This window comes from Streptomyces sp. HUAS MG56 (genome assembly GCF_058673395.1).
In genome coordinates this window covers 2,773,566-2,886,069 of record NZ_CM178722.1, presented here as the reverse complement: position 1 = coordinate 2,886,069, position 112,504 = coordinate 2,773,566, and the positions used below count along the sequence as shown (strand labels likewise).

Annotated in this window: 103 protein-coding genes, 7 tRNA genes and 4 pseudogenes (2 of these 114 only partly in view); 79 read left to right on the top strand and 35 right to left on the bottom strand. The window is 71.5% G+C overall.

All coding sequences use genetic code 11. The features are described from left to right. Together AC4OXY_RS13785 and AC4OXY_RS13780 are read left to right on the top strand one after the other, a co-directional pair. A protein-coding gene (locus AC4OXY_RS13785) for a DEAD/DEAH box helicase (RefSeq protein WP_362616767.1) crosses the window boundary here: on the top strand, positions 1 to 1,234 show its final stretch. The gene continues 5,480 nt to the left of window position 1, outside the view; 1,234 of the gene's 6,714 nt are visible here — the last part of the coding sequence; the start codon falls outside the window, past its left edge; it ends in the stop codon at positions 1,232 to 1,234. After that, positions 1,231 to 3,540 (top strand): UvrD-helicase domain-containing protein, encoded by a 2,310-nt coding sequence (locus AC4OXY_RS13780; protein WP_362616765.1) that lies wholly within the window; start codon positions 1,231 to 1,233, stop codon positions 3,538 to 3,540. The genes AC4OXY_RS13785 and AC4OXY_RS13780 overlap by 4 nt, the downstream gene beginning before the upstream one ends. 485 nt (positions 3,541 to 4,025) lie before the next feature. Here AC4OXY_RS13780 and AC4OXY_RS13775 read toward each other — a convergent pair whose 3' ends face one another. Continuing rightward, positions 4,026 to 4,559 (bottom strand): hypothetical protein, encoded by a 534-nt coding sequence (locus AC4OXY_RS13775; RefSeq protein ID WP_362616764.1) that lies wholly within the window; start codon positions 4,557 to 4,559, stop codon positions 4,026 to 4,028. 303 nt (positions 4,560 to 4,862) lie between these two features. Here AC4OXY_RS13775 and AC4OXY_RS13770 point away from each other — a divergent pair, with 303 nt between their 5' ends. Continuing rightward, positions 4,863 to 6,128 carry an AlbA family DNA-binding domain-containing protein gene (locus AC4OXY_RS13770; RefSeq protein WP_362616763.1) on the top strand — a complete coding sequence of 422 codons (1,266 nt, stop codon included), beginning with the start codon at positions 4,863 to 4,865 and terminating at the stop codon, positions 6,126 to 6,128. A 42-nt stretch (positions 6,129 to 6,170) separates the two neighbouring features. Here AC4OXY_RS13770 and AC4OXY_RS13765 read toward each other — a convergent pair whose 3' ends face one another. Further along, on the bottom strand, positions 6,171 to 7,220 hold the full coding sequence (locus AC4OXY_RS13765; RefSeq protein ID WP_362616761.1) for a DUF4238 domain-containing protein: 1,050 nt from the start codon (positions 7,218 to 7,220) through the stop codon (positions 6,171 to 6,173). A 276-nt stretch (positions 7,221 to 7,496) separates the two neighbouring features. Between AC4OXY_RS13765 and AC4OXY_RS13760 the strand changes: the two genes are divergently transcribed. Next, entirely contained in the window at positions 7,497 to 7,823 is a 327-nt protein-coding gene (locus tag AC4OXY_RS13760) for a hypothetical protein (RefSeq protein ID WP_435866680.1), read from the top strand. 613 nt (positions 7,824 to 8,436) lie between these two features. Here AC4OXY_RS13760 and AC4OXY_RS13755 read toward each other — a convergent pair. Next, positions 8,437 to 9,309 carry a 3-hydroxybutyryl-CoA dehydrogenase gene (locus AC4OXY_RS13755; RefSeq protein WP_491993992.1) on the bottom strand — a complete coding sequence of 291 codons (873 nt, stop codon included), beginning with the start codon at positions 9,307 to 9,309 and terminating at the stop codon, positions 8,437 to 8,439. A 169-nt stretch (positions 9,310 to 9,478) separates the two neighbouring features. Here AC4OXY_RS13755 and AC4OXY_RS13750 point away from each other — a divergent pair, with 169 nt between their 5' ends. After that, a complete protein-coding gene (locus tag AC4OXY_RS13750; RefSeq protein ID WP_491993991.1) occupies positions 9,479 to 10,720 on the top strand; it encodes a glycoside hydrolase family 10-like protein in 1,242 nt (413 codons plus the stop codon). 1 nt (position 10,721) lies between these two features. Here AC4OXY_RS13750 and AC4OXY_RS13745 read toward each other — a convergent pair whose 3' ends face one another. Further along, positions 10,722 to 10,919 carry a DUF1918 domain-containing protein gene (locus AC4OXY_RS13745; RefSeq protein ID WP_356022158.1) on the bottom strand — a complete coding sequence of 66 codons (198 nt, stop codon included), beginning with the start codon at positions 10,917 to 10,919 and terminating at the stop codon, positions 10,722 to 10,724. Positions 10,920 to 10,937: 18 nt separating this feature from the next. Next, positions 10,938 to 11,849 carry a DMT family transporter gene (locus tag AC4OXY_RS13740; protein ID WP_491993990.1) on the bottom strand — a complete coding sequence of 304 codons (912 nt, stop codon included), beginning with the start codon at positions 11,847 to 11,849 and terminating at the stop codon, positions 10,938 to 10,940. Between AC4OXY_RS13740 and AC4OXY_RS13735 the strand changes: the two genes are divergently transcribed. From AC4OXY_RS13735 to AC4OXY_RS13725, 3 genes are all read left to right on the top strand, one after another. Continuing rightward, the gene (locus AC4OXY_RS13735; protein WP_491993989.1) at positions 11,848 to 13,341 is read left to right on the top strand and encodes an aminotransferase-like domain-containing protein; all 1,494 of its coding nucleotides are present in this window, start codon (positions 11,848 to 11,850) and stop codon (positions 13,339 to 13,341) included. The genes AC4OXY_RS13740 and AC4OXY_RS13735 overlap by 2 nt on opposite strands. Beyond that, complete coding sequence (locus tag AC4OXY_RS13730; protein ID WP_356022151.1) at positions 13,338 to 13,502, top strand: hypothetical protein; 165 nt, start codon at positions 13,338 to 13,340, stop codon at positions 13,500 to 13,502. Before AC4OXY_RS13735 ends, AC4OXY_RS13730 begins: the two co-directional genes overlap by 4 nt. 88 nt (positions 13,503 to 13,590) lie before the next feature. After that, positions 13,591 to 14,184, top strand: coding sequence for a histidine phosphatase family protein (locus AC4OXY_RS13725; protein ID WP_356022149.1), 594 nt, complete (start codon positions 13,591 to 13,593; stop codon positions 14,182 to 14,184). On the opposite strand, the gene AC4OXY_RS13720 is transcribed toward AC4OXY_RS13725, so the two are convergent. Both AC4OXY_RS13720 and AC4OXY_RS13715 read right to left on the bottom strand, forming a co-directional pair. Next, the gene (locus AC4OXY_RS13720) at positions 14,166 to 14,621 is read right to left on the bottom strand and encodes a DUF6314 family protein (RefSeq protein ID WP_491993988.1); all 456 of its coding nucleotides are present in this window, start codon (positions 14,619 to 14,621) and stop codon (positions 14,166 to 14,168) included. The genes AC4OXY_RS13725 and AC4OXY_RS13720 overlap by 19 nt on opposite strands. A 57-nt stretch (positions 14,622 to 14,678) precedes the next feature. Continuing rightward, positions 14,679 to 15,908, bottom strand: a complete 1,230-nt coding sequence (locus AC4OXY_RS13715) for a cysteine desulfurase (RefSeq protein WP_491993987.1) — start codon at positions 15,906 to 15,908, stop codon at positions 14,679 to 14,681. A gap of 106 nt (positions 15,909 to 16,014) precedes the next feature. Between AC4OXY_RS13715 and AC4OXY_RS13710 the strand changes: the two genes are divergently transcribed. From AC4OXY_RS13710 to AC4OXY_RS13685, 6 genes are all read left to right on the top strand, one after another. Next, positions 16,015 to 16,608 carry an ABATE domain-containing protein gene (locus tag AC4OXY_RS13710; RefSeq protein ID WP_491993986.1) on the top strand — a complete coding sequence of 198 codons (594 nt, stop codon included), beginning with the start codon at positions 16,015 to 16,017 and terminating at the stop codon, positions 16,606 to 16,608. Positions 16,609 to 16,673: 65 nt separating this feature from the next. Then, a complete protein-coding gene (argC, locus tag AC4OXY_RS13705; RefSeq protein ID WP_356022139.1) occupies positions 16,674 to 17,702 on the top strand; it encodes an N-acetyl-gamma-glutamyl-phosphate reductase in 1,029 nt (342 codons plus the stop codon). A gap of 88 nt (positions 17,703 to 17,790) precedes the next feature. Next, the gene (gene argJ, locus AC4OXY_RS13700) at positions 17,791 to 18,969 is read left to right on the top strand and encodes a bifunctional glutamate N-acetyltransferase/amino-acid acetyltransferase ArgJ (protein ID WP_356022136.1); all 1,179 of its coding nucleotides are present in this window, start codon (positions 17,791 to 17,793) and stop codon (positions 18,967 to 18,969) included. Continuing rightward, a complete protein-coding gene (gene argB, locus AC4OXY_RS13695; protein ID WP_356022134.1) occupies positions 18,966 to 19,868 on the top strand; it encodes an acetylglutamate kinase in 903 nt (300 codons plus the stop codon). Before argJ ends, argB begins: the two co-directional genes overlap by 4 nt. Continuing rightward, complete coding sequence (locus AC4OXY_RS13690) at positions 19,865 to 21,070, top strand: acetylornithine transaminase (RefSeq protein WP_356022132.1); 1,206 nt, start codon at positions 19,865 to 19,867, stop codon at positions 21,068 to 21,070. Before argB ends, AC4OXY_RS13690 begins: the two co-directional genes overlap by 4 nt. Before the next feature lie 7 nt (positions 21,071 to 21,077). After that, positions 21,078 to 21,623: an arginine repressor gene (locus AC4OXY_RS13685; RefSeq protein WP_356022130.1), complete on the top strand. Its 546-nt coding sequence runs from the start codon at positions 21,078 to 21,080 to the stop codon at positions 21,621 to 21,623. Between the two features lie 65 nt (positions 21,624 to 21,688). On the opposite strand, the gene AC4OXY_RS13680 is transcribed toward AC4OXY_RS13685, so the two are convergent. The 5 genes from AC4OXY_RS13680 to AC4OXY_RS13660 form a co-directional block, all read right to left on the bottom strand. Next, on the bottom strand, positions 21,689 to 22,480 hold the full coding sequence (locus AC4OXY_RS13680; protein ID WP_491994599.1) for an FAD:protein FMN transferase: 792 nt from the start codon (positions 22,478 to 22,480) through the stop codon (positions 21,689 to 21,691). 4 nt (positions 22,481 to 22,484) lie between these two features. Then, a complete protein-coding gene (locus AC4OXY_RS13675) occupies positions 22,485 to 23,297 on the bottom strand; it encodes an FMN-binding protein (RefSeq protein WP_356022128.1) in 813 nt (270 codons plus the stop codon). A 17-nt stretch (positions 23,298 to 23,314) separates the two neighbouring features. Continuing rightward, positions 23,315 to 24,697: a ferredoxin reductase family protein gene (locus tag AC4OXY_RS13670; RefSeq protein WP_356022125.1), complete on the bottom strand. Its 1,383-nt coding sequence runs from the start codon at positions 24,695 to 24,697 to the stop codon at positions 23,315 to 23,317. Between the two features lie 80 nt (positions 24,698 to 24,777). Beyond that, the gene (locus AC4OXY_RS13665; protein WP_376288959.1) at positions 24,778 to 25,257 is read right to left on the bottom strand and encodes an FMN-binding protein; all 480 of its coding nucleotides are present in this window, start codon (positions 25,255 to 25,257) and stop codon (positions 24,778 to 24,780) included. Between the two features lie 10 nt (positions 25,258 to 25,267). Continuing rightward, positions 25,268 to 26,620, bottom strand: coding sequence for a ferredoxin reductase family protein (locus AC4OXY_RS13660; RefSeq protein ID WP_356022120.1), 1,353 nt, complete (start codon positions 26,618 to 26,620; stop codon positions 25,268 to 25,270). A gap of 235 nt (positions 26,621 to 26,855) precedes the next feature. Between AC4OXY_RS13660 and AC4OXY_RS13655 the strand changes: the two genes are divergently transcribed. Both AC4OXY_RS13655 and AC4OXY_RS13650 read left to right on the top strand, forming a co-directional pair. Continuing rightward, positions 26,856 to 27,596, top strand: coding sequence for a response regulator transcription factor (locus tag AC4OXY_RS13655; protein ID WP_356022118.1), 741 nt, complete (start codon positions 26,856 to 26,858; stop codon positions 27,594 to 27,596). Then, positions 27,596 to 29,077, top strand: a complete 1,482-nt coding sequence (locus AC4OXY_RS13650; RefSeq protein WP_491993985.1) for a sensor histidine kinase — start codon at positions 27,596 to 27,598, stop codon at positions 29,075 to 29,077. Before AC4OXY_RS13655 ends, AC4OXY_RS13650 begins: the two co-directional genes overlap by 1 nt. Positions 29,078 to 29,090: 13 nt before the next feature. On the opposite strand, the gene AC4OXY_RS13645 is transcribed toward AC4OXY_RS13650, so the two are convergent. The 3 genes from AC4OXY_RS13645 to AC4OXY_RS13635 all read right to left on the bottom strand — a co-directional run bounded on the left by AC4OXY_RS13645 (position 29,091) and on the right by AC4OXY_RS13635 (position 31,402). Beyond that, complete coding sequence (locus AC4OXY_RS13645) at positions 29,091 to 29,801, bottom strand: L,D-transpeptidase family protein (RefSeq protein ID WP_491993984.1); 711 nt, start codon at positions 29,799 to 29,801, stop codon at positions 29,091 to 29,093. 3 nt (positions 29,802 to 29,804) lie between these two features. Then, on the bottom strand, positions 29,805 to 30,392 hold the full coding sequence (locus AC4OXY_RS13640; protein ID WP_356022110.1) for a pyridoxamine 5'-phosphate oxidase family protein: 588 nt from the start codon (positions 30,390 to 30,392) through the stop codon (positions 29,805 to 29,807). Positions 30,393 to 30,505: 113 nt separating this feature from the next. Beyond that, positions 30,506 to 31,402: a hypothetical protein gene (locus tag AC4OXY_RS13635; RefSeq protein ID WP_491993983.1), complete on the bottom strand. Its 897-nt coding sequence runs from the start codon at positions 31,400 to 31,402 to the stop codon at positions 30,506 to 30,508. 170 nt (positions 31,403 to 31,572) lie between these two features. On the opposite strand from AC4OXY_RS13635, the gene AC4OXY_RS13630 reads away from it, so the two are divergent. The 5 genes from AC4OXY_RS13630 (at position 31,573) to AC4OXY_RS13610 (ending at position 37,453) form a co-directional block, all read left to right on the top strand. Then, entirely contained in the window at positions 31,573 to 32,769 is a 1,197-nt protein-coding gene (locus AC4OXY_RS13630; RefSeq protein ID WP_376288955.1) for an argininosuccinate synthase, read from the top strand. 57 nt (positions 32,770 to 32,826) lie between these two features. Then, the gene (gene argH, locus AC4OXY_RS13625; RefSeq protein WP_362819196.1) at positions 32,827 to 34,254 is read left to right on the top strand and encodes an argininosuccinate lyase; all 1,428 of its coding nucleotides are present in this window, start codon (positions 32,827 to 32,829) and stop codon (positions 34,252 to 34,254) included. 57 nt (positions 34,255 to 34,311) lie between these two features. Further along, complete coding sequence (locus AC4OXY_RS13620; RefSeq protein WP_491993982.1) at positions 34,312 to 35,283, top strand: aldo/keto reductase; 972 nt, start codon at positions 34,312 to 34,314, stop codon at positions 35,281 to 35,283. Positions 35,284 to 35,367: 84 nt separating this feature from the next. Next, entirely contained in the window at positions 35,368 to 35,916 is a 549-nt protein-coding gene (locus AC4OXY_RS13615; protein WP_356022101.1) for a TetR/AcrR family transcriptional regulator, read from the top strand. A gap of 13 nt (positions 35,917 to 35,929) precedes the next feature. Next, on the top strand, positions 35,930 to 37,453 hold the full coding sequence (locus tag AC4OXY_RS13610) for an MFS transporter (protein WP_491993981.1): 1,524 nt from the start codon (positions 35,930 to 35,932) through the stop codon (positions 37,451 to 37,453). A gap of 109 nt (positions 37,454 to 37,562) precedes the next feature. Here AC4OXY_RS13610 and AC4OXY_RS13605 read toward each other — a convergent pair whose 3' ends face one another. Beyond that, positions 37,563 to 38,234, bottom strand: coding sequence for a lysophospholipid acyltransferase family protein (locus AC4OXY_RS13605; protein ID WP_356022096.1), 672 nt, complete (start codon positions 38,232 to 38,234; stop codon positions 37,563 to 37,565). 316 nt (positions 38,235 to 38,550) lie between these two features. On the opposite strand from AC4OXY_RS13605, the gene AC4OXY_RS13600 reads away from it, so the two are divergent. From AC4OXY_RS13600 to AC4OXY_RS13590, 3 genes are all read left to right on the top strand, one after another. Beyond that, positions 38,551 to 39,741, top strand: coding sequence for a glycerophosphodiester phosphodiesterase (locus AC4OXY_RS13600; protein WP_356022095.1), 1,191 nt, complete (start codon positions 38,551 to 38,553; stop codon positions 39,739 to 39,741). 104 nt (positions 39,742 to 39,845) lie between these two features. After that, positions 39,846 to 40,352 (top strand): sigma-70 family RNA polymerase sigma factor, encoded by a 507-nt coding sequence (locus AC4OXY_RS13595; RefSeq protein ID WP_356022093.1) that lies wholly within the window; start codon positions 39,846 to 39,848, stop codon positions 40,350 to 40,352. 44 nt (positions 40,353 to 40,396) lie between these two features. Continuing rightward, positions 40,397 to 40,894: a GNAT family N-acetyltransferase gene (locus AC4OXY_RS13590; RefSeq protein WP_491994598.1), complete on the top strand. Its 498-nt coding sequence runs from the start codon at positions 40,397 to 40,399 to the stop codon at positions 40,892 to 40,894. Here the strand turns inward: AC4OXY_RS13590 and AC4OXY_RS13585 are convergent. Further along, positions 40,884 to 41,324 (bottom strand): hypothetical protein, encoded by a 441-nt coding sequence (locus AC4OXY_RS13585; protein WP_356022091.1) that lies wholly within the window; start codon positions 41,322 to 41,324, stop codon positions 40,884 to 40,886. The two genes, AC4OXY_RS13590 and AC4OXY_RS13585, sit on opposite strands and share 11 nt — an antisense overlap. After that, positions 41,305 to 41,664 carry a hypothetical protein gene (locus AC4OXY_RS13580; protein WP_356022089.1) on the bottom strand — a complete coding sequence of 120 codons (360 nt, stop codon included), beginning with the start codon at positions 41,662 to 41,664 and terminating at the stop codon, positions 41,305 to 41,307. The genes AC4OXY_RS13585 and AC4OXY_RS13580 overlap by 20 nt, the downstream gene beginning before the upstream one ends. A gap of 69 nt (positions 41,665 to 41,733) precedes the next feature. On the opposite strand from AC4OXY_RS13580, the pseudogene AC4OXY_RS13575 reads away from it, so the two are divergent. The 9 genes and pseudogenes from AC4OXY_RS13575 to AC4OXY_RS13535 all read left to right on the top strand — a co-directional run bounded on the left by AC4OXY_RS13575 (position 41,734) and on the right by AC4OXY_RS13535 (position 54,076). After that, a pseudogene (locus tag AC4OXY_RS13575) lies at positions 41,734 to 42,353 on the top strand (HAD-IA family hydrolase). Positions 42,354 to 42,697: 344 nt separating this feature from the next. Further along, positions 42,698 to 43,747: a methionine ABC transporter ATP-binding protein gene (locus AC4OXY_RS13570; protein ID WP_356022676.1), complete on the top strand. Its 1,050-nt coding sequence runs from the start codon at positions 42,698 to 42,700 to the stop codon at positions 43,745 to 43,747. Then, positions 43,744 to 44,481 (top strand): methionine ABC transporter permease, encoded by a 738-nt coding sequence (locus tag AC4OXY_RS13565; RefSeq protein WP_362819192.1) that lies wholly within the window; start codon positions 43,744 to 43,746, stop codon positions 44,479 to 44,481. Before AC4OXY_RS13570 ends, AC4OXY_RS13565 begins: the two co-directional genes overlap by 4 nt. Positions 44,482 to 44,574: 93 nt before the next feature. After that, entirely contained in the window at positions 44,575 to 45,411 is an 837-nt protein-coding gene (locus AC4OXY_RS13560; protein ID WP_356022084.1) for a MetQ/NlpA family ABC transporter substrate-binding protein, read from the top strand. 165 nt (positions 45,412 to 45,576) lie between these two features. Next, positions 45,577 to 46,215 carry a GNAT family N-acetyltransferase gene (locus tag AC4OXY_RS13555; RefSeq protein WP_356022081.1) on the top strand — a complete coding sequence of 213 codons (639 nt, stop codon included), beginning with the start codon at positions 45,577 to 45,579 and terminating at the stop codon, positions 46,213 to 46,215. Positions 46,216 to 46,336: 121 nt separating this feature from the next. Continuing rightward, positions 46,337 to 47,593: a precorrin-6y C5,15-methyltransferase (decarboxylating) subunit CbiE gene (gene cbiE / locus AC4OXY_RS13550; RefSeq protein WP_491993980.1), complete on the top strand. Its 1,257-nt coding sequence runs from the start codon at positions 46,337 to 46,339 to the stop codon at positions 47,591 to 47,593. 346 nt (positions 47,594 to 47,939) lie between these two features. Next, on the top strand, positions 47,940 to 51,794 hold the full coding sequence (gene cobT / locus AC4OXY_RS13545; protein WP_491993979.1) for a nicotinate-nucleotide--dimethylbenzimidazole phosphoribosyltransferase: 3,855 nt from the start codon (positions 47,940 to 47,942) through the stop codon (positions 51,792 to 51,794). 142 nt (positions 51,795 to 51,936) lie between these two features. Continuing rightward, the gene (gene cobA / locus AC4OXY_RS13540; protein ID WP_362819188.1) at positions 51,937 to 53,169 is read left to right on the top strand and encodes a uroporphyrinogen-III C-methyltransferase; all 1,233 of its coding nucleotides are present in this window, start codon (positions 51,937 to 51,939) and stop codon (positions 53,167 to 53,169) included. A gap of 88 nt (positions 53,170 to 53,257) precedes the next feature. Further along, positions 53,258 to 54,076, top strand: a complete 819-nt coding sequence (locus AC4OXY_RS13535) for a TrmH family RNA methyltransferase (protein ID WP_402068740.1) — start codon at positions 53,258 to 53,260, stop codon at positions 54,074 to 54,076. Positions 54,077 to 54,109: 33 nt separating this feature from the next. Here the strand turns inward: AC4OXY_RS13535 and AC4OXY_RS13530 are convergent, their stop codons facing one another. After that, positions 54,110 to 55,543 carry a serine/threonine-protein kinase gene (locus AC4OXY_RS13530; protein ID WP_356022070.1) on the bottom strand — a complete coding sequence of 478 codons (1,434 nt, stop codon included), beginning with the start codon at positions 55,541 to 55,543 and terminating at the stop codon, positions 54,110 to 54,112. Positions 55,544 to 56,144: 601 nt separating this feature from the next. Here AC4OXY_RS13530 and AC4OXY_RS13525 point away from each other — a divergent pair. The 3 genes from AC4OXY_RS13525 to AC4OXY_RS13515 all read left to right on the top strand — a co-directional run bounded on the left by AC4OXY_RS13525 (position 56,145) and on the right by AC4OXY_RS13515 (position 58,020). Then, entirely contained in the window at positions 56,145 to 56,321 is a 177-nt protein-coding gene (locus tag AC4OXY_RS13525; protein ID WP_177235595.1) for a hypothetical protein, read from the top strand. 287 nt (positions 56,322 to 56,608) lie between these two features. Continuing rightward, positions 56,609 to 57,631 carry a phosphotransferase gene (locus AC4OXY_RS13520; protein WP_491993978.1) on the top strand — a complete coding sequence of 341 codons (1,023 nt, stop codon included), beginning with the start codon at positions 56,609 to 56,611 and terminating at the stop codon, positions 57,629 to 57,631. A gap of 80 nt (positions 57,632 to 57,711) precedes the next feature. Further along, entirely contained in the window at positions 57,712 to 58,020 is a 309-nt protein-coding gene (locus AC4OXY_RS13515) for a TFIIB-type zinc ribbon-containing protein (protein ID WP_491993977.1), read from the top strand. Between the two features lie 63 nt (positions 58,021 to 58,083). On the opposite strand, the gene AC4OXY_RS13510 is transcribed toward AC4OXY_RS13515, so the two are convergent. From AC4OXY_RS13510 to AC4OXY_RS13490, 5 genes are all read right to left on the bottom strand, one after another. Next, positions 58,084 to 58,155 (bottom strand) — tRNA-Val (locus AC4OXY_RS13510). Between the two features lie 29 nt (positions 58,156 to 58,184). Beyond that, a tRNA-Val gene (locus AC4OXY_RS13505) sits at positions 58,185 to 58,256 on the bottom strand. A gap of 46 nt (positions 58,257 to 58,302) precedes the next feature. Beyond that, a tRNA-Val gene (locus AC4OXY_RS13500) sits at positions 58,303 to 58,374 on the bottom strand. A 1-nt stretch (position 58,375) separates the two neighbouring features. Beyond that, positions 58,376 to 58,449 (bottom strand) — tRNA-Cys (locus AC4OXY_RS13495). A gap of 38 nt (positions 58,450 to 58,487) precedes the next feature. Beyond that, positions 58,488 to 58,560, bottom strand: a tRNA-Gly gene (locus tag AC4OXY_RS13490). 112 nt (positions 58,561 to 58,672) lie between these two features. Here AC4OXY_RS13490 and AC4OXY_RS13485 point away from each other — a divergent pair. From AC4OXY_RS13485 to AC4OXY_RS13475, 3 genes are all read left to right on the top strand, one after another. Beyond that, positions 58,673 to 59,803 carry a chorismate-binding protein gene (locus AC4OXY_RS13485; protein WP_376288946.1) on the top strand — a complete coding sequence of 377 codons (1,131 nt, stop codon included), beginning with the start codon at positions 58,673 to 58,675 and terminating at the stop codon, positions 59,801 to 59,803. Next, on the top strand, positions 59,800 to 60,621 hold the full coding sequence (locus AC4OXY_RS13480; RefSeq protein WP_491993976.1) for an aminotransferase class IV: 822 nt from the start codon (positions 59,800 to 59,802) through the stop codon (positions 60,619 to 60,621). The genes AC4OXY_RS13485 and AC4OXY_RS13480 overlap by 4 nt, the downstream gene beginning before the upstream one ends. 85 nt (positions 60,622 to 60,706) lie before the next feature. Further along, positions 60,707 to 61,531 (top strand): GNAT family N-acetyltransferase, encoded by an 825-nt coding sequence (locus AC4OXY_RS13475; protein WP_491993975.1) that lies wholly within the window; start codon positions 60,707 to 60,709, stop codon positions 61,529 to 61,531. Between the two features lie 236 nt (positions 61,532 to 61,767). Here AC4OXY_RS13475 and AC4OXY_RS13470 read toward each other — a convergent pair whose 3' ends face one another. Further along, positions 61,768 to 62,295 (bottom strand): DsbA family protein, encoded by a 528-nt coding sequence (locus AC4OXY_RS13470; protein WP_362822788.1) that lies wholly within the window; start codon positions 62,293 to 62,295, stop codon positions 61,768 to 61,770. A 259-nt stretch (positions 62,296 to 62,554) separates the two neighbouring features. Here AC4OXY_RS13470 and AC4OXY_RS13465 point away from each other — a divergent pair, with 259 nt between their 5' ends. Further along, positions 62,555 to 63,001 carry a hypothetical protein gene (locus tag AC4OXY_RS13465; RefSeq protein ID WP_491993974.1) on the top strand — a complete coding sequence of 149 codons (447 nt, stop codon included), beginning with the start codon at positions 62,555 to 62,557 and terminating at the stop codon, positions 62,999 to 63,001. Positions 63,002 to 63,200: 199 nt separating this feature from the next. After that, positions 63,201 to 63,359, top strand: coding sequence for a hypothetical protein (locus AC4OXY_RS13460; RefSeq protein WP_177240264.1), 159 nt, complete (start codon positions 63,201 to 63,203; stop codon positions 63,357 to 63,359). A 100-nt stretch (positions 63,360 to 63,459) separates the two neighbouring features. Here the strand turns inward: AC4OXY_RS13460 and AC4OXY_RS13455 are convergent, their stop codons facing one another. Together AC4OXY_RS13455 and AC4OXY_RS13450 are read right to left on the bottom strand one after the other, a co-directional pair. Continuing rightward, positions 63,460 to 64,020: a CGNR zinc finger domain-containing protein gene (locus AC4OXY_RS13455; protein WP_356022051.1), complete on the bottom strand. Its 561-nt coding sequence runs from the start codon at positions 64,018 to 64,020 to the stop codon at positions 63,460 to 63,462. 294 nt (positions 64,021 to 64,314) lie between these two features. After that, entirely contained in the window at positions 64,315 to 64,728 is a 414-nt protein-coding gene (locus tag AC4OXY_RS13450; RefSeq protein WP_004002642.1) for an SsgA family sporulation/cell division regulator, read from the bottom strand. A gap of 191 nt (positions 64,729 to 64,919) precedes the next feature. Between AC4OXY_RS13450 and AC4OXY_RS13445 the strand changes: the two genes are divergently transcribed. The 11 genes and pseudogenes from AC4OXY_RS13445 (at position 64,920) to AC4OXY_RS13395 (ending at position 74,873) form a co-directional block, all read left to right on the top strand. After that, a complete protein-coding gene (locus tag AC4OXY_RS13445; protein ID WP_356022048.1) occupies positions 64,920 to 65,396 on the top strand; it encodes a TIGR02611 family protein in 477 nt (158 codons plus the stop codon). Positions 65,397 to 65,480: 84 nt separating this feature from the next. Then, positions 65,481 to 65,552: transfer RNA gene (locus tag AC4OXY_RS13440), tRNA-Val, on the top strand. A 288-nt stretch (positions 65,553 to 65,840) separates the two neighbouring features. After that, positions 65,841 to 66,296, top strand: a pseudogene (locus AC4OXY_RS13435) (alpha/beta hydrolase); the annotation flags it as partial. Positions 66,297 to 66,707: 411 nt separating this feature from the next. Continuing rightward, positions 66,708 to 67,238, top strand: a pseudogene (locus AC4OXY_RS13430) (alpha/beta fold hydrolase); the annotation flags it as partial. 400 nt (positions 67,239 to 67,638) lie between these two features. Next, positions 67,639 to 68,925 (top strand): ABC transporter substrate-binding protein, encoded by a 1,287-nt coding sequence (locus AC4OXY_RS13425; RefSeq protein ID WP_491993973.1) that lies wholly within the window; start codon positions 67,639 to 67,641, stop codon positions 68,923 to 68,925. Between the two features lie 13 nt (positions 68,926 to 68,938). After that, entirely contained in the window at positions 68,939 to 69,898 is a 960-nt protein-coding gene (locus tag AC4OXY_RS13420) for a carbohydrate ABC transporter permease (RefSeq protein WP_491993972.1), read from the top strand. Further along, positions 69,895 to 70,773, top strand: coding sequence for a carbohydrate ABC transporter permease (locus tag AC4OXY_RS13415; protein WP_356022041.1), 879 nt, complete (start codon positions 69,895 to 69,897; stop codon positions 70,771 to 70,773). The genes AC4OXY_RS13420 and AC4OXY_RS13415 overlap by 4 nt, the downstream gene beginning before the upstream one ends. Positions 70,774 to 70,783: 10 nt before the next feature. Beyond that, complete coding sequence (locus tag AC4OXY_RS13410) at positions 70,784 to 71,374, top strand: hypothetical protein (RefSeq protein ID WP_362822783.1); 591 nt, start codon at positions 70,784 to 70,786, stop codon at positions 71,372 to 71,374. Between the two features lie 79 nt (positions 71,375 to 71,453). Then, positions 71,454 to 74,192, top strand: coding sequence for an exo-rhamnogalacturonan lyase family protein (locus AC4OXY_RS13405; RefSeq protein ID WP_491993971.1), 2,739 nt, complete (start codon positions 71,454 to 71,456; stop codon positions 74,190 to 74,192). A gap of 123 nt (positions 74,193 to 74,315) precedes the next feature. Beyond that, a complete protein-coding gene (locus tag AC4OXY_RS13400; protein WP_356022033.1) occupies positions 74,316 to 74,762 on the top strand; it encodes an SRPBCC family protein in 447 nt (148 codons plus the stop codon). A 39-nt stretch (positions 74,763 to 74,801) separates the two neighbouring features. Further along, positions 74,802 to 74,873: transfer RNA gene (locus AC4OXY_RS13395), tRNA-Val, on the top strand. A gap of 45 nt (positions 74,874 to 74,918) precedes the next feature. Here the strand turns inward: AC4OXY_RS13395 and AC4OXY_RS13390 are convergent. Further along, positions 74,919 to 75,644 (bottom strand): 3'-5' exonuclease, encoded by a 726-nt coding sequence (locus AC4OXY_RS13390; protein ID WP_356022031.1) that lies wholly within the window; start codon positions 75,642 to 75,644, stop codon positions 74,919 to 74,921. A 168-nt stretch (positions 75,645 to 75,812) separates the two neighbouring features. On the opposite strand from AC4OXY_RS13390, the gene AC4OXY_RS13385 reads away from it, so the two are divergent. From AC4OXY_RS13385 to thrS, 3 genes are all read left to right on the top strand, one after another. Then, on the top strand, positions 75,813 to 76,379 hold the full coding sequence (locus AC4OXY_RS13385) for a DUF4365 domain-containing protein (protein ID WP_356022028.1): 567 nt from the start codon (positions 75,813 to 75,815) through the stop codon (positions 76,377 to 76,379). Next, positions 76,376 to 77,620: a hypothetical protein gene (locus AC4OXY_RS13380; RefSeq protein ID WP_356022026.1), complete on the top strand. Its 1,245-nt coding sequence runs from the start codon at positions 76,376 to 76,378 to the stop codon at positions 77,618 to 77,620. The genes AC4OXY_RS13385 and AC4OXY_RS13380 overlap by 4 nt, the downstream gene beginning before the upstream one ends. Before the next feature lie 98 nt (positions 77,621 to 77,718). Next, the gene (gene thrS, locus AC4OXY_RS13375) at positions 77,719 to 79,695 is read left to right on the top strand and encodes a threonine--tRNA ligase (RefSeq protein WP_376288939.1); all 1,977 of its coding nucleotides are present in this window, start codon (positions 77,719 to 77,721) and stop codon (positions 79,693 to 79,695) included. 37 nt (positions 79,696 to 79,732) lie between these two features. Here thrS and AC4OXY_RS13370 read toward each other — a convergent pair whose 3' ends face one another. After that, a complete protein-coding gene (locus AC4OXY_RS13370; RefSeq protein WP_362822781.1) occupies positions 79,733 to 80,389 on the bottom strand; it encodes a potassium channel family protein in 657 nt (218 codons plus the stop codon). 67 nt (positions 80,390 to 80,456) lie between these two features. Here AC4OXY_RS13370 and AC4OXY_RS13365 point away from each other — a divergent pair, with 67 nt between their 5' ends. Further along, the gene (locus tag AC4OXY_RS13365) at positions 80,457 to 81,017 is read left to right on the top strand and encodes an HIT family protein (protein ID WP_356022018.1); all 561 of its coding nucleotides are present in this window, start codon (positions 80,457 to 80,459) and stop codon (positions 81,015 to 81,017) included. Between the two features lie 52 nt (positions 81,018 to 81,069). On the opposite strand, the gene AC4OXY_RS13360 is transcribed toward AC4OXY_RS13365, so the two are convergent. Continuing rightward, positions 81,070 to 82,722 carry an AbeC-like domain-containing protein gene (locus tag AC4OXY_RS13360; protein WP_491993970.1) on the bottom strand — a complete coding sequence of 551 codons (1,653 nt, stop codon included), beginning with the start codon at positions 82,720 to 82,722 and terminating at the stop codon, positions 81,070 to 81,072. Between the two features lie 156 nt (positions 82,723 to 82,878). Continuing rightward, on the bottom strand, positions 82,879 to 85,080 hold the full coding sequence (locus tag AC4OXY_RS13355; protein ID WP_356022013.1) for an elongation factor G-like protein EF-G2: 2,202 nt from the start codon (positions 85,078 to 85,080) through the stop codon (positions 82,879 to 82,881). A 241-nt stretch (positions 85,081 to 85,321) separates the two neighbouring features. On the opposite strand from AC4OXY_RS13355, the gene pgsA reads away from it, so the two are divergent. The 15 genes from pgsA to relA all read left to right on the top strand — a co-directional run bounded on the left by pgsA (position 85,322) and on the right by relA (position 100,746). Beyond that, positions 85,322 to 86,050: a phosphatidylinositol phosphate synthase gene (gene pgsA, locus AC4OXY_RS13350; RefSeq protein WP_491994597.1), complete on the top strand. Its 729-nt coding sequence runs from the start codon at positions 85,322 to 85,324 to the stop codon at positions 86,048 to 86,050. Beyond that, positions 86,047 to 86,955 (top strand): phosphatidylinositol mannoside acyltransferase, encoded by a 909-nt coding sequence (locus AC4OXY_RS13345; protein ID WP_402068722.1) that lies wholly within the window; start codon positions 86,047 to 86,049, stop codon positions 86,953 to 86,955. Before pgsA ends, AC4OXY_RS13345 begins: the two co-directional genes overlap by 4 nt. Beyond that, positions 86,952 to 88,115 (top strand): glycosyltransferase family 4 protein, encoded by a 1,164-nt coding sequence (locus tag AC4OXY_RS13340; RefSeq protein ID WP_362822778.1) that lies wholly within the window; start codon positions 86,952 to 86,954, stop codon positions 88,113 to 88,115. The genes AC4OXY_RS13345 and AC4OXY_RS13340 overlap by 4 nt, the downstream gene beginning before the upstream one ends. Positions 88,116 to 88,177: 62 nt before the next feature. Then, positions 88,178 to 88,720, top strand: coding sequence for a LemA family protein (locus AC4OXY_RS13335; protein ID WP_356022006.1), 543 nt, complete (start codon positions 88,178 to 88,180; stop codon positions 88,718 to 88,720). Between the two features lie 126 nt (positions 88,721 to 88,846). Continuing rightward, on the top strand, positions 88,847 to 89,752 hold the full coding sequence (gene pdxS, locus AC4OXY_RS13330) for a pyridoxal 5'-phosphate synthase lyase subunit PdxS (RefSeq protein WP_071378264.1): 906 nt from the start codon (positions 88,847 to 88,849) through the stop codon (positions 89,750 to 89,752). Positions 89,753 to 89,765: 13 nt separating this feature from the next. Next, entirely contained in the window at positions 89,766 to 90,371 is a 606-nt protein-coding gene (gene pdxT, locus AC4OXY_RS13325) for a pyridoxal 5'-phosphate synthase glutaminase subunit PdxT (protein WP_356022004.1), read from the top strand. Between the two features lie 48 nt (positions 90,372 to 90,419). Then, entirely contained in the window at positions 90,420 to 91,172 is a 753-nt protein-coding gene (locus AC4OXY_RS13320) for a YebC/PmpR family DNA-binding transcriptional regulator (RefSeq protein WP_356022002.1), read from the top strand. 147 nt (positions 91,173 to 91,319) lie between these two features. Next, entirely contained in the window at positions 91,320 to 91,919 is a 600-nt protein-coding gene (gene ruvC / locus AC4OXY_RS13315; protein ID WP_356022000.1) for a crossover junction endodeoxyribonuclease RuvC, read from the top strand. Then, on the top strand, positions 91,916 to 92,521 hold the full coding sequence (gene ruvA / locus AC4OXY_RS13310) for a Holliday junction branch migration protein RuvA (protein ID WP_362822776.1): 606 nt from the start codon (positions 91,916 to 91,918) through the stop codon (positions 92,519 to 92,521). The genes ruvC and ruvA overlap by 4 nt, the downstream gene beginning before the upstream one ends. Before the next feature lie 38 nt (positions 92,522 to 92,559). Next, positions 92,560 to 93,630, top strand: a complete 1,071-nt coding sequence (ruvB, locus tag AC4OXY_RS13305; protein WP_362822775.1) for a Holliday junction branch migration DNA helicase RuvB — start codon at positions 92,560 to 92,562, stop codon at positions 93,628 to 93,630. Between the two features lie 221 nt (positions 93,631 to 93,851). After that, positions 93,852 to 94,355 carry a preprotein translocase subunit YajC gene (yajC, locus tag AC4OXY_RS13300; protein ID WP_356021994.1) on the top strand — a complete coding sequence of 168 codons (504 nt, stop codon included), beginning with the start codon at positions 93,852 to 93,854 and terminating at the stop codon, positions 94,353 to 94,355. 137 nt (positions 94,356 to 94,492) lie between these two features. Continuing rightward, entirely contained in the window at positions 94,493 to 96,286 is a 1,794-nt protein-coding gene (secD, locus tag AC4OXY_RS13295) for a protein translocase subunit SecD (protein ID WP_356021992.1), read from the top strand. Between the two features lie 3 nt (positions 96,287 to 96,289). Next, the gene (gene secF / locus AC4OXY_RS13290; protein WP_356021990.1) at positions 96,290 to 97,399 is read left to right on the top strand and encodes a protein translocase subunit SecF; all 1,110 of its coding nucleotides are present in this window, start codon (positions 96,290 to 96,292) and stop codon (positions 97,397 to 97,399) included. After that, positions 97,396 to 97,935 (top strand): adenine phosphoribosyltransferase, encoded by a 540-nt coding sequence (locus tag AC4OXY_RS13285; protein WP_356021988.1) that lies wholly within the window; start codon positions 97,396 to 97,398, stop codon positions 97,933 to 97,935. Before secF ends, AC4OXY_RS13285 begins: the two co-directional genes overlap by 4 nt. Before the next feature lie 273 nt (positions 97,936 to 98,208). Beyond that, on the top strand, positions 98,209 to 100,746 hold the full coding sequence (gene relA, locus AC4OXY_RS13280; protein WP_491993969.1) for a GTP pyrophosphokinase: 2,538 nt from the start codon (positions 98,209 to 98,211) through the stop codon (positions 100,744 to 100,746). 101 nt (positions 100,747 to 100,847) lie between these two features. Here the strand turns inward: relA and AC4OXY_RS13275 are convergent, their stop codons facing one another. Both AC4OXY_RS13275 and AC4OXY_RS13270 read right to left on the bottom strand, forming a co-directional pair. Beyond that, positions 100,848 to 102,077 carry a DUF349 domain-containing protein gene (locus AC4OXY_RS13275; RefSeq protein ID WP_356021984.1) on the bottom strand — a complete coding sequence of 410 codons (1,230 nt, stop codon included), beginning with the start codon at positions 102,075 to 102,077 and terminating at the stop codon, positions 100,848 to 100,850. Between the two features lie 154 nt (positions 102,078 to 102,231). Then, positions 102,232 to 103,059 (bottom strand): peptidylprolyl isomerase, encoded by an 828-nt coding sequence (locus tag AC4OXY_RS13270; RefSeq protein WP_356021982.1) that lies wholly within the window; start codon positions 103,057 to 103,059, stop codon positions 102,232 to 102,234. A gap of 211 nt (positions 103,060 to 103,270) precedes the next feature. Here AC4OXY_RS13270 and AC4OXY_RS13265 point away from each other — a divergent pair, with 211 nt between their 5' ends. Together AC4OXY_RS13265 and hisS are read left to right on the top strand one after the other, a co-directional pair. Beyond that, positions 103,271 to 103,984, top strand: a complete 714-nt coding sequence (locus tag AC4OXY_RS13265) for an MBL fold metallo-hydrolase (RefSeq protein WP_356021980.1) — start codon at positions 103,271 to 103,273, stop codon at positions 103,982 to 103,984. A gap of 14 nt (positions 103,985 to 103,998) precedes the next feature. After that, positions 103,999 to 105,261 (top strand): histidine--tRNA ligase, encoded by a 1,263-nt coding sequence (gene hisS, locus AC4OXY_RS13260; RefSeq protein WP_356021978.1) that lies wholly within the window; start codon positions 103,999 to 104,001, stop codon positions 105,259 to 105,261. 120 nt (positions 105,262 to 105,381) lie between these two features. Here hisS and AC4OXY_RS13255 read toward each other — a convergent pair. After that, positions 105,382 to 105,867, bottom strand: a pseudogene (locus AC4OXY_RS13255) (ATP-binding cassette domain-containing protein); the annotation flags it as partial. A gap of 144 nt (positions 105,868 to 106,011) precedes the next feature. Between AC4OXY_RS13255 and AC4OXY_RS13250 the strand changes: the two are divergent. The 3 genes from AC4OXY_RS13250 (at position 106,012) to rpsD (ending at position 108,999) form a co-directional block, all read left to right on the top strand. After that, complete coding sequence (locus tag AC4OXY_RS13250; RefSeq protein ID WP_356036852.1) at positions 106,012 to 106,668, top strand: vitamin K epoxide reductase family protein; 657 nt, start codon at positions 106,012 to 106,014, stop codon at positions 106,666 to 106,668. Positions 106,669 to 106,726: 58 nt separating this feature from the next. Beyond that, positions 106,727 to 108,082, top strand: coding sequence for a replication-associated recombination protein A (locus AC4OXY_RS13245; RefSeq protein WP_356036849.1), 1,356 nt, complete (start codon positions 106,727 to 106,729; stop codon positions 108,080 to 108,082). Positions 108,083 to 108,384: 302 nt separating this feature from the next. Continuing rightward, complete coding sequence (gene rpsD, locus AC4OXY_RS13240; RefSeq protein WP_031161776.1) at positions 108,385 to 108,999, top strand: 30S ribosomal protein S4; 615 nt, start codon at positions 108,385 to 108,387, stop codon at positions 108,997 to 108,999. 21 nt (positions 109,000 to 109,020) lie between these two features. Here rpsD and AC4OXY_RS13235 read toward each other — a convergent pair whose 3' ends face one another. After that, positions 109,021 to 111,222, bottom strand: a complete 2,202-nt coding sequence (locus AC4OXY_RS13235) for an ATP-binding protein (protein WP_356036846.1) — start codon at positions 111,220 to 111,222, stop codon at positions 109,021 to 109,023. Positions 111,223 to 111,383: 161 nt separating this feature from the next. Between AC4OXY_RS13235 and AC4OXY_RS13230 the strand changes: the two genes are divergently transcribed. The 3 genes in view from AC4OXY_RS13230 to alaS are tightly spaced (at most 16 nt apart) and all read left to right on the top strand, a layout consistent with a single transcriptional unit that may run on beyond the window. Next, positions 111,384 to 111,818, top strand: coding sequence for a DUF948 domain-containing protein (locus AC4OXY_RS13230; RefSeq protein WP_356036844.1), 435 nt, complete (start codon positions 111,384 to 111,386; stop codon positions 111,816 to 111,818). A gap of 16 nt (positions 111,819 to 111,834) precedes the next feature. Beyond that, entirely contained in the window at positions 111,835 to 112,194 is a 360-nt protein-coding gene (locus tag AC4OXY_RS13225) for a hypothetical protein (protein ID WP_356036841.1), read from the top strand. Continuing rightward, positions 112,194 to 112,504, top strand: the start of a protein-coding gene (gene alaS / locus AC4OXY_RS13220) for an alanine--tRNA ligase (protein ID WP_356036839.1). The gene runs 2,362 nt beyond the window's last position; only the first 311 of its 2,673 coding nucleotides appear in the window; its start codon is at positions 112,194 to 112,196; the stop codon falls past the right edge of the window. The genes AC4OXY_RS13225 and alaS overlap by 1 nt, the downstream gene beginning before the upstream one ends.

The following is a 112,504-nucleotide window of genomic DNA, read 5'->3' as shown; positions in this document are numbered from 1 at the left end:
CGACGGATACCGCTTCCACGCCACCCGCCGGCACAACCGGCTCGCAGGCGACGCCGACAAGCGCAACCGGCTCCGGGCCGAGGGGCGAATCGTCTTCCAGCTCACCTGGGACGACCTCGACGCCTTCGAGCGGCAGACGAACACGGCCGAGTCCGCCGCGGGGCGCGAGGCGGCCGAGCCGGTGTGGCCGCCCTACCCGCGCAGCGCCCAGGACCTCGCCAAACAGCTCTACGCCGACCGTGGCGGGGACGACCTCGCGACCACCACCTTCACCGACCCGATGACCATGCTCCTCGCCTACCTGCGCAGCCCGGACGACGCGGCCTGGGGCAAGCGGGCATCAGCCATGGTCGGCGGGCTCCTCGGGACCGGCCAGGAGATCCTCGTCGGCAACGGCACCCCCGACCAGACACGCCAGACGCTCAGCGGACTCCTCGATGCCTGGGGCCGCACCGACGGCATCGACCCCGCGCCCGTCCAGGGCACCGGCACACTCAACCTGTTTCAGACCTGCGACCAGTCCGGTCTCCCCGTCGCCTTCCTCGTCGACGGCGCCACCGGCCACTGGTCCGCACTGGCCTGCCTCGACGACACTGCACCCGATCAGCTCGGCACGCCCGAACACAAGGCGCGCTGGCGCGCCTGGCTCCAGTGGTCCAACATCCTGCAGTTCCTCGCCCACGACGGCGGCGACGGCATCCAACTCACCACAGCCACCGCAGCCGGATTCGACATCTCGGTCCTCAAGGCCTTCGGCGGCCTCGGTGAACTCGAATCCCTCGTCGTGCGGTACGGCACCGGCACACCCGCACCGCAGCCCGTACCCGCGGAAGCCTCCAACGAGACTCCTCTCGAAGCAGCAGTGCGGGATCTGCTGTGGGACCAGGAGGTCCTCGAATACCTCGACGAGGACGAACCCGACGCCCCCCTCACCCGCCTCGCCCACGCCTTGGCCGACGGCGGCAAGAAAGCCCCCGCTTACGGCTACGAGCTCGGCGAACGCGGTTGGCTCGCCGACTTCGTCTGGGACCACGGCTATCCGCGCATCGCTGTCATGGCCGAGCCGTACGACCAGGAGGACGAGGAGAACGACAAGACCTGGAGCGCCTACCGCGACGCTGGGTTCACCATCCGCTCGGCCGACGACTGGCTCGCCGATCTCGACGCTCTGCTGACCGTGCTCCCCGACGCCACCGCCCGTCCCGACTCCGAAGAACAGAGTGCCGCACGATGACCGCACGCCTGAGCCTCTACCAGAAGGCTGAAAACGAGCTCTACAAGATGGACTCGTCGGTCAAGACGAAGTTCTACGACTTCTGCCACCAGTTCCGCCTCGACCCCGATCACCCCAGCCTCGACCTCATCCCTCTCAAGGGCGACGGCCGGATCTTCCGCGCCAAGATCGACCGTTCGTACCGGGTGCTCCTGGCCCGGGCGGGCGTCGGCGCCGATGGCGTCCAGCAGTGGCTGATCGTCGCCGTCCGCCACCGCAAGGACGTCTACGAAGAACTCACCGTCGCCATCAACCGGATCACCGGCGAGATCGAGTTCGTTGACCTCGGCGTCGTCGGTCAGAGTGTCCTCCAGCGCGCGGGGCTCCAGCTCACGCCGGCCCCGGACGAGCCCACCGCACCGGCCGAGTCCACGCCGGCCCCCGGCGTGACACAGCAACCCGCCGCCCCCGCCGAACCGCTCCTCGTCGGCTGCACGCCCGAGGACCTGCGTCGGCTCGGCGTCGCCGACGCCCTCATCGGCCCCGCCCTCGCCGTCACGACCGACGAGGAACTCGACCAGCTCATCGCCGGCGCCCCGCGCCTGACCGCCGAGGTCCTCACCGGCCTCGGCTCCGGCATGTCCGTCGACGAGGTCGAGCGTGAGATCACCCAGCCTGCCTCCACCGAGCTCGAACCGGGCTTCGAGAACGACATGGCAGCGGCCCTCACCCGTACCGCGGTCACCACAGTCGACGACGACATCCGCAACGTGCTGGCCGAGGGCGACTTCCGTGCCTGGAAGGTCTATCTCCACCCCACGCAGCGCAAGATCGTCGAACGGAACTACAGCGGTCCCGGCCGGGTCAGCGGCGGCCCCGGCACTGGCAAGACCATCGTCGCCCTGCACCGGGTCGCCCGCCTCGCCGCAGCTCTGCCGCCCGGCCACGGTAAGCCGATCCTGCTGACTACGTACACCAAGAACCTCACTGCCGACCTGCGCTCCCGGCTCACCTCGCTCATGGACCCGGCGCTGCTCGGCCGGATCGACATCAAGCACATCGATCAGCTCGCCCAGAGCGTCCTGAACGAGAACACCGCGCCCGGCGCGCAGCGGAGTCTGATCACTGACGACCGGGCCCTGGACCTGCTGCGAGAAGTCCTCTTCGAACATGATGAGCAGCGCTGGGATGCCGAATTCCTCTTCGACGAATGGGAGCAGATCGTCCTGGGCCAGTCACTAGGCACCCGTCAGGACTACTTCAAGGCCCGTCGTGCCGGTATGGGCCGCGCCCTCAACCGCCCCGAACGCGCCGCCATCTGGAAGCTGCTCGACCAGTTCACCCTGCGCCTCAACGGCATGGGCCGGGAGACCTGGGCCCAGGCCGCCGAACGTGCGGCCCGCTACGAGATGGAACGCGCCCGCAAGATCCAGATCCGGGCCGAGCGCAAGGCGGACATCGGCGGCGGTGACCTGGCCCACCTCGACGACAACAGCTCCGCGATGCGCTACCTGCGTCACCGCTACCGCCACATCGTCGTCGACGAGGCCCAGGACCTCAGCCCCGCCCACTGGAAGATGCTGCGCGCCATGGTCGCATCCGGCCCGGACGACCTGTTCATCGCCAGTGACACCCACCAGCGGATCTACGACCGGCAAGTCACCCTCTCCACTGTCGGCATCAACATCCGCGGCCGCTCCTCGAAGCTGACGCTCAGCTACCGCACCACCCAGGAGATCCTCGACCAGGCCGCCAAGGTCGTCCGCGGGGGCACCTATGACGACCTCGACGACGGAACCGACACCCTCGACGGCTACCACTCCCTGCTGCACGGGCCAGCCCCCGAGTATGTCGCCTGTGCCGACTGGACCGACGAGATCACTCAGCTTGCCGAGGCCCTCAAGCAGTGGCGCGCGGACATCACCCAGCCGGGCAAAGACGGCGCCGTACGCGACCCGAGCGGCACCATGGCCGTCTGCGTCGCCGACGGTGACATGGCAGGCCGGGTCGCCGCCGACCTGGAGACGAAGCACGGCATCACCACAGCGACCCTCACCAAGGAAGGCCCGCAGGGCGGCGGCGAGGTCCACATCGGAACGATGCACCGCTTCAAGGGACTTGAGTACCAGAAGCTCGCGGTCATCGGCGCGAGCGACGGCATCCTGCCCCGCACCGCCCTCATCGAGCAGCACGCAACCACCGACCCCAACCGCTACGAACGCGAGCTCAAGAAGAGCCGCAACCAGCTCTTCGTCGCCACCACCCGAGCCCGCGACGCGCTGCGTATCTCCTGGCACGGCAGGCCCAGCCCGTTCCTGCCGTTGTAGGCCTGGTCGGAGTCTGTGCCGCTGCGACCACCGCCATGGGGCAGCGCCGCTGTGGACGCTTCCCGTGGGTCGAGGGCGGTTACGTACGGCAGCGCTGGACCAGGTGCCCATACCACTCTGGGGAGATCTCCGCGACGGACACTGAAGCGAACGAGAGACGAATCCGGAGGATGCTCGTCTCAGGCGGTAGAGCCACAGCGATGCGGAGGGTGTGGCACCCTCGATGCCAGCTGGGCCTGTCGCTCCCCAGTGGCGGCAGGCTGGCCCTCAGACAGCCCGCAGTACCTCCCGGACTGTCAAGACCGAGAGTATGCCTGTGTTCGGCCCGTTGTTCTGGCAGTCATCTGAGGGGACGACGAGGCTTATCGCATGCCTGATTCCCCGCAGGCCCCGATCTGCTTGGAAGAAGCACGTCTCCCTTAGCAGGGGCAGAACAGGAGAGTGGGGGAGCGAGTCGAACTCGCTCCCCCACTCTCTTCCGCTTGTCAGTCCTGGGCGCGGGCCCTCAGCCAGCGCTCGGCAGTCGTCGCGTTCATCGTGTAGAAGAACTCCGACTTGAGATCCGGCTCGCTGGTCGGTGCCTCAGCCCATGTCATAGGCCAGTTGCGACGCTTGTAGTGCTTGCGCACGGTGCGAGTGAAGGCGGCGAGATTGCCCTGCAGGCTCTTCTTCTCCATGCCCAGGTGATGAGCGAGCGAGGTGTAGCTCACTCGCGTGTCGGGCTCCTTTGCCAGAAGGTCGAGGACACGGGTGATCGCCTGCACCGAGCTCAGCGGTTCGATCACGAGCCGACGGAAGTCCTCCACGGTCCACTCGACCACCGGGAGCGGATCGCCGTCCGACGAATCTGCCGACGGAGTCGTTGGCGGCCCCAGCGGGGGCTCCACGGGTGGAACCGTGGAGACGGGGGAAGTAGCAGCAGTGGCTCCGGTCAGCTCAGCGAGATAGGCGTACACCTGCGTGACGTACTGGCTCGGCACGGGTACCGAGATGAACTGCGGTTGGGGTTCCTGCGCCATGAATCCTCCCCGGGTCTGTCAGCCAGTCCTGTTGTCTGGCGACAGAAGCGACTCTGGCATGCCAACAACCGTCACGTCTACTTGTTACTGTCCTGCACTATCGGATAGTCCAGGATAGTAACTCTCCTTACTGCCGGATACCGGTCCTGGGGTCAGGCGAGCGATGGCGTCCGTGACGCGACGTCAAAGTCATCGGGACCACCCTCTGGTACTGGACGCGAGCCCGGCCGGGTCCTCGGTGGCTCAGACCTCCCGCTTACGCAAGTGGGGCAGGACCTCCGGCACTGGCAGTACGGTGCCGTGATGACGTACACATCGCTGCACCGGGCCCTCGGACTCCCAGCAGGCTCGGTAACGGAGGAGATGATCGCCGCGGCGGTCATCGCGCAAGTAGCGGAAGCCGAGGACCTGGACTGGAAGGCAACTGTCGACGAGGTTAAAGACGGCAGGGAGTTTGCCAAGGACGTTGCGGCGATGGCGAACACGGCTGGCGGGGTCATCGTCTTCGGCGTAAGCGAGGACGGCCACGACCAAGCGGACGAACTCGTCGGGATCGCCGACCCGCGGCCTCTTGTCCAGAGTCTTCGGGGTAAGGCAGGCATGGTCCGCCCCTTTATCCCCGCGCTGCGCGTTCGGTCGGTGCCCCTGGTCAGTAAGCCGGGCCGTCATTTGATCGTGGTGGAGGTGCCGCGTAGTCCGGAAGCGCCGCATCTGGTTCCCCTGGCGAAGGACTTGAAGGACTCGTGGGGCTACCCCCGTCGTCGCGGCAGCGATACCGACTGGCTGGGGGAGAGCGACCTAGCGGTTGCCTACGCGGGCCGGTTCAGCCGTCGGCGGGCCGCGGAGGACCATCTGACTACTTTGTCGACTGACCTGTCGGAGCGCCTGCTCCATCTCCCGTCGAGTATCTGGGTCGTCGTCACCACAGCGTGTTCCGTGCCCTCGGTTGCCGACACGGCCAACGCCGTTGATCCGAACACGGTGGAGCCGAGCCTCCAGGAAGCGCTGCCATTGCTCCCAGAGGCCGTCGTGCGTGAATACCTCGACGGCGGCACGGGACGGCCACGGATCGGCCTTCGCCGTGCTGTGGTAAGCACCGACATCACCTACACCGGGCAGAGCCGGAGGGGGCATCTGGAGTTGCTGCACGATGGGGCGTTTGCCGGCGCACTGAACATGGCCCATCTCGACGAGACGGTGAACGGTCTGCGCTATCTGGTGCAGGTAAGGCTTCAGAGAGCTGTGCGGGACATGGTGACGGTCGCGGCCCTGCATGCCCAGCGGCGCCAGGCTGATGGTGTGCTGCAGGCTCGTGTCGGTATCGCGGTGCCCGGCCCGGAGACCGTAGGCCACGTCCCTGCCGTCGCCCTCACCCACCAGCTGTACATGATGAGCGACCCACAGCCAGTGTCCGGAAGCATCACCTTGGCCACGGTTCTCCCGGTTATGAGCGAGGCGCCCCTGGCCGATCTGGTGTCCTCAGAGGAGAGCCGACGCCAGTTCATCGAGCAGCTCACCCTCGATCTCGTTCATCAGTTCGCCGTGGCGTCGCTCGTTCCCGGTACCTGATTTTTGGCCGTCCGGACCACGTCACGCGAGTTGTTCGCATGGTCAGGCCCTACGGTCACGTTGGTTTGCTGCCTTGCACGTCTGGTAGAAGTCGCGGTAGACCCCCGTGGAGGGCAGCGGCCTTTCGACCAGCCGTATGTAATCTTCCAGTCCGCTGCCGGGGCGCAGATACACATGGCTGAAGGCGGCGCGCACCTGCCAGGCATTGAATTCGCGAACCTCGTCCTCGTCAATCTCGACGTAGCGGCTTGGTCCGTCAATAACGCGAAGTGCATAATTCGGCGAAATTGGAAGAACAATCGCGTCGGCGAAAGCGTAGCCGATTCCGGAATTGACTCCGGCATTGGGCATCCCTTTCCTGACCGTTAGGGCCGGGATGTCGCCTATGACGAATTCGCTGCCATGGGATGGCGTGAGAATCTCAATACCGTGGCCCTTCAGCCAGTAACGCGTGCGCCGGTAACGTGATTCCAGCAGGGCACGAAACAGGATCCCCGTTTCAACCCACTCGGCGATGGGACCGTGCAGGTCCTGGAAGGCACGTTCGCGGCTATGACTGTCACCGCCGGGAAGGTCAAGTTGTGAGGTGGCGATGGCGTCGAGTACTGCCGGGTAACCCTGCCAGAAGCGTCTCGCCTGCTCGGCGGCGTGGAGCCAGTTGTCCTGAAACAGCGTGTAGTACTGAATGCTCCTAGCGTGATGGATGGCCACGAGGTTGCGCAGTCGATCAAGATGCACCGGGTCCAGTCCATGGCCGTCGCGAACTGCGGCGAATGTTCCTCCTGCCGCGTTCTCGACTCGCCCCCAGACCGTCTCCATGGATCCCGACTCGAACTTTACGAAATCGACTATTGGAGCCTGCCCACACTCCTCAAGTCCTCGTCCCCGGATTTTGGCATGCGGGTATTCCAGATTGAGTGAATAGACCTGTGCGGCGCCGCCCTGGCCAATCGGGGCAGAAAACTTCCGGAGCATGACTCCTGACACCAGGTGTTGGGCATGCACGGAAACGCTTGCCTTCGTCCTCAATATGTCTATTCGCCTTTGGGTAACATCAGGAGTGGGTAGGGGTGGCAGCGGTCCTCGGAGCATGCGGACAGCATAGGCAACTGTGCACCTACGGAGCGGCTCCAGTCGGATACCCGCTGACCGGAGCCGCTCGTTGCCCGTCATCGTCAAGCAGTGCTCTTCTCGTCTTCCGCGCCGGCCGCTTGGGCGACTGCATATTCGGCAGGGTGAGGACCCCGGTCATTTTGGGCTATCCGGGACTGTCGCCGGATGGGGGCCGCGAGCGCGGGGTGCGAGTCGCACGACCAGTTCGGCCGTCGCGGGCCAGGGTCGTCCAGGACCGCCTGGTAGATGTCGCGAGTGTCCGAGCGTCTCGCTGACGACCTTGACGTCCACGCCTGCCGCCAGCATGAGTGCGGCGGCGGCATAGCGCAGATCGTGGAGTCGGCCGGTGTCTTGCCAGCCTTCTCCCCACTCCTCGCGGTCGCGTTCCTGACGGAGCCTGTGGGCCTGGAGGACCTCGAAGGTCTCGTCGTCCAGGGCGATGAGACGGACGCCAAATCGGTCTTGGGAGCGCCTTCGTGGATCTTCCATCCGTCCTGGACGATCTGGGTGGCGATGGCCAGGGCCTGCGCGGCGGCCGACAGGTGGAGTGCCACCGCTGAACTAGCTGTGGAGAAGGGCTGATCAGCGGTCCGGTCCCGGTGTGCGTAGGTGCCGCGACGACCGTCCCTGTAAGCACGGGGACCACGAGGTAGTAGACCGGGGCCGCGCGCGGGGGCCAGTTGACCACGACACCAGGACGGAATCCCAGACGGGCCATCCCCGCGCGTGCAGGGATGGGATGGCCTCGGCGCGAGACGGCGGCTAGGGATGCCCTCACACTGCTCTGCGCGCCTGCGAGGGATGGCCCCACGTCGTACTGCGCAGGTCCCGGGTTCGAATGCAGTTGCCCGCGACCCCCGCGCGGGGCTCGCAAGCGCTGGGCGGCCGCAGAACCACGGACTTTTCAGGGACTTTCAGCTCTATCCCAGGGACTTTCCAGGGATTTTCCGCTGAGTAAGCGGGAAAGGCCCTGACAGCTCCGAAAGACACAAAGTCCCAGGTCAGAGCCTGTTTGGTGCCGGTCGATGCCGCTCACCAGGCTGTGTCCCCGTGCAGTCCAGATGGGCTGGGCGAGGACGCGAGGATGAGGACCTGGCGGGCGCCCCAAGAATCACCCCACGACAGCGCCGCCGTGGGTGCTGGTCCGGGTGAACTCGCCCTGGAACAGCACCACTTGGCGGCGTCGCCATACCCGCTAGTAGGTGTAGAAGCCCGAGCCGGTCTTCCGCCCCAGCCGGCCCGCCTCGACCATGCGCTGGAGCAGCGGGGGAGCGGCGTACAGCGGCTCCTTGTACTCGGCGTACATGCTGTTCGCGATCGAGACGATGGTGTCCAGGCCGATCAGGTCGGACAGCCGCAGCGGGCCCATCGGGTGGGCGCAGCCCATCTCCATGCCGTTGTCGATGTCCTCGCGGCTCGCGATGCCCGACTCGAACATCCGGATCGCGGAGAGCAGATAGGGCACGAGCAGTGCGTTGACCACGAAGCCGGAGCGGTCCTGGGCCCGGATGGCGTGCTTGCCGAGCACCTTCTCGGCGAAGAGCTGGGCGCGGCTGAGCGTGCCCTCCGAGGTGGTCAGCGCCGGGATCAGCTCGACCAGCTTCTGCACCGGGGCCGGGTTGAAGAAGTGGATGCCGACCACGTGGTCCGGGCGGGAGGTGGCGACCGCCAGCTTCACCAGCGGGATCGAGGAGGTGTTGGAGGCCAGGATCGCGTCCGGGCGGGTCACCACCTGGTCGAGCACCTGGAAGATCTCCGTCTTCACCTGCTCGCTCTCCACCACGGCCTCGATCACCAGGTCGCGGTCGGCGAACTCGCCGAGGTCCGTGGTGAAGCTCAGGCGCGCCTGGGTGTCGTCCCGCTCCTGCTCGCTGATCTTGCCGCGCTCGGCCGCCTTGGCCAGGGAGTTGTACAGCCGGGTGCGGCCGATCTCCAGGGCCTCGCCCGTCGTCTCGGCGACCTTCACGTCCAGTCCGGCGCGGGCGCACACCTCGGCGATGCCCGCGCCCATCTGGCCGCAGCCCACGACTCCGACGCGTGCGATGTCTCCCGCTGGGATGCCCGTCACATCGACCCCTTCGCTGATCTACGGCACTCGCAGGACCCCCGGGTTTCGGTGCCTGCTCCGATCGTGCACGTTACCGCCAAGTATCGATGATCGATCGCGCGGGTAGGAGCATCCTGGAGCGCGGGACGGTCCGTGACGGTACGGATCCGGAGCGTACGGGGGTGTGCGGATGGGGCACGTGTCACGCCGGGCCTTCGCCCTGGCGACGCTGTCGGCCCTGGCCACGGCGCCCGGCGCGGTGGCCCTGCCGCGCGCCGAGGGGGCCGGGCGCCGGGCGCGGGGCAGCGCCGAGATGCGCGGCGTGTGGCTCGCCACCGTCGACAACCGGGACTGGCCCTCGCGGCCCGGTCTGCCGGCCGCCGACCAGCGCAGGGAGCTGATCGCGTATCTCGACGAGGCGGCCCGGGACCGGCTCAACACCGTGATGTTCCAGGTACGGCCCACCGCCGACGCCCTGTGGCCGTCGTCGTACGAGCCCTGGTCCGCGTATCTCACCGGCACCCAGGGGCAGGATCCCGGCTGGGACCCGCTGGGCACGGCGGTGCGTGAGGCCCACGCCCGGGGCCTGGAGCTGCACGCCTGGTGCAACCCGTACCGGATCGCGCTCGACACCGACCTCGACCGGCTCGCCCCCTCGCACCCGGCCCGCAGCCACCCCGACTGGGTGGTGGCCTACGGCGGCAAGCTCTACTACAACCCCGGTCTGCCCGAGGTCCGCGCCTTCGTCCGGCGGGCGATGCTCGACGCGGTCGCGAAGTACCCGGTCGACGCCGTCCACTTCGACGACTACTTCTACCCGTATCCGGTCGCCGGGCAGCCCTTCGACGACGACGCCGCCTACGACCGCTACGGCGACGGCTTCGGCAGCCGGGCCGAGTGGCGGCGGGACAACATCAACCGGCTGGTGCGGGAGACGGCCGCCGGCATCAGACGGCTCCGGCCCGGCACCCGCTTCGGCATCAGCCCCTTCGGGGTGTGGCGCAACGCCTCGACCGATCCCCGCGGCTCGGACACCCAGGCGGGCACGCAGACGTACGACGACCTGTACGCGGACACCCGCAGATGGGTGCGCGAGCACTGGATCGACTATGTCGTCCCGCAGATCTACTGGAACATCGGCTTCGCCGCCGCCGACTACGCGAAGCTGGTCGACTGGTGGGCGGCCGTCGCCGAGGACTCCGGGACCCGGCTCCACATCGGCGAGGCCCTCTACAAGGCGGGCGCCGCCGGGCAGCCCCCGGCCTGGCAGGATCCCGCCGAGCTGTCCCGGCACCTCACGCTCGCCGCGCGCCACCCGCAGGTGCGCGGGCATGTGTTCTTCGCCGCCAAGGACGTGGCGGACGACCCGATCGGCGCGATGGCGCGCGTGGTCGCCGATCACTACGGGCGATCGGCGACACCACCGCGGTGAGTCACTTCTGGCGCGCGTTCTTGTGCTTGACCTGGCAGTCCGGTCCCGGCGACATGATCGCCTCGTGTCCGTCCGGGAACCGGACGCGATAGGGCGGTTCGCCCTTCTCGCCCATCACTTCGACGACTTCGGACTCCTGGTCGTGCTGGCCGACCACTCTGCCGTGCTGGACCAGCTTGTCGCCCTTGGAAGCACGCATGTCGGGCCCTCCTCACGCTCACGACCGCTGGGTGACGGCGATGCACACGAGCACGGCGACAGCGGTCAGGGGAGCGGCGGCCGTGAAGTGCTCGCCCAGCAGCAGCGCCGACCACACCAGTGTGAGCAGCGGCTGGGCCAACTGCAACTGGCTGGCCCGCGGGACGCCGATGACCGCCATGCCCCGGTACCAGACGACCAGGCCGAGGAACTGCGAGCCCAGCGCCACCCACAGCAGACCGGCGATCCCGTGCCAGGTGAGGTGCAGGGGCTCGTACGCCAGCGCCAGCGCGGCGGCCGGGACGGTCAGCGGCGCGCACAGCACCAGCGCCCACCCGATGACCTGCCAGCCCGGCATCACCCGGGCCAGCCGCCCGCCCTCGGTGTATCCCGCCGCGCACACCAGCAGGGCCCCGAAGAGATAGCCGTCGGCGACCGTGAGCGCGCCGCCGCTCTGGGCGAGGGTGAAGGCGACCACGGCCGTGGCGCCCGCGAGCGCGGCGAGCCAGAAGCGGCGCGAGGGGCGGCTGCCCGTGCGCAGCGCCGAGAACACGGCCGTGGTCAGCGGCAGCAGCCCCACCACGACGGCGGCGTGCGCGGTGGTGGAGGTCCGCAGGGCGAGCGTGGTCAGCATCGGGAAGCCCAGTACGACACCGGCCGCGACGACGGCGAGCCCGGGCAGATGCCGCCGCTCCGGCAGGGGCACGCGCAGAGCCAGGAGACAGCCGCCCGCGACGACCGCCGCGAGGACGCAGCGCGCGGCCACCAGCGACCAGGGGCCGAACCCCTCCAGACCCCAGGCGGTGGCCGGGAAGGTGAGGGAGAAGGAGGCGACGCCGAGGAAGGCCAGGGCGGTGCCGACGCCACCCCGCTCCTGCGGGCCGGTCACCGCTATCGAGTTCGGGACAGTAGCGCTACTCTGTGTCTTCATGCACCAGCGTAGCAGCGTGAGTGAACTGGCAGAAGAGCTCCGAAGGGACCTCGACCGCTACTCTCCAGGTGGAAAGCTCCCGTCAAGCCGGGACCTGGTCGAGCGGTTCCGGGTGAGCCCGGTGACCGTCTCGCGGGCCCTCGCCCAGCTCGCCGCCGAGGGGCTGGTGGTCACCCGGCCCGGCGCCGGCGCCTTCCGCGCCCGGCCCCGCGCGGCCGGGACCCCGGCCGGGGACACCTCCTGGCAGGAGGTCGCGCTGAGCGCCGACGGCGCCGCCGACCTCGTACCGCGCACGGTGGACGCCTCCGGGGTCACGGTCTCGCTGGCCGCCCCGCCGCCCGGCGTGCTGGAGTTCAACGGCGGCTATCTGCACCCCTCGCTCCAGCCGGAGCGCGCCATGGCGGCGGCCCTGGCCCGGGCCGGGCGCCGGCCGGGTGCCTGGGGGCGGCCGCCGCTGGAGGGGCTGCCGGAGCTGCGGGAGTGGTTCGCGCGCGGCATCGGCGGGGCGGTCACCGCGGCCGAGGTGCTGATCGCGGCCGGCGGCCAGTCCGCGCTGGCCACCGCCCTGCGCGCGCTCGCCCCGCCCGGCGCCCCCGTCCTCGTGGAGTCACCGACATACCCCGGCATGCTGGCCCTCGCCCGCGCGGCCGGACTGCGCCCGGTCCCGGTGCCGGTCGACCCCGACGGCGTACGGCCCGAACTGCTCGCGGACGCCTTCCGGGCCAGCGGCGCCCGGGTGTTCGTCTGCCAGCCCCTGTTCCAGAACCCGACCGGCGCCGTGCTCGCCCCCGAGCGCCGCGCCGAGGTGCTGCGCATCGCCCGTGAGGCGGGCGCGTTCGTCGTCGAGGACGACTTCGTCCGGCGCCTCGTGCACGCCGACGCGGGCCCCCTGCCCCGCCCGCTGGCCGCCGACGACCCGGACGGTGTCGTCGTGCACGTCGGCTCGCTGACCAAGGCGACCTCGCCCAGCTTCCGGGTCAGCGCCCTGGCGGCGCGCGGACCCGTGCTGGAGCGGCTGCGCGCCATCCAGGTCGTGGACAGCTTCTTCGTGCCCCGGCCGCTCCAGGAGGCGGCCCTGGAACTGGTCGGCTCCCCGGCCTGGCCCCGCCATCTGCGGTCGATCTCCGCCGAGTTGAAGGAGCGCCGCGACGCGATGACCGCCGCGCTGGCCCTGCGGCTGCCCGAACTCGCCCTGCCGCACATCCCGTCCGGCGGCTACCACCTCTGGCTGCGCCTGCCCGACGGTACCGACGAGTCCGCTCTCACCGCGGCCGCCCTGCGCGCGGGCGTCGCCCTCACCCCCGGCCGCCCCTACTTCAGCGCCGAACCCCCCGCCGCCCACCTCCGCCTGAGCTTCGCGGCGGTCGCCGGCACCGGAGAGATCACAGAGGGCGTACGGCGGCTGCGAGCGGCGTGTGACGAGGTGCTCCGGGCCAGGGTCACCAGATCGCTGCCAGGTGCCACGGACACCTCTGCGATGCTCGGCCGATGAGCGACACACCCGAACTCCCCGACGGTTGTGAGTTCTCGGGAGCGTCGGTGCGCGGCAAGGGCGTCGGCCGCATCCGGGACCACCTGGAGCCGTTCGGGCTGCGCCGCGTCCTCCAGCCTCTGGAGCGGCCCGAGCCGTGGATGGTCCACCTCTTCACGTGAAGAACTTTCGGGTGAGCGTCCGCATATCCGCCGCAACCCGCAGGTAACACCCCTTGACCTGCCCTCCTTCGCGGCCCACCATCACCGCATGCCACTGAGGGTGACGTTCGTCGCCGCCGCGCGCAGTGCCCCGCTGCTCGCGGAGCGGTTCGACGACGACCGGCCGCTGGACCGGTCCGGCTGGGACGAGGTGCAGCGCGCCGCCGGGGAACTGCTGCCGCTGGCCGGCGCCGAGCTGCGCTACTGCTCGCCGACCCTGCGCAGCCGGGCCACGGGCGACGCGCTCGGGTACACGCCGCTGGTCCAGCCGGCGCTGCGGGACTGCGACATGGGCCGATGGCGCGGGCTGACCCTGGGCGAGGCGATGGCCCGCGAGCCGGCGGCGGTGGACGCCTGGCTCGCCGATCCGCGTGCCACCCCGCACGGCGGGGAGTCCCTGCTGGCCTTCGTCTCCCGCGTCGGGGGCTGGCTCGACACCCGGCCGGCCGCGGAGGGCGGCCGGATCGTCGCCGTCGCCGAACCCGGTGTCGTCCGCGCGGCCCTGGTCTACGCCCTGAAGGCGCCGCCCGCGAGCTACTGGAACATCGATGTGCGCCCGCTGTCCACGACCACCGTCACCGGCCGCGCGGGCCGCTGGAACCTCCGCTTCGACGGTGTCGCCGCTCAGCCCTCGCGCGCGTAGTCGGTGGTGAGCACCAGATCCTTCGCGGGCCCGCCGACCCGCCACACCGTGCGCCAGTGGTCGGCGTCCCGCACGGTGAACTCGCCCCGGTAGAGGTCGGCCGCGCACGGGTGGCCGGCGATGAACCGCCCGGTCGTGAGGTCGAGTTCGTGGAAGGGGTGCCCGTCGGCGAAGCGCACGTCCGCCGTGCCCGGCCGGGCCCCCGGCAGGAAGCGCAGCGTCCGGGTCGCGGGCCGGGTCGTGCCCTGCCAGGTGAAGTCACCGGACTCCGCGTGCAGCAGCCCACCGCCGCCGTCCAGTGCGCTGAAGACGGTCACCCCGGAGAAGTTCCCCTCGTCCCCGCTCGCCAGATCCCGCACCGTCCGCTCGACGCGCCAGCGCCCGGCCAGATGGGCCAGCACATCGGCGACCGGCCAGTACCGCTGCTGCACATCCATGCGTCGAGCTTACGGCTCACCGTCAGCCGTTCCCCTGCGGGCGGGCCCCGCTCCCGATCACCCGAAGTACTTCTGGGCTGCCCGGACGCCCTCCGCCAGCGCGTCCACCTCGGCCGGGGTGTTGTAGACGTAGAAGCTCGCCCGCGTCGTCGCCGGGATGCCGTAGCGCCGCACGATCGGGCGGGCGCAGTGGTGGCCGACGCGGACGGCCACGCCCCGGTCGTCCAGCACCTGGCCGACGTCGTGCGGGTGGATGCCGTCGACCGTGAAGGAGACGGCCGAGCCCCGGTCGGTGACCTCGGCGGGGCCGACGACCCGCACGCCCGGGATCTCGGTGAGCAGGGCCAGCGCGCGGGCGGTGAGCACCTCCTCGTGGGCCGCCACCTCCGCCATGCCGAGGCGCTCCAGGTACTCCACCGCCGCCGCGAGGCCCACCGCCTGGGCGGTCATCGGCACGCCCGCCTCGAAGCGCTGGGGCGGTGGCAGGAAGGTGCTGCGGTCCATCTCCACGACCTCGATCATCGAGCCCCCGGTGAGGAACGGCGGCAGGTCCGCGAGCAGCTCCGCCCGGCCCCACAGCACGCCGACCCCGCTCGGGCCGAGCATCTTGTGGCCGGAGAAGGCGAGGAAGTCCGCGCCCAGTTCCGTGACGTCGACCGGGCGGTGCGGCACCGACTGGGCGCCGTCGACGACCACCAGGGTGCCGAACGCGTGGGCGCGGTCGGCCAGTTCGCGCACCGGGTTGAGCGTGCCGAGGACGTTGGACTGGTGGGTGAGGGCGAGCACCTTGGTGTGCTCGTCGAGCAGCTCGTCGGCCCGGGACAGATCGAGCCGGCCCTCGTCGGTCAGCCCGAACCAGTCGAGCCGCGCCCCGGTCCGCGCGGCGAGCTGCTGCCAGGGGACCAGGTTCGCGTGGTGCTCCATCTCGGTCACCACGATCCGGTCGCCCGGGCCGAGCCGGCCGGCGTTGCCCAGCGCGTACGCGACGAGGTTGATGCCCTCGGTGGTGTTCCGGGTGAAGACCACCTCGTCGGCGGCGGCCCCGACGAACCGGGCGACGGTCGCCCTGGCCTGCTCGTAGGCCTCCGTCGCCTCGCCCGCCAGCTGGTGCGCGCCGCGGTGCACGGCCGCGTTGCGGGTCAGGGAGAAGTCCCGTTCGGCGTCGAGGACGTGGAGGGGCTTCTGGGTGGTGGCCCCGGAGTCCAGGTAGACGAGCGGGACACCGCCGTCCAGGGTCCGCTCCAGGATCGGGAAGTCCTTGCGCAGCGCGTCCACGTCGAAGGCCACGACGATTCACCTCTCACGGTTTCTGATTCGATTCTCCGTGAGGCACGCTAAACCCGTCTCATGGAGAACCGCAAGGATTGCCATGAGGACCGACTAGCATGAGGCCGTGGATCACGAGGCCCCCGTCTATCTGCACCAGCTCCCGGTCCCGGGCGAGGACCGGTACGTCTCGCTGGCGCTCGTCAACACCCGGTTCACCGTCAGCCACGGGCGCGTCGACCTGCTCGACGACGCCGGAGCCGCCCATCTGTGGCTCGTCCGGCACGCGCTGCTGCCCGACCGGGTGGAGCTGAACGGTAGGCAGTCCGGCCGGCTGCGCATCCTCCGTGAGGCGCTGCGCGCCCTGTTCGAGGCCCGCGCCGCCGCGGCGCCTCCGGCCGCAGACGCCCTCGACGCCCTGAACGCCGCCCTCGCGGCCGCCCCCGCCACCCCCAGGCTCGCCTGGACCGCCGAGGGCCCCCACCGCGCCGACGTCCCGGACACCGGCAACCCGGCCGCCGCCGCCCTCTCGCTCCTCGCCGAGGACGCCGCCGACCTGCTCACCGGCGCCGACGCGGGCCAGCTCACCGAGTGCGCCGCCCAGGGCTGCGCCCGCTGGTTCCTGCGCTCCCACGGCGCCCGCCGCTGGTGCACCACCAAGTGCGGCAACCGCGTCCGCGCGGCCCGGGCCTACGCGGCCCGGAAGGGGCAGGTGACATGACCGAACGGTGCGTTGCATAAAACTGCAACGCTACGTATAGTCATGCCATCAAGAGGAGGATGGACATGGCGGTACGTGCGGCGGTGGCCGGAGCGAGCGGATACGCGGGCGGAGAGGTCCTGCGACTGCTCCTCGCGCACCCCGGGGTCGAGATCGGTGCCCTGACCGGGAACTCCAACGCCGGCCAGCGGCTCGGCGCGCTCCAGCCCCACCTGCTGCCGCTGGCCGACCGGGTCCTGACCGAGACCACGGCCGAGGCGCTCGCCGGACACGACGTCGTCTTCCTGGCACTGCCGCACGGGCAGTCCGCCGCGGTCGCCGAGCAGCTCGGCCCCGACGTCCTCGTGGTCGACATGGGCGCCGACTTCCGGCTGAAGGACCCGGCCGACTGGGAGCGGTTCTACGGCTCCGCGCACGCCGGCACCTGGCCCTACGGCCTGCCCGAACTGCCGGGTGCCCGCGCCGCGCTGGAGGGGTCCAAGCGCATCGCGGTGCCCGGTTGCTACCCCACCGCCGTCTCCCTCGCCCTCTTCCCGGCGTACGCGGCCGGACTCGCCGAGCCCGAGGCGGTGATCGTCGCCGCGTCGGGCACCTCCGGCGCGGGCAAGACCCCCAAGCCGCACCTGCTGGGCAGCGAGGTCATGGGCTCCATGACGCCGTACGGCGTCGGCGGCGGCCACCGGCACACCCCCGAGATGATCCAGAACCTCAGCGGAGTGGCCGGGGAGCGGGTCGCGGTGTCCTTCACGCCGACCCTCGCCCCGATGCCCCGCGGCATCCTCGCCACCTGCAACGCCGCGGCGAAGCCCGGTGTCACGGAGGAGTCCCTGCGGGCCGCGTACGAGAAGGCCTACGCCGACGAGACGTTCGTCCACCTGCTCCCCGAGGGCCAGTGGCCCGCGACGGCGTCCGTCTACGGTTCCAACGCCGTTCAGGTGCAGGTCGCGTACGACGAGGCCATGGGCCGCATCATCGCGATCAGCGCCATCGACAACCTCACCAAGGGCACCGCCGGCGGTGCCGTCCAGAGCATGAACATCGCCCTGGGTCTCGACGAGACCACCGGGCTTACGACGATCGGAGTTGCGCCGTGAGCGACGCACGTGCAGCCGCCGGGCGGCAGACGACGACGAAAGCCGCACCGCTGCGCTGCACGGGCGGAGAAGCGAACGAGGAGACACAGTGAGCGTGACGGCAGCGAAGGGATTCACGGCGGCCGGCATCGCCGCCGGGATCAAGGAGAACGGCAACCCCGACCTGGCCCTCGTGGTCAACGACGGACCGCGCCGCGCCGCCGCCGGTGTCTTCACCTCCAACCGCGTGAAGGCTGCGCCGGTGCTGTGGTCCGAGCAGGTCCTCAAGGCGGGCGAGCTGACCGCGGTCGTCCTCAACTCCGGCGGCGCCAACGCCTGTACCGGCCCCAAGGGCTTCCAGGACACCCACGCCACCGCCGAGAAGGTCGCCGAGTCCCTCAACGCGGCGGGTCACGACCGGACCGGCGGCCACGCCCCGGGGCAGGTCGCCGTCTGCTCCACCGGCCTGATCGGCGTCCTGCTGCCGATGGACAAGCTGCTGCCCGGCGTCGACAAGGCCGTGGCCCGGCTCAGCCCGCACGGCGGCGAGAAGGCCGCCATCGCCATCAAGACCACCGACACCGTCCACAAGACCTCCGTGGTCACCAAGGACGGCTGGACCGTCGGCGGCATGGCCAAGGGCGCCGGCATGCTCGCGCCCGGCCTCGCCACCATGCTCGTCGTCCTCACCACCGACGCCGACCTCGACAGCGCGACCCTGGACCGCGCCCTGCGCGCGGCCACCAGGGTCACCTTCGACCGCGTCGACTCCGACGGCTGCATGTCCACCAACGACACCGTGCTGCTGCTCGCCTCCGGTGCCTCCGAAGTCACCCCGGAGTACGAGGAGTTCGCCGAGGCCGTACGGACCGTCTGCGACGACCTGGGCCGCCAGCTCATCGGCGACGCCGAGGGCGCCAGCAAGGACATCAAGGTCGAGGTGATCAACGCGGCCAGCGAGGCGGACGCCGTCGAGGTGGGCCGTTCCATCGCCCGCAACAACCTCCTCAAGTGCGCCATCCACGGCGAGGACCCCAACTGGGGCCGCGTCCTCTCCGCGATCGGCACCACCGCCGCCGCCTTCGAGCCGGACCGGCTGAACGTCGCCATCAACGGCGTCTGGGTGTGCAAGAACGGCTCCGTCGGCGAGGACCGCGACCTGGTCGACATGCGCTACCGCGAGGTGCGCATCACCGCCGACCTCGCCGCGGGCAGCGAGGCCGCGACCATCTGGACCAACGACCTGACCGCCGACTACGTCCACGAGAACAGCGCCTACTCCTCATGACCACGACGCGTAAACACACCGCGCTCCCCAAGGCCCAGATCCTCATCGAGGCCCTGCCCTGGCTCACCCGGCACAACGGCAAGACCGTCGTGATCAAGTTCGGCGGCAACGCCATGGTCGACGAGGAGCTGAAGGCCGCGTTCGCCCAGGACGTCGTCTTCCTCCACCACGCCGGCCTCAAGCCCGTCGTCGTGCACGGCGGCGGCCCGCAGATCAGCGCCGCCCTCGACCGGCACGGCATCGTCAGCGAGTTCAAGGCGGGCCTGCGCGTCACCACCGAGGACGCCATGGACGTCGTACGGATGGTGCTCGCGGGCCAGGTGCAGCGCGAGCTGGTCGGCCTGCTCAACCAGCACGGCCCGCTCGCCGTCGGCCTGACCGGCGAGGACGCCCACACCATCACCGCGACCCGGCACACCCCCGAGATCGACGGCGAGCCGGTCGACATCGGCCGGGTCGGCGAGATCACCGACATCGACACGGGCGCGATCGACGCCCTGCTGGCGGACGGCCGCATCCCGGTCGTCTCCTCCATCGCCCGCAGCCAGGACGACGGACATGTCTACAACGTCAATGCCGATACGGCGGCTGCGGCACTCGCTGCCGCTCTGGGCGCCGAAACCCTCATGGTCCTCACCGACGTCGAGGGACTCTACGAGGACTGGCCGAACTCCGACGAGGTGATCAGCCGCCTCACCGCTTCCCAACTGGAGAAGCTGCTGCCGGAGTTGAGCTCCGGCATGGTGCCGAAGATGGAGGGCTGCCTGCACGCCGTGCGAGGCGGCGTGCGGACCGCCCGCGTCATCGACGGCCGGGTCCAGCACTCGATCCTGCTGGAGATCTTCACCGACGAAGGCATCGGCACCATGGTCGTGCCGGACGAACAGGGGGAGTCATGAGCAACCAGGAGCTGACCGCGCGCTGGCAGGGCACGCTCATGAACAACTACGGCACGCCCCGGCTGCCCCTGGTGCGCGGCGCGGGCCTGAAGGTGTGGGACGCCGAGGGCCGCGAGTACCTCGACTTCGTCGGCGGCATCGCCACCAACGCCCTCGGCCACGCCCATCCGGCGATCGTCGAGGCCGTGAGCCGGCAGATCGCCTCCCTCGGCCACGTCTCCAACTTCTTCATGGCCGAGCCCACCGTCGCGCTGGCCGAGCGGCTGCTCCAGCTCTTCGGCCGCGAGGGCCGGGTCTTCTTCTGCAACTCCGGCGCCGAGGCCAACGAGGCCGCCTTCAAGATCGGCCGGCTCACCGGGCGGACCCATGTCGTCGCCACCGAGGGCGGCTTCCACGGCCGTACGATGGGCGCCCTCGCGCTCACCGGACAGCCCGCCAAGCAGGACCCGTTCCGGCCGCTGCCCGGCGACGTCACCCACGTGCCGTACGGCGACGCGCAGGCCCTGGCCGCGGCGGTCACCGAGGAGACGGCACTCGTCGTCATCGAGCCGATCCAGGGCGAGAACGGCGTCGTCGTACCCCCGGCCGGCTACCTCAAGGCGGCCCGTGCGATCACCGCCGCCACCGGCGCCCTGCTGGTCCTCGACGAGGTGCAGACCGGCATCGGCCGCACCGGCACCTGGTTCGAATACCAGGCCCACGAGGGCGTGCTCCCCGACGTCGTCACCCTGGCCAAGCAGCTCGGCGGCGGACTCCCGCTCGGCGCCACGGTGGCCTTCGGCCGGGCCGCCGAACTGCTCCGGCCAGGCCAGCACGGCACGACCTTCGGCGGCAACCCGGTCGCCTGCGCCGCCGGACTGGCCGTCCTCGACACCATCGCGGGCGAGGGCCTGCTGGAGAACGTGAAGCGGCAGAGCGCCGCGCTGTGCGAGGGAATCGAGGCGCTGGGCCACCCGCTGATCGATTATGTTCGGGGTGCCGGCCTGCTGCTGGGTATCGTGCTCACCGGGCCGCGCGCACCGCAGGTGCAGCAGGCGGCCCAGGAGGCCGGGTTCCTGGTGAACGCGCCCGCCCCGGACGTCGTGCGGCTCATGCCGCCGCTGAACCTCCGCGACGACGAGGTGGGTGCGCTGCTCCAGGCGCTGCCCGGCATCCTCGACGCAGCGGACCCGATGGACGGGGACGGACGATCCGGAGAATGAGACGACGATGAGCGAGGCGCAGGACCACGAGCAGGCGGCGGGTGCCGGGCCCGCCGTACCGCAGACCCGCACCGCACGGCACCGCCGGATCGTGGACATCCTCAACCGGCAGCCGGTGCGGTCGCAGAGCCAGCTGGCCAAGCTGCTCGCCGACGACGGGCTGAGCGTCACCCAGGCGACGCTCTCCCGGGACCTCGACGAGCTGAACGCGGTGAAGATCCGCAACACCGACGGCGACCTGATCTACGCGGTGCCGAGCGAGGGCGGATTCCGCACGCCGCGCGCGCCGCTGGGCGAGTCCGCCAAGGAGGAGCGGATGCGGCGCCTGTCTCAGGAGCTGCTGATCTCCGCGGAGGCCTCCGCCAACCTCGTGGTCCTGCGCACCCCGCCGGGCGCCGCCCAGTTCCTCGCCTCGGCCATCGACCAGGCCGAACTGCACGACATCCTCGGCACCATCGCCGGTGACGACACCCTGATGCTGATCAGCCGGCACCCGACCGGCGGTCAGGCACTGGCGGACCACATGCTGCAACTGGCACAGAACGGGCACTGAGCCGGGGAGCGGCGGGCGGGGCGAGCACGGCCGGTGCGGCGAACAGGCGGGAGCAGCCGTCGCCGTCAGCCGAGCCTCGCCGCCAGGCCCCCGGTGCACCGCACCTCGTCGCCCGCCGTGATCAGCAGGGCCTCGACGTCCGGCAGGGACTCCAGCCACGCCAGACCGGCCCGCGAGCCCATCGCGAACGCCGCCGTGGCCCAGCAGTCCACCCAGGTCAGCCGGGGACCCACGACCGTCACCGCCACCAGGTCCGTCACCGCCGGTCGCCCCGTCCGCGGGTCCACGATGTGGGCGCCCCGCTCGGCCGTCCCCGACGTCGCGACGGACAGTTCGTCCACCCCCGTCGTCGAGACCACCGCCGCGAGCCCGCCCGGCCGGAGCGGATCGGCCACCCCGACCCGCCACGGGCGCTCCCGCTCAGGAGCGCCGAGCAGCTGCACGTCACCGCCGCCGTTCACGCTGACCCCGCACACCCCCTCCACCTGCGCCAGCCGCCGCGCCGCCCGCTCGGCGGACCAGCCCTTCACGATGCCGGTGGGGTCCAGCGAGCCCTGGTAGCGCGGGCTGAACCAGCCTCCGCTCACCCGCTCCGCCTCGGCCGCGAGGTCCAGCACCTCGGCCATCTCCGGGGCGCAGTCCGCGACGGTCAGCTCGCCCCGGGCCAGCCGGGAGACCTCGCTGTCCTCGCGGTAGGTGGAGAACAGCGCGTCGACCCGGTGCAGGCCCGCGACCGCCTCGGCGAGCGCGGCCCGCACCGCGTCGGGTTCCCCGCCGCGGACGTCGATGGAGAAGACGGTCCCCATGACCTCCTCCGCGTGACGCACCGCGGCGGGAGCCTCGGCCGGCCCGGTCATCGCCTCAGCCACCGGCCTGGTCCAGCGCCGACTGGAGGGACTGCCGGTAGCCGGTGCTGGTGTAGGTCGCGCCCGACACCGCGTCGATGTGCGCGGTCCCGGCCGTGACCGCCTCCTGGTTCAGCTTCGGGACGGCCATCGCGGTCTTCTGGTCGCTGAGCCCGCCCTTGGGCGCCTGCACCGCCGACGCCTGCGCGATCTTTCCGCCGCTCACCGTGATCCGCACCTGCACCGGACCGTACGGGGTCTGTGCGACCTTCCCGGTGACGGTGACCGTACGGGCCTGCGCGGCACCGGCACCGGCGCCGGACCCGGACCCGGATGCGGCGGGAGACGATGCCGAGTGCGTGGGCGCCGCGGCGGATTTCATCCTGTCCAGCGCCGACTGGAGCGACTTCTTGTAGCCGTTGCTCGTGTACGTCGCCCCGGACACCGCGTCGATCTGCGCGCTCTGCGCCGCCACGGCCTCCTGGTTGAGCTTCGGGACGGCCATCGCGGTCTTCTGGTCGCTGAGCCCGCCCTTGGGCGCCTGCACCGCCTCCGCCCTGGCGATCTTCCCGCCCGCGACGGTCAGCCGTACCTGCACGGTGCCGTACTGCGTCGGTGTCGCGTCACCCGTCACCGTGCCGGTGGCCGCACCGGCCGGCCGGGTGCCGCCCTGGGGCGACTGCTGCGCCCCGGCGGTCTGCTGCGGCGCCGTGCCCGCCGCGGCCGCCGTCGGATCCGACGCCGGCTTCAGCGACAGCAGCAGCACGACACCGGACACCGTCGCGGCGGTGGCCAGGACGACCCGTCGGACCGGGTGGCTCTTCCTCATGTCTTCGTAGCTCCCGCTCACATCTCGAAGGACTCGTGATGGATGCGGCGGGCGGGAACCCCCGCGCCGCGCAGTGCCTCGTACACCGACTGCGCGAACCCGGGCGGGCCGCACATGAAGACATCGTGCCGGTCGATGTCCGGGATCTTGCGCTCCAGGTTCTCCGCGGAGATGTCCGGGCGCTCGCCCTCCGGGCTGTTCACCGCGTACATCAGCCGGGCGCCCCGCTCGTCGGCGATCGCCGCCAGCTCGTCCCACAGGGCCAGATCCTGGGTCGTGTTGGCCCGGTACAGCAGGGTGATGTCCCCGGCCGCGCCCGGCAGCGTCTCGAACAGCGCCCGCATCGGCGTGATCCCGACCCCGCCCGCGACCAGCAGCACCTTGCCCCGGCTGCGGCGCTGCGCGGTCAGCGCCCCGTACGGCCCCTCGGCCCACACCCGCGTACCGGGCGTCAGTTCGCGCAGCCGCTCGCTGTGGTCGCCGATCGCCTTCACGGTGATCCGCAGCATGTCCGGGCGGGGCGCCGCCGACAGGGAGTACGGGTGCGAGCTGAAGCGCATGCCGGGCGCCAGGAAGCGCCAGCGGAAGAACTGGCCCGCCTCCGCGCCCATCCGGTGCAGCTTGCGCCCGCCGATCAGCACCGACACGATGCCCGGCGTCTCCTCGACGACCGCCTCGACCCGCATCCGGTGCTTCAGGTTCAGCCGGATCGGGGTGAGCACGCGGTACCAGAGCACCAGGGCGGTGACCGTGCCGTACAGGCCGTACCAGAAGGTCTTCGCCATCGGCTGGACCGCGAAGTCGTTGCCGGTGGTCAGCTGGTGCCAGAACGTCAGGAACACCGCCGCGTACGTCAGCAGATGGACGTGGTACCAGGTGTCGTACGGCATCCGGCGGCGCACCGGGCCGATCGACGTCAGCCCGATGAGCACGAACAGGCCGGTGCCGATGGCCGCCTTGCCGACGTCGGGCAGCTGGTTGACCGAGTCGATCGTCTGCTGGACGATGTCGCTCAGCGTCTTGCCCGCCTGGCGCGCGTACCCCCACATCGTGAGGAACACGTGCGCGACGATCAGGCAGAGCGTGTAGCGGCCGCTCATCGCGTGCCAGCGGGCCACCCGGTCCGAGCCGACCCGCCGCTCCAGCGCCGGGACGCGCGCCATCTGGAGCACGACCAGCGCCATCAGATAACCGGCGAGCAGGCCGGTGATCCGGCCCGCGTTCAGGATGCGGCCGGTGTCGTCGGCGACGGACGGTGTGTTCCGCCACCACAGCCACAGCACCGCCGCCGCGCCGGCCCACACCGCGAGCAGCAGCGGGACGGCCGGAGAGCGGCGCGGGCGGATGCGGCGCATCGTCTGGCGGCGGGCGGCACGGCCGCCGGCGAGGGTGGTGGTCACGGTTCCTCCGTGGGGACTCGGGGGAGTCGGCCCTTGGCCCTCAGATACGTGCCGCATGCGCCGCGTGTTCATCCGTGTGTTCAGCGGCCCGCCGAGTCCAGCGCGGACTGGAGGGACTGCTGGTAGCCGGTGCTGGTGTACGAGGCGCCCGACACCATGTCGATCTGCGCGCTCTGCGCGGCCAGCGCCTCACGTCGCAGCTGGGGGAGCGCGTAGCTGTTGATCTCCTGGTCGCGCGGATTGTCCTGCGGGTACTGCACGGCCGTCACGTCCGTGATCCTTCCGCTCCTGATCGTGACCCGCACCTGGACCGGACCCCAGCGGGTCTGCACGGTCTCGCCGGTCACGGTCCTGGTACCGGTGCTCTTGCCCGAGCCGGCGCCGCTCGACGACGCGGAGGGGGCCGAACTGCTCGACACCGCGGGCGACTTGGCGTCGGCGATGACCGGCGTGGGACTCGTGTGCGGCTTCAGCGACAGCAGGAGCACCATCCCGGAGACCGTCGCGGCACCGGCCAGCACGATCCGGCGCAGCGGACGGTTCTTCTTCAAGGCGTGCACGTCAGGGTCCTCACAGCTCGAACGACTCGTGGTGGATTCGGCGGTCCGGCACCCCGGCCGCCCGCAGCGCCTCGTACACGTCCTGCATGAAGCGGTGCGGGCCGCAGAGGTAGACGTCGTGGCCGGCGATCCCGGGGAACGTCGCGCGCAGCGCCTCGGCCGAGATGTCCGGCCGCTCGCCGCCCGCACCGTTCAGCGCGTACAGCACCCGCGCACCGCGCCAGCGGGCGATCGCCTCCAGCTCGCCGCCCAGCGCCAGGTCCTCGGAGCCGCGCGCCCGGTACAGCAGCGTGACCTCGCCGGGCAGCGTCTCGAACAGCGCCCGCAGCGGGGTGACACCGACCCCGGCCGCGATGAGCAGCGAGCGGTGGCTGGTGGCCCGGTCGGCGGTCATGGAGCCGTAGGGACCCTCGGCCCACACCCGGGTGCCGGGCCGCAGCAGGGCGACGCCCGCACTGTGGTCGCCGAGCGCCTTGACGGTGACGCGCAGCCGGTCCGGGCGCGCCGGCGCCGACAGGGAGTACGGCGTCGACGTCCAGCCCAGGCCCTCGCCGAGGAAACGCCAGCGGAAGAACTGCCCCGGCCGCGCGCCGAGTTCGTCGAGATGCCGCCCGCGCACGACAACCGAGTACACACCCGGTGACTCCTTGTGAACCGAGTCCACGCGCAGCTGGTGACGCCGGTTGAGCCGGACCGGGGCGAGGATCCGGAACCACAGCACCAGGGCCGCGACGCCCAGGTACAGCGCGTACCAGAGCGCGCTCGCCACCGGCTTGCCGTTGAACTCGTTGCCCAGCGACACCTGGTGGAAGAAGACCAGGAACACGGCCGCGTAGGTGAGGAGGTGGACGTAGTACCAGAACTCGTGGCTCGTCCGGCGGCGCACGGCCCGGGCCGAGGTCACGCCGACCGCGAAGAGGATCACCGTGCCGGCGGTGGCCTTGAGCATGTCCGGGTAGTCCAGGACGACGGAGACCGTCTCGTGCCACAGCGAGGCGTGGTCCTGGGCGGCGTACCCGGCGAGGATCAGCCCGATGTGCACGGTGAGCAGACAGACCGTGTAGCGGCCCGCCATCGCGTGCCAGCGGGCGACCCGGTCCGAGCCGACCCGGCTCTCCAGCAGCGGCACCCGCGCCATCAGACCGACCAGCACCGCGCAGGCGTACCCGCACAGCAGTCCGGCGAGCCGTCCGGCGCCGGTCAGCCAGCCGGCCGAGCCGACCACGGAACCGGTGCCGGTCCACCAGAGCGCCGCCGCGCCCGCCGCACCGGCCCACAGCAGGGCCAGCACGGGCCCCGCGGGGGAGCGCCGGCCGGCCACGGGCACGGGCGGGGCCGACCGTCGTGTATCGACCGTGGTCATGGGTTCAACGCCCTTTCGTCCGTCATGCCCGGCCACTGTGCCCGCCGAATCTCTGAGCCACCTCTGAGCCACCCCCCTGACCAGGGCTTTCGACAGCGGACTCAGAGGGGTTTCTCATCCGGCGTTCAGCGGAGCGGGGCGGGCGGCGGCAGGACGGCGGTGAGCGTACTCACAGAAAACTCAGAGGTGGGGCGGTACACCGCACCCGCCGGCGGGGGTGATGCTGGGAGGTGCGATGAACACGACCCGTTCCGGCCGTCCGGCCCTCACCCGCCCCGACGGCACCCCGCTGCGCGTCCTCGTCGTCGACGACGACCCCGACCTCGCGGAGGTGCTCACCGGCGCCCTGCGCTACGAGGGCTGGCAGGTGCGCGCCGCCGGCGACGGCGCCTGCGCCCTCAGCACCGCGCGCGAGCTGCTGCCGGACGCCGTCGTCCTCGACGTGATGCTCCCCGACACCGACGGCTTCACCGTGCTGCGCGGGCTGCACGAGGTGAAGCCGGACGTCTGTGTGCTCTTCCTCACGGCGCGGGACGCGGTGGAGGACCGGATCGCCGGCATCACCGCGGGCGGCGACGACTACGTCACCAAGCCCTTCAGCCTGGAGGAGGTCGTCGCCCGGCTGCGCGGACTGCTGCGCCGCGCGGGCATGGCCCGCCAGCTGGAGGACGGGCCGCGCCTGGTCGTCGGCGACCTGGTGATGGACGAGGAGGCCCGCGAGGTGACCCGGGCCGGCGACCTGGTCGAACTGTCGCCGACCGAGTTCGAACTCCTCCGCTTCCTCATGCGCAACCCGCGCCGTGTGCTCAGCAAGGCACAGATCCTCGACCGGGTCTGGTCCTACGACTTCGGCGGCCGCGCCCATGTGGTCGAGCTGTACATCTCCTACCTGCGCAAGAAGGTCGACGCGGGCCGCGAGCCCATGATCCACACCGTCCGCGGCGCGGGCTACGTCCTCAAGCCGGCGGCCCGCTGATGGGCTCGCCGCCACGGTTCCCGCGCCGCCTGCCCCGCCCCCGCACCCTGCGCGCCCGGCTCACCGCCGGGCTCGTGGTGCTGCTCGCGATCAGCTGTGCCGCGGTCGGCGTGGCGGCCGTCGTCGAACTGAACGGCTTCCTCACCCGCCGGCTCGACCAGCAGCTCCAGCAGACCGGCACGGCCTTCCCGCAGAGCCTGGAGCACGGCACCTACACGCTCTCGAAACCCTCGGACCACGACGGCGACGAGCACGGCGACACCCGCCGCCAGGCCGCCGAGACCTTCGGCGCCCGCCTGCTGGCCGGCCGGGTCACCAGCGCGGCCGTCGTCCCCGCCAGCGACAGGCAGGATCTCGGCATCACGCTGACCACGCGCGACCGTGCGGCCCTGGCCCGGATCCCGGTGGACGGCACCGGCCACACCGTGTGCCTGTCGCACCTGCGCGACTACCGCATGATGGCGTGGCGCGGCAGGGACGGCGACGTGCTGATCACGGGGCTGCCGACGGAGCCGGTACGGGCCGCCGTGCAACGCCTCGAACTGGTCGCGGTGGTCGTCTTCGGCCTGGCCCTGACCGCCGCCGGGGTGGCCGGGGCGCTCTGGGTCCGCTGGTCACTGCGCCCGCTGAGCCGGGTCGCCGCGACCGCCACCCGGGTCAGCGAGCTGCCGCTGGCCACCGGCGAGGTGGTGCTGCCGCCGCGCGCCCCCGACCACGACCCGCGCAGCGAGGTCGGCCGGGTCGCCGCGGCGTTCAACCGCATGCTGCGGCACGTCGAGGACGCCCTGACGAAGCGGCACGCGAGCGAGGAGCGGCTGCGCCGCTTCGCCGCCGACGCCAGCCACGAGCTGCGCACCCCGGTCGCCTCGGTCCGCGGCCACGCCGAACTGGCCCTCCTCCACCCCGGCCCGGTGCCGCCCGAGATCGCCCGGGCCCTGGAGCGGATCAAGGCCGAGTCCTCCCGCATGGGCGAGATGGTCGACGACCTGCTCCTGCTGGCCCGCCTGGACGCGGGCCGACCGCTGGAGCGGCAGCCGGTGGACCTGACGCACCTGGTCCTGGACGCCGTCACCGACGCCCGCGCCGCCGGCCCCGACCACCGTTGGTCCATGGACCTCCCCGAGGACCCCGTCACGGTCCCGGGCGACGCCCACCGCCTCCACCAAGTGTTGGCCAACCTGTTGGCCAACGCACGTTTGCACACACCCGTTGGCACGAAGGTGACGGTCATCCTGGAACGCGACCCGGACGCGGCCGTCCTCTCCGTCCACGACGACGGCCCCGGCGTCCCCGAGGACGTCCGGCCGGGCGTCTTCGAACGCTTCACCCGGGCGGAACACCGCCGCCGCCCCGGTGCCTCCGGCGGCGGCGCGGGCCTGGGCCTGTCGATCGTGGCGGCGGTGGCGGAGGCACACGGGGGCAGCGTGGGGCTGGAGAGCCGACCGGGGAGCACGACGTTCAGGGTGATTCTGCCGACCTGACGGTGCGCGAGGCTCAGTACGTGGTCACCGCCGTGGCGCCGCCGTCGGTCCCCACGGCGATGTGCGGCGACTTCTCGGGCCTGGCCCACTGGAGAATCCGCTGCATCGCATCCTCCGGTACCGACACACACCCGGCCGTGGCGCCCTGCCCGTTGACGTGCAGGAAGATCCCGGCACCACGGCCCCGCACGGGCCGGCCGTAGTTGAACCCGATGACGAGCCCGTACGCGTACTGGGCCGCGTACGCGACCAGATGCTCGGACTCGGACGCCCGGCAGTCGGCCGGCAGAGGGTCGACCCACCGGTTGTACGACGACGAGTCGTTGTCCTGGCACCACCACGAACTGTCCTTCACCGCACGGTACGTGACGCTCGTCCCGGCCGGCGCCGCCTTGATGCCGAAGCCGAAGGGGAGGTCGTACAGTCCGGTCGGCGTCGTGTTCGTGCCCTGCTTGCGGGTGGCGCCCTCCGCCAGGCCGCTCGCGCCGAACCGTGCCGGTGCCGAGCCCGCCTGCACCCACTGCCCGTCCCGCAGGTCCCACCACGTGAGCGTGCCCGACGTCGAGTCGGTGCGCGGTGCCTGAGCGGTGATCAGCTGGGTGCCGCCGCCCGTGTCCGCCATCAGCGCGGGCAGCGGACCGGACCCGGCGCCGGGGGCCGGGGCGGAGCCGAGCAGGGCGAGCGAGGACGCGGAGACGAGGGCGAGGACGACACCGGGGCGCATGGCTCAGACGGTAGACGGGGGGAGCGGCAACGGCAGTCCGGGTAGGCCGTCCAGGCTAGTCGCCACGTGCTCCTTCTTCTCGAAGTACGCGCCGAGGGACGCGTCGTCCTCGCGTGCGAAGCGCTTCTCGTGCAGATCGCGGTCCTGCTCGTACGCCATGAAGGGGACGGCGTAGCCGCAGGTGTCCCGCACCAGCTCGGCGTGGACGACGATGACGGCGCGCAGTCCGTGCGGGGTCGGGTCGATGCCCGGGAAGTGCGCGAGCAGCTCGTGGAAGCGCGGGTCGTCGCGGAAGACCGGCTCGCCCCGGCCGTGGACGCGCACGATGTTCGGCGGCCCCTGGAAGGCGCACCACATCAGCGTGATCCGTCCGTTCTCCCGCAGGTGGGCGATCGTCTCGGCGTTGGACCCGGCGAAGTCCAGGTAGGCCACGGTCAGTTCGTCGAGTACGACGAAGGAGCCCTTGAGGCCCTTGGGGGAGAGGTTGACCGTGCCGTCGCCGGAGAGCGGGGCGGTCGCGGTGAAGAACAGGGGCTGCTCCTCGATGAACGTGCGGAGCCTGCCGTCGATGCGCTCATACGTCTTTCCCATGTCCAACGATTATCGAGGCAACCCCTTCGCCCGCCAGAGGAATTGAGGGAGTGCGGACATGTCGGGGCCGCCCCGGCCGGCGCTTGTCGGGGCGGCCCCGGATGCCTGCTACCTCACTTGGTGAGCGTGCAGGCGGCGAGGGAGCCGAGGCCGGTGGGCCTGGTGCCCTTGCGGCCGATGGCGATGGCGATGCGGTCGATGGTGGAGACGCGTTTGTCCTTGAGGGGGCCGAGGATGGCGTTGTTGACGAAGTTGGGTCCGCCTTGGCCGACGGTTGTTTGCAAACGGTTGTTGGCTTCTTGGATCTGGGTCTGGAGGAGGGCGAGGTTGCGAGTGACCTCGGCCTGCGCCGACGCCGGTACTGCCGGGAGCCGGGAGGCGACGTCCGGGCAGATGATCGTCCCGGCCCCCGTGTTCCCGCTCGCCGCCGCGCCGCCCGAGGTCGCGTTCCCCGCCGCCGAGCCGCCCGCCGCCGAGCCGCCGGTCTGCCCGCTCGCCGAGGCGCTCGGTGCGGTACCGGCACCCGCACCGGCACCGGCACCGGCGCCGCTGTTCACACCGCCCGCGTTCAGCGTGCAGGCGGCGAGGGAGTCGAGGCCGGTGGGCTTGGTGCCCTTGCGGCCGATGGCGATGGCGATGCGGTCGATGGTGGAGACGCGTTTGTCTTTGAGGGGGCCGAGGATGGCGTTGTTGACGAAGTTGGGTCCGCCTTGGCCGACGGTTGTTTGCAAACGGTTGTTGGCTTCTTGGATCTGGGTCTGGAGGAGGGCGAGGTTGCGAGTGACCTCGGCCTGCGCCGACGCCGGCACTGCCGGGAGCCGGGAGGCGACGTCCGGGCAGGTGATCGTCCCGGCGCTCGCCAGCGTGCGGGCGTTCGTCGCGCCGTCGCTCCTGCCGGGGGTCCCGGCGAGCGCCGAGCCCGCGATCACGGCGCCGGACAGCACGACGGCGGCAGCGCCGCCGATGAAGGCCACACGACGCTTGTTGTACTTCGGAAGAGCCCTGGACATGCGGATGCCTCACTTGGTCAGGAGTGGGTTCAGCGGTGAGACGCGGCGCCTGCGTTCGGGGGGAAGTACGAGAAAGCGGTTGCTGGTGTTCAAGGCTCTGCTCAATTGACGAATCATGCAGAGCTCTGCATACTCATGCATGACAGGGATTGCAGTGTGAGGAGAAACCCGTGACCGAGCGCGTCGTACTCGCCTATTCGGGCGGTCTGGACACCTCCGTCGCCATCGGCTGGATCGCCGAGGAGACGGGCGCCGAGGTCATCGCCGTAGCGGTGGACGTCGGCCAGGGCGGCGAGGACCTGGACGTCATCCGCAAGCGCGCCCTCGCCTGCGGGGCCGTCGAGGCCGAGGTCGCCGACGCCAGGGACGAGTTCGCCGACGAGTACTGCCTCCCGGCGATCAAGGCCAACGCCCTCTACATGGACCGCTACCCGCTGGTCTCGGCGCTCTCCCGGCCCGTGATCGTCAAGCACCTGGTCGCCGCCGCGCAGAAGCACGGTGCCACCACCGTCGCGCACGGCTGCACGGGCAAGGGCAACGACCAGGTCCGCTTCGAGGCCGGCATCGTCGCCCTCGCCCCCGACCTGAAGTGCATCGCCCCGGTCCGCGACTACGCGATGACCCGGGACAAGGCGATCGCCTTCTGCGAGGCCAAGCGGCTCCCGATCGCCACCACCAGGAAGTCCCCGTACTCCATCGACCAGAACGTCTTCGGACGCGCCGTCGAGACGGGCTTCCTGGAGGACATCTGGAACGCCCCGATCGAGGACGTCTACGACTACACCGCCGACCCCTCCGTCCCCCGCGAGCCCGACGAGGTGGTCATCACCTTCGAGGCGGGCGTCCCGGTCGCGGTCGACGGCGAGCCCGTCACCGTCCTCCAGGCGATCCAGCGGCTCAACGAGCGCGCCGGCGCCCAGGGCGTCGGCCGGATCGACATGGTCGAGGACCGGCTCGTCGGCATCAAGTCCCGCGAGGTGTACGAGGCGCCGGGCGCCATCGCCCTGATCACCGCCCACCAGGAGCTGGAGAACGTCACCGTCGAGCGCGAACTCGCCCGCTACAAGCGGCAGGTGGAGCAGCGCTGGGGCGAACTGGTCTACGACGGCCAGTGGTTCTCCCCGCTCAAGCGCGCCCTGGACGGCTTCGTCGACGAGGCGAGCACGCACGTGTCCGGCGACATCCGGATGACCCTGCACGGCGGCCGCGCCGTCGTCACCGGCCGGCGCTCCGCCTCCTCGCTCTACGACTTCAACCTCGCCACCTACGACACGGGCGACACCTTCGACCAGGCCGCGGCCAAGGGCTTCATCGACATCTACGGCCTGTCCTCGCAGATCGCCGCACGGCGGGACCTGCGGGCATAGCCTGACGCACGACCGGCACCACAACCGACCCACCCACCTTCTCTAGGAGCAGCGCAAGTGAGCAGCAACAGCGGTGACGTCCGGCTCTGGGGCGGCCGTTTCGCCGACGGTCCCGCCGAGGCCCTGGCGAAGCTGTCCGCGTCCGTCCACTTCGACTGGCGGCTCGCGCCCTACGACATCGCCGGTTCGCGTGCCCACGCGCGCGTCCTCCACAAGGCGGGGCTGCTCACCGAGGACGAGCTGGCCCGCATGATCGACGGGCTCGGCCGGCTGGAGGCCGACGTCGCCGCCGGCACCTTCACCGGCACCATCGCCGACGAGGACGTGCACACCGCCCTGGAGCGCGGCCTGCTGGAGCGCCTCGGCCCGGACCTCGGCGGCAAGCTGCGCGCCGGCCGGTCGCGCAACGACCAGGTGGCGACCCTCTTCCGGATGTACCTCAGGGACCACGCCCGCGTCATCGGCGGCCTGATCGCCGATCTCCAGGACGCCCTGGTCGGCCTCGCCGAGGCCCACCCCGACGTCGCGATGCCGGGCCGCACCCACCTCCAGCACGCCCAGCCCGTGCTCTTCGCCCACCACGTCCTGGCCCATGTGCAGTCCCTGTCCCGGGACGCCGAGCGGCTGCGCCAGTGGGACGAGCGCACGGCCGTGTCGCCGTACGGCTCCGGCGCCCTCGCCGGCTCCTCGCTCGGCCTGGACCCGGAGGCGGTGGCCGAGGACCTGGGCTTCGAGCACGGCAGCGCCGCCAACTCGATCGACGGCACGGCCTCCCGTGACTTCGTCGCCGAGTTCGCCTTCATCACCGCGATGATCGGCGTGAACCTCTCCCGGATCGCGGAGGAGATCATCATCTGGAACACGAAGGAGTTCTCCTTCGTGACCCTGCACGACGCGTTCTCCACCGGCTCGTCGATCATGCCGCAGAAGAAGAACCCGGACATCGCCGAGCTGGCGCGCGGCAAGTCCGGCCGTCTGATCGGCAACCTGACCGGCCTGATGGCGACGCTCAAGGCCCTGCCGCTCGCCTACAACCGCGACCTCCAGGAGGACAAGGAGCCGGTCTTCGACTCCTGCGACCAGCTGGAGGTACTGCTGCCCGCCTTCACCGGCATGATGGCCACCCTCACGGTCAACCGCGAGCGGATGGAGGAGCTGGCCCCGGCCGGCTTCTCGCTCGCCACCGACATCGCGGAGTGGCTGGTCAAGCAGGGCGTGCCGTTCCGCGTGGCGCACGAGGTCGCGGGGGAGTGCGTGAAGGTCGCCGAGGCCGAGGGCAAGGAGCTGGACGGCCTCACGGACGAGCAGTTCGCGAAGATCTCGGCACATCTCACCCCGGAGGTGCGGTCCGTGCTCAACGTCCCCGGCGCCCTCGCCTCCCGCAACGGCCGCGGCGGTACGGCGCCCAGCGCGGTCGCCGTCCAGCTGGCGGAGGTCAAGGCGGACGTGGCGGCACAGCACGCCTGGGCCGACGCAAAGAAGTGACCTGAGGGCGTCGCGGGTTACGTTGGTCGTCAGTCAGCCGACCGAACGGAGCCCGCGATGCCCTTCGCCCGTCTCGCGCACGCCACCACGCCGACCTGCCACATCGGCCTCGGCCTGGCCGCCGTCGGCCGTCCCGGCTACATCAACCTGGGCCGGGACGAGGACCTCGGGGAGAACCGCAGCGTCGACGCCCTGCGCGACCGCACCCATGAACTCCTCGACGCCGCCTACGCCCAGGGCGTGCGCTACTTCGACGTGGCCCGCTCCTACGGCCGTTCCGAGGAGTTCCTCGCCGACTGGCTGAACGCCCGCCCCGACATCGACGACGTGGTCGTCGGCAGCAAGTGGGGCTACACGTACACCGCCGGCTGGGCCACGGACGCCGAGAAGCACGAGGTCAAGGACCACAGCGTGGCGGCCTACGACCGCCAGCGCGCCGAGACCGACGCGCTGCTCGGCGACCGGCTCGACCTCTACCAGATCCACTCGGTGACCCCGGACAGCCCGGCCCTGACCGACAAGGACCTGCACGTCAGGCTGGCCGAGGCGGCCGCCCGGGGCGTGAGCGTCGGCTTCTCCACCAGCGGCCCCGCCCAGGCCGACGCCATCCGCGCCGCCCTCGCGATCACCGTCGACGGCGAGCCCCTCTTCCGTACCGTCCAGTCGACGTACAACCTCCTGGAGCACTCGGCCGCCCCCGCGCTCGCCGAGGCCCACGACGCCGGGCTCACCGTGATCGTCAAGGAGGGCGTGGCCAACGGCCGGCTCGCCGCGCCGCATGCCCCGGAGATGCTGAGGGCTGTCGCCGAGGAGACCTCCCTCGGCTGTGACGCCGTGGCGCTCGCCTGGATCCTGCGCCAGCCCTGGGCGGGCGTCGTCCTGTCCGGCGCGGCGACCGTCCCGCAGCTCTTCTCGAATCTGCACGCCCCCGCCGTCGACCTCGACGTGGACCAGCTGACCCGCCTCGCCACGCTCGCCGAGGACCCGAACGCCTACTGGGAGCGTCGCGGACAGCTGCCCTGGCACTGATCCGGCACCCCCTCTGACCAGCTCCCATGAGTCACACGCGCCCAGGATGAGACATGAATGTCTCACATGGGCTACTCTTGTCTCATGGCTCTGGACCGTGACCACGTGCTGCGCAGCGCAGCCGCCCTGCTGACCCGTAAATCCACCGCGACCATGGACGAGGTCGCCAAGGCCGCCGGAATCAGCCGGGCCACGCTGCACCGCCACTTCGCCGGGCGCGACGCGCTCGTCCGGGCGCTGGAGGCGCTCGGCATCGCGGAGTGCGAGGCGGCGCTGGACGCGGCCCGCCTGGACGACGGTCCGGCGGCCGAGGCCGTAGGGCGTCTGGTCCGCGCGATCGAACCCGCGGCCGGCCTGCTCGCCTTCCTCTACACCGAGAACCAGCTGTTCGAGGGTGAGGAGCAGAACCAGGGCTGGGCCCGTATCGACGAACGCCTCATGTCCCTGTTCCGGCGCGGCCAGGAGAACGGCGAGTTCCGCATCGACCTCACCCCGGCCTGGCTCACCGAGGCGCTCTACGGCCTGCTGGCCTCCGGCGCCTGGGGCGTGTCCGAGGGCCGGGTGGCCGCCAAGGACTTCACCTACATGGTCGTCGAGCTGCTGCTCGGCGGCGTACGACGTACGAACGCGTAAGAAGAGAGGAATCATGACCAGCACCCTGCAGCCGGCCGGTGCGACGGAGTCGGAGAAGGGGCGGGGCCGCTGGCTCGCGCTCTCCGTCCTCGTCCTGGCCGTGCTGCTGGTGGCCGTCGACGCCACCGTCCTCGGCCTGGCGACCCCCTACATCAGCGAAGACCTGAACCCCTCCGGCACCCAGCTCCTCTGGATCGGCGACGTCTACTCCTTCGTCATCGCCGGCCTGCTGGTCTCCATGGGCAGCCTCGGCGACCGCATCGGCCGCAAGCGCATCCTGCTCGGCGGTGCCACCGCGTTCGGCGCGATCTCCGTCGTCAACGCCTATGCCACGACACCGGAGTTGATGATCCTGGCACGGTCGCTGCTCGGTGTCGCGGGCGCGACCCTGATGCCCGCCACCCTCGCCCTGATCCGCAACCTCTTCCACGACCCGCGCGAGCGCAGCCTCGCCGTCGGCATCTGGGGCGCGACCGCCTCGGCCGGTACGGCGGTCGGCCCGATCACGGGCGGGTTCCTGCTCGAACACTTCTGGTGGGGCTCGGTCTTCCTCATCAACCTGCCGGTGATGGCCGTCCTGGTCCTCGTCGGCATCCGTACGCTGCCCGAGTCCCGCAACCCGCACCCCGGCCCCTGGGACCTGGCCAGCGTCCTGCTGTCCCTGGTCGGCATGATCGGTGTCGTCTACGCGGTCAAGGAGGCGGCGACCCACGGCTTCACCTGGCCGACGCTCGCCGCGGGCCTGCTGGGCGCGGTCGCGCTCCACGGCTTCGTGCACCGCCAACTCACCATGCCGGTCCCGCTGTTGGACATGCGTCTGTTCCGTCGGCGCGGCTTCAGCGGGGCGGTCCTCGCCGACCTGCTGACCGTGCTCGGCATGTCCGGCCTGGTGTTCTTCCTCTCCCAGTACCTGCAACTCGTCCAGGGCAGGCGCCCGTTCGAGGCGGGTCTCGCCGAACTGCCCGCCGCCGTCGGCGCGGTGGTGGCCGGCCTGATGGCGGGCCGCGCCGCCCGCCACTTCTCGGTGCGGACCGTGGTCTGCGGCGGTCTCGCCGCCGTGGGACTCGCCCTGGCGGCGCTGACGGCTCTGGGCGTGTCGACGGGTTACCCGGTCCTCGGCGCCGCACTGCTGGTCGTCGGGGTCGGGGCCGGCTTCTCCTTCACGGTGACGGCCGACGTGATCCTCTCCAGCGTGCCCAAGGAACAGGCGGGCGCCGCCTCGGCGGTCTCCGAGACGGCGTACGAACTGGGCGCGGCCCTGGGCATCGCCCTGCTGGGTTCGATCGTGACGGGCGTCTACCGCGACTTCACGGGCCCGGCGGGTACGCCGCCCGAGGCCCACGAGTCACTGGGCGCGGCGGCGGACGCGGCGGCGAAACTGCCCCCGCACACGGCCCAGCAGATGCTGGACGCCGCCCGCGAATCCTTCGTCCACGGCCTCCACCTGGCCTCGGGCGCGGGAGCGGCAGTCCTCCTGACCGCCGCCTTGGCCGCATGGTTCCTGCTGAAGGACCAGAAACTGGAGAGTGCCGAGTAGGCGAAACCCCTGGGGGCGCGGGGCCGTGTCTGATATGCGGCTCCGCCGCGCGGGCGCGAAGAGCGACCACGCACCCGCGCCCGCAAGCGAACAGAAGCCCCAGCGGCGCTCAGGCGGCCTTGGCCTTCGTGGCGTACATGTCCACGTACTCCTGCCCGCCCAGCCGCATGACCTCGGCCATCACCGAGTCGGTCACGGCCCGCAGCACATACCGGTCCCGGTCCATCCCGTCGTACCGCGAGAACTCCATCGCCTCGCCGAACCGGACGGTGACGCGGCCGGGCCGCGGGATGCCGCTGCCTCCCGGCTGCAGCTTGTCCGTGCCGATCATGGCGAAGGGGACCACCGGCGCACCGGTCATCAGCGTCAGCCGCGCGATACCGGTGCGTCCCCGGTACAGCCGGCCGTCGGGCGAGCGGGTGCCCTCGGGGTAGATCCCGAAGATCCGCCCCTCCTCCAGGATCCGCCGCCCGGTCATCAGCGCGGCCACGCCGCCGTTGGCCCCGTCCCGGTCCACCGGGATCATGCCGACGCCGGTGAAGAACCACGCCATCAGCCGGCCCTTGAGGCCCTTGCCGGTGACGTACTCGTCCTTGCCGATGAAGTGCACCTGCCGCTTGGTGACCAGCGGCAGCACGATCGAGTCGATGAACGTGAGGTGATTGCCCGCCAGGATCACCGGCCCGTCCCCGGGGATGTGCTCCACGCCCTCCACCTGTGGGCGGAACATCAGGCGCATGATCGGTCCCAGCACTGCCTTGATGAGCCGGAAGCGGGACAACGGGTCCTCCGATGTCGAGGGGCGTTATGAGTCTGTGCAGGTGAGGACATTACTCGCGGGCCCCTGCCGAACGCACATCGGGGACGCCCGGTTCACTCAGGTCTTACGAAGTGTTGACGTGGGTTTACCGACGGTGTCCGCCCGGCGACGTCCCGGCGGCCGGCCGCCACAGGTCACACGGCGTCACCCGGGTGTTCGGACGCACGTCTCTCTTCGGTCATGACCCCGCCCCTACGATCGGCCGGACTTCAGGAGTTGAGACGTGCCTCGGAGCCACACGGGTTCCACGGGCGGACGAAGACGGCAGGAGACATCGATGGGCAGCGACCAGGCGAACGAGCAGACCCAGGGCAGCCGGAGCGAGGGCGCCGGACGGCGGGCGATCCTCGGCGCGGCGGTGTTCGGCGCGGGCGGAGCGGTCCTCGGAGTGCCGGGCGCCGCGGCCGCGGCGCAGACCCGGAGCGCGCGGCCCGCGGGCCGGGGTCTGAAGAGCCTGCCGGTTCCGACGATCATCGGCCACCGGGGCACCAGCGGCTACCGGCCCGAGCACACCTTCGGTTCCTACGACCTGGCCCTGGACCTGGGCGCCGACGTGGTCGAGGCCGGTGACCTGGTGCCCACCAAGGACGGCCACCTCGTCTGCCGGCACGAGCCGGAGATCGGCGGCACCACCGACGTGGCCGACCATCCCGAGTTCGCCGACCGCAGGACCACCAAGACGCTGGACGGGGTCGCCACCACCGGCTGGTTCACCGAGGACTTCACCCTCGCCGAGCTGAAGACGCTCCGCGCGATCGAGCGCATCCCGGCCAACCGGCCGCACAACACCCTCTACAACGGGCGCTGGGAGATCCCCACGTTCGAAGAGGTCCTGAAGTGGCAGGACGAGCAGACCCGCAAGCGCGGCAAGCAGGTCTGGATCTACCCCGAGACCAAGCACCCCACCTACTTCCGGGGGCTGGGCCTCGGCCTGGAGGAGCGGGTGGCGAAGCTGCTCGCCAAGTACGGCAAGGACGGCCGTAACGCGCCGGTCATCCTGCAGTCCTTCGAGCCCACCAGCATCCAGAGGCTGAACCGGCTCGTCGACAACCCGCTCGTCGTGCTGCTCTCCTCGGCCGGCAGCCGCCCCTACGACTTCGTCGAGGCGGGCGACCCGCGCACGGTCGCCGACCTGATCACGGCCAAGGGGCTGCGTGAGCTCGCCGGCTACGCGCAGGGCATCGGCCCGACGCTGGACCTGGTGATACCGAAGAACGCCGACGGCACCCTGGGCGAGCCGACCACGCTGGTCCGCGACGCGCACAGGGTGGGGCTGGTCCTGCACCCCTACACCATGCGCAACGAGAACCCGTTCCTGCCGGCCGAGTACCGCAGGGGCAGCGCGGCCGACGCCTACGGCGACCCCTTCGGCGCGTTCCGGACGTACTTCGCGACCGGCATCGACGGCGTCTTCACCGACAACGCCGACACCGCCCTGCTCGCCCGCGCCGACTTCCTGGCCGGCTGAGAGCCGCCTGATCCCCCGTCAACCGTTCGGCCCGCCGCACCTCGTTCGGGCTGACTCCGCGCCGCCCCGGAAACCTGCCCCCGGGGCGGCGCGTCGTTCCGCATATGACGTACGACCTCGTAGCCGCCCTGAGCCCGCTGCTCACCGCCGAGGCCTCGGCCGAGGCATATGCCGCGGGGAGCGAACCGGGAGACCTGGAACAGGCCGTCTGGGTCCGGCTGCTGGAACGGCTGGAGCGCGACGGGCCGCCGCCGGACCCCGAGGGCTGGCTGCGCAAGGCCGTCCGCGCCGAGGCCCGCCGCAGCCGCCGTACCACCCGGCGCGAACGCCCCTACGGCGTCGAGCCGGCCGACGACATCCGTCCCGGCCCCGAGCAGCTCGTCCTCACCGCCGCCCGGCACCGCGCGCTGCGCGAGGCGGTGCGCCGGCTGCCCGGCCGCTGCCCCCGGCTGATCGAGGCCCTGCTCTCGCCGAAGGATCTGACATACCGGGAGATCGCGGGGGAGTTGGGTATCTCACAGGGCAGCCTTGGCCCGGAACGCTCCAGATGTCTTGGATGTCTACGGCGTTTGCTCACACCGGAGGTTGCGGCGCGCGAAGCGCGGGGATAGGAGTGGGAACGACAGGTGATCAGGTGAGCGGGAGGCGTGCGCACATGGGCATGAGCGTGACCATCTCGGTGGCGACCGAGCAGGACGCGGAGCAGATCTTCAGGCTCCAGTACCTGTGCTTCCAGAGCGAGGCGGCGCTGTACGGCAACTACCGCATCGACCCGCTCGTCCAAACCCTGGACTCGGTCCGTGGGGAAGTCGCCTCCGACTGCGTCTTCGTCGCCCGGCTCGGTGCCGAGGTGGTCGGCTCCGTGCGTGGCAAGGTCACCGAGGACGGCGCGGCCGCCATCGCCAAGCTCTGCGTCCACCCCCGCCTGCAGGGACACGGCATCGGCGCGAGGCTGCTGCGCTCGGCCGAGGCGGCGCTGATGGAGGAGCGGGGCGCCACCCGGTTCCGCCTCTTCACGGGCTACCGCAGCGAGGGCAACCTCCGCCTCTACCGCCGCTCCGGCTACGAGACGGTCGGCCGCTCCCAGGGCGCGGACGGCGTGGAGCTGATCATCCTGGAGAAGCAGGCGGGGGCGTACGCCGCTACGGCGTGACGGTGTCGCGCGACTTCCGCAGCCAGTACAGCGCGGAGATCGGCAGCAGCACGGGAATGAAGACGTACCCCATCCCGAAGTCGGACCAGACGGTCGCGTCCGGGAAGGCCGAGCTGTCGACCACGGTCCACGTGCCGACGAGAAGCACACCTGCGAGTTCGGCGGCGCAGCACACCAGCGCCGCCTTGCGGGCGGTCTCTCCGCCCCGGACGAGCGAGTAGGTGATGAACCCGTACACGACTCCCGCCACGGCCGACAGAGAATAAGCCAGCGGCGCCCGCTGGAAGTCCGTCGCGATCTGGAACACCGAGCGCGACACCGCGCCGACGACCATCACGCCGTAGAACCAGACGAGCAGCATGCCCGGCCCGCTGATCAGCCGGGCCGGCTTCTCCTCCGCCGCCGTCACGTCAGCCTCCCCAGATGTCATAGAGCCGCACCTCCAGCACGGCCAGCACCACACCGCCGGCGGCCACCGTCACCGAACCCCAGCGGGTCCGCTCGGCCAGCGACATCATCCCCGCCGCCGGCACACACGCGAACGCTCCCAGCAGATACGCCACGAAGATCGTCGTACCCTGTTCCGGCTTCTCGCCCCGCACCAGCTGGACGATCCCGATCACCAGCTGGAGCACGGCCAGGACCGACACCACGGCCATGCCGATGAAGTGCCAGTCCTTGGTCGGCTGGTCGCGGTACGCGGCCCAGCCGCACCACGCGGCGAGCAGCAGCGCGGCGATCCCGGTCACCAGCGTCAGGGCATTGAGCATGCGGAGACCCTATTACGGCCGAAACGGGCTCAGGCCGCCGACCCCGCCGTACGCCGTAGGGTCTGGACCATGACGATGCACGCACAGGCCCTCCTCGTCGACAACGACGGCACCCTCGTCTCCTCCCTCGCCTCCGTCGAGCGCTGCTGGACCCTCCCCCAAGGACTGCGACAAGCTCCGGGCGGCCCGCCGCCGAGATAGTCGCCGACCTGCTGCCCGCGCACCTCGTGCCCGAAGCGGTCGCCCGGGTCGAGCAGTTGGAGGTCGACGACGTGCCGGACGGCGGCGTCCGGCTCCTGCCCGGCACGAGCCAGTTCCTGGCGAGTCTGCCCGCCGAGTGCTGGGCCGTCGTCACCTCGGCCACCCGCCGGCTGGCCGAGGCCCGCCTCGACGCCGTCGGCATCCTGCCCAAGACGCTGATCGCCGCCGACGACATCACGCACGGCGAGCCCGACCCCGAGCCCTACCTCCTCGCCGCCCGGCAGCTGGGTGTCGCCCCCGCCCGCCGCGTCGTCTTCGAGGACGTCCCGGCCGGGCTCCGGGCGGGCCGCGCCGCCGGGACGATCACCGTGGCGTTGGCCACAACCCACCGGGCCGACGAGCTGGACGCCGACCTCGTCGTGCGGGACCTGTCGGCCTTGTCCGCACTGGTCACCGACGCGGGCGTGGAGATCTCGGTCCGCGGCTGAGTCCCGGCCCCGTACTGTCCGCCGCTGTCCACCATGCGGACAGCGGCGACCGGTCAGGAGTGACCGTCTGCTTTACTTGCCGCATGACCACGACGAGCTGCCGCACCCTTGCGACCGAGGCGACCATGACGCCCGGTGCTCGTTGTATGTGTCGCCTGATGTGTCGAATGTGCGCCTTCTAGAGGGCCCCCGCATCAGCTGAGCCTCGCGCCCCGAAGCGAGAGCCGTGGCATGTCCGTGCGCCGCAGTCCGTACGAGACGCACATCCACTTCCCATGCCTGAACCGCATGCACCCGTGCCCGGGCACACCCACGCCCGCGCACTCGACAGTGACGGAAATCCTGTGATCACCACCTCGGGCCTGACCAAGGTCTACCGCTCCCGCGGCCGTGAGGTCACCGCCCTCGACGGCGTCGACCTGCACGTCCGCGAAGGCGAGGTCTACGGCGTCATCGGCCAGTCCGGCGCCGGCAAGTCCTCCCTCATCCGCTGCGTCAACCTGCTGGAGCGCCCCACCTCCGGCACCGTGACCGTCGCCGGACAGGACCTCACCGCCCTGGCCGGCCGCGGCCCGCGCGCCGGCCGGGAGCTGCGCCGGGCGCGCAGCCGTATCGGCATGGTCTTCCAGCACTTCAACCTGCTGTCCACGCGCACCGTGCAGGACAACGTCGAGCTGCCGCTGGAGATCCTCGGCACGTCCGGCAAGGAGCGCTCCCGCAAGGCGCTCGAACTCCTCGACCTGGTCGGCCTCGCCGACCAGGCGAAGGCCTTCCCCGCCCAGCTCTCCGGCGGCCAGAAGCAGCGCGTCGGCATCGCCCGCGCCCTGGCCGGCGACCCCAAGGTGCTGCTCTCCGACGAGGCCACCAGCGCCCTCGACCCCGAGACCACCCGCTCCATCCTCCAGCTGCTGCGCGACCTCAACCGCCAGCTCGGCCTGACCGTCCTGCTCATCACCCACGAGATGGACGTCGTGAAGTCGATCTGCGACTCCGCCGCCCTCATGGAGCGGGGCCGGATCGTGGAGCACGGCACGGTCAGCGAACTGCTGGCCACCCCGGACTCCGAACTGGCCGCCGCGCTGTTCCCGGTGAGCGGCGAGCGCACGGGCGACGACCGCACCGTCCTCGACGTGACCTTCCACGGCGAGGCCGCCACCCAGCCGGTCATCTCGCAGCTGGCGCGCACCTACAACGTCGACATCTCGATCCTCGGCGCCGCCATCGACACCGTCGGCGGCCTCCAGATCGGCCGTATGCGCATCGAACTGCCCGGCCGCTACGAGGACAACGTGGTGCCGATCGGCTTCCTGCGCGAGCGGGGCCTGCAGATCGACGTCGTCGGCCACGAGGGCCGGGGCCAGGAGCCCGTGCTGGTGAAGGATGGTGCCAAGTGACCTGGTCCGAGATGCAGCCGCTGCTGTCGCAGGCCTGTACCGACACGCTCACGATGGTGGTCTGGTCCACCCTGATAGCCGTCGCCGTGGGCCTGCCGCTCGGCGTCCTGCTCGTCCTCACCGACCGGGGCGGTCTGGTGCAGAACGTCCTCGTGAACAAGGTGATCGGCCAGATCGTGAACGTCGGCCGGTCGATGCCGTTCATCATCCTGATGGTCGCCCTGATGACCTTCACGCGCTGGGTCACCGGGACGACGATCGGGACGACCGCCGCGATCGTGCCGCTCGCCATCGGCGGCATCCCCTTCTTCGCGCGCCTGGTCGAGACGGCCGTCCGCGAGGTGGACAACGGTCTCGTCGAGGCCGTGCAGTCCATGGGCGGCAACACCTGGACGATCGTCCGCAAGGTCCTCGTCCCCGAGGCCCTGCCCTCGCTGATCGCCAGTACCACCACCACGATCATCGCCCTCATCGGCTACTCCGCCATGGCCGGCACGGTCGGCGGCGGCGGCCTCGGCGACCTCGCCGTCCGCTACGGCTACCAGCGCTTCGAGACCCAGATGATGTGGATCACCGTCGCGATCCTCGCCGTCGCCATCTCCCTCATCCAGTTCGCCGGCGACTTCGCCGCCCGCTCCCTGCACAGCCGCGGCGCCCGCTCCGGTCCCGCGCCGAGGCTCCGCCTGCTCAAGGCGAAGGAGCCGGCGGCGGCCGACGTCGGCAAGGCCGCCTGAGCAGTCCGCCCGAGCCGTCCGCCGAGCAGTCCCCCTGAGTTTCCCCGCCCACCCATGACGGGGTCGCACCACCCATAAGGAAAGGCACTTTTCGTGCGTAACACCGCCAAGCTCACCACCGCCGTCCTCGCCGCCGGAGCCCTCACCTTCGGGCTCTCCGCCTGCGGCTCCGGCAGCTCCTCCAGCTCCCACGACTACAGCGGTCCGCTGGTCGTCGCCGCGAGCCCGACCCCGCACGCCGAGATCCTCGACTTCGTCAAGAAGAACCTGGCGAAGAAGGCGGGCCTCGACCTGGAGGTCAAGGAGTTCACCGACTACATCGCGCCGAACACGGCGACCGAGGACGGCTCGGTGGGCGCCAACTACTTCCAGAACCAGCCGTACCTGGACGACTTCAACCAGAAGCACGGCACCCACATCGTGCCCGTCGTCACGGTGCACCTGGAGCCGCTCGGCCTGTACTCCCACAAGGTCAAGAAGGCCGACGCGCTGAAGAGCGGTGCGACCGTCGCCGTCCCGAACGACGCCGTCAACGAGGGCCGCGCCCTCAAGCTGCTCGCCGACAACGGGCTCATCACCCTCAAGTCCGGCACCGGCAACGAGGCCACCCCCCAGGACATCGCCAAGAACCCCAAGCACCTCCAGTTCAAGGAGGTCGAGGCGGCCCAGACCCCGCGCTCCCTGGACGACGTGGACGCCGCCGTGGTGAACGGCAACTACGCCATCTCCGCGGGTCTCAAGCCCGCCAAGGAGGCGATCCTGCTGGAGTCGACGAAGAACAACCCGTACGCCAACTTCCTCGCCGTGAAGAAGGGCAACGAGAACGACCCGCGGGTCAAGAAGCTCGCCAAGCTCCTCGTCTCGCCCGAGGTCAAGAAGTTCATCGAGGACAAGTACCAGGGCTCCGTCCTGGCGGTGGCCCAGGGCTGACGGTCCGTCCGCACCGCCGCGACCCGCACGGGGTCCGCTCCCGCACCGCCGCGGGAGCGGACCCCGTCGTGCGCACGAGTGGTTTCATGCTGCATGCTGGGCAGTTCAGCGGGCCCCGGCGGTCCTGACGGTCTCTCAAGTCTTCCGAAGGTTACGGAGCGGCGCATGACTAGCACCTTCCCCAACATCTCCATCAGCACGGAGCGGTTGGTGCTGCGTCCCCTCGACGTGGACGACGCGCCCGCCCTGGCCGAGATGATGAACGACGAGCAGGTCGGCGCCTGGACCGCCGTCCCGCAGCCGTACAGCGAGGACCAGGCACGCCACTGGATCACCCGCTACGCCCCCGCCGAACGCATCGCCGGCCGCGGCCTCGACCTCGCCGTCACCGAGTTCCTCACCCAGCGCCTGGTCGGCGTCGTCCAGCTCGCCAGGACCAACTGGCAGGTACGCTCCACCGAGATGTCGTACATCATCGCGCCCTGGGCCCGCGGCGAGGGCTACGCGTCCGAGGCCGCGCTCGCCACCGCGCACTGGCTCTTCAGCGACCAGAAGTTCGAGCGCATCGAGCTGCGCACCGCCGCCGACAACACCGCCGCCCAGCAGGTCGCCCAGAAGATCGGCTGCATCAGCGAGGGCGTCCTGCGCAACGCCTGCATAGTCCACGTCCGCGGCGACGACGACACCTGGAGCGACGTCCGCAGCGACTACATCGTCTGGAGCCTCCTCCCGGAGGACCTCGAAGGTGCCGACGAGCAGCTCGCCGACACCGGCGAATTCGCGTCGTACGCCGACTGGAACTGACGTCCGGGCGGCAGGCGGGCTCGCCCCGGCGCGCGTCCGACAGCTCCACCGGGTAGTCTCAACCAGCCCGACCATGGGCCCGTACCCCTGACGACCTGCGAAGACCTGGAGACTGACGACGATGGCCGACCGGGTGACGGTGATCGGCTGGGACGGCTCGCCGCTGACCGCCGCGGCACGCGCCGCGCTCGGCGCCGCCACGCTCGTGGCGGGCGCGGCCCACCATCTGGCACTGCCCGAGGTCCCGCTCGCCGCCGAACGCATCCGCCTGGGCAGCGTCGCACTCGCCGCCCGCCGCATCGCCGCCCACCGCGGCACCGCCGTCGTGCTCGCCGACGGCGACCCCGGCTTCTTCGGCGTCGTGCGCACCCTGCGCGCCCCGGAGTACGGCCTGGAGGTCGAGGTCGTCCCCGCCGTCTCCGCCGTCGCCGCCGCCTTCGCGCGCGCCGGCATGCCCTGGGACGACGCCCAGGTCGTGGTCGCCCACCGGCGCACCCTGCGCCGCGCCGTGAACGTCTGCCGCGCCCACACCAAGGTCGCCGTCCTCACCTCGCCCGGCGCCGGCCCCGCCGAACTGGGTCTGCTGCTCGACGGCGTCCACCGCACCTTCGTCATCTGCGAGGAACTCGGCACCGAACGCGAGCAGGTCAGCGTCGTCACCTCCGACAAGGCCGCCGACCACACCTGGCGCGACCCCAACGTCGTCATCGTCATCGGCGGGCCCGCCGTACGAGGCGTCCCGGGGGAGGGCGGCGGCTGGATCGCCGGCCGCGACCCCGGCACCGGTCCGCGCGGCTGGGTCCAGCCCGACGAGTTCTACGGCGGCGGGACCGAGAGCGGTACCGGCGGTGGTCCCGGCGGTGGTCTCGGCGAGGGCGAGACGGAACTGCTGCGCGCCGCCCAACTCGCCCGGCTCGGGCCCCGGGTCGGCGACCTCGTCTGGGACATCGGCTGCGGCTCCGGCGCGTTCGCCGCCGAGGCCGCGCGTGCCGGAGCCGCCGTCATCGCCGTCGACCGGGACCAGGAGGCCTGCGCCCGCACCGACGCGGCCGCCCGCCGCTCCGGCGTGCAGCTCCACGTGGTCCGGGGCACCGCCCCGCACGTGCTGGAGAACCTGCCCGAGCCCGATGTCGTGCGGGTCGGCGGGGGCGGCGCGGCCGTCGTCTCCGCGGTCGCCGACCGGCGCCCGCAGCGCATCGTCACCCACGCCGCGACCCGCGACGCCGCCGAACTCGTCGGCCGCGACCTGACCGAGCACGGCTACCGGGTCGAGTGCGCCCTGCTCCAGTCCGTCGCCCTCGACACCCGCGCCTGGACCGAGACCGAGCGCAGCGTCGCCTTCCTGCTCAGCGGGGTCCTGCCGGATCGCGCCCCGTGATCCTGTTGTCGTACCGCGCGCGGTAGGCTGGCCGATCGTTGTACCGCACCGGGCGGCCCGGAACTTCGTTCGCCAATGTCCGGAAAGCGCGCCCGTTTTGGGGTGGGTGTGGTACTGCGAAACCGGAGGACGCGCAACGTGGCGCAGTCCACAGCGGACTGTCGCGGATCATGCTGTCGCGACGGCGCAACGGCCGGGACAATGCCACTGAATGGCTTTGTCGCCTTTTCCGGCGGGTCGTTCGTGCCGCTGGGCACGGACGCTCGTTCTTCACTACGGGCGGTCGGTGCGCCGTTCCGGATGAGCTGGTCGTAGGAGAGCACTAACCGATGGGCGAGGGGTACGCATGACCGACACCGGCCAGGTCCCGGGCGAGGGACAGCCGGAGAGCGCAGGCATGGTGGAGCAGCCGGGCGTCGCCGCGCACGGTGCGTACACCTACCTCTCCGAAGCACCCGCCGAGGACGAAGAGCTGTTGCTGCCCGGCGCCCAGGGCGCGTGGGGCAACGAGGTACCGCCGCCCGCTCCGGAGCCGGTCCTGGAAGCCGTGCACGAGCCGGGCCCGCACGAGACGGCCGGCCGCGACAGCGGTTCCGTGGACCTCAGCGGCGTCCGCCTGCCGAACCCGGCCCCGGTGTCCGCGCCGCCGTCCCCCGTCCTCTCCGCGCCGCAGGATCCGCAGGCCGCCGCGCAGCCGCCGCGTCGCCCGCTGCACCTCGGCCCGCCCATCCCGGACGCCTCCGCCAGCCCGGTCCGCTCCCTCGCGGACCGCGGCCCGGCCGGCGCACCGGTCCGCCAGCCGGCCCCGGCACCGGCCGGCCCCGAGTACCTCGACGCCCAGCCGCTGGGCGAGTTGGCCCCGCAGAACGCGGCCCCCTGGGGTACGGCGCCCGCGCCTGCCCCCACGCCGGTGCCCCAGTCGGGCGCACCGGCCCCGGCTGCGGAAACGGTTGACCCGGCGATCGTCACGCCGGACGCCGGTGTCGCGGTGGACACGGCGGCCGACAGCGCGGTTCCGGCCGCGGCCGTGGCCCCGGCAAACGGCGCCGCGCCCGCGGGGGTTGCGGTTCCCGTGGAGGCCGCGATGCCCGCCGAGGCCGTGGCCCCGGCAGAGGCAGATGCGGACGCAGTGGTTCCGGTGGAGGCCGCCGCCGTGCCGGCGGAGGTCGCGGTCGCCGTGGACGCCGTGGACGCGGCGGGTCCCTCGGCCGGCGCCGACCAGGCCGCCGCCACCCCGGTCGCGCCGCAGGCGGCCGACGAAGTGCCCGCCGCCGCGCCGGTCGTGCACGGTCACGACGGTGCGCAGCCCGCGGCCGCCCACGACGGCATCTATGTGGCTCCTGCCGCCGTCGCGGCTCCTGAGAATGTCGAGGTCGCCGTGGTGGCACCGGAGAACGGCGCGGCCGAGCAGGCCCCCGCCGAGGCAGCACCCGTCGTCGCCGAGGCCGCGCAGGCCGTGGCGGACCCGAGCGGTGCCGTCGCCCCGGTCGACGCCGTGGCGGTGCATGTGCCCGAGCAGGTGCAGGCCGCCGAACCCGCCCAGCCGGCCCCGGAGCACGCTGTGCCGGTGGTGGCCGAGGTCCCCGTCGCCGCTGCCGTGCCCGTCGCGGTGGCTCCGGCCGTCGCCCCGGAGGCCCCCGCCCCGGCGCAGCCCGACCCGGACACCCCCGCCGCCGACGTCGTACCGCCCGCCGAGGCCGTACCGGCGCCCGAGCAGTCGGCAGCGCCCGTCGCGCCCGCCCCGGAACCGGCGGAGGCGGAGGCCGCGGTGCCGACCGCACCCGCAGCCGAGGCCCCCGCGCCGGTCCCAGGCGCTCCCGCGGCGCCCGAGCCGCAGCCCTACCCGGCTCAGGGCCCGCAGCTGGCCGAACCCGTGACGCCCGTCGTGTCCGCCGCGCCCGAGGCCCAGGCGGTGCACGAGGCAGCGCAGCCGGCCGCGGAGCAGCAGGCCCAGCCCGTCGCCGTCGAGGCGGAGCCGCAGCCCGAGCCGGTCGCACAGGACGCCGTCGTACCCGAGACGGCCGCCGCCGAAGCGCCTGTCGCTCCGGCCGCCCCGGAGACCGAGCCCGCCGCCCCGGCCGCCGTCGTCGGTGAAGCCGCCGAGCCGCAGGTCCAGGTCCAGGTCCCGGCCGAGGCCGAGCAGGCCGAGCCGCTGCCCTCGCACGTGCAGCCGGAGCCGCAGCCCGAGCAGCCCCTCGGACAGTTCGTGCCCGTCGACGGACAGGTGCCCACCACCCCGCACCTGGCGCCGACCCCGCCGCACCCCCTCGTCCTCCCCACGGAGGTGGAGACGCAGCAGCCGGTGGCCACGGTGCCCGCACCGCGCGAGGGCGACGCTCTCGCACCGGTGGCGCCGGACGCGGGGCACGCCCCCGATGTCGTACAGCACGCGGAGGACCTCCGGACCAGGGTCGCCGACCAGGAAGAAGAGGGCACGGCCGCAGTGGCGGAAGCACGACAGCCCACCGGCCCCGCCGCGCCCGGCTACGACGACGCCGAGCGCGAGGCCGTCCTGAAGGTGATGCGCGAACGCCGCGACATCCGCAACGGCTTCCGCAGCGACCCCATTCCGCACGAGGTGCTGCTGCGCGTCCTGGAGGCCGCCCACACGGCGCCCTCCGTGGGCCACTCGCAGCCCTGGGACTTCGTCGTCATCCGCTCCGCCGACACCCGGCGGACGATGCACGAACTGGCGATGCGGCAGCGCGACGCCTACGCCAAGTCGCTGCCGAAGGGCCGGGCCAAGCAGTTCAAGGAACTGAAGATCGAGGCCATCCTCGACACCCCGGTCAACATCGTCGTCACCGCAGACCCCACCCGGGGCGGCCGCCACACCCTCGGCCGTCACACGCAGCCGCAGATGGCGCCCTACTCCTCGGCGCTCGCGGTGGAGAACCTCTGGCTCGCCGCCCGCGCCGAAGGCCTCGGCGTCGGCTGGGTCAGCTTCTTCGACGAGCGGGAGATGGTCCGCGCGCTCGGCCTGCCCGAGCATCTGGAGGTCGTGGCGTACCTGTGCGTCGGGTACGTCGACGAGTTCCCGGACGAGCCCGAGCTGATGCAGGCCGGCTGGTCCAAGCGACGCCCGCTGTCCTGGGTGGTGCACGAGGAGACGTACGGCCGCCGCGCCCTGCCCGGAGAGGAACCCCACGACCTGCTTGCCGAGACCGTCGCACAGATCCGCCCGCTCGACGCCAAGGCACTCGGCGAGGCCTGGGAGCGCCAGAAGCGCATGACCAAGCCGGCCGGCGCGCTCGGCATGCTGGAGATCATCTCCGCTCAGCTGTCCGGGCTGTCCCGGCAGTGCCCGCCGCCGATCCCGGAGCCCGCGGCCGTCGCCATCTTCGCCGGCGACCACGGGGTGCACGCCCAGGGCGTGACCCCCTGGCCGCAGGAGGTCACCGCCCAGATGGTGGCCAACTTCCTCGGTGGGGGAGCGGTCTGCAACGCCTTCGCGGCCCAGGTCGGCGCCGAGGTGTGCGTCGTGGACGTCGGTGTCGCCGCCGACCTGCCCGCCACGCCCGGCCTGCTGCCCCGCAAGATCCGGGGCGGCACGTCCGACATGACCACCGGCCCCGCGATGACGCGCGAGGAGGCGAAGGCGGCCATCGAGGTCGGCATCGAGACCGCTCGCGACCTGGTCGCGGCCGGCAACAAGGCGCTGCTCACCGGTGAGATGGGCATCGCGAACACGACCGCGTCCGCCGCGCTGATCTCGGTCTTCACGGGCGCCGATCCGGCGGAGGTGACGGGCCGTGGCACGGGCATCAACGACGAGACGCTGGCGCGCAAGACCGAGGTCGTGCGCCGGGCGCTGGAACTCCACCAGCCGGACCCGGCCGACCCGCTCGGCGTCCTCGCGGCCCTCGGCGGCTTCGAGCACGCGGCCATGGTCGGTCTCCTCCTCGGCGGCGCCTCGCTGCGTACGCCGGTGATCCTGGACGGCGTCAGCGCCGGCGCCGCGGCCCTGGTCGCCCGTGCCATCGCCCCCGAGGTGCTCGCGGCCTGCATCGCGGGCCACCGCAGCGCCGAACCGGGTCACGTGGCCGCCCTCAACAAGCTGGGCCTGCGCCCCCTGGTCGACCTCGACCTGCGCCTCGGCGAGGGCACGGGCGCCCTCCTGGCCCTCCCGCTGGTCCAGAGCACGGCCCGGGCGATGCACGAGGTGGCGACGTTCGACTCGGCAGGGGTCACCGAGAAGTAGGCGCCACGGCACGCGGCGGTCCGGTGTTCAGCTGCCGGACCGCCCGTGCCCTCTGCCCTGCGCACAGCTAAAATCGCACGTCAGGGCCGCTCCGAAGGTGCAGCGGGCCCCCAACGCACAGCTGCACGAGGAGCCGCCCCTCATGGCCGAACACCCCGCCTACCCCGTAGGCCTCCGCCTCTTTGGCCGCCGCGTGGTCGTCCTCGGCGGCGGTCAGGTGGCCCAGCGCCGCCTGCCCGCGCTGATCGCGGCGGGCGCGGACGTCACCGTCGTCTCCCCGGAGGCGACCCCCTCGGTCGAGGCCATGGCGGACGCGGGCGAGATCACCTGGGAACGGCGGCCCTACACCGACGGCGACCTGGCCGAGGCCTGGTACGCCCTCATCGCCACGAGCGACCCGGAGGCCAACTCCGCCGCCTCCGCCGAGGCCGAGCGCCACCGCGTCTGGTGCGTCCGCTCCGACGACGCCGACCGGGCGACCGCCTGGACCCCGGCGACCGGTCACAGCGAGGGCGTCACGGTCGCCGTACTCACCACGGACGCGCGCGGCCGCGACCCCCGGCACACCGCCGCGATCCGCGACGCGGTGGTGGAGGGCCTGCGCGACGGCACCCTGGTGGCGCCGCACCACCGCACCCGTGCGCCCGGCGTGGCCCTGGTCGGCGGCGGCCCCGGCGACCCCGACCTGATCACGGTCCGCGGGCGCCGCCTGCTCGCCGAGGCGGACGTCGTCATCGCCGACCGGCTCGGCCCGCGCGACCTGCTCGCCGAACTCCCGCCGCACGTCGAGGTGATCGACGCGGCGAAGATCCCGTACGGCCGCTTCATGGCCCAGGAAGCCATCAACAACGCGCTGATCGAGCACGCCAGGCAGGGCAAGTCGGTCGTCCGGCTCAAGGGCGGCGACCCGTACGTCTTCGGCCGGGGCATGGAGGAGGTCCAGGCACTCGCCGAGGCCGGCATCCCGTGCACGGTCGTCCCCGGCATCTCCAGCTCGATCTCGGTGCCCGGCGCGGCCGGCATTCCGGTCACCCACCGGGGCGTCGCCCACGAGTTCACGGTCGTCAGCGGCCATGTGGCCCCCGACGACGAGCGCTCCCTGGCCGACTGGCCCTCGCTCGCGAAGCTCACCGGCACGCTCGTGATCCTGATGGGCGTCGACAAGATCGGGAAGATCGCCGAGACGCTCGTCGCGCACGGCAAGTCCCCCGACACCCCCGTCGCGCTGGTCCAGGAAGGCACGACGGCCGCGCAGCGCCGCGTCGACGCCACCCTCGCCACGGTCGCCGAGACCGTGCGTGCCGAGGAGGTGAAGCCGCCGGCGGTCATCGTCATCGGCGAGGTCGTGACGGTCGGCCCGTCGCCGGCCCGCTGACCATGCGTGGCCCGATCACGCGTAACCCGGGGTAACACACTCCGTCCCAGCCGTTGGCAGCACCTCCAGGACAAGGCAGTATCACCCTGTGGCCGATCTCATCACCGTCGAGGATCCCGACGACCCGCGTCTCGCCGACTACACCGGACTGACCGACGTCGAACTGCGCCGCAAGCGCGAGCCCGCCGAAGGCCTGTTCATCGCCGAGGGCGAGAAGGTCATCCGCCGGGCCAAGGAAGCGGGCTACGAGATGCGCTCCATGCTGCTCTCGGCCAAGTGGATCGACGTCATGCGCGACGTCATCGACGAACTTCCCGCCCCGGTCTACGCCGTGAGCCCCGAAGTCGCCGAACAGGTCACCGGCTACCACGTGCACCGTGGCGCCCTCGCCTCCATGCAGCGCAAGCCGCTGCCCACGGCCGGCGAACTGCTGCGCTCCGCACGCCGGGTCGTGGTCATGGAGTCGGTGAACGACCACACGAACATCGGCGCGATCTTCCGATCGGCCGCGGCGCTCGGCATGGACGCGGTCCTGCTGTCGCCCGACTGCGCCGACCCGCTGTACCGGCGGAGCGTCAAGGTCTCGATGGGCGCGGTGTTCTCGGTGCCCTACGCCCGTCTGGAGACCTGGCCCAAGAGCCTGGAGTCGGTCCGCGAGGCCGGCTTCACGCTCCTCGCGCTCACCCCGGACGACAAGGCCCGCTCCCTCGACGAGGCGGCCCCCCACACGATGGACCGGGTGGCCCTGATGCTCGGCGCCGAGGGCGACGGACTCTCCACGCAGGCGCTGGTCGCCGCCGACGAATGGGTGCGCATCCCCATGTCCCACGGCGTCGACTCGCTGAACGTGGGCGCGGCCGCGGCGGTGGCGTTCTACGCGGTGGCGACCGGCCGCCCGCAGTCCTGACGACCGCTCCGGCAGGCACTCACCGCCGGGCACTCACGGTCCGGCGTCCGGGCGCGGAGCCGCTCCGTACCGCGGAGCCGCCTCGTCCCGGTCCGCCGCCGGCCCCCCGGCCTGCGACCGCTGCCGTAGCTGCTGGGCGTGCTGACCCTGCCCGTCGCCGTCGCCGCCGAGTCCGCGCGCCGGACCCTGGCAGCCCTGCGCCAGCGCGATCCCGAGCGCCACGAGAATCGTCACCACGACGAACACGAACAGCCGCTGCCGCAGCAGCCGAGGATTGGCCGGACGCCGTCCGGTCCCCGTCGCACGCGGCCCCGGCCGCCCGGTACCGCTGCGCGGAGCGGGCCGGCTTGCGCCGCCGGAGCGCGGGCCGCCGCCGCGCGGCGCCGGTGTCGGACGAGCCGCACCGGGACGCGCGCCGGCCCCCGCACCGCGCGCGCTGCCGCCGTTCCGCGAGGGCACGCCGTTGCGCGCCGGCGCACCGCCGCTCCGGGAGGGGACACCGCCGCGCGGCACCGGGGTGCCGGCGGCCGGGCGCCGCTGGGTGTGCTGCTGCTCGGGGTAGGTGTCGACGAGCCGGCCCGTGGGCCGGTCCGCCTCCGCGGCGCGCGGCGCGGGCGGCCGTACGCCGGCCTCCATGCCGTGCGCCTCACGGGCGGCGATCTCCTTCAGCCGCAGCGACAGCTGGAGCGTGCTCGGCCGGTCCTCGGGATCCTTCGCCAGACAGGCCCGGACCAGCGGGGCGAGCGCGTCGGGCACGCCGAACAGCTGCGGCTCCTCGTGCACGACCCGGTACAGCATCACCTCGGAACTGCCCTGCCCGAAGGGGGAGTCACCGGTGGAGGCGTAGGCGAGGGTCGCGCCCAGCGAGAAGACGTCGGTCGCCGGGGTGACGGCCGCGCCGCGCACCTGCTCGGGCGCGAGGAAGCCGGGGGAGCCGACGGCCGTGCCGACGTGCGTGAGGGTGGAGGCACCGGTGGCCCAGGCGATGCCGAAGTCGATGATCCGCGGCCCCTTCGGGGACAGCAGGATGTTGGAGGGCTTCAGATCCCGGTGGACGACCCCGGCCTCGTGCACCGCGACCAGGCCCTCGGACAGGGCCGCGCCGATCGCGGCGGCGTCGGCCGCCACGAGCGGGCCCTCGTCGGCGACCTTGTCGTGCAGGGAGGGGCCGGGCACGTACTGGGTGGCGAACCAGGGGCGCTCGGCCTCCAGATCGGCCGCGACCAGCCGGGCCGTACAGCCGCCCCGGATGCGCCGGGCCGCCGAGACCTCACGGGCGAACCGCGACCGGAACTCCTGATCCTCCGCCAGATCGGGCCGGATCACCTTCAGCGCGACGCGCTGCCCCTTCTTGTCGGAGCCGAGGTAGACCACGCCCATGCCGCCCGCGCCGAGCCGTCGGTGCAGCCTGAACGAGCCGACGACGCGCGGGTCCTCGCGCCTCAGGCGCATCATCGCCATGTTCATCCCCGCTGCCCGGCCTCTGTGACGTGGCACAGCTTACGTTTCCACGGCCGTCGGCGCGCAGAGGCCGCGCCCTCGGGCCCGAACGGATTGCGCGGACGGCCCGCCTGATGTGAAACGGGGTCAGCACCCCGGGCTGTGCAGTGCCCTTGAACAATCCGCGCCTTCAACCTGCAATCGTGGCAAGGCGGTTGAAGCTACTAGAGGGCAGACGGCAGCGGTCGGCGAGCCCGCCGGACGCCCACCCCGCACCGCCCGGTCAACCGCTGACCGGGCGGACGGTGAGACGGGCGCGACCGCCTTCCGGCCCGTCGCCCGAGTGATCGATGTCACTCCACCCGTACCCGGATGCTCCGGAAATGACGGCATACGGCGGACGTCCCCTCCGGGAAGACCCCGAGACCCGCTCCGCCGTCTCCACCCTGGGGAGTACGCCCCAGGTCATGGCTCATCCTCCGGGAGGCCCGGCAATCGGTACGAGGGCATGACGCCCGCAGTGGGCTGCGCCCCTAGATTTGAGGACAAGCGGCGGGTGCAGCACTCGTCCCCCGAGGTCAGACACCCGCCGCTCCGAAGAGAACACAAGACGGTCAGGAGAGGGACCATGGCCCACACGGCACCGCGGCGCACGTCGTTCGCACCCCGTCGTACGGGCCGTCGCCACCCGCTGGTGGCGACGCTCATGGCCCTTCCCCTGGCGGCCCTGCTCCTGCTCGTCTTCGACGGCTGGGAGACGGTGGCCACACAGGCGTCGTCCGTGGGTGCGATGCTGGGGCGCTGAGCGGCGCCCCAGGCCCGGAAGAGCGGTCCGGGCGGGGACATCCATCCAGGAAACCCCGTGGGGACGGGGGTGCGGCGGACGGCACGAATGCCGGCGCAGCTGGGGAGCTGCGCCGGCATTGCGCCGTTCTCGCACACGCGTCTGTGCTCCGCCCGCCCAAGGGAGTCGGCCGAGGCCGGGATCGCAGCCCGAGCACGCCGTCAGGGCAGGGGTCCGGGTGCGCACCCGCCACCCCGCCCGGCGATCGTCATACGCTCACCCCCACACCCCGATCCCCGAGGCGCCCCGTGACTCTCCTCCCCGCGCTCACCGCCGAGGCCAAGGCCGTCGCGCACCCGGGTCGCGGCGCCGCCGACTGCGCCTGCCCCGCCACCCCCGACCCCCTCGCCGACCGCCCCGACGCGACCGTCGTCCGGCACGGCGGCACCGTCGCGAAGGCTCACGCCCCCGGCACCGACCCCGCCGAACTGACGCCCCGCCTCGCGCTGGCCGCCCGCCTGCCGGACGTCTTCCTGCCCCCGCTCGCGCCGGTCCCCACCCCCCTGCACGACCGCCTCCTCACTTTCTGGCCGTACGGCACCCCCGTGGACCCCGACGTCCCCGACGCCGCCCCCTGGGAAGCCGCGGCCACCCTCCTCGCCCGTCTGCACCGCACGGCCCCGCCCGACGGTCTGCCCCCGATGCGCGGCCCGGCCCGGGCCGCCCGAGCGGTTCATCGCCTCCACACGGCCCTGGCCTGCGAAGCCGCGGACGCCGAAACCGTGGATGTCCGACTCGTGGAAGCCGTGGACGCCGAGGCCGCGGAGCAAGCCGCCCCGCCGCCCGAGGCCGCCGCCCCCGTCCTCGCCGCCTGGGCCGCCCTTCCCGCGTGGGCGCGCGCCGAAGCCCCGATGCCGGGGCCGGCCATCCTCTGCCACGGCGACCTGCACCTCGGCCAGCTCGTCCGGCACCCGGCGCCGGACGGCTCCTGGCGGCTGATAGACGTCGACGACCTCGGTACCGGCGCCGCGGCCTGGGATCTAGCCCGGCCCGCCGCCTGGTACGCCTGCGGGCTTCTCCCGCCCGACGCTTGGGTCCGTTTCCTCGGCGCGTACCAGCGGGCCGGGGGACCGGCCGTACCGGCGAGCGGTGACCCCTGGCCCGCGCTGGACGTCCCGGCGCGTGCTCTCACCGTGCAGACGGCCGCCCTCGCACTCACGAAGGCGCTCGACGGAAACCGCCCACTGGACGAGATCGAGCAGTCACTGATCGACGCATGTGCCCGAATGGTACGGATTCAGCACCAGTTGGCGCCCCGGCCCCTGAACTAGGCTGCAACCGCCCGGGATCACACGGAGTCTGTCCTGGGGAAACACCAAGCAGGATCGACCGGCGAGGAGTTGAGCCGACGATGCATTGTCCGAAGTGCCATGCGCCGATGCACACCTACAACCGCAACGGCGTCCAGATCGAGCAGTGCAGCGGCTGCCGCGGCATCTTCCTCGACTACGGCGAGCTGGAGGCGCTGACCCAGCTGGAGGCCCAGTGGCCCAAGCCCGTTCCTCAGGCCTACCCGGCCCCGCCCGCCCCGCAGGCGTACCCGGCGCCGCCCGCGCCCGCCTGGGGTGCCCCGCACGGCGGTCATCACGGCGGCCACGGACACCACGGTCACCATGACCACCACCACAAGAGCTGGGCCCACATGCTCTTCTCCAGCTGAGCGAGGCGGGCACACGAAGAAGCCCCCGGCCGTACGAGACGGCCGGGGGCTTTCTTCGGTGTGTGGACGATACTGGGATTGAACCAGTGACCTCTTCCGTGTCAGGGAAGCGCTCTCCCGCTGAGCTAATCGTCCGCAGGCTGTGACGCGAGGATCACAGTCAGTGCGCGATACTGGGATTGAACCAGTGACCTCTTCCGTGTCAGGGAAGCGCTCTCCCGCTGAGCTAATCGCGCGGGGAGGATCTTCGAGAAGATCCGCAGGACCTCCGGGGAGATCCAGTGGACGATACTGGGATTGAACCAGTGACCTCTTCCGTGTCAGGGAAGCGCTCTCCCGCTGAGCTAATCGTCCTTGGAGGTGGAGACGGGATTTGAACCCGTGTAGACGGCTTTGCAGGCCGTTGCCTCGCCTCTCGGCCACTCCACCAGGAGTGTAGGGGATCGGGATGACCCTTACTTCCTTCGAGCGGACGACGAGGCTCGAACTCGCGACCTCAACCTTGGCAAGGTTGCGCTCTACCAACTGAGCTACGTCCGCTTGTCGTTTCGGTCCGCTTCCGCGTCCCGGCGACGTGTTGAACTCTAGCGGATTCCCGGGCCAGTACAAAAACGCGTTTGCGCAGCGTGCTGCGGTACACCCGACGGAGGACATGGTCAGGGCTCCCTCGGGGACATCCCGGAGCCATCTGTCGGACACCCGACCTAGACTCGATCGCGTGCCTCACCACGCTTCCCGGCCCCCTGCCCTGGCCCGCTTCGGCGACCGCGTCGCCACCGGTCTCCTGGACGTCACCAGCGACCCGGCCGCCCTGGACTCGGACGGCTTCTGGGCCGTCTGCGCGGACTTCGAGGGCGGGCTGACCTGCGCCCGCTTCGCGGACGTACGCGAGGAGCCGGTGCCCGCCCCGGTGCCGGGCGGCTGGTGCGGCCCGGCGTTCGGGGAATGGACCTCCTCCCTGGACCGGCGCGCGTACACGGCGGCCGTCGGCCGGATACGCGAGCACATAGCGGCCGGCGAGGTCTACCAGGCCAACCTCTGCCGGGTCCTCACCGCGCCCGTGGCCCCCGACGCCGACGTGGACGCCCTGACCGCCGCGCTGGCCCGCGGCAACCCGGCGCCGTACGCGGGCACGATCCGGCTGCCGGAGCACGGCGTGGAGATCGCCACCGCCTCACCCGAGCTGTTCCTGCGCCGGGCGGGGCGGATCGTCGAGAGCGGGCCCATCAAGGGCACCGGGCGCACGGAGGCGGACCTCCTGGAGAAGGACTACGCCGAGAACGTGATGATCGTGGACCTGGTGCGCAACGACATCGGACGCGTGTGTGCGACCGGCAGCGTGACCGTCCCCGACCTGTGCGCCGTCGAGAAGCACCCCGGCCTGGTCCACCTGGTCTCCACGGTCCGCGGTGAACTGCGGCCCGGCGCCGGCTGGCCCGAGCTCCTCGCCGCCGCGTTCCCGCCCGGCTCGGTGACCGGCGCGCCGAAGTCGAGCGCCCTGCGGATCATCGACGCCCTGGAGACGGCCCCGCGCGGGCCGTACTGCGGCGGCATCGGCTGGGTCGACGCCGACCGGGGCACGGGCGAGCTGGCCGTCGGCATCCGCACCTTCTGGATCGACCGGCCGGGCGACGGCACGGCGCTGCTGCGCTTCGGCACCGGCGCCGGGATCACCTGGGGGTCCGACCCCGAGGGGGAGTGGCGGGAGACCGAGCTGAAGGCGGCCCGGCTGCTCGCGGTAGCGTCGGGGGCGTACGGGGCGAGTGGAGGGGTGTACGCATGAGGATCTGGCTGGACGGCGGGCTGCGGGACCTGGAGTCCGCCCGTGTCTCCGTCTTCGACCACGGACTGACGGTCGGCGACGGCATCTTCGAGACCGTGAAGGCGGCCGACGGGCGGCCCTTCGCCCTCACCCGACACCTCGACCGGCTCACCCGCTCGGCCCGGGGCCTCGGCCTGCCCGACCCGGACCACGACGAGATCCGCGAGGCCTGCGCCGCCGTCCTGGCGGCCAATCCGATGCCGCTCGGCCGGCTGCGGATCACCTACACCGGCGGCCACGGCCCGCTCGGCTCCGACCGCGGCGAGCACGGCCCGACCCTCGTGGTCGCCCTCGGCGAGACCACCCGCCGCCCGGACACCACCGCCGTGATCACGGTCCCCTGGACCCGCAACGAACGCGGCGCCCTGACCGGCCTGAAGACCACCTCGTACGCCGAGAACGTCGTCGCTCTCGGCCGTGCCCACGAACAGGGCGCCTCCGAGGCGCTGTTCGGCAACACGGTGGGACAGCTCTGCGAGGGCACCGGCTCCAACGTCTTCGTCGTCCTGGGCGGCGAGATCCACACCCCGCCGGTCGCCTCCGGCTGTCTGCCCGGCATCACCCGCGCCCTGGCGATCGAGTGGATCGGCGCCAGGGAGACCGACCTCCCGCTCGACGTCCTCGGGCGCGCCGACGAGATCTTCCTGACCTCCACCCTGCGCGACATCCAGGCCGTGCACCGCGTGGACGACCGCGAACTGCCCGCGACCCCGGGCCCGGTGACCGCCAAGGCGATGCGCGTCTTCGCCGAGCGCTCCGGGGACGACCTGGACCCCTGAGCCGGCGAAGGGCCGTGGGCCGACGGGCGCGGGGGCCTGGGAAAACGGGCTGACTCGGAGCTCGGGCACGGGTAGAACACCTGTGATGACCACGACCCTGCGGCCGGTCGAGCCGCTACAGCAGCACCCCGACGGCACCCGTTCGCGCCGTTACCAGGTGTGCGTGAACAGCCGCCCCGTCGGCGAGATCCACCTCGGTACCTCGCCGTCCCTCGGGGACACGGTGGCGAGCGTCGACGAACTGTGGATCGCCGAGCCCGACCGGCGGCGCGGCCGGGCCACGGTGGCCGTGCTCGCCGCGGAGGAGGTGGCGCGCGGCTGGGGCTGCACCCGGATCGAGACAGTCGTGCCCGCCTCGGCGGACATCGTCCTGCGGCTGTTCGAGACCCTCGGCTACAGCCTGCGCAACCGCCGCATGCGCAAGCCGCTCGGCACCGTCCCGCCCGAGCTGCCGGCGGGCAGCGCCGCGCGGCCCATGACGGAGGCCGACTTCGCGGCCTGGCAGGAGCACGAGATCGAGCGGTACGCGCGCACGTGGATGGACCGCGGCCTGCCCGAGGCCGTGGCCCGCGACAAGGCGCGCCGTGACCACGAGCGGCTGCTGCCCCACGGGCTCGCCACCGACGGCACGCGCTTCAGCGTCCTGGAACACGAAGGGGCCCGGGTGGGCGTGCTGTGGCTGGCGCTCACGGACGACGGCGCGTTCGTGTACGGCGTCGAGACCGAGGCGGCCCACCGCGGCCGGGGGCACGGCCGTACGCTCATGCTGGTGGCGGAGCGCCAGGCGATCGAGGCCGGCCGGCCGGTCCTCGGCCTCAACGTGTTCGCGGGCAACACCCCGGCGGAGCGGCTCTACGAGTTCCTCGGCTACGAGACGACGTCCCACTCCCTCGCCAAACCCCTGCTGTAGGAGACACCGGGGCACGGGGTTCCTAGGCGGCGCGGGGTTCCCAGGGGGTGTCGTTCATCCCGGCGTCGCGGGCCCTGGCACGCGCTCCCCCAGAGGGGGCACCCCCAGCGGCGTTGTCGTCGATCGCCGACTCCCCCACGCTCGGCTTCGCTCGCGCGGGAGGGGCCCCCACGACCCCGCTCGGGTCCGCCGGCCCGCACTGTTCCTCACGGCCGACCTGATCCAGACGACACCCCCTAGGCCTGCCCGCCCCCGCCCAGCAGTCGGTCGGCGATCTCCTCGACGCGCTCGCGCAGGCCCTCCTGGCTCTTGCCGCCGTCGAGGCGTTCGCCGCCGATGACGTACGTCGGGGTGCCGGTCACCCCGATCGCCTTGCCCTCGGCCTGGTCTGCGTCCACGATCAGGATGTGCCGCCCGTCGATCAGCGCGGTGTCGAACTCCTCGGCGTCCAGCCCGAGTTCACCGGCCACCTCGACCAGGAAGGGTTCTCCCCGACGGTCCAGCTCCTCGACCCGCCCGAGCACGGCCTCCACGTACGGCCAGCCCCGGCCCTGCGCCAGCGCCTCCTCGGCGGCCTGGGCCGCGGCGAAGGAGTGCTTGTGATTCTCCAGCGGGAAGTGCCGCAGCCGCAGCTCCAGCCGGTCGCCGTAGCGGGCGCGCAGGGCGCGGACGTCGTCCAGGGCGGTACGGCAGTCGGGGCACTGAAGCTCGCACCAGACGTCGAGGACGAGGGCGTCGGCGCGCGCGGGGGAGGAGTCGCTCATGCCGCCCAGTCTTCCAGGCCGGGCCCGGCCGACCCAATCGGGACCGTACGGCACTCCAGGAGGAGACGACCCGGAGATGTCCCTGATGTCCGCTGCGGGCATGGCATCGCGGGTACGGGACGGTGCAGGATGGAGGGGACGGAGCACGCCGGCCCGGCGTGCTGTGCCGCTCGCGTTCCTCGCGTTCCTCGCGTTCCTCGTGATCCTCGCGTTGTCCGCGTGGAGCCTTCCGCCCGACCGAGCCCGCCAGGAGGACCGGATGATTGCCGAGACCGTCTGCTCCGCCGTGTCCGCGGCGGGCCTGGGCATCGCTGTGGTCACGGCCTACCGCAAGCGCTTCCTGGCGGCGGCGCGCATCGCGGCCTACTCGCTGGTGCCGGTCGGCCTGGTGATGACCGGGCTCGTCGGCTGGCTCGCCGACACCGCCTTCAGCCCTGTCGCCTGGGCGGGCTTCGGGGTGCTGGGCGCGGCCTGGGTGATCTTCGCGGGCACGCGCGCCGTCGAGCGCCGGCGCGGCGGCGCCACCCGGGCCGAGCGCAGAGCGCCCCGCGGCAGCGGGACGGACGCGGTCGCCCCTGCGGCCTCCGCCCCCTCCCTGGGCCCGGGGACCCGGCAGGCCACCGGATCCGCCACCGCCCCACGCGGCACCGGCGCCACCGAGGACTTCAGCGACATCGAGGCCATCCTCAAGAAGCACGGCATATGACGGCCGCATGACGTTCGCGACGGCATAAGGGCACGTCGGGCCGCCAGGGCCGAAATGACACAGTGCGGCGTGGCCGCGTCCGGTTCCGTTCACAAAACGAAGCAAGTCGGGCGGGACGGCACGGAATGCGGCAAGTCTCGCATCCAGGTGGCATGTTGATCGCGTGCGGTGCCTCTCCTGCGTCATGATCTGCCGCGAGATGCTGGACACGACACAGAGCGAGGCCGCGCCGCCGCCACCGAAGGACGAGCCGCGCGGGTGCCTCTTCGCCCTATCCCAGCCACCGCTGATGATCTTCCTTGCGGTGATCGGGTGTCTGATCCTCATGGCTGCGCTGCACGACCTGCTGTTGCTGTGAGCCGTACGCGTCCGTCCCGGCGCCACCCGCCGGGACCGACGTCGACCCGGACCCGCCGAGCATCCCGCCTGCGCACGGCAACCGCGTGCCGCGCGGCCGGTCAGCCCGTCGCCTCCTTGCGCCGGGCGCGGTAGGCGGCCACGTGCAGCCGGTTTCCGCAGGTTCGGCTGTCGCAGTAGCGACGCGAGCGGTTGCGGGAAAGATCGACGAAGGCACGCCGGCAGTCCGGCGCCTCGCAGCGCCGCAGGCGCTCCTGCTCCCCGGCGACCACGAAGAAGGCGAACGCCATCCCGCAGTCGGCGGCGAGATGGTCGGCCACGGAGGCGCCCGGCGCGAAGTAGTGCACATGCCAGTCATAGCCGTCGTGGTCCGTCAGGCGTGGCGTGGTGCCGGCCGCGGCGACCAGGTCGTTGATCAAACCTGCGGCGGACCGTGGGTCCGGGGCCGCGAAGATCGCCGCGAAGCGCCCCCGCACCCGGCGCACCGCCGAGAGATCGAACTCCGACAGCGTGCCGACATCACTGATTTCGTGGTTTCGTACGAAATCTGCGAGAGCGGGGACATCGGGCAGTCCGTCCGCCGCCGCGCTGTCCTCCGGCGCGGTGTTCACCAGATCGACCGCGGTGTCGAGGGCCCGCCGGGTGTCGTGGGTGATCAGCACGTTTCGCTCCCTGGCCTGGGGGTCGGGCGACGCCCGCCGATGCTGGCCGATGGTAGCGACATCCGCGCGCCGCGCAGCGGCCGCTGCCCGACTCGGCATGCCGGGACAACGCCCCCGCGCCCGCCAGGGTTCCCGGCCCCGTCCCGCCCGCGCGGGGCGGAGGGGGGCGGACACAGGCCGACGCCGCCCCGTGAACGCTCACGGTGACGGCGCCGGGCTGTGCCGTATGCGGTTGTCCTGGCCCGAGCCGTCTCCCCGAGTGGACGGCGCCGGGCTGCTTTCGATGGCCGCGGCCTAGCTTTCCGCCAGGATGTGCGACAGCTCCTGATCCAGGTCGAAGTGCCGGTGTTCCGTGCCGGGCGGCACGGCGGCGTCGGTTCGCTTCAGGAAGGACTCCAGGGCCCGCGCCGGGGCTTCGAGCAGGGCCTCCCCCTCCGGGGAGCTGAGGGCGATGCACACGACGCCCTGGCCATGACTGCGCGATGGCCAGACGCGGACGTCGCCGGTCCCGGTGGGCCGGTGCAACCCTTCGGCAAGGAGGTCGCGGGCGAACACCCACTCGACGGTTTCCTCGGCTCCGGTGTGGAAGGTGGCGTGCACGGCGTAGGGGTCGGCCGTGTCGTACCGCAGGCCTGCGGGGACAGGCAGGGAGGACTCGCTCGACACAACGAGGCGCAGGTGCAGCTCGCAGCTGACCGTGGTGTTCATAAGCGCCAGGGCCTTTCGCTCAGTGTGCGCTCGGGGATTCGCACGTCGGCGAAATCGACATGCCACCTACGGTGCCGTTGTAAACCCCTCTGGGCGTTTTGCGTGTCTTTACGTAACTCTTCCGGCCGAGAACTCTTACCAGACCTACGGCCATTTCAGTGACGGGATTCACTCGGGTAGGGTTTGTCCGTATGAATACGGGGAGTGACGAGTCGGGTGAGACCCCTGCGACGGCGGACGAGGTCCACACGGGCCCGCGGGCGCCGCGACGGGACGCCGTACGGCCGGCCGATGGCGGGCTCGGATCCCGGGCGCCGGAATTCGTCAAGGCCCGCCGGGTTCTGCATGTGAGCTGGCAGGCCGGCGTCTTCGTGATCGGCCTCGCGGTCGTCGTGGCCGGCATCGTCATGCTCCCGCTGCCCGGGCCCGGCTGGGTGGTGATCTTCGGCGGCATGGCGATCTGGGCGACCGAGTTCGTCTGGGCCCAGCTCGTGCTCCGCTGGACCAGACGCAAGGTCACCGAGGCGGCCCAGCGGGCCCTCGACCCCAGGGTGCGCCGTCGCAACATCACGGTGACCGCGGTCGGGCTGACGATCGCCGTCGCGCTGGCCGGCGTCTACCTGGGGCGGTTCGGCCTCGTCGTGCCGTGGAAGATCAACGAGGAGTGAGCCGGCCCGTCGCCCAGGCCGCCCGTCGGCCCGTCCCCTGGTCGGAGGCACCCCCTGACATGGGGTAATGTTCTTCCTGCGCCCGGGCGATTAGCTCAGTGGGAGAGCGCTTCGTTCACACCGAAGAGGTCACTGGTTCGAACCCAGTATCGCCCACCCGGACCGACGGCCCACCTGCGAAACAGCAGGTGGGCCGTCGGCGTTTGTGCCCACGTCTGTGCCGATGTCCGGCGGGTACCGGGGACCGGGGCGCGCCGGCCGGGGAGGTGCTCAGGCGGGGACGGGGCAAGCGCCCCGGGGGCCGGCGCGTTTTGCCGAACCGGCAACAAGCCTCGTGCGCGGCGGGCGGTTCACAGGAGCATCGGGAGAGACGCCGCACGAGCGGCCGATGCGCCGCAACGGGCCTCGCCCCACCGCACTGACCCTCAACCTCCCGGAGCCGTCATGCCCCAGCTCCCCGCCCCCGCCTTCGACCCGTCCCACCGCACGGTCCCCTCACCGGCGGGCCGCGTTCACCTCGTGGAGCAGGGCCGGGGCCCACTGGTGCTGCTGGTGCACGGGTTCCCGGAGTCCTGGTACTCCTGGCGCCACCAGCTGCCGGCGCTGGCCGCCGCGGGCTACCGCGCCGTGGCCGTCGACGTCCGGGGCTACGGCCGCTCCTCCAGACCGGCGGCCGTGGACGCGTACCGGATGCTCGACCTGGTCGCGGACAACGTCGCCGTGGTCGAGGCCCTGGGGGAGCGGTCCGCGGTGGTCGTCGGCCACGACTGGGGTGCGACGATCGCCGCCACCTCCGCCCTGACCAGGCCCGATGTGTTCCGTGCCGTGGCCCTGCTGGGCGTGCCGTACACCCCGCCCGGCGGTCCGCGCCCCAGCGAGGTCTTCGCGCGGATGGCCGGGACGGGCGACGATGACAGTGGCGAAGACGGTCACGGTGGTGACGGCGGTCGCAGGGCCGGCATCGAAGGCGGTGGCGACCACGGCCCCGGCGGGGGCGGCGCGGGCAGCGGTGCCGGCGCTTGCACCGCGGGCGACCAGGTCGGCGGCGTCGGCGGGGCGACCGGTGGCCTCGACCTCGTATCGACCGGTGACCGTGCGGCGACGGGTGACCGTGCGGCGACCGGTACGCGTCGTGCCGCGCGCGGCGACTGTGAGACGACCGGCGACGGCCCTGGAACCGGTGCCGACCGCGGCAGCGGAGTCGAGAAGCGGGACGTGGACGACGACGCGGAAGGCCGGCCCGGCGTCGAAGCCGCGGGGACCGCGAGGCATGCGCAGTCGGCGGGCCCCGCAGGGGAGTTCGTGGTGCCGGACGAGTTCTACGTCTCGTACTTCCAGCGGCCGGGCCGGGCGGAATCGGAGATCGAGCCCGATGTACGCGGCTGGCTCGCCGGCTTCTACGCGGCCCTGTCCGCCGACACCATGCCCGGACCCGGCGCTCCCGACCCGCACTTCGTCACCCGTGGTGGCACCCTGCGCGAACGCTTCCCGGCAGGCCGGCTGCCGGCCTGGCTGGGCGAGCGCGATCTCGACGTCCTGGCCGGGGAGTTCGAGCGGACGGGGTTGACCGGGGCGCTGAACCGGTACCGGAACATGGACCGGGACTGGGTCGACCTGGCCGGTTACGCGGGTGCGCCGATCACGCAGCCGTCGCTGTTCGTCGGCGGTGCCCTGGACGCCTCGCTCGCCTGGCTGGCGGACGCGGTCGCGGCGTACCCCGAGACCCTGCCCGGTCTGCTCGGCTCGCACATCCTCGACGGCTGCGGCCACTTCGTCCAGCAGGAGCGCCCCGAGGAGACCAACCGAATCCTCCTCGACTGGCTCGCGGCCCTGCCCGCCTGATCCCGGGTCACGCCGGCAACGAGCAACCCGTCGCTCCCCCTCGCCGTCAACGACGATCGCGAGGGCGAGGGCGAGGGCGAGGGCGAGGGCGAGGGTCAGGGTCAGGGGCAGGGCGAGCGCGAGGGGCCGGGGATGGGGGCGAGCGCGAGCACGCGAACCCGGATCAGGACGAGGACGACGACTCCCGGCCCCGCCATCCCCGTTGCCCCCGTTCGGCCCGCCGACCGCACTTCCCCCACCAGCGCCGACCCCCGGCATGCCGCTCGGGCGCGTGCGCCGTCCGCGAGAAAATCCTGTCCGAATCATTGACGCACCCCTGGCCCCTCCGTACCTTGTGCCAGCAAGCGCTTACTTGAAACGATTCATGGCGCGGCGACGACGCTGCGGGGAGGGCCCGACTGTGGGAACCAGCAGGAATCTCGAGAGGCGTACGATCCTGAAGGCGGCCGGGGCGTCTGCGGCCGTGCTCGGGCTCGCGGCGACGACCGGCTGTGGCGGCGGAAGCGGTTCCGGGGACGGGACGGTGACGATCCGTTACTCCTGGTGGGGTGCCGAGGAGCGGGCCAAGAGGATCAACCAGACCATCGCCCTCTTCGAGAAGAAATACCCGAAGATCAAGGTCAAGACGGACTTCCAGACGTACGCGTCCTTCTGGGAGAAGTTCCAGACCCAGGCCGCCGGCGGTAATCCTCCGGACGTTTTCCAGAACGCCGTCACCTTTCTTCGGAAGTACGACAAGCGTGGAATTCTTCTCGACCTCAACTCCCAGGCGACGGCAGGCAATCTGAGCCTGGATCACTTTCGGGAGGGCGTCACGAAGGTCGGCCAGGTCGACGGCAAACAGCTCGGAATTCCGGTCGGTTCCAACACCATGGCGCTCGTCATCGACGAGAAGGTGTTCCGGAAGGCGGGCGTCGAACCGCACGCGGGCTGGACCTGGGACGACTACTTCAAGGCCCTGAAGACGATCCACGACAGGACGAGTATTCCGGGGGACACCGGCTACTTCACCATCATGTACCTGTACGACCTCTACCTCCGCCAGAACGGCAAGGCCTTCTACACCAAGGACGGACTCGGCTTCGACCAGGCCGATCTGACGGAGTGGTGGACGGACGGGTACAACCGGGTCAAGGCCGGCATCGTCACCGACCCGAAGGTCGTCCAGCAGGACAACCCCAAGTCCTCGCTCTCCGCCGGACACGGCGCCTCGGAGTTCACCTGGGACAACTTCACCGTCCGCTACTCGGCGGAGGGCAACAGCACCTACGGCCTCGCCCCGATCCCGACCACGGACGGCAGGCAGACCGGCCAGTACCTCGCCTCCCTGATGCTCAGCGCCTCCTCCCACACCTCCCACCCGAAGGAGGCCGCGCAGTTCATCGACTTCATGGCCCACGACCCCGAGGTCGGCAAGATCATGGGTTACGACCGCGGCATCCTCGCGAGCACCGAGCAGTACGACGCGTACCGGCCGACCGACGCGGTCAACAAGGAGATCGCGCAGTACGAGGCGGACACCGCCAAGGCGGGCGTCCTCGGCACGATCACCCCGCACCCCTCCGGTGCCGACACCATCGAGGCCGCCTTCCTGCGCATCGGCGGCGACCTCGGACAGGGCAAGACGAAGGTCTCCGACGCGGTGAAGCAGTTCTTCACCGAGTCCGAGGCCGCCTTCCAGGCCTGAGGGGAAACATGCCGTGACCCTCGTCAAGCACTCCGTGCCCGCCGCCCGCAGGGCGCGCCCGGCCGCCTCCGCCGCCACGGGGCGGCCCGGCCGCCGCCGCGAGAACCTCGTCGGCTACCTCTTCATGTCCCCGTGGATCGCGGGCTTCCTGCTGCTGACCGCGGGCCCGATGGTCGCCTCGCTGTACTTCGCGTTCACCGACTACAACCTCTTCAACAGCCCCCGGTGGGTCGGGCTCGACAACTTCACCAAGATGTTCGCCGACCCCCGCTGGCAGAAGTCGGTGGAGGTGACGGCGAAGTACGTGATCATCGGCACCCCGCTGAAGCTGCTGCTCGCCCTCGGGGTGGCCCTCCTGCTCGCCCAGAGCCGCCGCGGCCAGGCCTTCTACCGGGCCGCCTTCTACGCCCCCTCGCTGATCGGCGCGAGCGTCTCGGTCGGCTTCGTCTGGCGCTCGCTGTTCTCCGACGGCGCGATCGTGGACCGTACCCAGTCCCTCTTCGGCTGGCACGTCGGCGGCTGGGTCGGCAACGCCGACTGGGTGCTGTACTGCCTGGTCGCGCTGACCGTCTGGCAGTTCGGCGCGCCCATGGTCATCTTCCTGGCGGGGCTGAAGCAGGTGCCCAGGGAGCTGTACGAGGCCGCCGAGGTGGACGGCGCCGGACCCTTCCGCACGTTCTGGACCATCACCCTGCCGATGATCTCCCCGGTGCTCTTCTTCAACGTGCTCCTGGAGACCATCCACTCCTTCCAGATCTTCGGCTCGGCCTACGTCGTCTCCAACACCCAGTGCGGCCCGGCCGACGCCACGCTCGTCTACACCTGCTACCTGTACCAACAGGGCTTCAAGAACGCCCAGATGGGCTTCGCCTCCGCCATGGCCTGGATGCTGCTGCTCGCCGTGGCCCTGGTGACGGCCGTCCTCTTCTGGTCCCAGAAGAAGTGGGTGCACTACGAGGAGGACACCCGATGAGTGCCACCACGGCCGCCAAGCCGTCGTCCCCGCCGATCCGCAGGCGCACCGGATCCCTCGTCTGGCACCTCGGCGCCCTGCTGATCCTCGCGGTCATCCTCTACCCGGTGATCTGGGTGATCGGCGCCTCCTTCAAACCCAGCAAGGACGTCGTCAACAGCCTCACGCTGTTCCCGTCCCACCCGATCCTGAGCAACTTCAAGGGCCTCGCCGACGGCATCGCGGACGTCCGGATCTGGACCTTCTTCCAGAACTCCCTCTTCTACGCGGGCGGTGCCGTCGTCGGCGTCCTCATCTCCTGCTCGCTGACCGCGTACGCGTTCGCCCGCATTCGCTTCGCCGGGCGCAACCTGCTCTTCTCGCTGATGATCGGCACGCTGCTGCTGCCGTACCACGTGCTGCTGATCCCGCAGTACGTGATGTTCCAGAAGCTGGGCTGGGTCAACACCTACACCCCGCTGCTGATCGGCAAGTACCTCGCCACGGAGGCCTTCTTCGTCTTCCTCATGGTGCAGTTCATGCGGAACCTGCCGAGGGAGCTGGACGAGGCCGCCCGGCTCGACGGCTGCGGGCACCTGCGCATCTACTGGTCGATCGTGCTGCCGCTGTCCCGGCCCGCGCTCATCACCAGCGCGATCTTCACCTTCATCAACGCCTGGAACGACTTCATGGGCCCGCTGATCTACCTCAACGAGCCCGGCAAGTACACGGTCTCCCTGGGCCTGATGATGTTCCGCGACTCCGACGGCGTCGCCGCCAATTACGGCGGGATGATCGCGATGTCCCTGGTCGCGCTGCTGCCCGTGCTGCTGTTCTTCCTCGCCTTCCAGCGCCATCTGATCGACGGGATGGCGACCTCCGGACTGAAGGGGTGAGACGACCGGCATGGCCGAAGCACGTGTGAAGGCACGCAAGGAGTCCGTGTTCGCCGAGCGGTTCGCCGTTTTCGCCGAATGTCTGCTCACCGGCATATGGATCGCGGTGGCCTCCCTCGGGGTCGTCACCTACCCGGCCGCCTTCGCCGCCGGCGCCCGGCATCTGCGCCGCCGCACCGGCCACCGGGCGGGCGGATGGCGGGAGTTCGCCGCCGACTTCCGCGCCGCCGTGCGCGGGGGCTGGGCGGTCGGGCTCGCGGGCTGGGCCGTCCCGGCCCTGGCCTGGCTGGAGGTGCGGGCCGTACGCGCCGGGCTGCCCGGCGGACCCCTCGTGGGCGCCGTAGGACTGCTCGCGCTGATCGGGGTCGCCGTGGCCGGACTGCGCGCGGCAGCCGTCTGGGCGCCCGGCACCCGTTGGCGCGCTCTGCTCGCGGAGGCGGGCCGGCGTACGGTCCTCGACCCCGCCGGATCCTTCCTGCTGGTCGGCGGAGCGGTGCTCACCGTCTGCTCCGCCCTGCTCATCGCCCCGCTGGCGGTGCCCGTGCTCGGCGCCGTCACGGCGGCGGCCGTCGCCGTCGAGGAGCGGTACCGGCGCCGCTGACCTGCCTCAATGCCGGTGCCCCTGGGCGCCGCGCTCTACGTGTCATGCCCCTGACCAGTCCATCTATGGAAGGAAGGCCATGTCCCCCATCCCCCGCAGATCCCTCCTCAAGGCGGCCGCCGTCGCCGGAGCCGCAGCGCAGTTCAGCTGGGCGCTCGGGGCCAAGGACGCCGAGGCCGCGCCCAGAGCCGCGGCCGGGGGCGACGACCCCGTCACCCTGGACTGGCTGGAGGACGCCGGCCTCGGCGCCGCGCCCGGCACCACGGTCGGCGTGCCCTGGCCCGTGGGCGCCCACCAGGAGGGCCAGACGTTCGCGCTCACGGACGCCGCGGGCAAGGACGTCCCCGTCCAGACCTGGGCGCTCGCCTACTGGCCCGACGGCTCCCTCAAGTGGACGGCCCACGCGGTGAGTTCGGGCAGCGGCAAGCTCACGCTGACCGTCGGGACGGCCGCCGCACCCGACAAGAGGGTCACCGTCGACAAGAACGGCGGCACCATCGACGTCTCCACCGGCGTCATCACCGCGCGGATCGACAAGAGCGGCTCGACCCTGATCAAGTCCGTCACCCGGGGGGCGACGGAGATCGCCCGCAACGGGCGCCTCGTTCTCCTCCGCCAGCCCGAGGCCGAGGACGAGGACGAGGGCACCGTGAGGACCGAGCGGTTCGACGGCACCGTCGGCGAGGTCACCGTCGAGCAGGACGGCCCCGTCCGCGCGGTCGTCCGCATCGACGGCAAGCACCGCAAGGGAAGCCGCAGTTGGCTGCCGTTCTCCCTCCGCCTGTACTTCTACGCCGGCGCCGACTCCTTCCGCATGGTGCACACCATCACCTACGACGGGAAGCAGGAGCCCGGCAAGGCGAGCGGGGACTTCATCCGCGGGCTCGGCGTCCGCTTCTCCGTGCCGATGCGCGACGCGGCGTACGACCGGCACATCCGCCTCGGCGGCGAGGGCAGCGGTCTGCTCCGCGAGGCCGTCCAGGGAATCACCGGACTGCGCCGGGACCCGGGAGCCGCCGTGCAGAGCGCCCAGTACGAGGGCCGGAAGCTGCCGGACCCCGCGACCTGGGACCAGCGCGTGACGACCCGGTTGCCGTACGTCCCGCACTGGGGTGACTACACCCTCGCCCAGCTCTCCGCCGACGGCTTCACCCTGCGCAAGCGCACCAAGAAGGGGTACGGCTGGATCGCCGCCGGCGGTGGCAGGCGGGCCTCCGGCTTCGGCTACGTCGGCGGCGCGAGCGGCGGACTCTCCTTCGGCCTCCGGGACTTCTGGGAGAAGTTCCCCGCCCAGCTCGACATCCGCGACGCCCACACCGACGAGGCCACCGTCACCCTCTGGCTCTGGTCGCCCGAGGCCCAGCCCATGGACCTGCGCTTCTACCACGACGGCATGGGCCAGGACACCTACGCCGAGCAGCTCGAAGGCCTCAACATCACCTACGAGGACTACGAGCCGAAGTTCGGCACCCCCTACGGCATCGCCCGGACCTCCGAACTCCTCTTCTGGGCCAACGACGCCACGCCCTCCGCCGACACCCTCGCCCAGCAGATCGCGGCCCTACGGGTGCTGCCGCAACTCGCCGCCCCGCCCCGGCAGCTCGTCAGGGCCAAGGTCTTCGGCCCCGGCCTGTTCTCCGAGCCGGACCGCTCCACCCCCGCCAAGGCGAAGATCGAGGACCACCTCGACTTCCTCTTCACCTACTACAAGGACCAGGTGGAGCAACGCCGTTGGTACGGCTTCTGGGACTACGGCGACTTCATGCACACCTACGACACCGTGCGCCACCAGTGGCGCTACGACGTCGGCGGCTACGCCTGGGACAACTCCGAGCTGTCACCCGACCTGTGGCTCTGGTACGCGTACGTGCGCTCCGGCCGCTCCGACCTCTTCCGCTTCGCCGAGGCGCTCACCCGGCACACCGGCGAGGTCGACGTCTACCACCTCGGCGCATGGGCGGGCCTCGGGACCCGGCACGGTGTGCAGCACTTCGGCGACAGCGCCAAGCAGCAGCGCATCGCCAACACCACCTACCGCCGCTTCTACTACTTCCTCACCGGCGACGAACGCGTCGGCGACCTCATGCACGCAGGCGTCGACTCCGACGAGACCTTCCTCGTCCTCGACCCGCTGCGCAAGGTCCGCACCGACCCCTACACCCCCGACCGGCACGCCCTGTCCATCGGCTTCGGCACGGACTGGAGCGGCCTGGTGTCGGCCTGGCTGACCGAGTGGGAGCGCAAGGGCCCCCAGTGGGAGAAGGCCAAGGCCCGCGTGCTGTCCACGATGCGGGGCATCGCCGCCCAGCCCAACGGCTTCGTGCAGGGCAGCGGGCTGTACGACCTCGACACCGGCGCATTCGCCGTCGCCGACAAGCCGGTCGTCTCCGTGTCCCACCTCTCGGCCGTCTTCGGCCTGAACGAGCTGTGCGCCGAGCTGATCCACCTGGTCGACATGCCCGACTTCAAGAAGGCCTACCTGGACTACTGCCGCTACTTCAACGCCACCAAGGCCGAACAGAAGGCCCGCTACGGCACCGACTTCGGCACCCTCCTGCTCTTCCAGGGGCACTCGCGCCTGGACGCCTACGCCGCCGTACAGACCGGGGACGCGACCCTCGCCGAGCGCGCCTGGACCAAGTTCTACGGCTCCGACGGCTACACCGAGTCCTCGCCGTGGCGGACCGAGAGCCTGACCGGACCGGTCACCCTGGTGGAGGGGAGCGAGGCGGCCTGGGTGTCCAGCAACGACACCGCGCTCTACGGCCTCGCGGCCATCGAGAACCTGGCCCTGCTCGGGGACAAGATGCCCGGATGACAGGGCTGGGTGAGCGCCGTCGCACGGGCGGCGGCGCTCGCCCCCCGAGTCTGCACCGCCGCACGAGGCGGCGCATGAGTACGCGTACTCAGAGCGGGGCGCCCCGGCGGGCAGACTCCCCCCATGGACTGGAACCGGTACCGCTTCCTCAGCCTGTGGTCCCTGCCCGCCCCGCCGGCGGCCGTGTACGCCGTGCTGGAGCGGCCCGAGGACTATCCCCGCTGGTGGCCGCAGGTCCGGACGGTGACCCGGCTCGACGACCGCACCGGCGTCTTCGCCATCCGGCCCGTGCTGCCGTACACGATGACCTTCACCGCACGCGAGACACGCCGCGACCCGGACGCCGGGGTCCTGGAGATCGCGGTGTCCGGCGACCTCGACGGCTGGGCCCGCTGGACGCTCACCGCCGACGGCCCCGGCACCCTCGCCCGCTACGACCAGGCGGTCAGCGTGAACAAGCCCCTGCTGCGGCGTCTCGCTGTCCCCGGCCGCCCGGTCTTCCGCGCCAACCACCGGCTGATGATGGCCGCCGGACGACGGGGACTGCTGAGGTATCTCGAAGCGGTTTGAAGGATCCGCGTCTCGACCTGTATTGTTCAGTGCGTTCCCGGGCGATTAGCTCAGTGGGAGAGCGCTTCGTTCACACCGAAGAGGTCACTGGTTCGAACCCAGTATCGCCCACCGGGAGAAGGCCGGTCCGCCGCAGCGGGCCGGTCTTCCGCGTATTCAGGCCGCCGCCGGCAGCTCCGGCCGCAGGGGCCAGTCCGTGCTGACGATCTCCGTCGAGCCGCTGCGCGCGAACCAGGCCTGGAGGCCACGGGCCTGGGCCGCGTGCCAGTTGGCCTGGAGCGTGTGCAGTTCGGCGGGGGACAGGCGCTCCAGCCGGGTCGCGAAACGGCGGCCCACCGCCCGTACGACATCCAGTGCGGCCAGTGCGTCCGCCGCGGCGTCGTGCGCGCCCTCCAGCGTCACCTCGTAGTGCGCGCACAGGTCGGTCAGCGTGCGGCGGCCCTTGCGGTACCGGTCCAGGTGCTTGTCCAGCACCCGCGGGTCCAGCACCCTGAGCGGCACCGACTCGAACCAGCGGTCCAGCGACGACGCCCGGTGCCGGCGCAACTCCCGGTCCAGCAGCGTCAGATCGAAGGGCGCGTTCATCACCACCAGCGGACGGCCCATCGCCGCGTGCTCCGCCAGCTGCTCGGCTATCTCGTACATCACCGGCGCCGGCCAGCGGCCGTTGTGCTGGAGGTGCTCCTCCGTCAGCCCGTGCACCGCCGTCGCCGCCTCGGGGACCGGCACCCCCGGGTTCACCAGCCACCGGGACATCCGGGGCCGGGTGCCCGGGGCGTCCTGGACGACGACTGCGGCCGACACGATCCGGTCGGTCTCGACGTCCACACCCGTCGTCTCCGTGTCGAAGGCCGCGAGCGGCCCCTCGTACCAGGTCGTCATCCGAACCCAACTCCTTGTTCACCTACCGCAGATGACGTTCCGTCTTCTGCCTGTTTGGTGATACCCGGGCTGTTTGCGCCGTACGCCGCGAGGAGACAACAGGAGTACGGGTCTTTGCAGTTCAGCGGCCCGCAGCGGAGACACTCATTGCTTGGAAGGCTGTTGGTCATGGCCATAGCGCAGCCCGAGCGGGGCGGGCTGCTGCCCGATCGCCCGGGCACCGTCCGCGGCTCGCTCGCCACCACCGCCTGCATGGAGACCTTGCAGGTCGGCTATCTGCACGCGGTCGCCGCCGCGGCGGGATGCTCGCTGTCCCAGCCCTTCCCGGACAACGGCATCGACTGGCACGTCAGCCACAGCGCGCCCGGACACACCGTCGACGACGAGGTCACCATCAAGGTGCAGCTGAAGTGCACCTACCAGATCCCGCCGAACCCGCCGGGCCGCTCCTTCTCCTTCACCCTCGACAACGACCATCTGCGCAAGCTCGCCCGCACACCCGTCTCGGTGCACAAGATCCTGGTCGTGATGCTCGTCCCGCGCTCCCAGGACGACTGGCTGCGCGCCAGCCACGACCGGCTCGACCTGCGGCACTGCTGCTACTGGGTCAACCTCGCCGGCCACCCGGTCACCGGCCGGCACCGGACCACCGTGCGGATCCCGACCTCGCGCATCTTCGACGACCGGGCGCTGTGCGAGATCATGACGCGGGTCGGGACGGGAGGCAGACCATGAGGAGCCGTCCGTACGAGGAGCTGCCGCGCCAGGTCCGGCCGCATCCCGACGACCTCGCCCGGCAGCAGCCCCCCGACCCCGCCCGGGTCGACCCGGCGGTGCTCGGCGCGCTGCTGCACCGGCACGGCTGGCAGCGGCGCGGCGGAGCACCCGGGCGCTACGGCCGCTGGACCCCGCCCGGGCCGGGCGCCGGCGCGACCAGCCTGCTGGTGCCGGAGAGCCGCGCCTTCCCCGACAGCGACGACCTGCTCGGCGAGGCCCTCGACGCGCTCGCCCGCAGCGAGACGCCCGGCGCGCGCGAGGTGCTGATCTCCCTCGCCCTGCCCAGCGACGAGATCCGCTGGTGGCGCGACGCCCCGGCCGGGCCCGCCGGCGCCGCGCCCTGGAGCGCCGACGAGCAACTGCGCGGCGCCGCACGGCAGATGCTGCTCGCCGCCGCGCTCGCCACGCGCGCGCGTGCCGGCTACCACGGCGCCCGCCACCGCCGCGCGGCCGTCGCCCTGCTGGAACACGTCCTCGTCGGGCCCGCCGCCGAGGGCCGCACCCTCACCGCGTTCGCGCCCGTCCCGGCGGGCCGGCCCCTCGCCGTCCGCCTCCACCAGGCGCTGTACGCCGCCCGCGAGGCCATCGACTACCAGCGGGCCACCGGCGGCATGGACGCCTTCGACGGCGCCGTCGAGGCCGGGGTCAGCCGCGAGCTGACCGAGGCGCTGGCCACGCTGGTCCGGGGCACCGAGGGCGCCCGGATCGCCGTCGCCTGGGCACCCGGCGCCGGAGTCCCGGAGGGCTGCGCGCCCGCCGCCGAGCCCGTCGAGTTCTCCCCGGGCGATCTGCCCGTGCTGCGCGAGGCCGCCGCCCGCTATCTGCGCGAGGAGCCCTCGGTGCCGGTCCGGATCACCGGCGCCGTGGTCCGCATGCGCCGCTCCGGCCCCGGCGGCGAGGGCACCGTACGGCTGCGCGTCCTCGCCGGCGCCGAGGTCCCGCACGTCCGCGTCACCCTGGACGAGGAGGACTACCGCATCGCCGGCCACGCCCATCTCGTCGGCCTCCCGGTGCGCGTGCACGGCCGGCTGGAGCGCCGGGGCGGCTTCCGCCGGCTCACCGGAGCCTCCGGGGTCGTCCCCGTCCAGGTCGACGAGGCCGAGCGCGACCGGCTGCTGAAGGCCCTCCAGGAGAACCTCGACTTCTTCGAGGAGGCGTGCGGGGAGGGCGGACCGGGAGAGTACGGGGAGGGGGACTGAGGGTGACCGTTTAGCGGTCGGCGCGGTCGGGTCGGTACGATCGCCTGTGCGCGCGCTCCTGGTATGGCGCCGCACCCACCTTCAGTCAGGAGAGACCGGTGTCAGACGTCCGTGTGATCATCCAACGCGATTCCGAGCGGGAAGAACGCGTGGTGACGACGGGCACTACGGCCGCCGACCTCTTCGCGGGCGAGCGCTCGATCATCGCCGCGCGCGTGGCCGGCGAGCTGAAGGACCTCACCTACGCGGTCCAGGACGGCGAGACCGTCGAGGGTGTCGAGATCTCCTCCGAGGACGGCCTGAACATCCTGCGCCACTCGACCGCGCACGTCATGGCGCAGGCCGTGCAGGAGATCTTCCCCGAGGCCAAGCTGGGCATCGGCCCGCCCGTCAAGGACGGCTTCTACTACGACTTCGACGTCGAGAAGCCGTTCACGCCCGAGGATCTCAAGGCCATCGAGAAGAAGATGCAGGAGATCCAGAAGCGCGGGCAGAAGTTCGCCCGCCGCGTGGTGACCGACGAGGCCGCCCGCGAGGAGCTGGCGGACGAGCCGTACAAGCTGGAGCTGATCGGCCTCAAGGGCTCCGCGTCCAGCGACGACGGCGCGGACGTCGAGGTCGGCGCAGGTGAGCTGACGATCTACGACAACCTGGACGCCAAGACCGGCGAGCTGTGCTGGAAGGACCTCTGCCGCGGTCCGCACCTGCCCTCCACCCGCCTCATCCCGGCGTTCAAGCTGATGCGCAACGCGGCCGCCTACTGGCGCGGCAGCGAGAAGAACCCGATGCTCCAGCGCATCTACGGCACCGCCTGGCCCTCCAAGGACGAGCTGAAGGGCTACCTGGACTTCCTCGCCGAGGCCGAGAAGCGCGACCACCGCAAGCTCGGCACCGAGCTGGACCTCTTCTCCATCCCCGAGCAGATCGGCTCCGGCCTCGCCGTCTTCCACCCCAAGGGCGGCATCGTCCGCCGCACGATGGAGGACTACTCGCGGCGCCGCCACGAGGAAGAGGGCTACGAGTTCGTCTACACCCCGCACGCCACGAAGGGGAAGCTCTTCGAGACGTCCGGCCACCTGGACTGGTACGCCGAGGGCATGTACCCCCCCATGCAGCTCGACGAGGGCGTGGACTACTACCTCAAGCCCATGAACTGCCCGATGCACAACCTGATCTTCGACGCGCGTGGCCGCTCGTACCGCGAACTGCCGCTGCGCCTCTTCGAGTTCGGGACCGTGTACCGGTACGAGAAGTCGGGCGTCGTGCACGGCCTCACCCGGGCCCGCGGCTTCACGCAGGACGACGCGCACATCTACTGCACCCGTGAGCAGATGTCCGAGGAACTGGACAAGACGCTCACCTTCGTCCTCGGCCTGCTGCGCGACTACGGCCTGACCGACTTCTACCTGGAGCTGTCCACCAAGGACCCGGAGAAGTTCGTCGGCTCCGACGAGGTCTGGGAGGAGGCGACCGAGACGCTGCGCCAGGTCGCCGAGAAGCAGGGCCTGCCCCTCGTCCCCGACCCGGGCGGCGCCGCCTTCTACGGTCCGAAGATCTCCGTCCAGGCCAAGGACGCGATCGGCCGTACCTGGCAGATGTCGACCATCCAGCTCGACTTCAACCTGCCCGAGCGCTTCAACCTGGAGTACACGGGCCCGGACGGCTCCAAGCAGCGCCCGGTCATGATCCACCGCGCCCTGTTCGGCTCCATCGAGCGGTTCTTCGCCGTGCTCCTGGAGCACTACGCGGGCGCCTTCCCGGCGTGGCTGGCCCCGGTCCAGGCCCTCGGCATCCCGATCGGCGACGCGCACGTCGAGTACCTGGAGAAGTTCGCGGCGGCGGCCCGCAGGAAGGGCCTGCGCGTCGAGGTGGACTCCTCCTCGGACCGGATGCAGAAGAAGATCCGCAACGCCCAGAAGCAGAAGGTGCCCTTCATGGTCATCGCGGGCGACGAGGACATGTCCAACAACTCGGTGTCCTTCCGCTACCGCGACGGCTCGCAGGAGAACGGCATCCCGTTCGACGAGGCCATCGCGAAGATCGCCCAGGTCGTCGAGGAGCGGGCCCAGGTCTGATCCGGCACCCGCCGCGCGCGAAGGCCCCCGGGGAGGTTCACCGCCCCGGGGGCCTCTCGTCGCCCTCCCGGTAGAAGGTCCGCATCAGCCAGGACGAGAACGACCCCGTCACCGCGCCGAGCAGGGCGAGGCCGCCGGCCATCATCACGATCGCGATCAGCCGGCCGACGGGGGTCACCGGGGTGACGTCGCCGTAGCCGACCGTGCTCAGGGTCGAGGCGGCCCACCACACGGCGTCCCCGAACGTCCGCACCGTCGCACCGGGCGCCCCGCGCTCCTGCTGGTAGACCGCGAGGGCACCGGCGAAGCCGAGCAGCAGGGCGGACAGCCCGGCGTACGAGATCACCCGCGCGTACAGCGAGAGCCGCGGCTGTCCGGACCGGTGCTGGAGCGCGTCGTACAGCGGGACGATCCGCAGCGGGCGCAGCAGCGGCAGGGCGAGCACCACCGTGTGCAGCACATGCGTCGGCACGAAGCGCAGCCCCTGCCCGCTGAGCCGCCAGTGCACCGCGTAGTCCACGGCGGACACCACCCAGAGGGCGAGCAGCAGGTACGTGCTCAGGTGCCGCCAGAACACGGGCAGGTCCGTGGCCAGGACGCGGGTGGCGTACACGGCCAGGAAGAGCAGCGCCGCCACGAAGAGAGGGATCTCGGTGCGCTGCTCCCAGCGCGCCGCAGGGCTGTCGTCGTCCACCGGCCCAGCTTCGCCGGACAGCGTCTCCCGGCTGCCCCGGCGACACGCCGGGAACGGGCGAAGCCATATGCTGCATGGCATGACGAGTGAGCCGGAGCAGCAGATCGGGGTGGGGACGCAGGACGCGTTCCAGCGTTTGTGGACGCCCCACCGGATGGCGTACATCCAGGGCGAGAACAAGCCGACCGGCCCGGGGGAGGGCGACGGCTGCCCGTTCTGCTCGCTCCCGGCCAAGTCCGACGAGGACGGGCTGATCGTCCGGCGCGGTGAGCACGTGTACGCCGTGCTCAACCTCTACCCGTACAACGGCGGCCATCTGATGACCGTGCCGTACCGGCACGTGGCCGACTACACCGAGCTGACCGGGGCGGAGACCGCCGAGCTGGCCGAGCTGACCAAGCAGGCGATGACGGCGCTGCGCACCGCGTCCGGCGCACACGGCTTCAACATCGGCATGAACCAGGGCACGGTCGCGGGCGCCGGCATCGCCGCCCACCTGCACCAGCACATCGTCCCGCGCTGGGGCGGCGACACGAACTTCATGCCGGTCGTCGGCCACACGAAGGTGCTGCCGCAGCTGCTCGCGGACACCAGGAAGATGCTGGCGGAGGCCTGGCCCACGGCCTGAACCGTCGGGTGCCCCTCCTCCGGCCTCCTCACGACGGAGAAGGGGCGCACCCTCACGCGTCGTACGTGTCGGACTTCTTGGGCGAGGCATCCTGCACCGACCCGCTCAGGACGGACGCCCGCGAGCTGAACTTGTCGACGTCCACGTCGTGTTCCCTGAGCACCCTGAGCACGGCCCGGTGGACCGCCCGGAGTATCGGGGTGGCCGCGCGCAGCGCGTCGTCGGCCATGAAACGGTGCCGCCAGGGCTGATCGGCCCAGGAGTGCCGCAGACCGAAGGGCTCGGGCAGGCCGATCGAGCCACCGAGCCACTTCAGCAGCGGCGGGTACCAGCCGATGGCGGCCCGCGCGGCGAGCCGCACCACCTCGTCGGCGGTGACCAGCGGAAGCTTGATCGTCCGGGTCTCCCAGAACTTGACGGTCTTCGCGACCTTCTTCACAGGGGCCTCGGGCTTGCCGCGGAACAGGCCGTTGACCGGGCCGAGGGCGTGTCCGGTGACCTCGATGCGCAGGGTCTCCTTCAGCACGGTCACGGTGATCATCATGGTGAGGATCAGGTCGCCGTTCCACAGATGCGGCCACTGCACGCCCAGGTAGTGCCGGTCGCCGCTGTCGAACTGCTGGTTGTTGCAGATGTCCTCGACGGCCTTCGGCTTGACCTGGTACGCCTCGACGTCCGTCCCCTCCGGCCTCGACACCTCCTTGGCGCCCTCGCCGACATGCGTGACGATCCAGTGCTTCACCTGCGGCTTGGGAAATCCGCCGGTCTTCAGGTGCTGCCGGTCCAGCACGCTCAGCTCGTCGTGGATCGCCCGGACGACCGTCCAGCTGCGGAACTCGTGGATGCCCTTGACCGCGTCGAGGGGGACCAGCTCCTCCGCGAGGTGCCAGGAGCCCCAGCGGGTGCCCATCCCGAGGATGCCCTTCGGACCGGCGTAGAAGACCGAGTTGGACTGCTGCTCGGCGCTGAGCCGGGCCAGTGACTGCCGCAGCTGCTCGGCCGCGGCCTGGTCCGGGCTGGTCGGCACCGCCTCGGGGACCTTCGCGCCGACGCTGCCGCCGGAGAGCAGATCGCCCCAGCGCTCACGCAGGTCCTGCGCGGTGCTCTCGCAGATCCGCTTGGCCAGGAACCAGCCGGCGACGGGGACCACGGCGCAGCCGCGCGCGTACCAGTGCCAGAAGCCGGTGAACGGCGTCCGGATCAGGAAGATCACCGTGGCGACGCCGACGACGGCCACCAGGAGCGTGCCGAGGCCCGAGACCCGCTTGTCGTCGTTCTTCAGCATCAGGGCCCGGAGCTGGAAGACGAGCAGCCAGACCAGCAGGCCGGGCAGGAAGAGCAGGCCGCACAGCACCATGAGGGCGGTCAGCTTCGTGTCCCGCTCCCGGCGGATGCGGTTGGCCGCGAGGCAGTGCTCGACGACCACCTGCGGCTCGCAGCCGAAGGACTGGATGAGCGGCTTCCTGTCGACGCCCAGCATGCGGTCGATGACCGCCTGGGCGTACGCCTCACCGAAGTTGGGCCGGAAGATCTTCGCCCACGAGCGGTGCTCGGTGACCGTCGACTGGTGCCATTCGTTGTCGGCCTTCTTGATCTCCTCCATCGGCGTGTCCCGGTACGCCGCCGAGGCCAGGGCAAAGGTCGGGGCCTGCTCACCGCCGCCCGGCCTGGGCACCTGTGGCCCGAAGAAGTCCTCGAAGCTCATTCCCGCCCCCACTTGCCGCCGCCCCGCTCCTGCGGCCTTCCCGACTTCCGTACTCCGCACACCTGTTGATCAGGTCATCAGCGTATCCCCAGCCACCGGCATACGGGGGCGGACGGCCGAAGCCGTCCGCCCGATCGGGGTGCGTCCCGCCGTGAACTACACCGTTTCGTCGGCCTGTTCGCGGATCCGCTCGGCGATCTGCGGAGGCATCGGCTCGTGCCGGGCGTAGCTCCGGTCGAAGCGGGCCGTGCCGTGGGAGAGCGAGCGCAGGTCGACGGCGTACCGGCCGATCTCGAACTCGGGCACCTCGGCCCGGATCAGGGTCCGCCCGGCGCCGACCTGTTCCGTGCCGAGCACCCGGCCGCGCCGGCCCGACAGGTCGCTCATCACCGCGCCCACGTAGTCGTCGCCGACCAGCACCGACACCTCGGCCACCGGCTCCAGCAGATGGATCCTGGCGTCGGCCGCGGCCTCCCGCAGCGCGAGTGCGCCCGCCGTCTGGAAGGCGGCGTCGGAGGAGTCCACCGAGTGCGCCTTGCCGTCCAGCAGCGTGATCCGCACGTCCACCAGCGGATGCCCGGCGGCGACGCCCTTGGCGGCCTGCGCCCGTACGCCCTTCTCGACGGACGGGATGAACTGGCGCGGCACGGCGCCGCCGACCACCTTGTCCACGAACTCGATGCCCGAGCCGCCCGGCAGCGGCTCCACCTCGATCTCGCAGATCGCGTACTGCCCGTGCCCGCCGGACTGCTTCACATGCCGGCCGCGCCCGGACGCCTTGTGCGCGAACGTCTCCCGGAGGGAGACCCGGTGCGGGACGACGTCGACCTGGACGCCGTAACGGTTGCGCAGCCGCTCCAGAGCCACGTCCGCGTGGGCCTCGCCCAGGCACCACAGGACCACCTGGTGGGTGTCCTGGTTCTGCTCCAGACGCATCGTCGGATCCTCGGCGACCAGCCGGGAAAGGCCCTGGGAGAGCTTGTCCTCGTCGGGCTTGCTGTGTGCCTGGATGGCGAGCGGCAGCAGCGGGTCGGGCATCCGCCAGGGCTCCATCAGCAGCGGGTCGTCCTTCGCGGAGAGCGTGTCCCCGGTCTCGGCGCGGCCCAGCTTGGCCACGCACACCAGGTCACCGGCGACGGCGTGCGTCACCGGGCGCTGCTGCTTGCCGAAGGGCATGGACAGGGCGCCGACCTTCTCGTCGACGTCATGGTCCTCGTGGCCGCGGTCGGCGAGCCCGTGCCCGGAGACGTGCACCGTCTGGTCGGGGCGCAGGGTGCCGGAGAAGACGCGGACGAGGGAGACGCGGCCGACGTAGGGGTCGGAGGCGGTCTTGACGACCTCGGCGACCAGCGGGCCGTCGGTGTCGCACGGCTTCAGCTCGCGTCGTGTGCCGTCGATGCCGCTGACCTCGGGCAGCGCGTGCTCGAACGGAGTCGGACAGCCGCCGGTGACCAGCTCCAGCAGCTCGACCGTGCCGAGCCCCTGCCGGGCGCCCTCGGCGGCGGGGGCGGCTGCCAGGACGGGGAAGAACGAGCCGCGGGCGACGGCCCGCTCCAGGTCCTCGATCAGGGTCTTGACGTCGATCTGCTCGCCGCCGAGATAGCGGTCCATGAGGGTCTCGTCCTCGCTCTCGGCGATGATCCCCTCGATGAGCCGGTTGCGGGCCTCCTCGATGTCCGGCAGCTGGTCCGCGCCGGGCTCGGACTCCTTGCGCTCCCCGGTCGAGTAGTCGAACAGCTTCTGCGTCAGCAGCCCGACCAGCCCGGTCACCGGCGCGTGCCCGTCGGGTCCCTCCGGGCCGCGCAGCGGCGTGTACAGCGGGAGCACGGCGTCGGGGTCGTCCCCGCCGAAGGCCTCGGCGCAGGTCCGGGTCATGTCCTCGAAGTCCGCGCGCGCGGCCTCCAGGTGCGTGATCACGATCGCGCGGGGCATGCCGACGGCCGCGCACTCCTCCCAGACCATCCGGGTGGCGCCGTCCACCCCGTCCGAGGCCGAGACGACGAAGAGGGCCGCGTCCGCCGCCCGCAGACCGGCCCGCAGCTCCCCGACGAAGTCGGCGTACCCGGGGGTGTCGAGGAGGTTGATCTTGATGCCGTTCCATTCGACGGGCACCAGCGAGAGCTGTACGGAGCGTTGCTGCCGGTGCTCGATCTCGTCGTAGTCCGAGACGGTGCCGCCGTCCTCGACGCGGCCCGCCCGGTTCACCGCCCCCGCGGTCAGCGCGAGGGCCTCCACCAGGGTCGTCTTGCCCGAACCGGAGTGGCCGACCAGCACCACGTTCCGTACAGACGCGGGCTGGTCGGCCTCAAGAGCCCTGCCGGCGGCCCCGGGGTGGTGTGTCTGTGCCTTGTCGCCCATGATCCTGCCTCCCGTGCACGGTGAGGTCACTGTGGGCGCGGACACGCGGGATCCGCGTGTGGTGGCGGCTCCGGCGACGCCCGCGGTTATTCGAGCTTTCCACTCCCGTCACGTTGCGTCCATACGAAGGACAGCGGCGGGCGCCGAACGCGCCACGCACGCCCGGCGCGCGTCGGCGCACGCCGGTTCACGCCACGGGCTGCGGGTGCCCGCCCGCCACGCACGCGCGCGCGTGACTACGATGGGCCAGCCGGAGGCCACCAGGGCCGCGGCGACACCGACCGTCGGGAAGGCCATGCTGAACAAGTACGCGCGTGCATTCTTCACGCGTGTCCTCACACCGTTCGCCGCGTTTCTCATCCGGCGGGGGGTGAGCCCCGACACGGTCACGCTCATCGGCACGGCCGGCGTGGTGGCGAGCGCGCTGGTCTTCTACCCCCGGGGCGAGTTCTTCTGGGGCACGGTCGTCATCACCCTGTTCGTCTTCTCCGACCTGGTCGACGGAAACATGGCCCGCCAGCTGGGCCGCTCCAGCCGCTGGGGCGCCTTCCTGGACTCCACCCTCGACCGGGTCGCCGACGGCGCGATCTTCGGCGGCTTCGCGCTCTGGTACGCGGGCAACGGGAACGACAACGTCCTGTGCGCCGTCTCGATCTTCTGCCTGGCCAGCGGCCAAGTGGTGTCCTACACCAAGGCGCGCGGCGAGTCGATCGGGCTGCCGGTCGCCGTCAACGGGCTGGTGGAGCGCGCCGAGCGCCTGGTGATCTCGCTGGTCGCGGCCGGTCTCGCGGGCCTGCACACGTTCGGTGTGCCGGGCATCCAGTGGCTGCTGCCGATCGCCCTGTGGATCGTCGCCGCCGGCAGCCTGGTCACGCTGATCCAGCGGGTCGTCACCGTCCGCCGCGAGTCCGCCGAGGCGGACGAGGCCGCCCGGCAGAACGCGTCCCGGGGGAGCGAGGCGGCGAAGTGAGCACCGCCGACCGGCTCAGCGACGCGCTGTACGGCCTCGGCTGGAGCACCGTCAAGAAGCTCCCCGAACCGGCCGCGGTCCGGCTCGGCCGCACCATCGCCGACCTCTCCTGGAAGCAGCGCGGCAAGGGCGTCCAGCGGCTGGAGAGCAACTACGCGCGCGTGGTGCCCGGCGCCACGCCCGAGCGCCTCGCCGAGCTGTCCCGCGCGGGCATGCGCTCGTACCTGCGCTACTGGATGGAGTCCTTCCGGCTGCCGGCCTGGAGCCGCGAGCGGGTGCGGACCGGGTTCGACCCCAAGGACATCCACCACCTCACCGACGGGCTCGCCTCCGGCCAGGGCGTGGTCCTCGCGCTGCCGCACATGGCCAACTACGACCTGGCCGGCGCCTGGGTCACCACGAAGCTGGAAACGCCGTTCACGACGGTCGCCGAGCGGCTGAAGCCCGAGACGCTCTACGACCGTTTCGTCGCCTACCGCGAGGGCCTCGGCATGGAGGTCCTGCCGCACAGCGGCGGCTCGGCCTTCGGCACCCTGGCCCGGCGGCTGCGCGACGGCGGTCTGGTCTGCCTGGTCGCCGACCGTGACCTGTCCGCCTCCGGCGTCGAGGTCGACTTCTTCGGCGAGCGCACCCGGATGCCCGCGGGCCCGGCCCTGCTCGCCCAGCAGACCGGCGCGCTGCTGCTGCCGGTCACCCTCTGGTACGACGACTCGCCGATCATGAAGGGGCAGGTGCATCCCCCGATAGAGGTACCCGGGTCAGGCACGCGCGCGGAGAAGACGTCCGTGATGACACAGGCGCTGGCCGACGCCTTCGCCACCGGGATCGCCGACCATCCGGAGGACTGGCACATGCTCCAACGCCTGTGGCTCGCCGACCTCGACCCGGCGAAGGGGCCGTCGTGAGAATCGGGATCGTCTGCCCGTACTCCTGGGACGTGCCCGGGGGCGTCCAGTTCCACATCCGCGACCTCGCCGAGTACTTCATCCGGCTCGGCCACGAGGTGTCCGTGCTCGCCCCGGCCGACGACGACACGCCGCTGCCGCCGTACGTCGTCTCGGCCGGCCGCGCGGTCCCGGTGCCGTACAACGGCTCCGTGGCCCGGCTGAACTTCGGCTTCCTGTCGGCCGCGCGCGTACGGCGCTGGCTGCACGAGGGCCACTTCGACGTGGTGCACATCCACGAACCGACCTCGCCCTCGCTCGGGCTGCTGACCTGCTGGGCGGCGCAGGGCCCGATCGTCGCGACCTTCCACACCTCCAACCCCCGCTCGCGCGCGATGATCGCCGCGTACTCCATTCTTCAGGCCGCGCTGGAGAAGATCAGCGCGCGGATCGCGGTCAGCGAGTACGCCCGGCGCACCCTGGTCGAGCACCTCGGCGGGGACGCGGTGGTCATCCCCAACGGCGTCGACGTGGACTTCTTCGCCAAGGCCGAGCCGAAGCCGCAGTGGCAGGGCGACACGATCGGCTTCATCGGCCGCATCGACGAGCCCCGCAAGGGCCTGCCGGTCCTCATGAAAGCCCTGCCGAAGATCCTCGCGGCCCGCCCGCAGACGCGCCTTCTGGTCGCCGGCCGGGGTGACGAGGAGGCGGCCGTGGAGGACCTCCCGGAGGAGGTACGCGCGCGCGTGGAGTTCCTCGGCATGGTCAGCGACGAGGACAAGGCGCGTCTCCTGCGCAGCGTCGACCTGTACGTCGCGCCGAACACCGGAGGCGAGAGCTTCGGCATCATCCTCGTCGAGGCGCTGTCGGCGGGCGCCCCCGTCCTCGCCTCCGACCTGGACGCCTTCGTCCAGGTCCTCGACCAGGGCGAGGCGGGCGAGGTCTTCGCCAACGAGAACGCCGACGCGCTCGCCGAGACGGCCGTACGGCTGCTGTCGGACCCGGCCCGCCTGGCGGAGCTGCGCGAGCGGGGCAGCGCCCACGTCCGGCGCTTCGACTGGTCGACGGTCGGCGCGGACATCCTGTCGGTGTACGAGACGGTGACGGCCGGCGCGGCAGCGGTCGCGGCGGACGAGCGCACGACGGGACTGCGGGCGCGGTTCGGGCTGGCGCGGGACTGACGGCCCCGGCCGGTCGGGGACCGACACCGAGGGCGTCGGTGCGCAGCCGATAGCCTTCCGGCGTGACCGCAACCCTCATCTGGATCCTTGTCGCCCTCGTCGTGATCGGCGTGTATCTCAGCTGGACGGCCGGGCGGCTGGACCGGCTGCACGTGCGGATGGACGCCGCGCGGGCCGCCCTGGACGCCCAGTTGCTGCGGCGGGCCTCCGTGACGCAGGAGCTGGCCACCTCCGGTGTGCTGGACCCGGCCGCCTCGATCGTGCTCTACGAGGCGGCGCACGCGTCCCGGCAGGCCGAGGAGGAGCAGCGCGAGGTCGCGGAGAGCGAGCTGAGCCAGGCGCTGCGCGCGGTCTTCGCCGACCCGGCCCAGGTGGAGGCCGTACGCGAGGCCCCGGGCGGCGAGGCGGCGGCCCATGAGCTGGCCGAGGCCGTGCGCCGGGTCCCGATGGCCCGCCGGTTCCACAACGACGCCGTGGGCGCGGCCCGCAGGCTCCGCGAGCACCGCAAGGTCCGCTGGTTCCGGCTCGCCGGCCACGCCCCGTTCCCGCTGGCCTTCGAGATGGACGACGAGCCGCCCGCGGCGCTCGTGGAGCGCGACGCCTGAGCACGCCCGCTGAACCCCCGGTGAACCAAAAGGATCCACCGGCTTCCCATTGGCCCTTGCTGTGGCCTGGTCCATTCGCGTTTCCTCGGTGAGGCAGTAACCCTCTTCCCTTCAGTGAGGTCACCCGTGTCCACCACCGAGAACCAGGCTCCCGAGACCGGCACCGCGCGCGTGAAGCGCGGCATGGCCGAGCAGCTCAAGGGCGGCGTGATCATGGACGTCGTCACGCCGGAGCAGGCGAAGATCGCCGAGGACGCGGGCGCGGTCGCGGTCATGGCCCTGGAGCGGGTCCCGGCCGACATCCGCAAGGACGGCGGCGTGGCCCGCATGTCCGACCCGGACATGATCGAGGGCATCATCGACGCCGTCTCCATCCCGGTCATGGCCAAGTCCCGCATCGGCCACTTCGTCGAGGCCCAGGTCCTCCAGTCCCTCGGTGTCGACTACATCGACGAGTCCGAGGTCCTCACCCCGGCCGACGAGGTCAACCACTCCGACAAGTGGGCCTTCACCACCCCGTTCGTCTGTGGTGCCACCAACCTGGGCGAGGCCCTGCGCCGCATCGCCGAGGGCGCCGCGATGATCCGCTCCAAGGGCGAGGCCGGCACCGGCAACGTCGTCGAGGCCGTTCGCCACCTGCGCCAGATCAAGGGCGAGATCGCCAAGCTGCGCGGTTGCGACAACAACGAGATCTACGCCGCCGCCAAGGAGCTGCGCGCCCCGTTCGAGCTGGTCAAGGAGGTCGCCGAGCTCGGCAAGCTCCCGGTGGTCCTCTTCTCCGCCGGCGGCGTGGCCACCCCGGCCGACGCGGCCCTGATGCGCCAGCTCGGCGCCGAGGGCGTCTTCGTCGGCTCCGGCATCTTCAAGTCCGGCGACCCGGCCAAGCGTGCCGCCGCCATCGTGAAGGCCACGACCTTCTACGACGACCCGAAGATCATCGCGGACGCCTCCCGCAACCTCGGCGAGGCCATGGTCGGCATCAACTGCGACACCCTCCCCGAGGCCGAGCGCTACGCGAACCGCGGCTGGTAAGGCACCGACACCCATGAACACCCCCGTCATAGGCGTCCTGGCCCTCCAGGGCGACGTACGGGAGCACCTCATCGCCCTGGCCGCGGCGGACGCCGTGGCCAGGCCGGTGCGGCGCCCCGAGGAACTCGCCGAGGTCGACGCCCTCGTGCTGCCCGGCGGCGAGTCCACCACCATCTCCAAGCTGGCCGTCCTCTTCGGAGTGATGGAGCCCCTTCGCGCGCGCGTGCGGGACGGCATGCCCGTCTACGGCACCTGCGCGGGCATGATCATGCTGGCCGACAAGATCCTCGACCCGCGCTCGGGCCAGGAGACCATCGGCGGCATCGACATGATCGTGCGCCGCAACGCCTTCGGCCGCCAGAACGAGTCCTTCGAGGCCGCGGTCGACGTGCGGGGCGTCGCGGGCGATCCTGTGGAGGGTGTCTTCATCCGCGCCCCCTGGGTGGAGTCGGTGGGCGCCGGTGCCGAGGTGCTCGCCGAGCACGACGGCCACATCGTCGCCGTCCGCCAGGGCAACGTGCTCGCCACGTCGTTCCACCCGGAACTGACCGGCGACCACCGCGTGCACTCCCTGTTCGTGGACATGGTGCGCGCGAACCGCACGGCCGAGTCCTTGTAGGATCTCTGGCGTTCGTTATGTAGAGGGTTACGCGAAGGAGACAGGCAGATGTCCGGCCACTCTAAATGGGCTACGACGAAGCACAAGAAGGCCGTGATCGACGCCAAGCGCGGCAAGCTCTTCGCGAAGCTGATCAAGAACATCGAGGTCGCCGCGCGCATGGGCGGGGTCGACCTCGACGGCAACCCGACGCTCTACGACGCCGTCCAGAAGGCGAAAAAGCAGTCGGTCCCGAACAAGAACATCGACTCCGCGATCAAGCGCGGTGGCGGTCTTGAGGCCGGCGGTGCCGACTACGAGACGATCATGTACGAGGGCTACGGGCCGAACGGCGTCGCGGTGCTCATCGAGTGCCTCACCGACAACCGCAACCGCGCCGCGTCCGACGTCCGCGTCGCCATGACCCGCAACGGCGGCAACATGGCCGACCCGGGCTCGGTGTCGTACCTGTTCAACCGCAAGGGCGTCGTGATCGTCCCCAAGGGCGAGCTGTCCGAGGACGACGTGCTCGGCGCCGTCCTGGACGCGGGCGCCGAGGAGGTCAACGACCTCGGCGAGTCCTTCGAGGTGCTCAGCGAGGCCACCGACCTGGTCGCGGTCCGCACCGCCCTCCAGGACGCCGGGATCGACTACGACTCCGCCGAGGCCAACTTCGTCCCGACCATGCAGGTCGAGCTGGACGAGGACGGCGCCAAGAAGATCTTCAAGCTGATCGACGCGCTGGAGGACAGCGACGACGTGCAGAACGTCTTCGCCAACTTCGACGTCAGCGACGAGGTCATGGAGAAGGTCGACGCGTAAGCGCCGCCGCGGGCCGCACGGGCTTCGCAGGTTTCACGGGCCGACGGGACAACCCGTCGGCCCGTCGCCGTACCGGGCGCTGGTGCGGGGCGTTGTCAGTGGCAACCGATAGCCTGCACAAACAGGCGATCGACGGGAGGGGGCGCGGTGCGGGTACTGGGGGTGGACCCCGGACTGACGCGGTGCGGTGTCGGCGTCGTCGAGGGGGTCGCGGGCCGGCCGCTCACCATGCTCGGCGTCGGCGTCGTGCGGACCGCCGCGGACGCCGAGCTCAGTCACCGGCTGCTCGCCGTCGAAGAGGGCATAGAGCAGTGGCTGGACGAGTACCGGCCCGAGTTCGTCGCCGTCGAGCGCGTCTTCAGCCAGCACAACGTCCGCACCGTGATGGGCACCGCCCAGGCCAGCGCCGTGGCCATGCTGTGCGCCGCCCGCCGCGGCATCCCCGTCGCCCTGCACACCCCGAGCGAGGTCAAGGCGGCCGTCACCGGCAGCGGTCGGGCCGACAAGGCGCAGGTCGGAGCCATGGTCACCCGGCTGCTCCGGCTCGCCGCGCCGCCCAAGCCCGCCGACGCCGCCGACGCCCTCGCGCTCGCCATCTGCCACATCTGGCGCGCCCCCGCCCAGAACCGGCTCCAACAGGCCGTCGCCCGCCACTCCCTCCACGCAACAAGAGCTCAGGCAACAAACGCTCCGGCAACAAACGCTCCGGCAGCGAAAGCCCAGGCAACGAAAGGCCGAACGGCATGATCGCCTTCGTCAGCGGCACGGTCGCCGCGCTCGCCCCCGACGCCGCGGTCGTCGAGGTCGGCGGCGTCGGCATGGCCGTCCAGTGCACGCCGAACACCCTGTCCACGCTCCGCACGGGCCAGCCCGCCAAGCTGCACACCTCCCTGGTGGTCCGCGAGGACTCGCTGACCCTGTACGGCTTCGCCGCCGACGACGAGCGCCAGGTCTTCGAGCTGCTCCAGACCGCGAGCGGCGTCGGCCCGCGCCTGGCCCAGGCGATGCTCGCCGTGCACACCCCGGACGCGCTGCGCCGTGCCGTGGCCACCGGTGACGAGAGGGCCCTGACCGCCGTTCCCGGCATCGGCAAGAAGGGCGCGCAGAAGCTGCTGCTGGAGCTGAAGGACCGGCTCGGCGAGCCGGTCGGCGCCCCCGTGGTCGGCGCGCCGGTCACCCAGGGCTGGCGCGACCAGCTGCACGCGGCCCTGATCGGCCTCGGCTACGCCACCCGCGAGGCCGACGAGGCCGTCGCCGCCGTGGCCCCGCAGGCCGAGGCCGCGGGCGGGCCCCCGCAGGTCGGTCTGCTGCTGAAGTCCGCCCTCCAGACCCTGAACCGCGCCCGCTGACCCGCGACGCTGACCCACGACGATCGAGGCACACGGATATGAACTGGGACGACACCACCGACACCCCCGCCGCCGAGCGGCTCGTCGGTGCGTCCGCCGACGGGGAGGACCAGGCCGTCGAGGCCGCCCTGCGCCCGAAGGACCTCGGCGAGTTCATCGGCCAGGAGAAGGTCCGCGAACAGCTCGACCTCGTGCTGCGCGCCGCACGCGCGCGCGGAGCCACCGCCGACCACGTGCTGCTCTCCGGCGCGCCCGGCCTCGGCAAGACCACGCTGTCGATGATCATCGCGGCCGAGATGGGCGCCCCCATCCGCATCACCTCGGGTCCCGCCATCCAGCACGCCGGCGACCTCGCGGCGATCCTCTCCTCCCTCCAGGAGGGCGAGGTCCTCTTCCTCGACGAGATCCACCGCATGTCCCGGCCCGCCGAGGAGATGCTGTACATGGCGATGGAGGACTTCCGCGTCGACGTCATCGTCGGCAAGGGCCCCGGCGCCACCGCCATCCCGCTCGAACTGCCCCCGTTCACCCTGGTCGGCGCCACCACGCGCGCGGGCCTGCTGCCGCCCCCGCTGCGCGACCGCTTCGGTTTCACCGCGCACATGGAGTTCTACGAGCCGCACGAGCTGGAGCGCGTCGTGCACCGCTCGGCCGGCCTGCTCGACGTGGAGATCGAGCCGGACGGCGCCGCCGAGGTCGCCGGGCGCTCCCGCGGCACGCCCCGTATCGCCAATCGCCTGCTGCGCCGCGTCCGCGACTACGCCCAGGTCAAGGCGGACGGCCTGATCACCCGCGAGATCGCCGGGGCCGCCCTCGCCGTGTACGAGGTCGACGCGCGCGGCCTCGACCGGCTGGACCGCGCCGTGCTCGAAGCCCTGCTGAAGCTGTTCGGCGGCGGCCCGGTCGGTCTGTCCACGCTCGCGGTCGCGGTGGGGGAGGAGCGGGAGACCGTCGAAGAGGTCGCCGAACCGTTCCTCGTCCGGGAGGGCCTGCTCGCCCGCACTCCGCGGGGCCGGGTCGCCACGCCTGCCGCCTGGGCGCACCTCGGCCTGACCCCGCCGCGCGGGTCGGCCGGGGGAAGCGGACAACGGGACCTGTTCGGGTCCTGACGGCCCGGTGACGGCGCCGCCGGGGCGCCGGGGGAGCTGTGACCACGCGGTGACGGCGAGCGCATTGTGGCCGGAGCAGGAACCCAGGTGCCATGCTGAGCGTTGTTCCATGCACGCGGACTCGCTTAGACTCCGCCGATGCCGCCCTTGTGGGCGGCGCCGACCACACCCCCGTCAACAGGCCGCTGTCCGTCGCGGTCGCGCGAAGGAAATTCCGTCCCGTGAATGCCTTTACCCTTCTCCCCTTCATCGTGCTCATCGCGGCCATGTTCCTGATGACACGTTCGGCCAAGAAGAAGCAGCAGCAGGCCGCCAGCATGCGGAACGAGATGCAGCCCGGCTCCGGTGTCCGCACGATCGGGGGGATGTACGCGACGGTCAAGGAGGTCCAGGAGGACGCGGTCCTCCTCGACGCCGGTCCCGGTGTCGAGCTCCTCTTCGCCAAGAACGCGATCGGCGCCGTCCTCACCGACGACGAGTACAACCGCATCGTCCACGGCATCGAGCACGACCTGAAGTCCGACGCCGACATCGTCCCGGACGACGCGTCCTCCCTCACCGAGACCGACGAGGCCGACTCGCCCGCTGCCGCCGCCTCCGACGACAAGGCCGTCGACCTCGGTAAGAAGGACGTTGCCGAGGACGGCACCGACGCGGCGGAGGCCGCCGAGGCCAAGGCCGACGACGAGCCGAAGAAGACCGACGGCGACTCCGACGCGAAGTAGTCACGCCCCGGTGGTGCGCCACGCGGCATAATCACGCCGCGCACCACCGGGCGCGTCTGTTTCACGGGAGCCCGACACCATGTCATGGCCGACCGCGCCGACCGGGCGCGGGGCGGCCCGAGAGGGAGTACGAGAAGGTGGCAGCACCTAAGAGGGGCCGGAGCGCGAGCGCCCAGAGCAAGCCAGGGCGCTCGCTGGCCCTCATCCTGATCGCCATCGTGGCGCTCACCGGAGGCATGTTCCTCTCCGGGCACACCACTCCGCGTCTCGGCATCGACCTCGCCGGTGGTACGAGCATCACGCTCAAGGCGAAGGCCGACCAGGGGTCCGCGATCAACAAGGCCAACATGGACACCGCGGTCGACATCATGAACCGCCGCGTCAACGGCCTCGGCGTCTCCGAAGCGGAGGTGCAGACCCAGGGGAACGACAACATCATCGTCAACATCCCCAAGGGCACCAACTCCAAGGAGGCCCAGCAGCAGGTCGGCACCACGGCCAAGCTGTACTTCCGGCCGGTCCTGGCCAGCGAGCCCAGCGCCGCCACCGCGAGCCCCTCGCCGAGCGCCTCCTCCAGCGGCGGCTCCTCGCCGAAGCCGGGCGCGAGCACCCACCCCTCCGCGGGCTCCTCGTCCAAGCAGAAGGCCTCCTCCGGCTCCTCCGCGTCCCCGACGTCCTCCGCGACCTCCCAGGGCCGCGCCGTCACCGACGCGCTGAAGGCCGGCTCCACTCCCTCGCCGAGCACGTCCGCCTCCGGCAGCCCCAAGGCGTCGGCCACTCCCTCGGCCTCAGCGAGCGGTGCCGCCGCGGACGCCGCCAAGCTCCAGGCCCAGTACGCGGCGCTGAACTGCACCAAGCCCGCGGACCGCGCCAACGCCGGCAAGAACGTCAAGCCCGGTGACTCCACCGTGGCCTGCGGCCAGATCCGCGGCACCTGGTACAAGTACGTGCTCGGCCCGGTCGCCGTGGACGGCACCGAGGTGTCGAAGGCGCAGGCCGTGTTCGACACCCAGGGCGCCTCCGGCTGGCAGGTCCAGATGACCTTCACCTCCGGCGGTGCCAAGAAGTTCGCCGACGTCACCGGCACGCTGGCGAAGAACCAGTCCCCGCAGAACGAGTTCGCCATCGTGCTCGACGGCGACGTCGTCTCCAGCCCGTTCGTGCAGAACGCCATCACCGGCGGCCAGGCGGAGATCTCCGGCAGCTTCACCCAGCAGGAGGCCCAGAGCCTCTCCAACATGCTGTCGTACGGCGCCCTGCCGCTGTCGTTCCAGGAGCAGTCGGTCACGACCGTCACCGCCGCCCTCGGCGGTGAGCAGCTGCACGCCGGTCTGCTCGCCGGCGCGATCGGTCTCGCGCTGGTCGTGATCTATCTGGTGGTCTACTACCGCGGTCTGTCGCTCGTCGCGATGGCCTCGCTGCTGGTCTCCGGCATCCTGACCTACGTGATCATGTCGTTGCTGGGCCCGGCCATCGGCTTCGCGCTGAACCTGCCGGCCGTCTGCGGTGCCATCGTCGCCATCGGTATCACCGCCGACTCGTTCATCGTCTACTTCGAACGCATCCGGGACGAGATCCGCGAGGGCCGCTCGCTGCGCCCCGCCGTCGAGCGGGCCTGGCCGCGCGCCCGGCGCACCGTCCTCGTCTCCGACTTCGTGTCGTTCCTCGCCGCCGCCGTCCTGTTCATCGTCACCGTCGGCAAGGTGCAGGGCTTCGCGTTCACACTCGGCCTGACCACCGTGCTCGACGTCGTCGTCGTCTTCCTCTTCACGAAGCCGCTGATGACGCTCCTCGCCCGCCGCCCGTTCTTCTCGAACGGCCACAAGTGGTCCGGTCTCGACCCGAAGAGCCTGGGTGCCAAGGCGCCGCTGCGCCGCACCCGCCGTCCCGCCGGTCCCGCCGCCGGCCCTGTCGACCCGAAGGAGGCCTGAGCGATGTCGAAACTCGGCAACCTCGGCGCTCGACTGCACCGCGGCGAGATCTCGTACGACTTCGTCGGCAAGCGCAAGCTCTGGTACGGCGTCTCCATCCTGATCACCATCACGGCCATCCTCGGCCTGGCGGTGCGCGGGCTGAACATGGGCATCGAGTTCAAGGGCGGTGCGGTCTTCACCACGCCGACCGGGATGAGTGCCTCGGTCACCCAGGCGGAGACGTACGCCAAGGACGCCTCCGGTCATGAGGCGATCGTGCAGAAGCTCGGCAACGGCAGCCTGCGCATCCAGATCGCCGGCATCGACACCGGCCAGTCCGACAAGATCAAGCAGGACCTGGCCAAGGACCTGAACCTCAACCCGGAGAAGCTCGCCGCCGACCTGGTCGGTCCGAGCTGGGGCCAGCAGATCGCCGACAAGGCCTGGGAGGGCCTGGCGATCTTCATGGTGCTCGTCGTGATCTACCTGGCCATCGCCTTCGAGTGGCGCATGGCCGTCGCGGCCCTCGTCGCGCTGATCCACGACATCACCATCACGACCGGGATCTACGCCCTGGTCGGCTTCGAGGTCACGCCCGGTACGGTCATCGGTCTGCTCACCATCCTCGGTTACTCGCTCTACGACACGGTCGTCGTCTTCGACAGCCTCAAGGAGCAGACGAAGGACATCACCAAGCAGACGCGCTTCACCTACAGCGACATCGCCAACCAGTCGATCAACGGCACCCTGGTCCGCTCCATCAACACCACGGTCGTCGCCCTGCTGCCGGTCGCCGGCCTGCTGTTCATCGGCGGCGGCTTCCTCGGCGCGGGCACGCTGAACGACATCTCGCTGTCGCTGTTCGTCGGCCTCGCGGCCGGTGCCTACTCCTCGATCTTCATCGCCACGCCGCTCGTCGCCGACCTCAAGGAGCGCGAGCCCGCGATGAAGGCCCTCAGGAAGCGGGTCCTGGCCAAGCGCGCCCAGGCCGCCACCGAGGAGGACCTCGCGGCCGACCGGGCCACCGCGGTGGACGACGACGATGACACCGCCCCCGCCGTCGTGGGCCCCCGCAACCAGCCCGCGTCCCGCACCCGCGGCCGCGGCCGACCCTCCGGGAAGCGACGATGACCGACATTCAGGAGCTGCTGCTCAGCCGTATCCGCGACGTCGCCGACTACCCCGAGCCCGGCGTGATGTTCAAGGACATCACCCCGCTCCTCGCGGACCCGGCCGCCTTCACGGCGCTCACGGACGCGCTCGCCGAGATCGCGGCCAACACCGGCGCGACCAAGATCGTCGGCCTGGAGGCCCGGGGCTTCATCCTCGGTGCCCCGGTCGCCGTCCGCGCGGGCCTCGGCTTCGTCCCGGTCCGCAAGGCGGGCAAGCTGCCCGGCGCGACCCTGCGCCAGGCCTACGACCTGGAGTACGGCTCGGCCGAGATCGAGGTGCACGCCGAGGACCTGACCTCCGGCGACCGCGTCCTGATCGTGGACGACGTCCTCGCGACCGGTGGTACGGCCGAGGCCGCGATCCACCTCATCCAGCGCGCCGGCGCCCAGGTCTCGGGCCTGGCAGTCCTCATGGAGCTGGGCTTCCTCGACGCCCGCGCCCGCCTGGCACCGGCCCTCGCGGAGGCCCCGCTGGAGGCACTGCTCCAGGTCTGACAGCCCCTGCCTCGTTCGTCGTACGGCCGTCCCGGCACCGCTCCGGGGCGGCCGTACGCATGCGGCGGACACCCGCGACGACCGCTTCCCGGCCACCTTCCGCACGCCCCCGGCACACCCGCGATCCACCTCCCGGAATCCGGCGGCGGCCGCCGGTGTTTGCCTGGTAGACGGTCCTCTCGGCGGCCTGAAGGCGATGACCAGCCGCAGGATCGCTACCATGGGGTCTCCGGAGCCTGACCGGGGGACCCGGATCGCGCACGAGGAGCCCTCTTGCCAGACGAGGCCCAGCCACTGACCGCCGCCAAGCCCGAGCCCGCCTCGGCGCCCGCGGCCAAGCCCGCGCCGAACGCGTCCGACGCGAAGAACGACACCCGCGGGCCGATCGAGCACGCCCAGTCCGCGCCCGTCGAGAAGGCTGCCGAGGCCACCCGTCCCAAGCCGGCCCCGCCCGAGCGCCCGGTGCAGCCGCCCGTGGTGCGCCAGCCCGCCGTCCAGAGCGCGCGCACCGGCTCCTCCAACCGCGTCCGCGCCCGCCTGGCCCGCCTCGGCGTGCAGCGCGCCAACCCGTACAACCCGGTCCTGGAGCCGCTGCTGCGGATAGTGCGCAGCAACGACCCCAAGATCGAGAACGCCACGCTCCGCCAGATCGAGCGCGCCTACCAGGTCGCCGAGCGCTGGCACCGCGGCCAGAAGCGCAAGAGCGGCGACCCGTACATCACGCATCCCCTCGCCGTGACCACGATCCTCGCCGAGCTGGGCATGGACCCGGCCACGCTGATGGCCGGCCTGCTGCACGACACCGTCGAGGACACCGAGTACGGCCTGGAGGACCTGCGCCGCGACTTCGGCGACGTGGTCACGCTGCTCGTCGACGGCGTCACCAAGCTGGACAAGGTCAAGTTCGGCGAGGCCGCGCAGGCCGAGACCGTGCGCAAGATGGTCGTGGCGATGGCCAAGGACCCGCGCGTCCTGGTCATCAAGCTCGCCGACCGCCTGCACAACATGCGCACCATGCGCTACCTCAAGCGCGAGAAGCAGGAGAAGAAGGCGCGCGAGACGCTGGAGATCTACGCTCCGCTCGCCCACCGCCTCGGCATGAACACCATCAAGTGGGAGCTGGAGGACCTCGCGTTCGCGATCCTCTACCCCAAGATGTACGACGAGATCGTGCGTCTGGTGGCCGAGCGGGCGCCGAAGCGCGACGAATACCTCGCGATAGTGACCGACGAGGTCCAGGCCGACCTGCGCGCCGCCCGCATCAAGGCGACCGTCACCGGCCGTCCGAAGCACTACTACAGCGTCTACCAGAAGATGATCGTCCGCGGCCGTGACTTCGCGGAGATCTACGACCTGGTGGGCATCCGTGTCCTGGTCGACACGGTCCGCGACTGCTACGCGGCCCTCGGCACCGTGCACGCGCGATGGAACCCGGTCCCCGGCCGGTTCAAGGACTACATCGCGATGCCGAAGTTCAACATGTACCAGTCGCTGCACACGACGGTCATCGGACCCAACGGCAAGCCGGTCGAGCTGCAGATCCGCACCTTCGACATGCACCGCCGCGCCGAGTACGGCATCGCCGCGCACTGGAAGTACAAGCAGGAGGCCGTGGCCGGCGCCTCCAAGGTGCGCACCGACGTGCCCAAGGCCTCCGGCAAGGACAAGGACGCCATCAACGACATGGCGTGGCTGCGGCAGTTGCTCGACTGGCAGAAGGAGACCGAGGACCCGGGCGAGTTCCTGGAGTCCCTGCGCTTCGACCTGTCGCGCAACGAGGTCTTCGTCTTCACCCCCAAGGGCGACGTCATAGCGCTCCCGGCCGGGGCCACCCCGGTCGACTTCGCGTACGCCGTCCACACCGAGGTCGGCCACCGCACCATAGGAGCGCGGGTCAACGGCAGGCTCGTACCGCTCGAATCCACCCTGGACAACGGCGACTTGGTGGAGGTCTTCACCTCCAAGGCGCCCGGCGCCGGGCCGTCCCGGGACTGGCTGGGCTTCGTCAAGTCGCCCCGTGCCCGCAACAAGATCCGCGCCTGGTTCTCCAAGGAGCGCCGGGACGAGGCGATCGAGCAGGGCAAGGACGCGATCGTCCGGGCGATGCGCAAGCAGAACCTGCCGATCCAGCGCATCCTCACCGGCGACTCCCTCGTCACGCTCGCGCACGAGATGCGCTACTCCGACATCTCCGCGCTGTACGCGGCGATCGGCGAGGGACACGTCTCCGCGCAGAACATCGTGCAGAAGCTCGTCCAGGCCCTCGGCGGCGAGGAGGCGGCCACCGAGGAGATCGACGAGACGGTCCCGCCGTCCCGCAGCCGGGGCCGCAAGCGCCGCTCCAGCGCCGACCCGGGTGTCGTCGTCAAGGGCGTCGACGACGTGTGGGTCAAGCTGGCCCGCTGCTGCACGCCCGTGCCCGGCGACCCGATCATCGGCTTCGTCACGCGCGGCAGCGGCGTATCGGTTCACCGCAGCGACTGCGTCAACGTCGAGTCGCTCTCGCGCGAACCGGAGCGCATCCTCGACGTCGAGTGGGCGCCCACCCAGTCCTCGGTCTTCCTGGTCGCCATACAGGTCGAGGCGCTGGACCGCTCCCGGCTGCTGTCGGACGTCACACGCGTCCTGTCCGACCAGCACGTCAACATCCTCTCCGCGGCCGTCCAGACCTCCCGCGACCGGGTGGCCACCTCCCGGTTCACCTTCGAGATGGGCGACCCGAAGCACCTCGGCCATGTCCTGAAGGCCGTACGGGGCGTGGAGGGCGTGTACGACGTGTACCGCGTGACGTCGGGACGCAGCCGGTCGTAGCCGACAGGCCGTAGTCACACTCACGGACTCACGGACTCATGGACAGCTGAAAGGGCCCCGTACGCGCGTACGGGGCCCTTTCACGTAAGCAGCGGGGGGATTCAGCCGCCGAACTCCTGGAGGCCCTTCAGGGCCTGGTCCAGGAGCGCCTGGCGGCCCTCCAGCTCACGCTCCAGCTTGTCGGCCTTGGAGCCGTTGCCCTGGGCGCGGGCCTGCTCGATCTGCGCCTTCAGCTTGTCCACGGCGGCCTGGAGCTGACCGGTCAGACCCTCGGCACGCGCGCGTGCCTCCGGGTTGGTCCGGCGCCACTCGGTCTCCTCGGCGTCCTGGATCGCCCGCTCGACGGCGTGCATCCGGCCCTCGACCTTCGGCCGTGCGTCCCGCGGGACATGGCCGATGGCCTCCCAGCGCTCGTTGATCGAGCGGAACGCGGCCCGCACGGACTTCAGGTCGCCGATCGGCAGGAGCTTCTCGGCCTCCCCGGCCAGCTCCTCCTTCAGCTTCAGGTTCTCGGACTGCTCCGCGTCCCGCTCGGCGAACACCGAGCTGCGCGCGGCGAAGAAGACGTCCTGGGCGCCGCGGAAGCGGTTCCACAGGTCGTCCTCGTGCTCGCGCTGGGCGCGGCCCGCGGCCTTCCACTCCGCCATCAGCTCGCGGTAGCGGGCCGCCGTCGGACCCCAGTCCGTCGACCCCGACAGCGACTCGGCCTCGGCGACCAGCCGCTCCTTGATCTGGCGGGCCTCCTCGCGCTGCGCGTCCAGCTGCGCGAAGTGCGCCTTGCGCCGCTTGGAGAACGCCGACCGCGCGTGCGAGAAGCGGTGCCACAGCTCGTCGTCGGACTTGCGGTCCAGGCGCGGCAGACCCTTCCAGGTGTCCACCAGGGACCGCAGCCGCTCACCGGCGGCCCGCCACTGGTCGGACTGCGCCAGCTGCTCCGCCTCGACGACCAGGTCCTCCTTGGCCTTGCGGGCCTCGTCGGACTGCTTGGCCCGCTGCTGCTTGCGCTCCTCGCGGCGCGACTCGACGGTCTTCACGAGCTTGTCCAGCCGCTCGCGCAGGGCGGCCAGGTCGCCGACCGCGTGGTGCGCGTCCACCTGCTCGCGCAGGTGGTCGATCGCGGTCTGGGCGTCCTTCGCCGACAGGTCGGTGGTCTGCACTCGCTTCTCGAGGAGGCCGATCTCGACAACCAGGCCCTCGTACTTGCGCTCGAAGTAGGCAAGCGCCTCCTCAGGGGAGCCTGCCGCCCAGGAACCGACGACCTGCTCACCGTCGGCCGTACGCACGTACACGGTCCCCGTCTCGTCGACGCGGCCCCACGGGTCGCTGCTCACAGCGCCTCCTCCACATGATGCCTGGCGGGGGGTTTCGGGCCCCGGGCATCGTCCACAGTTTCGTCACGGCCAACATAGGCGACCGGCGGGCGGCCTGTCCGCATCCAGCGCGACCGAAATTCCGCAGCTGGCCGTCTTGGTCTTCAGGAATGTGTCAGGACTTCGACACCGTCGCCTTGTTGATCACAACGGTCGCGTTCGGCGCGGTGTTGCCCGAGGTCGGGTCGGCCGCCTGCGCGCCGGCCGCGGCGATCTTCTGCAGCACCTTCATGCCCGCGTCCGAGACGGTGCCGAAGGGCGTGTAGCTGGGCGGCAGCGGGCTGTCCTTGTAGACCAGGAAGAACTGGCTGCCGCCGGTGTGCTTCTGGCCGGTGTTGGCCATCGCCACCGTGCCCGCCGGGTACTTGTTGCCCTTCAGGCTGTTGTCCTTCAGGTTCTCGTCCGGGAGCGTGTAGCCCGGCCCGCCCATGCCGGTGCCCTGCGGGTCGCCGCACTGGAGCACGAAGATGCCGTCCGTCGTCAGACGGTGGCACTTGGTGTGGTCGAAGTAGCCCTGGCCCGCCAGGAAGTCGAACGAGTTCACCGTGTGCGGGGCCGCCGCCGTCTTCAGTGCGATGTCGATGTCACCGCACGTCGTCGCGAGCTTCATGCTGTAGTTCGCCGACGTGTCGATCGTCATCGCCGGCTCCTTCTTCCAGCTCAGCTTCTTCGCCGAGCCGGCCGCGGGCTTCGCGCACGGGTCCGGGGCCTTGCTGGTCGGCGTGGCGCTGGGCGTGACGCCGGCGGCGGTGTCCTTCTTGTCGTCGCCCTTCATCACGCCCGTCGTGTAGAGCGCGACGCTGCCGATCACGATCACGCCCAGTACCGACGCGATCACGGAGTTGCGCGTACGAGCCTTGCGGCGCGCCTGGGTGCGCCGCTGCTGCTGCCGCAAGAACTTCTCCCGGGCGAGCTGACGCCGCCGCTGCTCCTGGCTGACCACCGGGTTCTCTCCTCATGCGTGTCGTGTGTCGACCGGTACGCGTGCGGCTGTGTGCTTCTCGTGGGCCGACCGCCGCGTGTAGCCCCGTACGGTATATGGGTTCGCTGAGGAAACGGCAGCGCCGGTAGGCTCTGACTGCGGCTGACGCCGCCGGCGAGCCTTCCGCGAGCCGTCCGCAAGCCGTACCCCATCGACACAACGAAGGACGATCGTGCTCATTGCCGGGTTCCCCGCCGGGGCCTGGGGGACGAACTGTTACCTCGTCGCCCCCGCCCCCGGTGAGGAGTGCGTGATCATCGACCCGGGCCACCAGGCCGCCGAAGGCGTCGAGGAAGCACTGAAGAAGCATCGGCTCAAGCCCGTCGCCGTCGTCCTCACCCACGGCCACATCGATCACGTGGCCTCGGTCGTCCCGGTCTGCGGGGCCCACGACGTACCCGCCTGGATCCACCCCGAGGACCGGTTCATGATGAGCGACCCCGAGAAGGCGCTCGGGCGGTCGATCGGCATGCCGCTGATGGGCGAGCTGACCGTGGGGGAGCCGGACGACGTCCGCGAGCTGACCGACGGCACCAGCCTCGACCTGGCGGGAATGGAGTTCTCCGTCGCGCACGCGCCGGGCCATACCAAGGGGTCGGTGACCTTCCGGATGCCCGAGACCGCCGACATTCCGTCGGTGTTCTTCTCCGGGGATCTGCTGTTCGCCGGCTCCGTCGGACGCACCGACCTGCCGGGCGGATCCATGGCGGACATGGTCGAGTCGCTGGCCCGTGTGTGCCTGCCGCTCGACGACTCCACCGTGGTGCTGTCCGGCCACGGCCCCCAGACGACCATCGGCCAGGAGCGCGCCACCAACCCCTATCTGCGGCAGGTGGCGGTCGGCCAGGGAGCGGACGTGAACACCGCTCCCCGACGAGGAATGTGACGAGAGAGCCTTCCGTGAGTACCTTCCAGGCCCCCAAGGGCACCTACGACCTGATTCCGCCGGACTCCGCCACGTACCTCGCGGTGCGCGAGGCGATCGCCGCTCCGCTGCGCAACTCGGGTTACGGCTATATCGAGACACCCGGCTTCGAGAACGTCGAGCTCTTCGCGCGCGGTGTCGGCGAGTCCACCGACATCGTCACCAAGGAGATGTACGCCTTCGAGACCAAGGGCGGAGACAAGCTCGCCCTGCGCCCGGAGGGCACGGCCTCCGTGCTGCGCGCGGCCCTCGAAGCCAACCTGCACAAGTCGGGCAACCTCCCGGTCAAGCTCTGGTACTCCGGCTCGTACTACCGCTACGAGCGTCCGCAGAAGGGCCGTTACCGGCACTTCTCCCAGGTCGGCGCCGAGGCGCTCGGCGTGGAGGACCCGGCGGTCGACGCCGAGCTGATCATCCTGGCCGACCAGGCGTACCGCTCGCTGGGCCTGAGCAACTTCCGCATCCTGCTGAACAGCCTGGGCGACCAGGAGTGCCGGCCGGTGTACCGGACCGCGCTCCAGGACTTCCTGCGCGGCCTGGACCTCGACGAGGACACCCTGCGCCGCGCGGAGATCAACCCGCTGCGCGTCCTCGACGACAAGCGCGAGTCGGTCCAGAAGCAGCTCACGGGCGCCCCGCTGCTGCGCGACTACCTGTGCGACGCCTGCAAGGCGTACCACGAGGAGGTCCGCGAACTGCTGACCGACGCGGGCGTGGCCTTCGAGGACGACCCGAAGCTGGTGCGCGGTCTGGACTACTACACCCGCACCACGTTCGAGTTCGTGCACGACGGTCTGGGCTCCCAGTCCGCGGTGGGCGGCGGCGGCCGCTACGACGGTCTCTCCGAGATGATCGGCGGCCCCGCGCTGCCCTCGGTCGGCTGGGCCCTGGGTGTCGACCGCACGGTCCTCGCCCTGCAGGCGGAGGGCGTGCAGCTGGCCCTGCCGTCCACCACGTCGGTCTACGCCGTCCCGCTCGGCGAGGAGGCCCGCCGGCTGCTGTTCGCGAAGGTCACCGAGCTGCGCAAGGCCGGGGTCGCGGCGGACTTCTCGTACGGCGGCAAGGGCCTGAAGGGCGCCATGAAGAACGCCAACCGCAGTGGCGCCCGCTACGCCCTCGTGGCCGGCGAGCGCGACCTCGCCGAGGGCGTCGTCCAGCTCAAGGACATGGAGTCCGGCGAGCAGACGGCGATCGCGGTGGACGGGATCCTGGCCGAACTGCAGTCCCGGCTGGGCTAGTCGAACGGTGAGAGGGGCGCCGGAGGTCTCTCCGGCGCCCCTCTCGCTTTCACCGCTCCAGCAGGCCGTGACGCATCGCGCCGGTCACCCCCGACTTGCCGAAGATCCGACGGCGAGGCGGTCGGCGAGGAGGCGGATCAGGTCCCAGAACCGGCGGCGGGCGGCCGGGTCGAAGCCGGTGGTCGGCACGTCCGGGCGGCGCCGCTGACCGCCGGAGAGCGCCTTGACCCGGCTGCCGGGCTTGTCCTCCAGGCCGACCGGGCCGACGACCTGCTCCGGGTCGCGCGGGCGCGGGGAGGAGCGGGTGACGTGCCGCACCGTCTCGCGGACCGTCAACTCCACGGGCGCCGATTCGTCCTGCCGGACGATTCCCACCCGGGATCTCCACGCGCGCGTGCCCGTCGCCGGGACCGTGCCGAGAACGGACACCTCGCCGGCGTCCCGGGACCGGTTGCCCTGGAGGATCTCCACCGCGGTGGCCCGAGCAGACCGACCACCTCACCGCGCAGGATTCCCAGGTCGAGCCCGTCGACGGCGGTCCTGCCCCCGTACCGCTTGCACAGCCCCCCGGACGTCCACCGCTCGTTCGTTCGCGTGTGCTGTCATGCCCCCGGGCCTCGGCCGGAACCGAACGGTCCGTGACCACCGCGCGTACCTCCTTATGTCCTTCGAACGGTGGGCACACATGCGCGTGCGGCACAATGACCCGTGCCCGAAGTTGGTCCAAGTCTCAAGCGACGGAATCGGCGGATGAGCAAGACGACAGTCAAAGACGTCTCCACAGATCCCGGGTCCGAGCGTCCCGCCGACGCCCCCCGCACGGTGGGCGGCAGCCGCGCCTTCGCCCTGCTGCTGGTGATCACCGGCGCGGCCGGTCTGCTGGCGGCCTGGGTCATCACGCTCGACAAGAACAAGCTCCTCGAAGCGAAGATCGCGGGGAAGACGTTCACGCCGGGCTGCAGTGTCAACCCGATCGTGTCCTGCGGCAGCGTCATGGAGAGCAAGCAGGCGGCCGCCTTCGGCTTCCCGAACCCCTGGCTGGGCCTGGTCTGCTACGGCATCGTCGTCTGCGTCGGCATGAGCCTGCTGGGCCGTGCCCGCTTCCCGCGCTGGTACTGGCTGACCTTCAACGTCGGCACGCTCTTCGGTGTCTGCTTCGTCACCTGGCTCCAGTTCCAGTCCCTGTACCGGATCAACGCCCTGTGCCTGTGGTGCTCGCTGGCCTGGGTCGCCACGATCACCATGTTCTGGTACGTGACCTCGTTCAACGTCCGCAACGGCTTCCTGCCGGCGCCGGGCCGGCTGAAGCGGTTCCTCGGCGAGTTCACCTGGGTGATCCCGGTGACCCACTGCGGCATCATCGCCATGCTGATCCTGACCCGCTGGGGCAGCCAGCTCTGGGCCTGACCCGGACCGACCCGCGGCCGGAGCCGGGTTGTCAGTGCGGTGATTTAGGGTTTTGGGCGTGGAACCCGACCTCTTCACCGCAGCGGCGGAAGAACGCCAGGAGAAGGACCCGGCAGGCAGCCCCCTGGCGGTGCGGATGCGTCCGCGCACCCTCGACGAGGTGGTGGGCCAGCAGCATCTGCTGAAACCCGGCTCCCCGCTGCGCCGGCTGGTCGGCGAGGGGTCCGGCGGCCCCGCCGGGCCCTCCTCGGTGATCCTCTGGGGCCCGCCGGGCACGGGCAAGACGACGCTGGCGTACGTCGTCTCCAAGGCGACGAACAAACGCTTCGTGGAACTCTCCGCGATCACCGCGGGGGTCAAGGAGGTCCGCGCGGTCATCGACGGGGCCCGCCGCGCCACCGGCGGCTTCGGCAAGGAGACCGTCCTCTTCCTGGACGAGATCCACCGCTTCAGCAAGGCCCAGCAGGACTCCCTGCTCCCGGCCGTCGAGAACCGCTGGGTGACGCTGATCGCGGCCACGACGGAGAATCCCTACTTCTCGGTGATCTCCCCGCTGCTCTCCCGCTCCCTCCTGCTCACGCTCGAACCGCTCACCGACGACGACATCCGGGGGCTGCTGGGGCGCGCCCTGAGCGACGAGCGCGGTCTGAAGGACGCCGTCGCCCTGCCCGACGACACCGCGGAGCACCTGCTGCGCATCGCCGGCGGCGACGCCCGCCGGGCCCTGACCGCCCTGGAGGCCGCCGCCGGCGCCGCCCTCGACCAGGGCGAGGGCGAGATCAGCCTGGAGACGCTGGAGCAGACCGTCGACCGGGCCGCGGTCAAGTACGACCGCGACGGCGACCAGCACTACGACGTCGCCAGCGCCCTCATCAAGTCCATCCGCGGCTCCGACGTCGACGCGGCCCTGCACTACCTGGCCCGCATGATCGAGGCCGGCGAGGACCCCCGCTTCATCGCCCGCCGCCTGATGATCTCCGCGAGCGAGGACATCGGCCTGGCCGACCCGAACGCCCTGCCCCTCGCGGTCGCCGCCGCCCAGGCCGTCGCCATGATCGGCTTCCCCGAGGCCGCCCTCACCCTCAGCCACACCACCATCGCGCTCGCCCTCGCCCCGAAGTCCAACGCGGCGACCACCGCGATCGGCGCCGCGATGGAGGACGTCCGGGCGGGCCTGGCCGGCCCGGTCCCGCCCCACCTGCGCGACGGGCACTACAAGGGAGCGGCCAAGCTCGGCCACGCGCAGGGATACGTGTACCCGCACGACCTTCCCGAGGGCATCGCCGAGCAGCAGTACGCCCCGGACGCCCTGAAGGACCGCACGTACTACACCCCGACCCGGCACGGGACCGAGGCCAGATACGCCGACGCGGTCGAGTGGACCAGGAAACACCTCGGTCGCAAGCGCTCCTGAGCACCCTGTAGACTGCCCCGAAGTGCTGAGTCCCGCGCTGTCAGAGCGGGACAGTCAGCCGGAGATCCGGTCCCTCGCGGACTGACTCCAGGAGCGTCGCGCACCGTCGATCGGTGTCGCGGGCAGCCCACCACCACTCGGAGTCCCGGGACGGTCGGTGGGCCACTCGCGTGCTGCACGTATGTGCCCAGACCAGGGAAGCGGCTGCCCGGCAGGTCCCTCGGGACCCGGCGGGTTTTCCCGGCTGCGGATGCGACCTCCCTAACCCTGACGAGCCGAACACTACGAAAGAGATTGAGACAGTGGCGAACCAGTCCCGCCCCAAGGTCAAGAAGTCGCGTGCCCTCGGCATCGCGCTGACCCCGAAGGCCGTCAAGTACTTCGAGGCCCGCCCCTACCCGCCGGGTGAGCACGGCCGTGGCCGCAAGCAGAACTCGGACTACAAGGTCCGTCTGCTGGAGAAGCAGCGTCTGCGCGCGCAGTACGACATCTCCGAGCGCCAGCTGGTCCGCGCCTACGAGCGTGCGTCCAAGGTCCAGGGCAAGACCGGTGAGGCCCTGATCGTGGAGCTCGAGCGCCGTCTCGACGCCCTGGTCCTGCGTTCGGGCATCGCCCGCACCATCTACCAGGCCCGTCAGATGGTCGTCCACGGCCACATCCAGGTCAACGGCCAGAAGGTCGACAAGCCGTCCTTCCGTGTCCGTCCGGACGACGTCGTGCAGGTCCGCGACCGCTCCAAGGAGAAGACGCTCTTCACGATCGCCCGTGAGGGTGGCTTCGCCCCCGAGGGTGAGACCCCGCGCTACCTCCAGGTGAACCTCAAGGCCCTGGCGTTCCGCCTGGACCGTGAGCCGAACCGCAAGGAGATCCCGGTGATCTGCGACGAGCAGCTCGTCGTCGAGTACTACGCCCGCTGATCCCAGCCCCGGCGTACGTTCTCAGCCCGCCGTCTCCCTGCCCGGTCCTGCCGGGCGGGCGAGGCGGCGGGTTTGCGTTTCCCGTCGTCCGAACGGTTCCGGCCGGTGGGGGCCGACCGCGCGGTTCCGCGCGTCCCCCGCGGGGCGCTCGTGCCCCAGCGCACGCGCCACCGCCGCGGCGCGGTCGAGCCGGGCCCCTTCCCGCACGCACTCCTCGTACCGCGCGTCCCCCAGCGCCTGCCGGGCCAGCGCCGCACAGCGCTCGTGCGGGGCGTCGAAGTACGCCGAGCCGAACAGCGGCAGCCCCACCGACGGCCACAGCCGGGCCGCCGCGCCCTGGAGCACGGCCGCCTCGGCCGCGTCGCCCTCGGTCACCGTCACCAGCGCCAGCAGCTCCAGCGTCAGCACCTCGGCGAGCAGATCACGGAACGCGTGGGCATGGCCCAGGCAGTCCGCCAGCAGCACCCGCGCGCGGGCCGGCTCGCCGTCCAGCCAGGCGGCGTACGCCAGCACGTACAGCGCGTACGAGCGCGCCCAGCGCTCCCCGTGGTCCTCGCACACCTGCCGTACGTCCTCGCACAACCGCACCGCGTCCGGCAGATCGCCCTGGAAGGCCCGGGTCATCGCCAGCTCGACCTGGGCCATCAGGACGTTGCTGTTCAGCTCGCCGATCTCCTGATAGCGCTCCAGCGCCGACCGCAGCAGCGTTTCTGCGCGCGCCATGTCGTCGCTGACCAGGGCCAGACATCCGGCGCGGTGCTCGGCGTACGCCACCGCCGTCGCATCCGCGGCCCGCTCCGCCTGCTCCCGGCACTCCCGCAGCGCCGCCAGCGCCGGCACGGTGTCGCCCTGGAGGATCGCCACGTAGCCGAGCACCCACAGCGCCTTCAGCCGGGACTGCTCGTACTCCGACTCCAGCTCCACGCCGCGCTCCAGCCAGCGGCGCCCCTCCGCGAGCCGCCCGCACCCGACCCAGCAGAACCACAGCGACCCCGCCAGGCACTGGCCGAGGTGCGCCTCGTCCGGCTCGGTCAGACAGAACTCCAGCGCCGCCCGCAGATTCGGCAGCTCCGCCTCGACCCGCTCGGCGATCTCGTGCTGCCGGGGCGAGAACCAGTCCAGCTCGCACCAGGTCGCGAGGCCCAGGTACCAGTCCCGGTGCAGCCTGCGCAGCCTGCCCGCGTCCCCGGCCGCCTCCAGCCAGTCGGCGCCGTAGGCCCGGACGGTGTCCAGCATCCGGTAGCGGGGGCCGGCCGGGGTGTCCTCGCGGGTCACCACGGACTGGACCAGCAGCGCCGACAGCACGTCGAGCACGTCCTCGGCGGGCAGCCCGTCCCCGCTGCACACGTACTCGGCCGCGTCCAGGTCGAAGGTCTGCGCGAACACCGACAGCCGCGCCCACAGCAGCCGTTCGGCCGGGGTGCACAGCTCGTGGCTCCAGCCGATCGCCGTGCGCAGCGTCTGATGCCGGGCGGGCGGCCCGCCGGGCACCGGGTGGGCGCCATCGCCGCGGGCGTCCGCGACCAGCAGCCGGAACCGGTCGTCCAGCCGCTGCACCAACTGCGCGGGGGACAGGGCCCGCACCCGCCCGGCCGCCAGCTCCAGCGCGAGCGGGATCCCCTCCAGCCGGCGGCACAGCTCGCGCACCTCGGGACCGTCGGACACCGTCAGCCCCTGCTCCCGGGCCCGGTCCGTGAACAGCTGCACCGCCTCGTCCGCGCCGAGCGGCGCCAGCGGGAACAGCCGCTCGCCCGCCAGCCCCAGCGGACGCCGGCCCGCGGCCAGCACCCTCAGCCGCGGCAGCTTGCGCAGCAGTTCCGCGGTCAGTTCGGCACAGGCCGCCGCCAGATGCTCGTACCCGTCCAGCACCAGCAGCACCGGGCGGCCGGCGAGGTGCTCCAGCAGCGTCTGGCGGGGCAGCCGGGCCGTGTGGTCGGTCAGCCCGAGCGCCTCCACCACCGCGTACTCCACGAACTGCGGATCCCGTACCGCCGCCAGCTCGACGCGCCCGGCCACGGCACCCGATGCGGCGCCCCATCCGGCGGCGGCCCGCGCGGCCAGCCGGGACTTGCCGACCCCGCCGGCCCCGGTCACGGTCACCAGCCGCGCCTCGCCGAGCGCCGCCGCCAGCCCGGCGAGTTCGGCCGTGCGCCCGACGAAAGTGGTCAGTTCCAGGGGCGGATCACCGTCGGGGAAGGGGTCTGGGCGCTGAGGACCTCGCATGGGACACGGAGCGTACTGAAGTGTGTTCATTCCGTACAATCGCTTCCCGCAACTCCGTCCGCACCACCCGGTAATCCGGTACGGAGCCCCGGCCCCGGCGCGATAGGCTCGGGACGCTGGTTTTCGATGTTTTCGATGTTGAGGCACGTTTCAGGGAGCGGGTGCGCACAGTGTCCGGTGGAGAGGTGGCCGGGATCCTGGTGGCCGTCTTCTGGGCGATCCTGGTCTCCTTCCTCGCGGTGGCACTCGCGAGGCTGGCCCAGACGCTCAAGGCGACCACCAAGCTCGTGGCGGACGTGACCGAACAGGCCGTCCCGCTGCTCGCCGACGCCTCCCAGGCGGTGCGCTCCGCGCAGACCCAGATCGACCGCGTCGACGCGATCGCCACGGACGTCCAGGAGGTCACGTCGAACGCCTCCGCGCTGTCGACCACCGTCGCCTCCACCTTCGGCGGCCCGCTGGTCAAGGTCGCGGCCTTCGGCTACGGCGTGCGCCGGGCGCTGGGCGGCCGCAAGGAGGACGTGCCCGCCAAGGCGCCCCGGCGTACCGTGATCGTGGGCCGCACGGTCCCCGCCGCGCGACGCAAGCGGAAGTAAGGACTGAGACCGAGCGATGTTCCGTCGTACGTTCTGGTTCACCACCGGCGTCGCCGCCGGTGTGTGGGCCACCACCAAGGTCAACCGCAAGCTGAAGCAGCTGACCCCGGAGAGCCTCGCCGCCACCGCGGCCAACAAGGCCCTGGAGACCGGTCATCGGCTGAAGGACCGCGCGGTGGGCTTCGCGCTCGACGTCCGCGACAACATGGCCGTGCGGGAGGCCGAGCTGGAGGAGGCCCTCGGGATCCACGAGGACCCCGAACTCCCGGCCCCCCGGCGCCTCACCGCCATCGAGGCGAGCCCGGGCACCAACCGCACCCCACCGAAGTACATCGAAGCCCCTATGTACTCGTACAACCGGAATGAGGACCACTGATGGAGTCGGCTGAGATCCGCCGCCGCTGGCTGAGCTTCTTCGAGGAGCGCGGGCACACCGTCGTGCCTTCGGCGTCGCTCATCGCGGACGACCCGACTCTGCTCCTCGTCCCCGCCGGCATGGTGCCCTTCAAGCCCTACTTCCTGGGCGAGGTCAAGCCGCCGTTCGACCGCGCCACCAGCGTGCAGAAGTGCGTGCGCACGCCGGACATCGAAGAGGTCGGCAAGACCACGCGCCACGGCACGTTCTTCCAGATGTGCGGCAACTTCTCCTTCGGCGACTACTTCAAGGAAGGCGCCATCACCTACGC

Excerpts from the sequence above, each read along its gene's own strand:
- AC4OXY_RS13780 (WP_362616765.1), top strand. The coding sequence starts at position 1,231 with ATGACCGCACGCCTGAGCCTCTACCAGAAGGCTGAAAACGAGCTCTAC.
- AC4OXY_RS13775 (WP_362616764.1), bottom strand. The coding sequence starts at position 4,559 with ATGGCGCAGGAACCCCAACCGCAGTTCATCTCGGTACCCGTGCCGAGC.
- AC4OXY_RS13770 (WP_362616763.1), top strand. The coding sequence starts at position 4,863 with ATGACGTACACATCGCTGCACCGGGCCCTCGGACTCCCAGCAGGCTCG.
- AC4OXY_RS13765 (WP_362616761.1), bottom strand. The coding sequence starts at position 7,220 with ATGCTCCGAGGACCGCTGCCACCCCTACCCACTCCTGATGTTACCCAA.
- AC4OXY_RS13750 (WP_491993991.1), top strand. The coding sequence starts at position 9,479 with ATGGGGCACGTGTCACGCCGGGCCTTCGCCCTGGCGACGCTGTCGGCC.
- AC4OXY_RS13745 (WP_356022158.1), bottom strand. The coding sequence starts at position 10,919 with ATGCGTGCTTCCAAGGGCGACAAGCTGGTCCAGCACGGCAGAGTGGTC.
- AC4OXY_RS13735 (WP_491993989.1), top strand. The coding sequence starts at position 11,848 with ATGCACCAGCGTAGCAGCGTGAGTGAACTGGCAGAAGAGCTCCGAAGG.
- AC4OXY_RS13740 (WP_491993990.1), bottom strand. The coding sequence starts at position 11,849 with ATGAAGACACAGAGTAGCGCTACTGTCCCGAACTCGATAGCGGTGACC.
- AC4OXY_RS13730 (WP_356022151.1), top strand. The coding sequence starts at position 13,338 with ATGAGCGACACACCCGAACTCCCCGACGGTTGTGAGTTCTCGGGAGCG.
- AC4OXY_RS13725 (WP_356022149.1), top strand. The coding sequence starts at position 13,591 with ATGCCACTGAGGGTGACGTTCGTCGCCGCCGCGCGCAGTGCCCCGCTG.
- AC4OXY_RS13720 (WP_491993988.1), bottom strand. The coding sequence starts at position 14,621 with ATGGATGTGCAGCAGCGGTACTGGCCGGTCGCCGATGTGCTGGCCCAT.
- argC (WP_356022139.1), top strand. The coding sequence starts at position 16,674 with ATGGCGGTACGTGCGGCGGTGGCCGGAGCGAGCGGATACGCGGGCGGA.
- argB (WP_356022134.1), top strand. The coding sequence starts at position 18,966 with ATGACCACGACGCGTAAACACACCGCGCTCCCCAAGGCCCAGATCCTC.
- AC4OXY_RS13690 (WP_356022132.1), top strand. The coding sequence starts at position 19,865 with ATGAGCAACCAGGAGCTGACCGCGCGCTGGCAGGGCACGCTCATGAAC.
- AC4OXY_RS13685 (WP_356022130.1), top strand. The coding sequence starts at position 21,078 with ATGAGCGAGGCGCAGGACCACGAGCAGGCGGCGGGTGCCGGGCCCGCC.
- AC4OXY_RS13680 (WP_491994599.1), bottom strand. The coding sequence starts at position 22,480 with ATGACCGGGCCGGCCGAGGCTCCCGCCGCGGTGCGTCACGCGGAGGAG.
- AC4OXY_RS13675 (WP_356022128.1), bottom strand. The coding sequence starts at position 23,297 with ATGAGGAAGAGCCACCCGGTCCGACGGGTCGTCCTGGCCACCGCCGCG.
- AC4OXY_RS13660 (WP_356022120.1), bottom strand. The coding sequence starts at position 26,620 with ATGACCACGGTCGATACACGACGGTCGGCCCCGCCCGTGCCCGTGGCC.
- AC4OXY_RS13655 (WP_356022118.1), top strand. The coding sequence starts at position 26,856 with ATGAACACGACCCGTTCCGGCCGTCCGGCCCTCACCCGCCCCGACGGC.
- AC4OXY_RS13650 (WP_491993985.1), top strand. The coding sequence starts at position 27,596 with ATGGGCTCGCCGCCACGGTTCCCGCGCCGCCTGCCCCGCCCCCGCACC.
- AC4OXY_RS13645 (WP_491993984.1), bottom strand. The coding sequence starts at position 29,801 with ATGCGCCCCGGTGTCGTCCTCGCCCTCGTCTCCGCGTCCTCGCTCGCC.
- AC4OXY_RS13640 (WP_356022110.1), bottom strand. The coding sequence starts at position 30,392 with ATGGGAAAGACGTATGAGCGCATCGACGGCAGGCTCCGCACGTTCATC.
- AC4OXY_RS13635 (WP_491993983.1), bottom strand. The coding sequence starts at position 31,402 with ATGTCCAGGGCTCTTCCGAAGTACAACAAGCGTCGTGTGGCCTTCATC.
- AC4OXY_RS13620 (WP_491993982.1), top strand. The coding sequence starts at position 34,312 with ATGCCCTTCGCCCGTCTCGCGCACGCCACCACGCCGACCTGCCACATC.
- AC4OXY_RS13615 (WP_356022101.1), top strand. The coding sequence starts at position 35,368 with ATGGCTCTGGACCGTGACCACGTGCTGCGCAGCGCAGCCGCCCTGCTG.
- AC4OXY_RS13610 (WP_491993981.1), top strand. The coding sequence starts at position 35,930 with ATGACCAGCACCCTGCAGCCGGCCGGTGCGACGGAGTCGGAGAAGGGG.
- AC4OXY_RS13600 (WP_356022095.1), top strand. The coding sequence starts at position 38,551 with ATGGGCAGCGACCAGGCGAACGAGCAGACCCAGGGCAGCCGGAGCGAG.
- AC4OXY_RS13595 (WP_356022093.1), top strand. The coding sequence starts at position 39,846 with ATGACGTACGACCTCGTAGCCGCCCTGAGCCCGCTGCTCACCGCCGAG.
- AC4OXY_RS13590 (WP_491994598.1), top strand. The coding sequence starts at position 40,397 with ATGGGCATGAGCGTGACCATCTCGGTGGCGACCGAGCAGGACGCGGAG.
- AC4OXY_RS13585 (WP_356022091.1), bottom strand. The coding sequence starts at position 41,324 with ATGACATCTGGGGAGGCTGACGTGACGGCGGCGGAGGAGAAGCCGGCC.
- AC4OXY_RS13580 (WP_356022089.1), bottom strand. The coding sequence starts at position 41,664 with ATGCTCAATGCCCTGACGCTGGTGACCGGGATCGCCGCGCTGCTGCTC.
- AC4OXY_RS13555 (WP_356022081.1), top strand. The coding sequence starts at position 45,577 with ATGACTAGCACCTTCCCCAACATCTCCATCAGCACGGAGCGGTTGGTG.
- cbiE (WP_491993980.1), top strand. The coding sequence starts at position 46,337 with ATGGCCGACCGGGTGACGGTGATCGGCTGGGACGGCTCGCCGCTGACC.
- cobT (WP_491993979.1), top strand. The coding sequence starts at position 47,940 with ATGACCGACACCGGCCAGGTCCCGGGCGAGGGACAGCCGGAGAGCGCA.
- cobA (WP_362819188.1), top strand. The coding sequence starts at position 51,937 with ATGGCCGAACACCCCGCCTACCCCGTAGGCCTCCGCCTCTTTGGCCGC.
- AC4OXY_RS13530 (WP_356022070.1), bottom strand. The coding sequence starts at position 55,543 with ATGAACATGGCGATGATGCGCCTGAGGCGCGAGGACCCGCGCGTCGTC.
- AC4OXY_RS13525 (WP_177235595.1), top strand. The coding sequence starts at position 56,145 with ATGGCCCACACGGCACCGCGGCGCACGTCGTTCGCACCCCGTCGTACG.
- AC4OXY_RS13515 (WP_491993977.1), top strand. The coding sequence starts at position 57,712 with ATGCATTGTCCGAAGTGCCATGCGCCGATGCACACCTACAACCGCAAC.
- AC4OXY_RS13485 (WP_376288946.1), top strand. The coding sequence starts at position 58,673 with ATGGTCAGGGCTCCCTCGGGGACATCCCGGAGCCATCTGTCGGACACC.
- AC4OXY_RS13480 (WP_491993976.1), top strand. The coding sequence starts at position 59,800 with ATGAGGATCTGGCTGGACGGCGGGCTGCGGGACCTGGAGTCCGCCCGT.
- AC4OXY_RS13475 (WP_491993975.1), top strand. The coding sequence starts at position 60,707 with ATGACCACGACCCTGCGGCCGGTCGAGCCGCTACAGCAGCACCCCGAC.
- AC4OXY_RS13470 (WP_362822788.1), bottom strand. The coding sequence starts at position 62,295 with ATGAGCGACTCCTCCCCCGCGCGCGCCGACGCCCTCGTCCTCGACGTC.
- AC4OXY_RS13465 (WP_491993974.1), top strand. The coding sequence starts at position 62,555 with ATGATTGCCGAGACCGTCTGCTCCGCCGTGTCCGCGGCGGGCCTGGGC.
- AC4OXY_RS13460 (WP_177240264.1), top strand. The coding sequence starts at position 63,201 with ATGCTGGACACGACACAGAGCGAGGCCGCGCCGCCGCCACCGAAGGAC.
- AC4OXY_RS13450 (WP_004002642.1), bottom strand. The coding sequence starts at position 64,728 with ATGAACACCACGGTCAGCTGCGAGCTGCACCTGCGCCTCGTTGTGTCG.
- AC4OXY_RS13445 (WP_356022048.1), top strand. The coding sequence starts at position 64,920 with ATGAATACGGGGAGTGACGAGTCGGGTGAGACCCCTGCGACGGCGGAC.
- AC4OXY_RS13415 (WP_356022041.1), top strand. The coding sequence starts at position 69,895 with ATGAGTGCCACCACGGCCGCCAAGCCGTCGTCCCCGCCGATCCGCAGG.
- AC4OXY_RS13410 (WP_362822783.1), top strand. The coding sequence starts at position 70,784 with ATGGCCGAAGCACGTGTGAAGGCACGCAAGGAGTCCGTGTTCGCCGAG.
- AC4OXY_RS13405 (WP_491993971.1), top strand. The coding sequence starts at position 71,454 with ATGTCCCCCATCCCCCGCAGATCCCTCCTCAAGGCGGCCGCCGTCGCC.
- AC4OXY_RS13400 (WP_356022033.1), top strand. The coding sequence starts at position 74,316 with ATGGACTGGAACCGGTACCGCTTCCTCAGCCTGTGGTCCCTGCCCGCC.
- AC4OXY_RS13390 (WP_356022031.1), bottom strand. The coding sequence starts at position 75,644 with ATGACGACCTGGTACGAGGGGCCGCTCGCGGCCTTCGACACGGAGACG.
- AC4OXY_RS13385 (WP_356022028.1), top strand. The coding sequence starts at position 75,813 with ATGGCCATAGCGCAGCCCGAGCGGGGCGGGCTGCTGCCCGATCGCCCG.
- AC4OXY_RS13380 (WP_356022026.1), top strand. The coding sequence starts at position 76,376 with ATGAGGAGCCGTCCGTACGAGGAGCTGCCGCGCCAGGTCCGGCCGCAT.
- AC4OXY_RS13365 (WP_356022018.1), top strand. The coding sequence starts at position 80,457 with ATGCTGCATGGCATGACGAGTGAGCCGGAGCAGCAGATCGGGGTGGGG.
- AC4OXY_RS13360 (WP_491993970.1), bottom strand. The coding sequence starts at position 82,722 with ATGAGCTTCGAGGACTTCTTCGGGCCACAGGTGCCCAGGCCGGGCGGC.
- AC4OXY_RS13355 (WP_356022013.1), bottom strand. The coding sequence starts at position 85,080 with ATGGGCGACAAGGCACAGACACACCACCCCGGGGCCGCCGGCAGGGCT.
- pgsA (WP_491994597.1), top strand. The coding sequence starts at position 85,322 with ATGGGCCAGCCGGAGGCCACCAGGGCCGCGGCGACACCGACCGTCGGG.
- pdxT (WP_356022004.1), top strand. The coding sequence starts at position 89,766 with ATGAACACCCCCGTCATAGGCGTCCTGGCCCTCCAGGGCGACGTACGG.
- AC4OXY_RS13320 (WP_356022002.1), top strand. The coding sequence starts at position 90,420 with ATGTCCGGCCACTCTAAATGGGCTACGACGAAGCACAAGAAGGCCGTG.
- ruvA (WP_362822776.1), top strand. The coding sequence starts at position 91,916 with ATGATCGCCTTCGTCAGCGGCACGGTCGCCGCGCTCGCCCCCGACGCC.
- ruvB (WP_362822775.1), top strand. The coding sequence starts at position 92,560 with ATGAACTGGGACGACACCACCGACACCCCCGCCGCCGAGCGGCTCGTC.
- secF (WP_356021990.1), top strand. The coding sequence starts at position 96,290 with ATGTCGAAACTCGGCAACCTCGGCGCTCGACTGCACCGCGGCGAGATC.
- AC4OXY_RS13285 (WP_356021988.1), top strand. The coding sequence starts at position 97,396 with ATGACCGACATTCAGGAGCTGCTGCTCAGCCGTATCCGCGACGTCGCC.
- AC4OXY_RS13250 (WP_356036852.1), top strand. The coding sequence starts at position 106,012 with ATGAGCAAGACGACAGTCAAAGACGTCTCCACAGATCCCGGGTCCGAG.
- AC4OXY_RS13235 (WP_356036846.1), bottom strand. The coding sequence starts at position 111,222 with ATGCGAGGTCCTCAGCGCCCAGACCCCTTCCCCGACGGTGATCCGCCC.
- AC4OXY_RS13225 (WP_356036841.1), top strand. The coding sequence starts at position 111,835 with ATGTTCCGTCGTACGTTCTGGTTCACCACCGGCGTCGCCGCCGGTGTG.